General features: G+C 66.3%; 100 protein-coding genes and 2 pseudogenes (1 of these 102 running past the window's edge). 72 read left to right on the forward strand and 30 right to left on the reverse strand.

Annotated features, from left to right (window positions below):
- On the forward strand, positions 1 to 414 hold the 3' portion of the coding sequence (locus AC5Y6Y_RS08555) for a hypothetical protein (protein WP_473139133.1). The gene continues 210 nt to the left of window position 1, outside the view; the window shows 414 of its 624 coding nt (coding positions 211–624); its start codon lies off the left edge, out of view; its stop codon occupies positions 412 to 414.
- On the forward strand, positions 411 to 1,208 hold the full coding sequence (locus AC5Y6Y_RS08560; RefSeq protein ID WP_463827634.1) for a slipin family protein: 798 nt from the start codon (positions 411 to 413) through the stop codon (positions 1,206 to 1,208). Before AC5Y6Y_RS08555 ends, AC5Y6Y_RS08560 begins: the two co-directional genes overlap by 4 nt.
- A 95-nt stretch (positions 1,209 to 1,303) precedes the next feature.
- Here the strand turns inward: AC5Y6Y_RS08560 and AC5Y6Y_RS08565 are convergent, their stop codons facing one another.
- Complete coding sequence (locus AC5Y6Y_RS08565) at positions 1,304 to 1,636, reverse strand: hypothetical protein (RefSeq protein WP_473139134.1); 333 nt, start codon at positions 1,634 to 1,636, stop codon at positions 1,304 to 1,306.
- Between the two features lie 23 nt (positions 1,637 to 1,659).
- On the opposite strand from AC5Y6Y_RS08565, the gene hisN reads away from it, so the two are divergent.
- The 3 genes from hisN to AC5Y6Y_RS08580 all read left to right on the forward strand — a co-directional run bounded on the left by hisN (position 1,660) and on the right by AC5Y6Y_RS08580 (position 5,130).
- On the forward strand, positions 1,660 to 2,439 hold the full coding sequence (gene hisN / locus AC5Y6Y_RS08570; RefSeq protein WP_473139135.1) for a histidinol-phosphatase: 780 nt from the start codon (positions 1,660 to 1,662) through the stop codon (positions 2,437 to 2,439).
- Positions 2,440 to 2,520: 81 nt separating this feature from the next.
- The gene (locus tag AC5Y6Y_RS08575) at positions 2,521 to 3,906 is read left to right on the forward strand and encodes an acyl-CoA dehydrogenase family protein (RefSeq protein ID WP_473139136.1); all 1,386 of its coding nucleotides are present in this window, start codon (positions 2,521 to 2,523) and stop codon (positions 3,904 to 3,906) included.
- Between the two features lie 21 nt (positions 3,907 to 3,927).
- Positions 3,928 to 5,130: an acyl-CoA dehydrogenase family protein gene (locus tag AC5Y6Y_RS08580; protein ID WP_473139137.1), complete on the forward strand. Its 1,203-nt coding sequence runs from the start codon at positions 3,928 to 3,930 to the stop codon at positions 5,128 to 5,130.
- Between the two features lie 10 nt (positions 5,131 to 5,140).
- Here the strand turns inward: AC5Y6Y_RS08580 and AC5Y6Y_RS08585 are convergent, their stop codons facing one another.
- Positions 5,141 to 5,665 (reverse strand): GNAT family N-acetyltransferase, encoded by a 525-nt coding sequence (locus AC5Y6Y_RS08585; RefSeq protein ID WP_463827786.1) that lies wholly within the window; start codon positions 5,663 to 5,665, stop codon positions 5,141 to 5,143.
- Positions 5,666 to 5,673: 8 nt separating this feature from the next.
- The gene (locus AC5Y6Y_RS08590) at positions 5,674 to 6,534 is read right to left on the reverse strand and encodes an oxidoreductase (RefSeq protein ID WP_473139138.1); all 861 of its coding nucleotides are present in this window, start codon (positions 6,532 to 6,534) and stop codon (positions 5,674 to 5,676) included.
- A 72-nt stretch (positions 6,535 to 6,606) separates the two neighbouring features.
- Here AC5Y6Y_RS08590 and AC5Y6Y_RS08595 point away from each other — a divergent pair, with 72 nt between their 5' ends.
- From AC5Y6Y_RS08595 to AC5Y6Y_RS08605, 3 genes are read left to right on the forward strand one after another with little or no spacing between them, the layout of a single operon-like run.
- Positions 6,607 to 6,774, forward strand: a complete 168-nt coding sequence (locus tag AC5Y6Y_RS08595) for a hypothetical protein (RefSeq protein ID WP_463827628.1) — start codon at positions 6,607 to 6,609, stop codon at positions 6,772 to 6,774.
- Positions 6,775 to 6,788: 14 nt separating this feature from the next.
- The gene (locus AC5Y6Y_RS08600; protein WP_473139139.1) at positions 6,789 to 7,139 is read left to right on the forward strand and encodes a hypothetical protein; all 351 of its coding nucleotides are present in this window, start codon (positions 6,789 to 6,791) and stop codon (positions 7,137 to 7,139) included.
- A 25-nt stretch (positions 7,140 to 7,164) separates the two neighbouring features.
- On the forward strand, positions 7,165 to 8,133 hold the full coding sequence (locus AC5Y6Y_RS08605; RefSeq protein WP_473139140.1) for an NADPH:quinone oxidoreductase family protein: 969 nt from the start codon (positions 7,165 to 7,167) through the stop codon (positions 8,131 to 8,133).
- Between the two features lie 11 nt (positions 8,134 to 8,144).
- Here AC5Y6Y_RS08605 and AC5Y6Y_RS08610 read toward each other — a convergent pair whose 3' ends face one another.
- Genes AC5Y6Y_RS08610 through AC5Y6Y_RS08620 form a run of 3 tightly spaced genes read right to left on the reverse strand, consistent with a single transcriptional unit; the run spans position 8,145 to position 9,793 of the window.
- Entirely contained in the window at positions 8,145 to 8,423 is a 279-nt protein-coding gene (locus AC5Y6Y_RS08610) for a cytochrome C oxidase subunit IV family protein (RefSeq protein ID WP_463827626.1), read from the reverse strand.
- A complete protein-coding gene (locus tag AC5Y6Y_RS08615; RefSeq protein WP_463827625.1) occupies positions 8,420 to 9,010 on the reverse strand; it encodes a cytochrome c oxidase subunit 3 family protein in 591 nt (196 codons plus the stop codon). The genes AC5Y6Y_RS08610 and AC5Y6Y_RS08615 overlap by 4 nt, the downstream gene beginning before the upstream one ends.
- A 3-nt stretch (positions 9,011 to 9,013) precedes the next feature.
- The gene (locus AC5Y6Y_RS08620) at positions 9,014 to 9,793 is read right to left on the reverse strand and encodes a hypothetical protein (RefSeq protein ID WP_473139141.1); all 780 of its coding nucleotides are present in this window, start codon (positions 9,791 to 9,793) and stop codon (positions 9,014 to 9,016) included.
- Positions 9,794 to 10,033: 240 nt separating this feature from the next.
- Here AC5Y6Y_RS08620 and AC5Y6Y_RS08625 point away from each other — a divergent pair, with 240 nt between their 5' ends.
- The 12 genes from AC5Y6Y_RS08625 to AC5Y6Y_RS08680 all read left to right on the forward strand — a co-directional run bounded on the left by AC5Y6Y_RS08625 (position 10,034) and on the right by AC5Y6Y_RS08680 (position 21,178).
- Positions 10,034 to 10,852: a hypothetical protein gene (locus AC5Y6Y_RS08625; protein ID WP_473139142.1), complete on the forward strand. Its 819-nt coding sequence runs from the start codon at positions 10,034 to 10,036 to the stop codon at positions 10,850 to 10,852.
- Positions 10,779 to 11,858: an acyl-CoA dehydrogenase family protein gene (locus AC5Y6Y_RS08630; RefSeq protein WP_473139143.1), complete on the forward strand. Its 1,080-nt coding sequence runs from the start codon at positions 10,779 to 10,781 to the stop codon at positions 11,856 to 11,858. Before AC5Y6Y_RS08625 ends, AC5Y6Y_RS08630 begins: the two co-directional genes overlap by 74 nt.
- Positions 11,859 to 11,958: 100 nt before the next feature.
- Positions 11,959 to 13,125 (forward strand): acyl-CoA dehydrogenase family protein, encoded by a 1,167-nt coding sequence (locus AC5Y6Y_RS08635; RefSeq protein WP_463827621.1) that lies wholly within the window; start codon positions 11,959 to 11,961, stop codon positions 13,123 to 13,125.
- Positions 13,125 to 13,892, forward strand: coding sequence for an SDR family NAD(P)-dependent oxidoreductase (locus AC5Y6Y_RS08640; protein WP_463827620.1), 768 nt, complete (start codon positions 13,125 to 13,127; stop codon positions 13,890 to 13,892). The genes AC5Y6Y_RS08635 and AC5Y6Y_RS08640 overlap by 1 nt, the downstream gene beginning before the upstream one ends.
- Complete coding sequence (locus tag AC5Y6Y_RS08645) at positions 13,892 to 15,094, forward strand: thiolase family protein (RefSeq protein WP_473139144.1); 1,203 nt, start codon at positions 13,892 to 13,894, stop codon at positions 15,092 to 15,094. Before AC5Y6Y_RS08640 ends, AC5Y6Y_RS08645 begins: the two co-directional genes overlap by 1 nt.
- A gap of 13 nt (positions 15,095 to 15,107) precedes the next feature.
- Complete coding sequence (locus AC5Y6Y_RS08650) at positions 15,108 to 16,331, forward strand: acetyl-CoA hydrolase/transferase family protein (RefSeq protein ID WP_473139145.1); 1,224 nt, start codon at positions 15,108 to 15,110, stop codon at positions 16,329 to 16,331.
- Positions 16,328 to 17,269, forward strand: coding sequence for a hydroxymethylglutaryl-CoA lyase (locus AC5Y6Y_RS08655; RefSeq protein WP_463827617.1), 942 nt, complete (start codon positions 16,328 to 16,330; stop codon positions 17,267 to 17,269). The genes AC5Y6Y_RS08650 and AC5Y6Y_RS08655 overlap by 4 nt, the downstream gene beginning before the upstream one ends.
- 31 nt (positions 17,270 to 17,300) lie before the next feature.
- Positions 17,301 to 18,059, forward strand: a complete 759-nt coding sequence (locus AC5Y6Y_RS08660) for an SDR family NAD(P)-dependent oxidoreductase (protein ID WP_473139146.1) — start codon at positions 17,301 to 17,303, stop codon at positions 18,057 to 18,059.
- Positions 18,060 to 18,101: 42 nt separating this feature from the next.
- Positions 18,102 to 18,887, forward strand: coding sequence for an enoyl-CoA hydratase/isomerase family protein (locus tag AC5Y6Y_RS08665; protein ID WP_463827615.1), 786 nt, complete (start codon positions 18,102 to 18,104; stop codon positions 18,885 to 18,887).
- 19 nt (positions 18,888 to 18,906) lie between these two features.
- Positions 18,907 to 19,719 (forward strand): enoyl-CoA hydratase/isomerase family protein, encoded by an 813-nt coding sequence (locus AC5Y6Y_RS08670; RefSeq protein WP_473139147.1) that lies wholly within the window; start codon positions 18,907 to 18,909, stop codon positions 19,717 to 19,719.
- On the forward strand, positions 19,716 to 20,570 hold the full coding sequence (locus AC5Y6Y_RS08675; protein ID WP_473139148.1) for an enoyl-CoA hydratase/isomerase family protein: 855 nt from the start codon (positions 19,716 to 19,718) through the stop codon (positions 20,568 to 20,570). Before AC5Y6Y_RS08670 ends, AC5Y6Y_RS08675 begins: the two co-directional genes overlap by 4 nt.
- Positions 20,571 to 20,677: 107 nt before the next feature.
- Positions 20,678 to 21,178: a DUF732 domain-containing protein gene (locus AC5Y6Y_RS08680; RefSeq protein WP_463827612.1), complete on the forward strand. Its 501-nt coding sequence runs from the start codon at positions 20,678 to 20,680 to the stop codon at positions 21,176 to 21,178.
- Positions 21,179 to 21,196: 18 nt separating this feature from the next.
- Here the strand turns inward: AC5Y6Y_RS08680 and AC5Y6Y_RS08685 are convergent, their stop codons facing one another.
- Genes AC5Y6Y_RS08685 through AC5Y6Y_RS08735 form a run of 11 tightly spaced genes read right to left on the reverse strand, consistent with a single transcriptional unit; the run spans position 21,197 to position 32,472 of the window.
- Positions 21,197 to 21,859: a CAP domain-containing protein gene (locus tag AC5Y6Y_RS08685; protein WP_473139149.1), complete on the reverse strand. Its 663-nt coding sequence runs from the start codon at positions 21,857 to 21,859 to the stop codon at positions 21,197 to 21,199.
- Between the two features lie 16 nt (positions 21,860 to 21,875).
- Positions 21,876 to 22,559 (reverse strand): hypothetical protein, encoded by a 684-nt coding sequence (locus tag AC5Y6Y_RS08690; RefSeq protein ID WP_473139150.1) that lies wholly within the window; start codon positions 22,557 to 22,559, stop codon positions 21,876 to 21,878.
- Complete coding sequence (locus AC5Y6Y_RS08695; RefSeq protein WP_473139151.1) at positions 22,556 to 23,170, reverse strand: Rv1363c family protein; 615 nt, start codon at positions 23,168 to 23,170, stop codon at positions 22,556 to 22,558. Before AC5Y6Y_RS08695 ends, AC5Y6Y_RS08690 begins: the two co-directional genes overlap by 4 nt.
- Before the next feature lie 37 nt (positions 23,171 to 23,207).
- On the reverse strand, positions 23,208 to 24,659 hold the full coding sequence (locus AC5Y6Y_RS08700; protein WP_463827785.1) for an MCE family protein: 1,452 nt from the start codon (positions 24,657 to 24,659) through the stop codon (positions 23,208 to 23,210).
- 2 nt (positions 24,660 to 24,661) lie between these two features.
- Complete coding sequence (locus AC5Y6Y_RS08705; protein WP_463827784.1) at positions 24,662 to 25,786, reverse strand: virulence factor Mce family protein; 1,125 nt, start codon at positions 25,784 to 25,786, stop codon at positions 24,662 to 24,664.
- Positions 25,787 to 25,818: 32 nt separating this feature from the next.
- Complete coding sequence (locus AC5Y6Y_RS08710) at positions 25,819 to 27,090, reverse strand: virulence factor Mce family protein (RefSeq protein ID WP_473139152.1); 1,272 nt, start codon at positions 27,088 to 27,090, stop codon at positions 25,819 to 25,821.
- Positions 27,087 to 28,352 (reverse strand): MCE family protein, encoded by a 1,266-nt coding sequence (locus AC5Y6Y_RS08715; RefSeq protein ID WP_473139153.1) that lies wholly within the window; start codon positions 28,350 to 28,352, stop codon positions 27,087 to 27,089. The genes AC5Y6Y_RS08710 and AC5Y6Y_RS08715 overlap by 4 nt, the downstream gene beginning before the upstream one ends.
- On the reverse strand, positions 28,349 to 29,377 hold the full coding sequence (locus AC5Y6Y_RS08720; RefSeq protein ID WP_473139154.1) for a virulence factor Mce family protein: 1,029 nt from the start codon (positions 29,375 to 29,377) through the stop codon (positions 28,349 to 28,351). Before AC5Y6Y_RS08720 ends, AC5Y6Y_RS08715 begins: the two co-directional genes overlap by 4 nt.
- A 38-nt stretch (positions 29,378 to 29,415) precedes the next feature.
- Complete coding sequence (locus tag AC5Y6Y_RS08725; protein ID WP_473139155.1) at positions 29,416 to 30,822, reverse strand: MCE family protein; 1,407 nt, start codon at positions 30,820 to 30,822, stop codon at positions 29,416 to 29,418.
- Positions 30,823 to 30,826: 4 nt separating this feature from the next.
- On the reverse strand, positions 30,827 to 31,657 hold the full coding sequence (locus tag AC5Y6Y_RS08730; RefSeq protein ID WP_463827783.1) for an ABC transporter permease: 831 nt from the start codon (positions 31,655 to 31,657) through the stop codon (positions 30,827 to 30,829).
- Positions 31,658 to 31,701: 44 nt separating this feature from the next.
- Positions 31,702 to 32,472: an MlaE family ABC transporter permease gene (locus tag AC5Y6Y_RS08735; protein ID WP_463827604.1), complete on the reverse strand. Its 771-nt coding sequence runs from the start codon at positions 32,470 to 32,472 to the stop codon at positions 31,702 to 31,704.
- A 521-nt stretch (positions 32,473 to 32,993) separates the two neighbouring features.
- Here AC5Y6Y_RS08735 and AC5Y6Y_RS08740 point away from each other — a divergent pair.
- The 13 genes from AC5Y6Y_RS08740 to AC5Y6Y_RS08800 all read left to right on the forward strand — a co-directional run bounded on the left by AC5Y6Y_RS08740 (position 32,994) and on the right by AC5Y6Y_RS08800 (position 44,614).
- Positions 32,994 to 33,737 carry a FadR/GntR family transcriptional regulator gene (locus AC5Y6Y_RS08740; RefSeq protein WP_463827603.1) on the forward strand — a complete coding sequence of 248 codons (744 nt, stop codon included), beginning with the start codon at positions 32,994 to 32,996 and terminating at the stop codon, positions 33,735 to 33,737.
- Positions 33,738 to 33,882: 145 nt separating this feature from the next.
- A complete protein-coding gene (locus tag AC5Y6Y_RS08745) occupies positions 33,883 to 34,878 on the forward strand; it encodes an amidohydrolase family protein (protein WP_473139156.1) in 996 nt (331 codons plus the stop codon).
- Positions 34,875 to 35,951, forward strand: a complete 1,077-nt coding sequence (locus AC5Y6Y_RS08750; protein WP_463827601.1) for a DODA-type extradiol aromatic ring-opening family dioxygenase — start codon at positions 34,875 to 34,877, stop codon at positions 35,949 to 35,951. Before AC5Y6Y_RS08745 ends, AC5Y6Y_RS08750 begins: the two co-directional genes overlap by 4 nt.
- Complete coding sequence (locus tag AC5Y6Y_RS08755) at positions 35,948 to 36,781, forward strand: alpha/beta fold hydrolase (protein WP_473139157.1); 834 nt, start codon at positions 35,948 to 35,950, stop codon at positions 36,779 to 36,781. The genes AC5Y6Y_RS08750 and AC5Y6Y_RS08755 overlap by 4 nt, the downstream gene beginning before the upstream one ends.
- Complete coding sequence (locus AC5Y6Y_RS08760; RefSeq protein ID WP_473139158.1) at positions 36,778 to 38,082, forward strand: aromatic ring-hydroxylating oxygenase subunit alpha; 1,305 nt, start codon at positions 36,778 to 36,780, stop codon at positions 38,080 to 38,082. The genes AC5Y6Y_RS08755 and AC5Y6Y_RS08760 overlap by 4 nt, the downstream gene beginning before the upstream one ends.
- 2 nt (positions 38,083 to 38,084) lie before the next feature.
- The gene (locus AC5Y6Y_RS08765) at positions 38,085 to 38,555 is read left to right on the forward strand and encodes an aromatic-ring-hydroxylating dioxygenase subunit beta (protein ID WP_473139280.1); all 471 of its coding nucleotides are present in this window, start codon (positions 38,085 to 38,087) and stop codon (positions 38,553 to 38,555) included.
- A complete protein-coding gene (locus tag AC5Y6Y_RS08770; RefSeq protein WP_463827598.1) occupies positions 38,552 to 39,316 on the forward strand; it encodes an SDR family NAD(P)-dependent oxidoreductase in 765 nt (254 codons plus the stop codon). Before AC5Y6Y_RS08765 ends, AC5Y6Y_RS08770 begins: the two co-directional genes overlap by 4 nt.
- Positions 39,317 to 39,425: 109 nt before the next feature.
- Positions 39,426 to 39,860 carry an ester cyclase gene (locus tag AC5Y6Y_RS08775; RefSeq protein WP_473139159.1) on the forward strand — a complete coding sequence of 145 codons (435 nt, stop codon included), beginning with the start codon at positions 39,426 to 39,428 and terminating at the stop codon, positions 39,858 to 39,860.
- A gap of 221 nt (positions 39,861 to 40,081) precedes the next feature.
- On the forward strand, positions 40,082 to 40,486 hold the full coding sequence (locus AC5Y6Y_RS08780) for a hypothetical protein (RefSeq protein ID WP_473139160.1): 405 nt from the start codon (positions 40,082 to 40,084) through the stop codon (positions 40,484 to 40,486).
- On the forward strand, positions 40,479 to 41,537 hold the full coding sequence (locus AC5Y6Y_RS08785; RefSeq protein WP_473139161.1) for an alcohol dehydrogenase catalytic domain-containing protein: 1,059 nt from the start codon (positions 40,479 to 40,481) through the stop codon (positions 41,535 to 41,537). The genes AC5Y6Y_RS08780 and AC5Y6Y_RS08785 overlap by 8 nt, the downstream gene beginning before the upstream one ends.
- A gap of 34 nt (positions 41,538 to 41,571) precedes the next feature.
- A complete protein-coding gene (locus tag AC5Y6Y_RS08790; RefSeq protein WP_473139162.1) occupies positions 41,572 to 43,047 on the forward strand; it encodes an aldehyde dehydrogenase family protein in 1,476 nt (491 codons plus the stop codon).
- Between the two features lie 14 nt (positions 43,048 to 43,061).
- Positions 43,062 to 44,417, forward strand: a complete 1,356-nt coding sequence (locus AC5Y6Y_RS08795) for a cytochrome P450 (protein WP_473139163.1) — start codon at positions 43,062 to 43,064, stop codon at positions 44,415 to 44,417.
- A complete protein-coding gene (locus AC5Y6Y_RS08800; protein WP_463827592.1) occupies positions 44,414 to 44,614 on the forward strand; it encodes a ferredoxin in 201 nt (66 codons plus the stop codon). Before AC5Y6Y_RS08795 ends, AC5Y6Y_RS08800 begins: the two co-directional genes overlap by 4 nt.
- Positions 44,615 to 44,621: 7 nt before the next feature.
- Here the strand turns inward: AC5Y6Y_RS08800 and AC5Y6Y_RS08805 are convergent, their stop codons facing one another.
- From AC5Y6Y_RS08805 to AC5Y6Y_RS08815, 3 genes are all read right to left on the reverse strand, one after another.
- Positions 44,622 to 45,749, reverse strand: a complete 1,128-nt coding sequence (locus tag AC5Y6Y_RS08805) for a LuxR C-terminal-related transcriptional regulator (protein WP_473139164.1) — start codon at positions 45,747 to 45,749, stop codon at positions 44,622 to 44,624.
- Between the two features lie 261 nt (positions 45,750 to 46,010).
- Complete coding sequence (locus AC5Y6Y_RS08810) at positions 46,011 to 47,033, reverse strand: phosphotransferase family protein (RefSeq protein ID WP_473139165.1); 1,023 nt, start codon at positions 47,031 to 47,033, stop codon at positions 46,011 to 46,013.
- The gene (locus tag AC5Y6Y_RS08815) at positions 47,030 to 47,965 is read right to left on the reverse strand and encodes a DUF7064 domain-containing protein (protein WP_473139166.1); all 936 of its coding nucleotides are present in this window, start codon (positions 47,963 to 47,965) and stop codon (positions 47,030 to 47,032) included. Before AC5Y6Y_RS08815 ends, AC5Y6Y_RS08810 begins: the two co-directional genes overlap by 4 nt.
- Before the next feature lie 517 nt (positions 47,966 to 48,482).
- Here AC5Y6Y_RS08815 and AC5Y6Y_RS08820 point away from each other — a divergent pair.
- Complete coding sequence (locus AC5Y6Y_RS08820; protein ID WP_463827588.1) at positions 48,483 to 49,280, forward strand: SDR family NAD(P)-dependent oxidoreductase; 798 nt, start codon at positions 48,483 to 48,485, stop codon at positions 49,278 to 49,280.
- A gap of 10 nt (positions 49,281 to 49,290) precedes the next feature.
- Here AC5Y6Y_RS08820 and AC5Y6Y_RS08825 read toward each other — a convergent pair whose 3' ends face one another.
- Genes AC5Y6Y_RS08825 through AC5Y6Y_RS08835 form a run of 3 tightly spaced genes read right to left on the reverse strand, consistent with a single transcriptional unit; the run spans position 49,291 to position 52,375 of the window.
- On the reverse strand, positions 49,291 to 50,193 hold the full coding sequence (locus tag AC5Y6Y_RS08825; RefSeq protein ID WP_473139167.1) for a 1,4-dihydroxy-2-naphthoyl-CoA synthase: 903 nt from the start codon (positions 50,191 to 50,193) through the stop codon (positions 49,291 to 49,293).
- Positions 50,190 to 51,260 (reverse strand): helix-turn-helix transcriptional regulator, encoded by a 1,071-nt coding sequence (locus tag AC5Y6Y_RS08830; RefSeq protein ID WP_473139168.1) that lies wholly within the window; start codon positions 51,258 to 51,260, stop codon positions 50,190 to 50,192. Before AC5Y6Y_RS08830 ends, AC5Y6Y_RS08825 begins: the two co-directional genes overlap by 4 nt.
- Positions 51,257 to 52,375 carry a LuxR C-terminal-related transcriptional regulator gene (locus tag AC5Y6Y_RS08835; protein WP_473139169.1) on the reverse strand — a complete coding sequence of 373 codons (1,119 nt, stop codon included), beginning with the start codon at positions 52,373 to 52,375 and terminating at the stop codon, positions 51,257 to 51,259. Before AC5Y6Y_RS08835 ends, AC5Y6Y_RS08830 begins: the two co-directional genes overlap by 4 nt.
- Positions 52,376 to 52,536: 161 nt before the next feature.
- Here AC5Y6Y_RS08835 and AC5Y6Y_RS08840 point away from each other — a divergent pair, with 161 nt between their 5' ends.
- The 6 genes from AC5Y6Y_RS08840 (at position 52,537) to AC5Y6Y_RS08865 (ending at position 58,748) form a co-directional block, all read left to right on the forward strand.
- Positions 52,537 to 53,517 carry a zinc-binding dehydrogenase gene (locus AC5Y6Y_RS08840; RefSeq protein ID WP_473139170.1) on the forward strand — a complete coding sequence of 327 codons (981 nt, stop codon included), beginning with the start codon at positions 52,537 to 52,539 and terminating at the stop codon, positions 53,515 to 53,517.
- 28 nt (positions 53,518 to 53,545) lie between these two features.
- The gene (locus AC5Y6Y_RS08845) at positions 53,546 to 54,331 is read left to right on the forward strand and encodes an enoyl-CoA hydratase/isomerase family protein (RefSeq protein WP_473139281.1); all 786 of its coding nucleotides are present in this window, start codon (positions 53,546 to 53,548) and stop codon (positions 54,329 to 54,331) included.
- A gap of 75 nt (positions 54,332 to 54,406) precedes the next feature.
- Entirely contained in the window at positions 54,407 to 56,104 is a 1,698-nt protein-coding gene (locus tag AC5Y6Y_RS08850; protein ID WP_473139171.1) for a class I adenylate-forming enzyme family protein, read from the forward strand.
- Positions 56,104 to 57,291 carry an acyl-CoA dehydrogenase family protein gene (locus AC5Y6Y_RS08855; RefSeq protein WP_473139172.1) on the forward strand — a complete coding sequence of 396 codons (1,188 nt, stop codon included), beginning with the start codon at positions 56,104 to 56,106 and terminating at the stop codon, positions 57,289 to 57,291. The genes AC5Y6Y_RS08850 and AC5Y6Y_RS08855 overlap by 1 nt, the downstream gene beginning before the upstream one ends.
- 22 nt (positions 57,292 to 57,313) lie before the next feature.
- Entirely contained in the window at positions 57,314 to 58,060 is a 747-nt protein-coding gene (locus tag AC5Y6Y_RS08860; protein ID WP_473139173.1) for a CoA transferase subunit A, read from the forward strand.
- A gap of 31 nt (positions 58,061 to 58,091) precedes the next feature.
- Positions 58,092 to 58,748: a 3-oxoacid CoA-transferase subunit B gene (locus tag AC5Y6Y_RS08865; RefSeq protein ID WP_473139174.1), complete on the forward strand. Its 657-nt coding sequence runs from the start codon at positions 58,092 to 58,094 to the stop codon at positions 58,746 to 58,748.
- Here the strand turns inward: AC5Y6Y_RS08865 and AC5Y6Y_RS08870 are convergent.
- From AC5Y6Y_RS08870 to AC5Y6Y_RS08895, 6 genes are all read right to left on the reverse strand, one after another.
- Complete coding sequence (locus AC5Y6Y_RS08870; protein WP_473139175.1) at positions 58,732 to 59,502, reverse strand: FadR/GntR family transcriptional regulator; 771 nt, start codon at positions 59,500 to 59,502, stop codon at positions 58,732 to 58,734. The two genes, AC5Y6Y_RS08865 and AC5Y6Y_RS08870, sit on opposite strands and share 17 nt — an antisense overlap.
- A gap of 116 nt (positions 59,503 to 59,618) precedes the next feature.
- Positions 59,619 to 60,506: an SDR family oxidoreductase gene (locus AC5Y6Y_RS08875; protein ID WP_463827579.1), complete on the reverse strand. Its 888-nt coding sequence runs from the start codon at positions 60,504 to 60,506 to the stop codon at positions 59,619 to 59,621.
- Positions 60,503 to 61,648 (reverse strand): acyl-CoA dehydrogenase family protein, encoded by a 1,146-nt coding sequence (locus tag AC5Y6Y_RS08880; protein ID WP_473139176.1) that lies wholly within the window; start codon positions 61,646 to 61,648, stop codon positions 60,503 to 60,505. The genes AC5Y6Y_RS08875 and AC5Y6Y_RS08880 overlap by 4 nt, the downstream gene beginning before the upstream one ends.
- A gap of 4 nt (positions 61,649 to 61,652) precedes the next feature.
- Entirely contained in the window at positions 61,653 to 62,447 is a 795-nt protein-coding gene (locus AC5Y6Y_RS08885; protein ID WP_463827577.1) for an enoyl-CoA hydratase-related protein, read from the reverse strand.
- A 41-nt stretch (positions 62,448 to 62,488) separates the two neighbouring features.
- Complete coding sequence (locus tag AC5Y6Y_RS08890) at positions 62,489 to 64,354, reverse strand: 1-acyl-sn-glycerol-3-phosphate acyltransferase (RefSeq protein ID WP_473139177.1); 1,866 nt, start codon at positions 64,352 to 64,354, stop codon at positions 62,489 to 62,491.
- Positions 64,351 to 65,865, reverse strand: coding sequence for an HAD-IB family hydrolase (locus AC5Y6Y_RS08895; RefSeq protein ID WP_473139178.1), 1,515 nt, complete (start codon positions 65,863 to 65,865; stop codon positions 64,351 to 64,353). Before AC5Y6Y_RS08895 ends, AC5Y6Y_RS08890 begins: the two co-directional genes overlap by 4 nt.
- A gap of 274 nt (positions 65,866 to 66,139) precedes the next feature.
- Here AC5Y6Y_RS08895 and AC5Y6Y_RS08900 point away from each other — a divergent pair, with 274 nt between their 5' ends.
- The 19 genes from AC5Y6Y_RS08900 to AC5Y6Y_RS08990 all read left to right on the forward strand — a co-directional run bounded on the left by AC5Y6Y_RS08900 (position 66,140) and on the right by AC5Y6Y_RS08990 (position 84,082).
- Positions 66,140 to 67,240 carry an NAD(P)-dependent alcohol dehydrogenase gene (locus tag AC5Y6Y_RS08900; protein ID WP_473139179.1) on the forward strand — a complete coding sequence of 367 codons (1,101 nt, stop codon included), beginning with the start codon at positions 66,140 to 66,142 and terminating at the stop codon, positions 67,238 to 67,240.
- A gap of 44 nt (positions 67,241 to 67,284) precedes the next feature.
- Positions 67,285 to 68,208 (forward strand): alpha/beta fold hydrolase, encoded by a 924-nt coding sequence (locus AC5Y6Y_RS08905; RefSeq protein WP_473139180.1) that lies wholly within the window; start codon positions 67,285 to 67,287, stop codon positions 68,206 to 68,208.
- Positions 68,198 to 69,613 (forward strand): wax ester/triacylglycerol synthase domain-containing protein, encoded by a 1,416-nt coding sequence (locus tag AC5Y6Y_RS08910; RefSeq protein ID WP_473139181.1) that lies wholly within the window; start codon positions 68,198 to 68,200, stop codon positions 69,611 to 69,613. The genes AC5Y6Y_RS08905 and AC5Y6Y_RS08910 overlap by 11 nt, the downstream gene beginning before the upstream one ends.
- Before the next feature lie 49 nt (positions 69,614 to 69,662).
- Positions 69,663 to 69,992: a hypothetical protein gene (locus tag AC5Y6Y_RS08915; RefSeq protein ID WP_463827571.1), complete on the forward strand. Its 330-nt coding sequence runs from the start codon at positions 69,663 to 69,665 to the stop codon at positions 69,990 to 69,992.
- A 137-nt stretch (positions 69,993 to 70,129) separates the two neighbouring features.
- Positions 70,130 to 71,461, forward strand: a complete 1,332-nt coding sequence (locus AC5Y6Y_RS08920; RefSeq protein ID WP_473139182.1) for a cytochrome P450 — start codon at positions 70,130 to 70,132, stop codon at positions 71,459 to 71,461.
- A 15-nt stretch (positions 71,462 to 71,476) separates the two neighbouring features.
- On the forward strand, positions 71,477 to 72,934 hold the full coding sequence (locus AC5Y6Y_RS08925) for an aldehyde dehydrogenase (protein ID WP_473139183.1): 1,458 nt from the start codon (positions 71,477 to 71,479) through the stop codon (positions 72,932 to 72,934).
- 27 nt (positions 72,935 to 72,961) lie between these two features.
- Entirely contained in the window at positions 72,962 to 73,948 is a 987-nt protein-coding gene (locus AC5Y6Y_RS08930; protein ID WP_473139184.1) for a PDR/VanB family oxidoreductase, read from the forward strand.
- Positions 73,945 to 75,045, forward strand: a complete 1,101-nt coding sequence (locus tag AC5Y6Y_RS08935) for a Rieske 2Fe-2S domain-containing protein (protein WP_473139185.1) — start codon at positions 73,945 to 73,947, stop codon at positions 75,043 to 75,045. Before AC5Y6Y_RS08930 ends, AC5Y6Y_RS08935 begins: the two co-directional genes overlap by 4 nt.
- A 90-nt stretch (positions 75,046 to 75,135) precedes the next feature.
- Positions 75,136 to 76,227 carry a homogentisate 1,2-dioxygenase gene (locus AC5Y6Y_RS08940; protein ID WP_473139186.1) on the forward strand — a complete coding sequence of 364 codons (1,092 nt, stop codon included), beginning with the start codon at positions 75,136 to 75,138 and terminating at the stop codon, positions 76,225 to 76,227.
- Between the two features lie 28 nt (positions 76,228 to 76,255).
- The gene (locus AC5Y6Y_RS08945; protein ID WP_473139282.1) at positions 76,256 to 77,434 is read left to right on the forward strand and encodes an alpha/beta hydrolase; all 1,179 of its coding nucleotides are present in this window, start codon (positions 76,256 to 76,258) and stop codon (positions 77,432 to 77,434) included.
- Positions 77,431 to 78,633 (forward strand): CaiB/BaiF CoA transferase family protein, encoded by a 1,203-nt coding sequence (locus AC5Y6Y_RS08950; RefSeq protein WP_473139187.1) that lies wholly within the window; start codon positions 77,431 to 77,433, stop codon positions 78,631 to 78,633. Before AC5Y6Y_RS08945 ends, AC5Y6Y_RS08950 begins: the two co-directional genes overlap by 4 nt.
- The gene (locus AC5Y6Y_RS08955; RefSeq protein ID WP_473139188.1) at positions 78,630 to 79,523 is read left to right on the forward strand and encodes a hydroxymethylglutaryl-CoA lyase; all 894 of its coding nucleotides are present in this window, start codon (positions 78,630 to 78,632) and stop codon (positions 79,521 to 79,523) included. The genes AC5Y6Y_RS08950 and AC5Y6Y_RS08955 overlap by 4 nt, the downstream gene beginning before the upstream one ends.
- Complete coding sequence (locus tag AC5Y6Y_RS08960) at positions 79,523 to 80,131, forward strand: TetR/AcrR family transcriptional regulator (RefSeq protein WP_463827563.1); 609 nt, start codon at positions 79,523 to 79,525, stop codon at positions 80,129 to 80,131. Before AC5Y6Y_RS08955 ends, AC5Y6Y_RS08960 begins: the two co-directional genes overlap by 1 nt.
- A 22-nt stretch (positions 80,132 to 80,153) precedes the next feature.
- Entirely contained in the window at positions 80,154 to 81,392 is a 1,239-nt protein-coding gene (locus tag AC5Y6Y_RS08965; RefSeq protein WP_463827562.1) for an acyl-CoA dehydrogenase family protein, read from the forward strand.
- A gap of 14 nt (positions 81,393 to 81,406) precedes the next feature.
- Positions 81,407 to 82,357: a phosphotransferase family protein gene (locus AC5Y6Y_RS08970; protein WP_473139283.1), complete on the forward strand. Its 951-nt coding sequence runs from the start codon at positions 81,407 to 81,409 to the stop codon at positions 82,355 to 82,357.
- Positions 82,354 to 82,710 (forward strand): DUF6285 domain-containing protein, encoded by a 357-nt coding sequence (locus tag AC5Y6Y_RS08975; RefSeq protein WP_473139189.1) that lies wholly within the window; start codon positions 82,354 to 82,356, stop codon positions 82,708 to 82,710. The genes AC5Y6Y_RS08970 and AC5Y6Y_RS08975 overlap by 4 nt, the downstream gene beginning before the upstream one ends.
- A complete protein-coding gene (locus AC5Y6Y_RS08980) occupies positions 82,707 to 83,120 on the forward strand; it encodes a nuclear transport factor 2 family protein (RefSeq protein WP_463827560.1) in 414 nt (137 codons plus the stop codon). Before AC5Y6Y_RS08975 ends, AC5Y6Y_RS08980 begins: the two co-directional genes overlap by 4 nt.
- Before the next feature lie 2 nt (positions 83,121 to 83,122).
- Positions 83,123 to 83,665, forward strand: coding sequence for a YceI family protein (locus AC5Y6Y_RS08985; RefSeq protein ID WP_473139190.1), 543 nt, complete (start codon positions 83,123 to 83,125; stop codon positions 83,663 to 83,665).
- Positions 83,666 to 83,680: 15 nt separating this feature from the next.
- Positions 83,681 to 84,082, forward strand: a complete 402-nt coding sequence (locus AC5Y6Y_RS08990) for an Rv3143 family two-component system response regulator (RefSeq protein ID WP_463827558.1) — start codon at positions 83,681 to 83,683, stop codon at positions 84,080 to 84,082.
- A gap of 769 nt (positions 84,083 to 84,851) precedes the next feature.
- Here AC5Y6Y_RS08990 and AC5Y6Y_RS08995 read toward each other — a convergent pair.
- Positions 84,852 to 85,350: pseudogene (locus tag AC5Y6Y_RS08995) on the reverse strand (PPE family protein); the annotation flags it as partial.
- Positions 85,351 to 85,744: 394 nt separating this feature from the next.
- Between AC5Y6Y_RS08995 and AC5Y6Y_RS09000 the strand changes: the two are divergent.
- The 13 genes and pseudogenes from AC5Y6Y_RS09000 to AC5Y6Y_RS09060 form a co-directional block, all read left to right on the forward strand.
- Entirely contained in the window at positions 85,745 to 86,122 is a 378-nt protein-coding gene (locus AC5Y6Y_RS09000) for an NADH-quinone oxidoreductase subunit A (RefSeq protein ID WP_463827557.1), read from the forward strand.
- Between the two features lie 8 nt (positions 86,123 to 86,130).
- Complete coding sequence (locus AC5Y6Y_RS09005; RefSeq protein ID WP_463827556.1) at positions 86,131 to 86,685, forward strand: NuoB/complex I 20 kDa subunit family protein; 555 nt, start codon at positions 86,131 to 86,133, stop codon at positions 86,683 to 86,685.
- On the forward strand, positions 86,682 to 87,407 hold the full coding sequence (locus AC5Y6Y_RS09010) for an NADH-quinone oxidoreductase subunit C (RefSeq protein ID WP_463827555.1): 726 nt from the start codon (positions 86,682 to 86,684) through the stop codon (positions 87,405 to 87,407). The genes AC5Y6Y_RS09005 and AC5Y6Y_RS09010 overlap by 4 nt, the downstream gene beginning before the upstream one ends.
- Entirely contained in the window at positions 87,407 to 88,705 is a 1,299-nt protein-coding gene (nuoD, locus tag AC5Y6Y_RS09015) for an NADH dehydrogenase (quinone) subunit D (protein ID WP_463827554.1), read from the forward strand. Before AC5Y6Y_RS09010 ends, nuoD begins: the two co-directional genes overlap by 1 nt.
- Positions 88,702 to 89,475: an NADH-quinone oxidoreductase subunit NuoE gene (gene nuoE / locus AC5Y6Y_RS09020; RefSeq protein WP_473139191.1), complete on the forward strand. Its 774-nt coding sequence runs from the start codon at positions 88,702 to 88,704 to the stop codon at positions 89,473 to 89,475. Before nuoD ends, nuoE begins: the two co-directional genes overlap by 4 nt.
- A complete protein-coding gene (gene nuoF, locus AC5Y6Y_RS09025; RefSeq protein WP_463827552.1) occupies positions 89,472 to 90,791 on the forward strand; it encodes an NADH-quinone oxidoreductase subunit NuoF in 1,320 nt (439 codons plus the stop codon). The genes nuoE and nuoF overlap by 4 nt, the downstream gene beginning before the upstream one ends.
- Positions 90,788 to 93,232 (forward strand): NADH-quinone oxidoreductase subunit G, encoded by a 2,445-nt coding sequence (locus AC5Y6Y_RS09030; RefSeq protein ID WP_473139192.1) that lies wholly within the window; start codon positions 90,788 to 90,790, stop codon positions 93,230 to 93,232. The genes nuoF and AC5Y6Y_RS09030 overlap by 4 nt, the downstream gene beginning before the upstream one ends.
- 5 nt (positions 93,233 to 93,237) lie before the next feature.
- Positions 93,238 to 94,500, forward strand: a complete 1,263-nt coding sequence (gene nuoH, locus AC5Y6Y_RS09035) for an NADH-quinone oxidoreductase subunit NuoH (protein ID WP_463827778.1) — start codon at positions 93,238 to 93,240, stop codon at positions 94,498 to 94,500.
- Complete coding sequence (gene nuoI / locus AC5Y6Y_RS09040) at positions 94,493 to 95,038, forward strand: NADH-quinone oxidoreductase subunit NuoI (RefSeq protein WP_463827550.1); 546 nt, start codon at positions 94,493 to 94,495, stop codon at positions 95,036 to 95,038. Before nuoH ends, nuoI begins: the two co-directional genes overlap by 8 nt.
- Complete coding sequence (locus AC5Y6Y_RS09045) at positions 95,035 to 95,823, forward strand: NADH-quinone oxidoreductase subunit J (RefSeq protein ID WP_473139193.1); 789 nt, start codon at positions 95,035 to 95,037, stop codon at positions 95,821 to 95,823. The genes nuoI and AC5Y6Y_RS09045 overlap by 4 nt, the downstream gene beginning before the upstream one ends.
- A complete protein-coding gene (gene nuoK, locus AC5Y6Y_RS09050) occupies positions 95,820 to 96,119 on the forward strand; it encodes an NADH-quinone oxidoreductase subunit NuoK (protein ID WP_067408785.1) in 300 nt (99 codons plus the stop codon). The genes AC5Y6Y_RS09045 and nuoK overlap by 4 nt, the downstream gene beginning before the upstream one ends.
- Positions 96,120 to 96,129: 10 nt before the next feature.
- Positions 96,130 to 98,019, forward strand: coding sequence for an NADH-quinone oxidoreductase subunit L (nuoL, locus tag AC5Y6Y_RS09055; RefSeq protein ID WP_463827548.1), 1,890 nt, complete (start codon positions 96,130 to 96,132; stop codon positions 98,017 to 98,019).
- A pseudogene (locus tag AC5Y6Y_RS09060) lies at positions 98,013 to 98,325 on the forward strand (NADH-quinone oxidoreductase subunit M); the annotation flags it as partial. The gene nuoL and the pseudogene AC5Y6Y_RS09060, both read left to right, overlap by 7 nt.

The raw sequence follows: 98,325 nt of genomic DNA on the forward strand, positions 1-98,325 counted from the left end.
CGGGTGATGCGCTACCGGGCACTGCCCATCGTGTGCAACAGCTGCCCGGTCAAGTCCACCTGCACCACGTCGAACCACGGACGCGAGATCAGCCGTGAGGTCGATCCGTGGCCGCATTCGGAAGCCGGCCGTTTTCACCGCGGGATCGCTTGCAGCGTAGCGGCTTTCGGTATTGTGCTACCGCTGGCGATGATGGTCACCAACCACACGCCGGCTGATGTCCTGGTGTTGGCGGGCACCATCACGGTGATCACACTGCTCGGGCTGCCGCTTGCCCGGCACCTGTGGAACACCCCGGCCAACGCGCCGGACCACCTACCACACCGGACCGCGATCGAGGACCAGGTGGCTGCCGCGGTCGACCGCTACTCCACCCGCTGGGGAGGATGGGAAGGCAAGGAGAACAAGACATGACCGGTTTGGTGATCGGTGTGGTCGTCCTCGGGATCGTGTTGCTCGTCGGCCTCGCCGTGGTCTCGCTGTCGGTGCTACGGGAGTACGAGCGCGGGGTGGTGTTCCGGATGGGTCACATCCGTCCGCTGTACCAGCCGGGACTGCGGTTCCTGATCCCGTTGGTGGACAGAATGGTTCGCGTCGACCAGCGCCTGGTGACGCTCACCATCCCGCCGCAGGAGGTGATCACCCGCGACAACGTGCCGGCCCGCGTCAACGCGGTGGTCATGTTCTCGGTCACCGAACCGCTGAAAGCGATTCTGGCCGTGGAGAACTACGCGATGGCCACCTCCCAGATCGCCCAGACCACCTTGCGTTCGCTGCTGGGCCGCGTCGACCTGGACACGCTGTTGGCTCACCGCGAGGACCTGAACAGCGACCTGCGCACCATCATCGAGAAGATGACCGAACCCTGGGGTGTGCAGGTGCGCGTAGTGGAGATCAAGGACGTCGAGATTCCCGAGTCGATGCAGCGGGCGATGGCCCGCGAGGCCGAGGCAGAGCGTGAGCGCCGCGCGAAGGTGATCAATGCCCGCGGCGAACTGCAGGCGTCCGAGGAGTTGCGCCAGGCCGCCGAGACGCTCTCGAAGAGTCCGGCGTCGCTGCAACTGCGTTATCTGCAAACACTTTTGGAGCTGGGTGCCGATCAGAACTCCACCGTGGTCTTCCCGCTGCCCGTCGACATCATCACGCCGTTCCTGCGCAACCCGGACGCGCTGCGCGGCGCGCTGGATGCCGTGAATCACCACGGTTGACGGGTCAATTCACGGCCAAAGCGTTCACCAGTACCACCCGCCCACACACTGGGCAATGCTACGGCCGCAGCCACGGGCGGACCAGCGTCGATGCACTACTCGCCCGGCAGCTGCTCTGGTGGCGCGAAGTTCCAGTTATCCGGATTTTTGGGCGAATACACGACCGGAAACTGCTGTCCTATCGTCGGCCACTGATCGGCGTCGACGACCATTTGCCGGTAGACCGGATGCTCGTTGACGGTCGGCCCGTTCATGACGCCGGAGATGGTGACCAACTGCTCACCGGCTTCCTCTGACCGTGGGCTGACCCCGGTCACAAGCAGGGTGCCGCTGGCCAGTGCGCCGCGTGGCCCGGGCTTGATGAACCGGGGCACGATGAACATCGCCAGCACGGCCACCAGCATGATCAACGCCAGGAATTCCCACATGCCGCCATGGTAGGACTGCAGAAATGAACGACGATCTGCAGTTCGCGCTGGATCTGGCCGATCGTGCGGATACGCTGACCCGCGCCCGGTTCGGCGCGATCGATCTCCGCGTCGACACCAAACCCGACCTGACCCCGGTGACCGACGCAGACCGCACGGTCGAAGCCGAGTTGCGCGAGGCGATCGCGGTCGGCCGTCGCGGCGACGACGTGCTCGGCGAGGAGTTCGGCGGTACGGCCGCCTGCACCGGACGACAGTGGATCATCGATCCGATCGACGGCACCAAGAATTTCGTGCGCGGAGTCCCCGTCTGGGCCAGCCTGATCGCGCTGTTGGTCGACGGGGTGCCGGTCGTTGGGGTGGTCAGCGCCCCCGCATTGCAGCGCCGGTGGTGGGCGGCGAGCGGCGCAGGCGCATTTGCATCGATCAACGGGGCGGCCCCGCGCCGACTGTCGGTTTCGGCTGTCGCGGAACTGGATTCGGCGAGTCTGTCGTTCTCCAGCCTGTCCGGATGGGCGGATCGCGGTTTACGCGAGCAGTTCATCGCGCTGACCGACACCGTCTGGCGGGTACGTGCCTACGGCGACTTTCTGTCGTACTGCCTGCTGGCGGAGGGGGCCGTCGACATCGCGGCCGAACCAGAGGTATCGGTGTGGGACCTGGCCGCGCTGGACATTGTGGTGCGCGAGGCCGGCGGCCGGTTCACCAGCCTGGACGGCACCGCGGGACCGCACGGCGGCAGCGCGGTCGCGACCAACGGCCTGCTGCATGACCGGGTGCTGAACAGCCTGCGCAGCCTGTGAACTAACTAACACGGGCCTATCTATCTTACTCTGGAGTAAGATACGGTTATTCGCAACGCCCCAACGACAGAGGCTGCTGACATGACCGACACAGTTTCGAAAAGCCGATCGCGCACCAAGAAGCGCGATGACCGCCAGATCGGGATGAAACCGCACAAACGCACCGGCGTCGACGTCGCCATCGCGCTGATCACGCCGATCGTCGGCCAGGAGTTCCTGGACAAATATCGGTTACGCGATCCGCTGAATCGGGCGCTGCGGTACGGCACCAAGCAGTTGTTCACCACCACTGCCGCCGCGGGTCGCCAGTTCAAGCGGGTGCAGAACCTGCGGGGTACACCGACCCGACTGAAAGCCAGCGGCAAGAACTACTTCGACCTGACACCGGACGACGACCAGAAAATGATCGTCGAGACCGTCGAGGAGTTCGCCGGCGAGATTCTGCGTCCGGCCGCCCACGACGCCGACGAGGCCGCGAGCTACCCGGCCGGTCTGATCGCCAAGGCTGCCGAGCTCGGGATCACCGCCATCAACATCCCTGAGGACTTCGACGGCATCGCCGAGCACCGCTCCTCGGTCACCAACGTGCTGGTCGCCGAGGCGCTGGCATACGGCGATATGGGACAGGCATTGCCGATCCTGGCGCCCGGCGGCGTCGCGGCCGCACTGACCCACTGGGGCAGCGCCGACCAGCAGTCGACCTACCTCGGCGAGTTCGCCGGTGAGAACGTGCCGCAGGCATGCGTGGCCATTGCCGAACCGCAGCCGCTGTTCGACCCGACCAGGCTGCGGACCACCGCGGTGCGCACCCCGTCCGGCTACCGCCTGGACGGCGTGAAGTCCCTGGTGCCGGCCGCCGCTGACGCCGAACTGTTCATCATCGGCGCCCAGCTCAACGGCAAGCCCGCATTGTTCATCGTCGAGTCGACCGCCAAAGGACTGACCGTCCAGGCCGACCCGAGCATGGGAATCCGCGCGGCGGCCCTGGGACAGGTCCACCTTTCCGGAGTGACCGTGCCACTGGACGCCCGACTGGGCGAGGACGACGCGGCCGACGCCGACTACTCCGAAGCGATCGCCCTTGCCCGGCTGGGTTGGGCCGCGCTGGCAGTCGGAACCTCCCACGCGGTGCTCGACTACGTCATCCCCTACGTGAAGGAGCGCGAGGCCTTCGGCGAACCGATCGCGCGTCGGCAAGCCGTCGCGTTCATGTGCGCGAACATCGCCATCGAACTCGACGGACTGCGGTTGATCACCTGGCGCGGCGCATCGCGTGCCGAACAGGGCCTACCGTTCGCCCGGGAAGCGGCACTGGCCAAGCGATTCGCCTCCGACAAGGGCATGCAAATCGGCCTGGACGGCGTGCAGTTGCTCGGCGGCCACGGCTATACCAAGGAACACCCGGTCGAGCGCTGGTACCGCGATCTGCGGGCCATCGGCGTCGCCGAGGGCGTTGTGGTCATCTAACTTCTAGGCGAAAGACTCATCATGGCAATCAATCTGGAGCTACCGGGCAAGCTGCAAGCGGTGATCACCAAGACCCACCAGGGTGTCGCCGAGCTGGTGCGGCCCATCGCCCGCAAGTACGACCTGAAGGAACACGCCTATCCGGTCGAGCTCGACACGCTGATCAATCTGTTCGAGGGAGCATCGGACTCGTTCAGCTTTGCCGGGGCCGGCGAACTGCGCGGTGCCGACAGCAAAGAAGACAATCACAACGGCGCGAACATGGCCGCGCTGGTGCAGACCCTCGAGGCCAGCTGGGGCGACCTGGCGATGATGCTGTCCATCCCCTATCAGGGTCTGGGCAACGCGGCCATCTCCGCGGTCGCCACCGAGGAGCAACTGGAACGCTTCGGCAAGGTGTGGGCCGCCATGGCCATCACCGAGCCCGGATTCGGCTCGGACTCCGCGGCGGTGTCGACCACCGCGCGACTCGACGGTGACGAATACGTCATCAACGGCGAGAAGATCTTCGTCACCGCAGGTTCGCGCGCCACCCACATCGTGGTGTGGGCCACAGTGGACAAGACGGCCGGCCGGGCGGCGATCAAGTCCTTCGTCGTACCCCGCGAGCACCCCGGCGTCACTGTGGAGCGGCTCGAGCACAAGCTCGGCATCAAGGGTTCGGACACCGCGGTGATCCGCTTCGACAACGCCCGTATCCCCAGGGACAACATCCTGGGCAACCCGGAAATCGAAGTGGGCAAAGGCTTTTCCGGAGTGATGGAGACGTTCGACAACACGCGGCCGATCGTGGCGGCCATGGCTGTCGGCATCGGGCGCGCCGCGCTGGAGGAGATCCGCAAGATCCTCACCAACGCCGGGGTCGAGATCGACTACGATCGGCCCTCGCACGTGCAAAGTGCCGCCGCCGCCGAGTTTTTGCGGATGGAGTCTGACTGGGAAGCCAGCTACCTGCTGTCGCTGCGCGCCGCGTGGCAGGCCGACAACAGCATCCCCAATTCCAAAGAAGCGTCGATGAGCAAGGCCAAAGCCGGCCGAATGGCCACCGATGTCACCTTGAAGACTGTCGAATTAGCCGGCACCACCGGATATTCCGAGCAGACGCTGCTGGAGAAGTGGGGACGGGACTCCAAGATCCTGGACATCTTCGAAGGCACCCAACAGATTCAGCAATTGGTGGTCGCCCGCCGCCTGCTCGGGTTGTCCTCGGCCGAACTCAAGTAACCGCCGGCCCTCAGGCCAGTTCGGTGGGCGGGTCCACCTCGTCCGCCGCCGAGATGGCGTCGCGCTGCCACCACTGCACGTCGTGCCAGGCCCCGAGTTTCCACCCGACCCGGCGAAAGTGGCCGACCGGCTCGAAACCGAACGCTGCGTGCATTTCGTTGCTGGCCTCGTTCGGCTGGGCGATGCAGGCGAACACCCGCCGGAACCCCCGCCCGGCAAGACGTTTCAGCAATTCGGTATACAGCATGCGCCCACCGCCCGAAGCCTTGCGATCCGGTGAGAGATAGATGCTTGTCTCCACCGCCCAGCGGTAGGCCGAACGCGGGTGAAACCGGCTGGCGTAGGCGTAGCCGACAACCGTCCCGTCGTCCTCGAGGACGAGCCATTCGTGACCCACCTGGGCCGCTTCGATGCGGTCTGCCATGTCCTCGACGGTCGGCACTTCGGTCTCGAAGGTGATGGGGGTGTCCAGCACGTAGGGGCGGTATATCTCGACACAGGCCGCGGCGTCGGCGGCGGTGGCGGTGCGGACCAGTTGCGGCACTAGCCGGCAATCGCGTCGAGTTGGATACGGACATCGTCGTCGAGTTCGATGTCGGCGACCGCAAGATTCTCCTCCAGATGCTGCACCGACGAGGTGCCAGCGATCAACAGGACGTTGGGCGCCACACTCAGTGTCCACGCCAGCGCAACCTGTGCCGGAGTGTGCCCGTACTGCGCGGCCGCCCGGACCACCACCGCGTTGCCCAATACCGGGTTGTGCACCCCGGCGAAGGCCGATCCCAGCGGGAAGAACGGCACGAAAGCGATACCGCGCGAAGTGCATTCATCCACCAGCGGCATCGCGGCGCGATGGACGAGATTGAAACTGTTCTGCACACAGGCGATCTCGGTCATCTCCAGCGCGTGCAACAGTTGTGCGTGGGTGATCTCGCTGAGCCCGATACCGCCGATCAGGCCTTCGTCGCGGGCGGCGATGAGGACGGCCAGCTGGTCGTCGAAGAGTTGGTCCGGTTCGGTGCTCTCCATCACCCGCAGGTTGACCACCGCCAACTGCCCGACACCCAAGGTGCACAGATTGGCTTCCAGATCCCGGCGCAGATCGCCCGGATCGGACAACGGCAGCCAGGCGCCGGTGTCGTCGCGTCGGCCGCCGACCTTGCTCACCAGCGCCAGATCCTCCGGGTAGGGATGCAGCGCCTCCCGGATGAGTTCGTTGGCCACCTTCGGCCCGTAGTACTGGGCGGTATCGATGTGGTTCACCCCCAATTCGACCGCGCGCCGCAACACCGACACCGCAGCCGCTCGATCGCGCGGCGGCCCCAGCACGCCGGGCCCCGGCAGCTGCATGGCTCCGAAGCCGACCCGGGACACCGAGTGGCGACCGAGTGGAAATTGCTCCATCACGTGAGATTAGCGTTGAGCCGACAGTCTGATTGCGGCGCACCGGGACGGCGACCGCAGCGAGGAATGAGCATGGATCGAGCCACCAACGGCGGCAGCTTGCTGCGGCAGCCGCTGTTCTGGACAAGCCTGGCATTGCCGGTGGCCATCGCCGTAGGGATCGGGACCCAACGAGCACCGTCCGGGCCGCCGTGGTGGGTGCTGGTGGCGCAGCGCAGCAGTGGTGGCGTCGAACCCTGAAAGGCACCTGCTTCATGTACGGCGGCATCGGTGTGAGCGTGGCCGTCATATCCGGTTGCATCCGATTCCTCGCGAAGAAGGGTGAATTACGTTTGCGCTGGGGCCTTTTCGGTGCCTTCGTCTTCTTCTGGGTCTTCGTGGTCGGTGGCGCGTTGAACTCCAGCCAAAACGAGATCACGGCCGGTCGAACCTCGAAGCCGACAGGTCTGGTGTTGATCGTCAAGAGTTTGCTCGGTCTCACCGACCGCGCCACGCCCCTACACATCCGCGGCCTGGATCGGCCTGCTGGCTATGTTTGGCTCTCTGGCCTACGCGGTCAGTGGGCCCTCGGCCGGCAATCGCGACGAGCCAGGGCCGTAGATTGACAGAAGGTTCAACATCGGAGGTGGCATGCGCGCAGCACGGGTGACTCGGCTGGACGGTCCGGACGCTATCGAGGTGGCAGACGTCGACGAACCCACCGGCGACGGCGTGGTGGTCGAGGTGCACGCCGCCGGGGTGGCATTCCCCGACGCGCTGCTCACCCGCGGCCTCTACCAGTACCGGCCCGATCCGCCCTTCGTGCTTGGCGCCGAGATCGCCGGGGTGGTCCGCTCGGCCCCTGACGGTGCCCACGTCAAGGCCGGCGACCGGGTGCTGGGCCTGACCATGCTGACCGGCGGAATGGCCGAGGTCGCGGTGTTGACACCAGACCGGGTGTTCAAGCTGCCCGAGAACCTCAGTTTCGAGGCCGGCGCCGGGGTGCTGTTCAACGACCTGACGGTGTATTTCTCGCTGGCCGTCCGCGGCCGCCTGGCCCAAGGCGAAACGGTACTGGTGCACGGCGCCGCCGGCGGCATCGGCACCTCCGCGCTGCGGCTGGCGCCGGCCATGGGTGCCTCGCGCGTCATCGCGGTGGTCAGCTCCGAGGAGAAAGGCCAGATCGCCACAGCGGCCGGCGCCACCGACGTGGTGTTGGCCGACGGGTTCAAGGACACGGTCAAGGAGCTGACCAACGGCCGCGGAGTCGACATCGTGGTGGACCCGGTCGGCGGCGACCGGTTCACCGATTCGCTGCGTTCCCTGGCACCGGCCGGGCGGCTGCTGGTGATCGGCTTCACCGGTGGCGAGATCCCTACCGTGAAGGTGAACCGGTTGCTACTCAACAACATTGACGTGGTCGGCGTGGGTTGGGGGGCCTGGGCCGGTAAGCACCCGGGTGCGCTCGAACAGCAGTGGGCCGCGCTGGAGGAGCTGTTCACGTCGGGCAAACTGGCCGCCCCGGAGCCGGATGTGTTCCCGTTGGCGGAGGCCGCGGCCGCGGTGGCGTCGCTCGAAAATCGCAGCGCCAAAGGCAAAGTCGTGCTCCGGGTGCGCTAGATCGCGCGTAGTCAGACCCCGGCCGGCGTGGTCAGCCAGCAGCCCAGGATCACACCTGCGACTACGACCGGCCAGGCTTCGAAAAGCACGCGCACCGGTAGCGGCGCGCGGCGCAATTCCATGAAATCCAGAATGACGTACCGCACTTTGACCGCCGCAATCACAAACGTTCCCAGGACGGCGGCGGTGGGGCTGAACAGATCCTTGGACAGTCCCCACGTCGTCAGGCAGGTCAACACCATCAGACCCAGCCAGACGTGGGTGACCCGCTCCCGCAACTCCGACATCATGCCGCTTTCATCAGATACAGCAACGGGAACAACACAATCCACAACAGATCGACGAGATGCCAGAAGGATGCCACCGATTCCGGGACCGCCCGGCGGCCGCTGCTGAAGGCACCTCGCCGCGACCTGAGCCACACATACGTCAGCAGGCTGGTACCGAGCAACACGTGGGCCAGGTGGATGCCGGTCAGGGTGAAGTACCACATGTAGAAGGGGTTGGTTCCCGGGGTGATGCCGTGGGCGAATTTCTGGGAGTACTCAACAGATTTGGACACCACGAACATCAGCCCGGTGACCACTCCCCCGAGCAGGTAGCGGGGCACCCGGTCGACGAGGTCACGCTTGAGGGCTTGGATGGCCAGCGCGACCAACCACGAACTCGTCAACAGGATCAGCGTGTCCACCCCACCCAGATCGATGTTCAGGGTGTGCCGGGACGCCTCGAACAACGCCGGCTTTTTGAGCCGATCCTGCATGAATGTCAGGAACAGGATCGCGAAGATCACCGAGTCGGCGCCGATGAAGACCCAGATGCCCTCCAGTCCTGGAAGGCGTCTGGGTTCCACCCGCTCGGCGGTTTCGACGCTCACGAACTAGACGTGCGCAAGTTCGGCCGCAGCATCTTCGGCCTGTAGGCGCGGGATCGCTTTGATGATGAAGTAGGACACCGACGGGATCCAGAAGAACCAGGTGAAGAAGGCGATCCAGAAGCTGATCACGCCGTTGAAGGCCAGCGGACCGGTGGTGACGAACGGGATGGCGCTGACCGCGAAGAACGATGCGAAAGTGACCCAGCCCCACCAGCTGACCGCGCTGGGGACCAACTTCGTTTTCCGCTTGTCCCGCATGAAAACAATGCTGACAGCAGCGATTTGGAGAGACGTCACAAAATACGCCAGATCGAAGAGGAGCCAGCCCATCCAGTAGAGCAGGTGCATGGTCTCGGGCGGAAGATTGTCGACCTCGTGCGCGGCCGCCAGCCAGATCGCCAGCGTGACCGAGACGGGAGCGCAGGTGATGGTGCCGCCCATCATTTCGATCTTCGACAGGATCCCGCCGGGACCTTCGATGCGTTCCATCACTCGCGAGACCGCCACGCTGAACGACATGTAGAACGCGGTCATGGTGAGGCAGACGCTCAGTGCGATCAACAGCCGTGGTCGCAAGTCATGGAAATGCTGCTTGACCTCGGCTCCCGTTGCGCTGGCGGGGAATGGCGGCATGTTGTCGGCCACGATCCCCCACAGGCAGAAGACCGCGAACAGGAACACCGGACCGGTCCAGGCCAGGATCTTCCAGGTTCGGTAGTCCGTCGGGTACGGTTCCGGTACCCGCGCCGGGGTGTAGGGGGTGGGTTGAGTTTTTATCGCCATCGGTCTGCTCCTAGGACACGTTGTTGATGCGCATCGACACGATCCCGATCGATGCAGCTGCGGCACTTCGATCGTCACGCCGATGGGGTCGGGTTGGCTTCCCCCCAACGAGTCAAACTTTGTCTACCCCTTTGGGGACACCGGTCAGAGCAGCACCGCCAGGTCTGCCGCAGCCCTTGAATTTTTGGTCAGTCCATTTGTACTATCGAATCATTGTTGGTCACCGATGACGATGGGCGAATGATGCGGAACCGCGAAGGTTACGGCTCGCAGCGGATTGCACTGTGGTGCAACTGGATTTTCGTGGCGCTCACCGCGATCGGCTGGCTAGGCATCGCGCACTTCTACCATCCCGCGAGAGCCGACCTGGGGATGAACGCGACCAAGGTGTGGTTCAGCGAAACGCACCACTGGGGCACGATTATCGGCTGCAGCGTCTTCTACGTTGCCGCCGGAATCCTCACCCCCGGCTCCATCATGTTCGGCATCATGCTGGCCAAGATCGAGGGCCGGCGGCCGGTATGGTCGTTCACCACCGCGGTGTGCGGCGTCTTCATCTCGCTGATCGTCTTCCTCAATGCCTGCGCGTGGATCGTGTCGGCCTACCGCAGAGAGAGCGGATCCGACGTCATCCAGGCTTTCTACGACTGGGCCTGGTTCGCCTTCCTACTGGGCTGGATCTATCTGGCAATCGAGATGGCTGCGACCGGCGTGGTGGAGCTGATGGATCACCGCGATCAACCGATGGTTCCGCGCTGGTTCACCTGGCTGACCTTTGCCGGCGCGCTGACGTTGTTCTTCGCCGCCGGGCCGGCGTTCCTGAAGAGCGGACCGTTCGCCTACCACGGGTTGCTGGCGTTCTATGTCCCGGTTGCCGTCTGGGGCGGCTACCTCACCATCACGACATGGTTCATGTTGAAAGAGCTGGGCCGAGAAGCGGAGTCGGCTCGGGACGCGACTTCCGAAGTTGAAGGGCGAGAAGGTCATGCATTGGGAGCTGTCCGCAGAGCAACAACTGTTCGCGACGTCGCTACGGGAGTGGCTGGCCGACCGGGCTGACGCAGCCACGGTGCGCGGCTGGCTGGAGAACCGGGATCCGAGGTCCTTTGAGCACATCTTCGTCGAGGAGGGTTGGGCCGGGGTCGGTTTGAGCGAGGAACTCGGCGGTCAGGGCGGCGGCCTGTTGGAGCTGGCGCTCACCGCGCGCGAGCTCGGGCGCACGGCCGCACCGTCGGCCGGGTGGCTGCAGACCGCGCTCGTCGTCCCGACCCTGGCCTGCGAACCAGCCCTGGCCCGAGCTGCTACGGAGTCCGGTGAGGTGACCGCGCTGGCGGTGCGTGCCGATCGCATTCCGGCGGGGTTCGGGCCGGTGCGCGCCAGCGTAAACCGGTTGCACGGGCAGATTCCGTGTGTGCTCGCCGCGGCGCGGGCGCGGCACCTGTTGGTTCCGGTCACCGACGACACCGGCGCAACCCTGTGGCTGGTCGACGTCGCCGAGGCAGGGGTTGACATCCGCTCCCGCTCACTCCTGGACCGGTCACGGGAGGTTGCCGACGTCGAACTCGACGACGTCACCGCACGCCGGCTCGACGTCGACGCCACCAGCGTTCTCAGCGAAATTTCCACCTGGGCAGGGGTTCTCGTCGCCGCCGACGCGCTCGGTGCGGCCGAGCGGATGCTCGGCCTGGCCGTGGAATATAGCAAACAGCGCCATCAGTTCGGACAACCGATCGGTTCGTTCCAGGCGGTCAAACACGCCGCCGCGCAGATGCTGGTCACCATCGAATCCTCGATGTCCATCGTGTACTACGCCGCTCAATCCGCCGAGGAACAGTTGCCCGATCGGGCCGTCCACGCGGCGGTGGCCAAGGCCCAGGTCACCAGCGGGGCAGCTGAGGTCGCGGACAGTGCCCTGACACTGCACGGCGCGGTGGGTTACACCTGGGAGCACGACCTGCAGCTGTTCTACAAGCGCGCCAAGCTGGACCGGACGCTGTTCGGCGCACCGGCTACCTGGAATGAACGCATAGCGGCGGCGCTGCCGTTACTGCCCGCCACCGCGTGACGCCGATGGCAGCGCACCGGTTTCTTTTTGGTCTGTCCATTAGTATGATTTGCACTCGAGCTGATAAATCTTTCGTAGGCATCGTCGAGCGGAGATCGGTGTGGACTTCCAACTGAGCGAGGATCAACAGACGATCCGAGAAGCCGTCGCCGAATTGGCCGCAAAATTCGACGACCACTACTGGCTGACGAAGGACCAGAACCACGAGTTTCCGTCCGAGTTCTACGACGCCTTCGCCAGCGGTGGTTGGCTGGGCATCACAACTCCCGAGGACTACGGCGGCCACGGCTTCGGCATAACCGAAGCCTCGATCCTGTTGGAGGAAGTCGCGGCCAGTGGCGCCGGGATGAACGGCGCAAGTTCCATGCACATGTCGATCTTCGGCATGCACCCGGTGATCGTGCACGGCTCCGAGGATCTCAAGGCGCGCAATCTGCCGCGCATTGTCACCGGCGATCTGCATGTCTGCTTCGGTGTCACCGAGCCCGGTGCGGGCCTGGACACCACCAAGATCAGTACTTTCGCCCGCCGCGAGGGCAACCGCTACGTAGTCAACGGTCGCAAGGTGTGGATCTCGAAAGCGCTGGAATCCGAAAAGATTCTGCTACTGACCCGGACCACGAAGTTCGACGAAGTCAAGCGCAAGACCGACGGTATGACGCTGTTCTTCACCGACCTGGACCGCGACAAAGTCGAGATCCGCCCGATCCCCAAGATGGGGCGGAACGCGGTGTCGTCCAATGAACTCTTCATCGACGGCCTCGAGATCCCGGTGGAGGACCGCGTCGGTGAGGAGGGCCACGGTTTCCGCTACATCCTGGACGGCCTGAACCCAGAGCGCTGCCTGATCGCCGCCGAAGCGCTCGGCATGGGGCGGGCCGCGCTACGCGCGGCCGTCCGCTACGGCAACGAGCGGGAAGTGTTCGGACGGCCGATCGGGATGAATCAGGGCCTGCAGTTCCCGCTCGCCGATTCGCTGGCCCGCCTGGACGCCGCCGAACTGATCCTGCGCAAAGCCACCTGGCTCTACGACAACGGCAAACCCTGTGCGCGCGAGGCGAATACCGCCAAGTATTTGTGTGCCGACGCCGCTTTCGACGCGGCGGATCGCGCGGTGCAAACCCATGGCGGTATGGGCTACTCGGAGGAATACCACGTCGCGCGTTACTTCCGCGAAGCCCGACTCACCCGCATCGCACCGATCAGCCAGGAGATGGTGCTCAACTACCTGGGCGAACACGTGCTGGGTCTGCCGAGGAGCTACTGATGAATGCCCCCAGAGACGTGTTCCGACTCGACGGCCGCTCGGCACTGGTGACCGGTGCCGGCAGCGGCGTCGGCGAGGCTATTGCCCGCGCCTTCTCGGCAGCCGGCGCAGCGGTGCTGGTGACCGATATCGACAAGGACGCCGCCGTAGCCACCGCGGAGTCGATCGTGGCCGCCGGGGGTGTCGCGCAGCCGTTCGTCCTGGACGTGCGCGACTCGGCCGCCGCTGCCGAAGCCGCCGGCGCCGCAGCAGAACTCGGTGGCGGCGCCCTGCACGTCCTAGTGAACAACGCCGGCGCCATCGCCCCGGCCATGTTCGGCGACCTCTCGGAGGAGAACTTCCGTCGCATCGTCGACATCCACCTGGTGGGTAGCTTCGTGTGCAGTCAAGCCGCCCTGCCGCACCTGCCGACCGACGGCACCGGCCGAATCATCAACGTCACTTCCGCGGCGGGCCTGACGGGGACCATCGGCCAAGCCAATTACGGTGCGGCGAAGGCCGGAATCGTCGGCCTGACCAAGTCCCTGGCCAAGGAGTTGGCGCGGCAGTCGATCACCGTCAACGCCGTCGCCCCACTGGCCGCAACGGCCATGACAGCCAACATCCGCGGCAACGAAAAGCTGGCAGCCAAAACTCTCGCGCGAATACCGTTGGGCCGCTGGGCGTTCCCCGACGAGATCGCACCCACGTTCGTCTTTTTGGCCTCCGACGCGGGCTCCTACATCACTGGCCAGGTGTTGCCGGTTGACGGCGGGACGGTGATCTGATGGGGCGCACCATCAACGGGCCGTTCGCATCGACCGGGCGTGCGGTGTACATCACCGAAGCAGTGCGTACCCCGATTGGGAAGTCACACCCGGAGCGCGGCTGGTACCGCGACACCCATCCGAATGCAATGCTCGCCGCCTGCTATACCGAGCTGGTCACCCGCACCGGAATCGATTCCGCAACGGTAGAGGATCTGGTGATCGGCTGCACGGCACCGTTCGGCGAGCAGTCCCGCAACATCGCACGCAACGCCTGGTTGCAGGCCGGATATCCGCCCGAGGTGCCCGCCACCACGCTGGACCGGCGCTGCGGATCGGCGCAGACCGCACTGGCGATGGGTGCGGCCCTGGTGGCTTCCGGTACCCACGATGTGGTGATCGCCGGCGGCGTCGAACACATGGGCCGGGTCCCGATCGACTCACCCGCCAAGATCTCCGAGCTCTACGGCGACCCTTGGCCGGCCGAACTGCGGGACCGTTATGACTTTGTGCACCAAGGGGAAAGCGCCGAACTGATCGCGGATCGCTGGCAGCTGGGCCGCGCCGAAATGGACGAGTTTGCCGCACGCTCACACACGCTCGCCGCCAAAGCCATCGCCGACGGGCGGTTCCAGGGCGAAATGGTCCCGATGACACTTGACGGGCAGATCCGGTACTCCGATCAATGTGTCCGGCCGGACACCACGGTAGCGACCCTGGCCAACCTGAAACCGGTGTTCCGCAAGGAGAACGGCCGGATCACTGCGGGCTCGTCGTCACCGATCAGCGACGGTGCCGCCGCCGTGCTGCTGTGCTCGGACGCGGCCGTGCGCAGGTTCGATCTACACCCGCGCGCCCGTCTCGTCGACCAGACCACCGTCGGGGTGGACCCGATCATCATGCTGACCGGCCCCATCCCGGCTACCCGGAAACTGTTGCAGCGCAATAATATCGATATCGACGACATCGACCTGTTCGAAGTCAACGAGGCGTTCTCGTCGGTGGTTCTGGCGTGGCAGCAGGAATTGCAACCGGACACCGACCGGGTCAACGTCAACGGCGGAGCTATCGCCCTCGGGCACGCGGTGGGCGCTACCGGCGCCCGGTTGACGGCGACGGTGGTCGCCGAACTCGAACGCCGCGACGCCGACCTCGCGCTGGTGACGATGTGCTGTGGTGGCGGATTGGGCACTGCGACGCTATTGCAACGGGTCTCGGCATGAGCGAGTCCGCACCGTGATCGACTTCAGCAGTCACCTCAGCCGCGGCGACGGAGTCTGGTGGGGCCAGGCCGCGGCCGAACCCCGGCCACTGGTCGACGCCCTGATTCTGCAGAACCCGCGGATCGGCCCGATTCAGGTCTTCACCGGGCTGAGCTGGAATGACCAACTCGCCATCACAATTCCGGGCCGCATGTCGATGTCCTCCTACGGCGGCCTCGGCCAACTTCGCGAGCTGAGCCGTTCCGGACGTCTCGATGTGGTGCCGTGCCACTACTCGGCACTGCCGCGCATGTTTGCCGAACGACTGCTGCCCTGCGATGTCGGTCTCGTCCAAGTCTCCCCGCCCGACGCGGACGGCACCTGTTCGTTGGGCATCGGCGTCGACTATGTCGCCGATGCCATACCGCACACCCCGGTGCTGATCGCCGAGATCAACCAGAGAATGCCCGAAACCCTTGGCGCTCCTCGTATTCCGCTCGAGCGCTTTGCGGCGTGGGTCACCACCGACCGGCCGCTGGCCGAGGATCCCACCCGTCCGCCCGGCGACACCGAACAACGCATCGCCAGCCATATCGCCGAACTGATCGACGACGGCGACACCGTGCAGTTGGGCGTCGGCTCGATGGGTAGCGCGGTACTCGACGCGCTGGCCGGACACGAGCATCTGGGAGTTCATACCGGCATGGTCACCGACGGGTTGCTGCGGCTGGTGGACAAGGGCGTGGTCACCGGCAGTCGCAAAGAGATCGATCCCGGCGTGATCGTGGCCGGTACCGCGCTGGGGTCGGCTGAGCTGTACACCCGGCTGCCCGAGATGCCCGTCTGCTTCCTGCCCATCAGTTACACCCATAGCCCGCGGATACTTTCGCAACTGCAATCACTGGTGTCCATCAACTTCGCCGTCGAGGTCGACCTCACCGGCCAGGTCGGTGCGGAGGTGAGTCGCGGCGTGTACGTCGGTGCGGTCGGTGGGCAGGTCGACTTCACCCGGGCGGCCTCGCTCACCGGAAAGCGGTCGATCATCGCCTTGCGTGCGACCTCCGGCGGCCAGTCGACAATCAAGCCGTTCCTCGACGGTGGGGTGGTGAGCACAGCGCGTTCCGACGTCGACGTCGTCGTCACCGAATACGGTGTCGCACATCTGCGCGGCCGCAGTCTGCGGGAGCGCGCCCACCGACTCATACAGATCGCCGACCCCCGATTCCGCGATGAACTACTTGAAGGGAGCACGCTGTGAGCGCCTTGCCCAGGCAGGTCCACATCCGGGAAGTGGGCCCTCGCGACGGATTTCAGAACGAACCGGAAACTATCGCCACCAGCGACAAGATCGACCTGATCAATCGGCTCGCCCAGACCGGGCTGCGGCGCATCGAGGTGGCCAGCTTCGTCCGCCCCGACGTCATCCCGCAGCTGTCCGACGGAGTCGAAGTGCTGCGTGGCGTCACCGTCCCCGCCGACGTATCGCTGATGGTGTTGGTGCCCAACAGCAAAGGGCTCGACAACGCGCTGCGGGTGCGGGACACGTTCTCAGAGGTCGCGATCTTCGTCAGCGGATCGGAGACACACAACAAGAAGAATGTGAACCGGACGATCGCCGAGTCGATGGCTGACAACGAGATCATTGCCAAACGCATTGTCGCCGAGAATCTCAAGTGCGCCGCCGTGATCGCCACCTCCTACGGTTGCCCCTTCGAAGGCCGGGTGCCGATGAACCGGGTCCTCGACATCGCCGAACAATTCGCGGCGGCCGGTGCCACCGAAGTGGGGTTCGGCGACACCACCGGCATGGCCAACCCCGCCTACGTAGGTGAGTTCTTCACCGCGGCCATCGAACGACTGCCCGGCGTGGAGGTCACGGCGCACTTCCACAACACCCGCGGCCAGGGCCTGGCCAACGCCTTTGCCGCGCTGCAGGCCGGGTGCACCAGCTTCGAGTCCAGTTTCGGCGAACTCGGTGGTTGCCCCGTCCCTAGAGGATCCACCGGAAACATCGCTTCGGAGGATCTGGTCAGCATGTTCGAGGAGATGGGCGTCTCGACCGGCATCTCGCTGCCGAGTCTGATCGACGCTGCCCGAGCCGCCCAGAACGTACTCGGCCGCACCCTGACCAGCCACTCCATCATCGCTGGGCCGATCGACTGGTCTGCAGGTTCGGACAAACGTTTCTGCCACTAGCGTCACTACCAATCACCACAAGGAGAAATTGATGAGTAATCGGGTCGCGTTCGTCACGGGCGGTGCCCAAGGCATCGGTCAAGGAATCTCGGAAACGCTGGGAGCCAACGGATTCCGGGTGGCGATCGCCGACCTGAACCTGGAAGCCGCCGAAGCCACCGCGAAGCGGATCGCCGAAGCCGGCGGGGAAGCCATCGCAGTCCAGGTCGATGTGACCAACACCGAGTCGGTCCGCAGCGCGGTCAAGATGGTCGCTGCCGAACTGGGTGAGATCGAGGTCGTGGTGAACAACGCCGGCTGGGACGACTTCATGCCCTTCCTGAAGACCTCAGAAGAGTTCTGGGACAAGATCATCGACATCAACTTCAAAGGCGCACTACGGGTGCTGCACGCAGTGGTGCCGGGCATGGTCGAGCGTGGCTTCGGCCGGGTGATCAATATCGGCTCGGATGCCGGCCGGGTCGGCTCGTCACTGGAGGCGGTCTACTCCGGGGCCAAAGGTGGCATTATCGCGTTCACCAAGACACTGGCACGCGAAGTCGCCACCAAGGGCGTCACTGCGAACGTGGTCTGCCCGGGCCCCACCGACACCCCGGCACTGCGCAAGTTCGCCGACAGCTCCGGGCAGGATGCCGACAAGGTGATCGGCGGGATGACCCGCTCAGTGCCGATGAAGCGACTCGGCCAGCCAGCGGACGTCGCTGCCGCGGTGGCCTTCTTCGCTTCCGACGCCGCCGAGTACGTCACCGGTCAGACGCTCTCGGTCAGCGGCGGACTGACGATGGCCTGACCGGCCGGCTGATCCAGTTACGCAGCGCTCGAAGGAGATCCAATGGTACAACCCGCAACCCGCGACCCGGTCGCATTGAACCATGACGGTGCCGTCATCGAAGTGGTGCTCGACAAGCCGCCCGCCAACGCCCTGGGGCCGGCGATCATCGCCGGCCTGCACCAGGCGATGGACTACGTCGCCACCACCCAAGCCAAGGTACTGGTGGTGACGTCGGCGGTGGACGGATTCTTCGCGGCAGGCGCGGACATCAAGCACATGTCCAGCGTCGACGCCACGTCGTTCCGCGAATACGGGGATGCGCTGCGGGGCGCGGTCGAGCGACTGGCCGGCCTGCCGCTCGTATCGGTCGCCGCGATCGACGGCCTCGCACTGGGCGGTGGACTCGAGTTGGCGTTGGCCTGCACCATGCGGGTCGCCACGACGCGGGCCCGCCTGGGCCTGCCGGAGGTCAAGCTCGGCCTGATCCCCGGCGCCGGTGGCACTCAACGACTTCCACGCGTACTCGGGCGGGGTCGGGCGCTGGACCTCATGCTGACCGGCCGCCAGGTGGGTGCAGACGAGGCGCTGGCGATCGGCCTGATCGACCGACTGGCCGAGCCGGGTATCACCGCACCGGCCGCCGCGCGAGAGCTGGCCGCCGAACTGTCGGCGTTGTCCACCCCCGCCCAGCTGGCAGTGGTGCGCACCGTCGACGCCGCCTACGACCGCCCACTGGCCGAGGGTCTGCGCTTCGAGGTCGACCAGATCCAGGACCTGTTCGAACACGGCGAAGCGATCGAGGGCCTGGACGCGTTCCTCGCCAAGCGCTCGCCGCACTTCGCTTAAGCACCCCCGGGAGATACCTGTGAACAACCTGCACCGCAGTTATCAGACGCTGTGCGTCGAATCGCCGACAGACGGAGTGATCCAGGTGACCCTGAACCGTCCGGACCGCTACAACGCCATGACGGTGGCCATGTTCGACGAGCTGGAATCAGTGGCCCGCGCGATCGGCGACGATCGCTCGGCGCGGGTCGTGATCCTGACCGGCGCGGGCAAGGCATTCTGCGCCGGCTACGACCTCGACGAGGCCGAGGAACTGGCGTCCCTCTCGGCACTGGGCATGCTGGACCGGCAGGAACGCGCCGCCCGCGCCCTGGGCGCGGTGCGGGCCATCCCGGTGCCGGTGATTGCCGCGGTCAACGGCGCGGCGGCCGGCGGCGGCATGTCGCTGACGCTGATGGCCGACATTCGGCTGGGATCACCGGCGGCGAAGTTCAACGCGGCGTTCGTGCGGATCGGCCTGTCGGCCGGTGACCTGGGCGCGTCGTGGCTGTTGCCGCGCTTGATCGGACCGGCCGCGGCCGCCGAAATCGGTTTCACCGGCCGCATTGTCGAGGCCGAGGAGGCCGAACGGCTGGGCCTGCTCAACCGGGTGACCGGCACGGACGACCTGCTCAAGCAGACCCTGGAGCTGGCCGGCCAGATCTGCGCCAACTCCCCCGGCGGCATTCGGCTGTCCAAACGGGCCCTGCAGGCCAATCTGGAAGTCGCATCCTTCGCCGCGGCGCTCGAACTGGAGAACCGCGGGCAGGCGCTGCTCACCCGCTGCGACGACATGAGTGAGGCACTGGACGCGTTCAAAACCAAACGCACACCGAATTTCTCCGGACGATGAGCATCAATCCTGTAGTGCCCCAATGGAATCGGGTGGCGCGACGACCACTGGACGATGTGCTTGACGAACTGCGCACCGCCCACACCCTCGCCTTCGACCAGCACCGGTCCGGCGTGGTGGTGATGAAGGTGAACCGCCCCGACCGCGGCAACTCGCAGACCATCGAGATGTTCGGTGAGATCGCCTGGGCCGCAGACGTGCTGCGGCATGCACAGCTGCGGGCACTGATCATCACCGGCGCCGGCGGCAAGACCTTCTGCACCGGATTCGACCTCGCCGAGATCGACGTGCTGACCCGGATGTCGGTCGCGGACTTCACTGATCTGGTCGAGACGGCCGCCGCCGGATCCACCGGGCTGCGCGCCCTGCCCTACCCCGTCATCGCCGCGGTCAGCGGGCCGGCCGCCGGCGGCGGATTGTCGCTGGCGCTGGCCACCGATATCCGAATCGCGGACCGGACAGCAAGTTTCAGTGCCGGTTTCGTCCGGATCGGTCTGTCGATCGGCGAATTGGGCACCTCCTGGAATCTGGCCCGCATTGTCGGACCCGGTCGGGCCGCCGAGATCGCCTTCACCGGGCGCACCGTGCGAGCGGCCGAGGCACTGCGGATCGGTCTGGTCAACCAACTGTGCGACACCACCACTGCGCTCGACGCGGCGCTCGCGCTGGCCGAATCGATCGCCGCCAACTCCGATGACAGCGTCCGCTCCACCAAGAACTCGATGCTGCGCGCCTTCGAGAACAACTCCTTCCAGGCCGCACTGGAAACCGAGAACCGCGGCCAGGCGCTCGCCATACAGGTGCCGACCACCAACCGTGCACTCGCCGAGCTACCCGGTCAACTCAGCTGACTGCCAACATATCTCGGTGGCGCCGACATCATGGCACCCCTGGGGAGGGTTCGGAAAACCTTCGATCGGGTGATGCGCCGGTTGCCGCCGATCCATAGGGTTGGCGGATGCCACCTCTAGACCACGGAAACGACCTCACCTGGCAGGCGATCCTGACCTCCGCGAGCTGGGTACTGACCGGGGTGTTGCTGTTGATCGCCCTCCGGCTCGGTGCCCGCGAACGTACGGCGGCACATGCCACGGGCCGGAAATCCGTGACTGCTTGGTGCACCGTCGCGACGGCCTCATTCGCGGCGTACGTGTCGGCGCCACCGGCGCAGGCCGCACCGGACCCCCAGGTGGAATACATGTACAACGTGACGGTGCGCCGGCATTACAACTGGCCCGCCGGCAACGACGCGCTCGGTTACGGCCACGGCATCTGTGATAAGGTCGCTGCCGGCAAGCCGTACCCGGCCGTCCTGGGTGAGGTGAAGAACGACGTCACCCCCAACGACGAGTTCGCCGCGAATTATCTGGTGTCCTATGCGGTTAACCTGTTGTGCCCCGACCAGATCTGGCAGTTGCGCAATTCCGCGGCAGGCTACCAACCGCCGCCGGCGGGGTAGCGCCCCGGTATCCGCCGGTTATTGCGCCGGCATCGCCGGCGGCGGGTACACGCCGCGCAGGATCCAGGGGAACCAGCTGATCGCGAACTCGACTTCATCGGAGGCGTCGTACTGCGGGCTGGGGTCGGTCGGTACGTTCGGCGGCAACACCACCACCGGGGCCGGCCCGGTCTGGGCGATCTGCGTGCTGGGGGGCGGCTTGCCGGACTGCCCGTAGACCGCCACCACCACGGTGCGATCCAGGCTGTTCTCCGACCAGACCCCGATTTGACCGTTACTGCAATCGGACATGATCGCCACGTAGCCGGGGTTGGAAACCCACTCGTTCATCAACTCGACGCTGCTGATCGCCATCGCCGGATTGATGGCCACGGTTTCGGTCACCCGGCCCGGGTATCCGGCGGCGCCCGCCCGGTCCTGTGGCGTGGAACCGTCGGAGCCGATGTCGCCGTCCAGGTTTCGATTGGCCATCATGTCCTGGGCATGCTGTTGGGCAGCCAGTTGCAGGGCCGGGCTCATGGTCACGTCATTGGTGCAACCAGCCTGATGCTGGACGGTGTAGACGTTGGCCACCACGCTGTCGTTGAGCCGCTTGTTGTCGGCATGTGCCACGGGTGCCCCCAGGACCGTGCCCGCGGCGGCGGCGAGCAATGCCGACGTGGCCAGTTGTCGATGTCGCATGTCAGACTCCCCTGCCTCAGACCGGATCGAACTTCGAGATCAGCCACCGGCCGTCGATCTTGTCGAGGGTGACCCGCACGCTGGACGCGGTGCTCGCGGGGGCGTCCTGGCCCACCACCACGTTCTGATTCACGAACAGCAGCACCACCGCGTGGTCGGGGGTCACCAACGTCGGCGCGGCGGCCGGCACGGTAGCCACCGCGGAAATCTGCTTCTGTTGCGCACCGGGGATCACCACGTCGCGGGTCAGCGTCGTGTACGCCTGCAGGAAGGCGCCGGTCAGTCGATTCCGCGCCGCCTCCAGGTCGGCCTGCACCGTGTTGGGCTTGTAGGACAGCAGTGCGATGGTGCCGTCGGCGGCGGCCCGCACCGCGTCGGTGTCGGTCGCCGCGGCGTTGCGGGTCGCGTTGTCCCGCCAGTCCAGCACGCCGACGACGCCGGTGAGCACCAGTGCCAGTGCGGGCAGCAGACCGTATGCGACAGTGCGCGACCAGTTCACCCGGCGCCACCGACTCGCGTGCTGCTCGAGGTCCGCGGCCTTAATGTCTTCGGCGTCGTCGATGTCTTCAGTCTCTGTGGTGTCTTCGGTGCCTTCGGCGCCTTCGGTGTCTTTGACGTCTTCGATTTCTTCGACGGTGTCGATGTCGACCACCGGCTCCGCATCGGTCTTTTTGTTGCGCCGCAACAGCATCGGACTCATTGCACAAACCCCACGTTAGACACCTTGATATCGGTGCCGACTCGCTGCACGTTGATCCGCATTCGCCAGGCCCGCGGCACCGGGTCGGGTTCGCCGGCGTTGGACGTACGCACCGACACCAGCACCAGAGCCTGTGCGCCGTCCGGTGTTTCGGATTCCAGCGCGGCCTCGGTGACGGTCCCCACGGTGACCGCTTTGGCCTGCTGAAGTACCTCGACGAACGGTTGCGACCGTTTGGCGAAGTCATCGTGGAACTGGCCGGTCGCGCCATCCAGTATCCGGCGCACGTCGGCGTCGGCGTGCTGCCAGTTGATGGTGGTCAGGTTCAGCGCGCCCTGCTTGGCCACCTGCAGGTAGTGACTGCGCTGCGCCTGCGTCTGCTGCGATTGGTGCAGCCGCCAACCCCACCAACCGGCCAGCCCGGTGAGGGCGAGCACCACGCACAAGCCGAACAGTGTCGCCCGTCGCGGCGCGGACATGGGCCTGCGCAACCGAGACTTGGCGCTAGGCTCGGACTCGGCGTCCGCGGCAACCGCGTCGCCGTCATCGGCTGGCTCCTGGATCTCGGCGCGGTCGTCCAAATCGATTGTGGCAGAACTTGATACGGTCATGCATGACTCCTTTCTAGCCATGGGTGAGCCGGTGCCGTCAGGGCGTTGGCGGCAGCAGCATCGATTGCCATGTCTTGTCCCTTGGTGCGTTCCGGGCGAGGTCGGACTGCGGGTGCACCTGACCGTCCGGACCGAAGAAGGTGCCGGTGGCGGGGTCGTAGGGTGTTGCCGCAAGCGGCGGAAGTGCCGGCGGCGGCGCCCCGGCGACTCCGGGCGGGGGCGGCAGCTGCGGGATGCTCTGCCCCGACACCGTCGCGTTCGGGTCTCCCTTCCAGGCGTCACCGTCGTTGAGCGGGACGAATTGCTGGTTGCTCTCGCACAGCTTCACCGTCGGCGCACGTTTGCCGGGCACCGTCTCGCACGGAATGTTGCGCGCGCCGCGCACATTGAGCCACGAGTCCTGCGGCACCCGGCAGTACAGGTCGCCGGGCGGGCGTGTCGGGTAGTCCACGAGGGAGGCGTTGCGCTGCTGCTGAGCGGGCAGAAAGCCGGTGGCGCAGGGCGGCGGCAGGTTGAGGTTCAGGTTGAAGCTCAGATATTGACCGTGGTAGGGCTGCTTGCTGTTGAGGTTGCCGAGGATGCCGGCCTGTTCGGCCGCGATGGCTTCTGGAAAGACCACCAGCAATTGCTCGATGTCGTTCTGGTAGGTGAGCGCGACCTGCCCGACGCTGACCAGATTGGCGAGCAGGATCGGCAGGGTCGGCTGCACACGCTCGAAGAGGTTGCGCATCTCGGCGAACGCCGGGCCACCCCCGTCGATGGTGCCGGCCACGGCATCGTCGTTGGCCTGCAATTCCGATGTCACAGTGGCCAGGTGGGATGCCCAGCCGGCGATCGCAGCCGAGGTGTGGGTCTGAGAATCCAGCACCGGCTTGGACTGGTCGATCAGTGCGAGCAACGGGTCGAGGTTCTTTCGGGCGTCGATCGCCAGGTTCGTCGACCCGGCGACCAATCGGGACAGCTCCGGTCCGAGTCCGCCCACCGCCGTATACGACTCGTCGACAACGGTTTTCAGGTTGTCCCGGGGGATCGCCTGCAAGGCGCCGTTGGCCGCGCTGAGCAGCGCGTTGATGTTGGGCGGTACCGACGTGTCGGGCCGCCGGATCACATCGCCGTCCTTCAGCGGCGCCGAGGTGGCGTTGCGGGGAAGCAACTCCAGGTAGGACTCACCGACCGCGGATTGACTGTGCACTTCGGCTTTGAGGTCGGACGGGATACCGACACCGGAATTCAGCGACAGCTCCGCGACGACCCCGCCGTCGCGCAGGCGCACCGACTGCACCCGGCCCACCTCGGTACCGCGGTAGGTGACGTTGCCGCTGCTGTACAACCCACCCGATTCGGGTAACTCCACCAACACGGTGTAGTGGCCGATCCCGAACATCATGGCGGGCAGCTGGACGAAGTGCAGCGCCATCACCGCCATCGCGATCAGTGCGATCACGCTGAAGACGGCCAGTTGAATCTTGACCCGCCGGTGTAGATGCAGCATTACGGCCCCTGATCCCAGTGGTACGGAATGGCCAGTGGATTGCCGGGGGTACCCCGGTAGCCGGAAGTGCACGGGCTGGGGTACTGGCCGATGGTGCGGCCCCACTGCAGTTCCAGCTGGGTCAGATGACACTCCCACCGGGTACCGGTGAAGAGCCCCTGGTCGATTCGGCTCAACGTCAGGTCGATGATCCCCGTCAGGTTCGCATAATCACCGCGCAGGAAATTCTCGAATGTCTCGTTCGGGAACGGGAAGGTAGCCAGCAGGCTGAGGGCTCGCGTCATGCTGGGCCCGGCGTTGGCAAGCGACTCCAGCACGGGCCCAAGCTGTTTGAGCTCGTTGACCACGTTCGTCTTGGTCCGGTTGACCGCGTCTGCGGTCAGCGCGCTGAATTTGGACAGCTGATCGGCCGCCATGACCAGGTTGTCCCGTTCGCTGTTGAGTACGGCGAGCGCGTCGGGGATGGTGGCCAGGGCGCGATCCAGCACCGGTTGCTGCTCGGCGAACTTGCCGACCAGGCGGTTGAGGCTGTCGGTGGCTGCGATGATGTCGCCGGACTGGTTGTTGACGTTCGCGGTGAAGGCGTCCAACTGGCCGATCAGGCTGCGCAGATCCTGCTCGCGACCACGGAACGCCGTGCTGAATGCCTCGGTGATGTCCTGGATCTGACCGATTCCACCGCCGTTGAGCACCAGCGACACCGCCGCCAGCGTCTGCTCGGTGCTGGGGTATGCACCGCCGCGGGACAGCGGAATGAGCGATCCCTCCCGCAGCTTGCCCTGCGGTGCTTCACCTTTGGGCGGCGGTGCCAGCTCGATGTGGTAGGACCCGAGCAGGCTGGTGGTGCCGATCTTGGCGGTGACGTTGGCGGGCAGCGATACGTCGCCATTGAGCCGCATGGTCAGCAGCGCATGCCAACCCTGTCGCTCGATCTTCTCGACGTGGCCCACGGTCACGTCGGCGACCCGGACCCGGGAGTTGGCCTGAATGTTGTTGACGTCGGGCATTTGCGCCTGAATCGAGAACGAGTCCGGGCCGTCACCCTGTGTGCCCGGCAGGGACAGCGAATTCAGCCCATGCCAGCCACAACCCGAGGTCGCAGCCACCAGCGCGAGCAGTGCCAGACCGGTGAACCGGTGCCGCCAGGATCGCGTTCTCACGAACCACCTCCCGGTGGGAGCATCATGCCGGGCAGTCCGGCCGCGGGATTGGTGGGGGTCGGCGCCGGGCCGGGGTCGGCGGGGGCCGGCGGCACGAAGTCCGGTCGCATCCAATCCTCGCTGTAGGTCACCTCATTGGGCCGGGCCTGCGCTCCGACGAACAGGTTCTCCCCGATCGGCGGGAAGTTGTACTGGCGGTTCTTGAAAATGGGCGCCATGTACTGGGCGCAGAGCTTGGCGGCCTGATCCCCACCCAGCCGGGAAGCAGCCTCGATTGCCCCGCACAGGAACGCAATCGGGTTGGCCATATTACTGCCCGCCAGTGCACCGGTCAGCGCGCCGTTGGCGGGTTCGAAGATGTTGTTGAAATTCTGCAGCACCGTCGGACCGATGTGCAGCGTCTGCTTGAGGTCATCGAGACTGGCGACCACCGCCTGGCTGATCGAAGCCAGCTTGTCCGAGGTGGTGCCGACCGCCTCGCGATGATCGGCGACAAAACTGCGCAGGTCGCCCACCACCGAATTGAGGTCCTCGAAGGCTTTGCCGACTTTATTCGGGTCGTCGGCCAGCACCGAGGTGACCGAAGCCAGGTTGCGGTTGAGCGATTCGAGCAGGTCGGCGCTGTCGTGCAGTGCGGTCACCAGAGTGGACAGGTCTTTGAAGGTGGTGAAGATGTCGTTGCTGTGGTCACCGAGCGCCGAAACCGCCTGCGACAGTTTGATAATGGTGTCGCGAATGGTGGATCCCTGGCCGCGCAGGTTGTCGGCGGCGGTGTTGATCAGTGAACCCAGGGTGCTCACCCCACCGGCCTGACTCGGCGCGAGCAGCTCGGTGAGGCGTTGCAATTGGGTGCGCAGGTCGTCCCATTCGACCGGGACCACGGTGCGGTCCTGCGGTATCTGGGCGCCGTCGGCCATGGTGGGCCCGCCGCTGTAGGGCGGGGTGAGCTGGATGGCCCGACCGGTGACCAGTTGCGGCGACAGGATCGCGGCCTTGGCGTCGGCGGGAACCTTGTACTGGCGGTCAAACCAGAAGGTCACCTTGGCGCGTAACGGTTGTGGCTCGATCTTGACGATCTTGCCGACCGGGACGCCCCGGATCCGCACGTCGTCGCCGGCGAACAGGCCATTGCTGTTCTCGAAGTAGGCCACCACCTGGTTGCGTTCGGACCGGTCGGTCGCCCGCATCGCCACGACCACGCCCGCGACCAGAATCAGGGCGAGTACCGTGCCGAGCACGGACCGGGGGCGCCGGAGTCTGGTTGTCACGGTTCACCTCCCGGCGACTGCAGGGCCTGCGTTGGGACAGCGGCCGGGACCTGCGCGGGTGGGCCGGGTGGCGGTCCACCGGGCGGCGGCGCCGGCGGCTCGACCCGGACCGGGTAGCGAGGATCGCCGGGGTTGCCGGTGATCGCGTCGGGCAGGGTCATCCGCGGCGGGCCGCCCTGCCCGGTCCGGGGGTACGGCATCGGCAGTGGCGGGGTTCCCGGCTGACCGGTCTGCGGGTCGGTCAGCTGCGAAGGCAGCAGGGTGGCCGGGTCCAACCCCAGGTCGGAGAACGCCGCGCCGATGAACGGTTGAATGAACTGTCCCGGAAGCAGATTGACCACATATGCCTTGAAGAAGGGACCGGATGACACCGACTCCCCCAGCGACATCACATAGCTGTTGATCATGGGGATCGCCTGCTGGATTCGCTCTTTGCGGTTCTCGACAATGGCCAGCACCCCGTTGAGCTTGTCCAGCGCTGGACGCAACTGCTCCCGGTTTTCTGCGATGAAACCTTTCAGCTGCTGCGATACCGCCGACATGTTGGTCCAGATGTGGCCCAGCGCTGCGCTCTGCATCCGCAGCTGAGCCAGCAGCGCGTTCGTATCATGCACCAGGTTCACGATCTGGTCGGTGCGCTTGGCCAGCACTCCGGTGGCCTTGGCCGCATTACTGAGCAGGGTGCGCAGTTGCGCGTCGCGCCGGTCGAGTGTCTCGGCGAACCGCGCCACGCCCAGCAGAGCGTTGTGCAGATCCGGTGGGGTGTCGGCGAAGGTGTGCGCCAGCGTGCTCAACGACCCGGACAACTGCTCGGTGTTGAGCCCGCTGACGGTGTTCGCCAGGTCGCCGAGCGCCTCGGGCAGCTGGTAGGGCGAAATGGTGCGCTCGATGGGAATCGGGCCGGCGAGCGAACCACCGCCGCGCGGCAGGACGTCGATGATCTTGCTGCCCAGCAGGCCCTTGGTCTTGATGGCCGCCTCGGTGCGGTCCCCCAGCCGGATGTCCTTGCCCACCTTGAACCTGACCAGAACACCCGACGGCTCGAGATCGATGCTGGACACCTTGCCCACCGGATAGCCCGAAACCTCGACGGTGTTGCCGTCGCGCAACCCACCTGCATCGGCGAAATAGGCGGACACGTCCCTGCCGTCGTTGAAGAAGGGCAGCTTCTGGTAGTTCAGCGCCGCCAGGACGACACCGGTAACCGCCACCAGGCCGACGGCGCCGATGATCAGCGGGTTGCGTTCGGAGAAGCTTTTCATTTCGGCGCACACCGTCCCGTGCTCTGGCCGGCCACCTTTACGTAAACCGGCTGTCCGCCTTTGCCGTTGACCTTGAGCACTACATCGCAGAAGTAGAAGGCGAAATAGTCGCCGTAGATGCCCTGGCGCACCAGAGCCTGATACTTGTCGGGCAGCGTGTTGAGCAAGTTGTCCAGGTAGTCGTGATCGGCCACCGCGATCGCGGCTGCCCGGTCGGTCTCGTGCACCACCTTGCGGAACGGTTCGCGGGCCTGCGCCATGAGGTCGGCCACCGAACCGGCGGCGGCGTTGGTGTAGGCCACCGCATTGGTGATGTCGTTCTTGCGTGCGGCCAGCCCGTGAATCAACTCCGCTAGTGAGCTGACCGCCTTATCCAACCGATCGCTCTGTCCGCCAAGCGAACCCAGCACCACGTTGAGGTTCGTGATCACCTGCCCGAAGAGCTCGTCACGGTCGGCGAGCGTATTGGTCACCGCGGCAGCCTGATTCAGGAACGAGCCGATGGTGGGCCCCTGACCTTGAAAGGCCTCGAGCAACTGTTCGCTCAGCGCATTGACCTGATCGGGGTTGAGCGCCCGGAACAGCGGGCGGAAGCCGCCGATCAACGCATCCAGATCAAGCGCCGGCTGGGTGCGGGCCACCGGAATCGTCTGGCCGGGGCGCAGCACCGCAACCCCGCCCGCACCCTCCTGCAACGCCAGGTAGCGATCCCCGAACAAGTTGTCGTACTGGATCGCCGCCCGGGTTCCCTCGGTGAGGGTCACCGACTTGTCGGCGGTGAACTCGACATGCACGGTCGCATCGGGGTTGACCGAGATGGCGTTGACCTTGCCGACCTCCACGCCCGCGATGCGGACCAGTTTGCCCTCGCGCAGGTTGGACACATTGGTGAACTCGGCATAGTAGGTGTTGCCCGCACCGAACCGCACCTCGCCGAATACCCCGACCAGCAACGTCGCGGCAAGTCCACACACGCCCAGGAAGATGGCGAGGCGTAACACGATGCCTCTGAGGTTCTCCCGCATTGTGTGTTCTCTCCTGGGCGGATGGGGGTGGGTTGGGATCAGTTGGGACCCGGTTGCGGCGGGCCCGGCTCGCTCGGTGGTGGCGGCGGGGGTGGCACCCCCGCCGGGGCGGGGTCGCTCGCCGGGGCGGCGGGTGGCACTCCCGGCCACAGCGGCACGCCACCTGGGCCGTACAGCGGCGCCCCGTACGGTGGTGCGCCCGGGTTCGGTCCGATCGCCGGCCCGGGAAGGCACTGGCGGATCGACGGCGGCTCGGGTGTCCCCCGGGTCACCGGAAGGTAGTTTGCCCAACACGGATGTCCCAGACCGGGATTGGGGCGGATGTCGAGGCCGTCGCCCCAGCCGGTGTTGGTGATCAACTGGCGCACCGGGAAGTTCTTCGACGCGTCCGGCAGCGACCCGCAGCCCGGTTTCCCGCCGGGTCCGCCCTTGGCCGCGACGCGCGGCAGGTTGTCGGGAAAGACGTAGGGATCGTTGCCCAGCAGCAGCGCGACATCCAGTTGCAGCGTGCGGCCGTCGCCACCCCAGGCCGCATAGCCTCCGTTGTCCAGATACCACTTGGTGCCCTGCAGGAAGCAGGTGTACTCCGGGCTGTACTTGAACAGCAGATTGGTAGTCGGTTCCAGGCCGTTGATCCCGTTGACCAGGTTGTCTCTACTGTTGCCGAGCAGATTGGTGCCGGCGCCCGAGAAGCCGATGATGTTGAGCAGCAACGCATCCAGCGACTTGGCATGGTCTACCACCGTCGAACTGGTGGTGCTGCCGGCATTCAGGATCGCCACCAGGTTTCGGGCCGCGCGGTCGTAGGTGTCGTTGAAATTCTTGAAGGAACGCCAGTCCTGGCGCATGGTTTCGCTACGCGCGTTCAGGGCCTGCAGCACCTGGTTGAGGTCGGTAGTGGCCCGGCCCATCCGCGGGCCCTGGCCGCGCACGCCGTCGGCGACCGCAGACAGCACCGCGTTCAGCTTGACCGGATCGATCATCTTCAACAGATCGACGACATTCTGGAAAACTGTGTTGACTTCGGTGCTGACGTTTGTCGAGCGCAGCTCCGCACCCGAAGCCAACGGGGTCCGGCTCGGGCTGTCCGGATAGACGAGTTCGACGAATTTTGCGCCGAAAGCGGTGGTGGCACTGATCTTTGCCTGCACATTGGACGGGATGTAGCGGATCTGGTCGGGGTCGATCTCCAGCTTCAAGCTGGCGGCGTTCCGCGCGTCGCCGACGGCACCGACCCGTCCGACCTGCACACCCCGCATCTCGACCTTGGCACCTTCCTCCATGACCAGTCCCGCACGATCAGAAGTCAGGGTCACCGGCACATAGGACCGGAATGTGCCGGCGAACGCCGTCGTCGTGACGAACATGAAGACGCCGACAGCCGCCAGCAGGATCACTGTCCACCAGGCCGAAGGGATGCGGTGCTCTCCCGCAGCATGTTTCATGTCGCTAACCCGCAAGATGGAAGTTGCCGGACTGGCCGTACACCGCCAGGGTGATCATCACGATCTCCACCGCCGCGACCACCATCGAGGTGCGCACCGCCCGGCCGACCGCCTCGCCGACGCCGGCCGGACCGCCGTGCGCGTTGAACCCGTAGTAGGTGTGCACGAGCATCATCACGACGGTGATCGCCACCACCTGGAAGAAGGACCAGATGATGTCGCGGGGGCTGAGGAAGGTGTTGAAATAGTGGTCGTACACACCGGATCCCTGCCCGTAGATCGCGGTGGTGCCGGCGCGAGATGCGAGAAATGCCATCATGATTGCCACGCAGTACAGCGGAATGACGACCACGACGCCGGCCACCACCCGAGTCGATGCCAGGTAGCTGACGCTGCGGATGCCGATCACCTCGAGCGCGTCGATCTCCTCGTTGATCCGCATCGCGCCGATCTGCGCGGTCGCGCCGGCACCGATGGTCGCCGACAGCGCGACCGACGCGGTTCCCGGCACGATCAGCCGCACATTGAAGTAGGCCGACGCGAAGCCGGTCAGGGCTTCGATACCCACCGAAGACAGCTGGTTGTAGCCCTGCACCGCCACCAGGGCGCCGGTGGTCATGGTCAGGAACCCGACGATCACCACGGTGCCGCCGATCATCGCCAGCGCCGCAGCGCCCAAACCCATTTGGGCGATCAGCCGGAGCAACTCACCGCGGTAGTTGACCACCGCGTCCGGAATGGACCCCAATGTCCCGGCGTAGAAATGCATCTGGGACCCGACCCGATTCCAGCCCAGCACGACGTTGCCGACCGCGCGCCGCAATCGGGGTGCCATTGCAGCCGGAACACTCACGGAGGCGGTCGTATGTGTCATTGCACTCATGTCACCGTGAACTGGATACCGACGGCGGTCACAATGACATTGATCGCGAACAGCACCATGAAGGTGAACACGACCGTCTCGTTGACCGCGTTGCCGACGCCGGCCGGGCCGCCACCCACCGAGATGCCCATGTAGCAGGCGATCAGCCCGGCGGCCATACCGAACAGCGCCGCCTTGACCAGCGAGACGATGACGTCGCCCAGACTGGTGAGCGTCGTCAGTCCGGTGACGAACGCTCCCGCCGAGACGTGCTGGACGTACACCGTGAAGAAGAAGGCACCGGACAGCCCCACCACAGTCACCGCCGACTCCAGCGCCAGCGCCACCGTGGTGGCCGCCAGCACGCGCGGAACCACCAGGGCTTGTAAGGGGTTGATTCCCATCACCCGCAGTGCGTCCAGTTCCTCGCGGATGGTGCGCGCGCCGAGGTCCGCACACATGGCGGTGGCGCCGGCGCCCGACACCACCAAAACGGTGACGATCGGCGCGATCTGGTTCACCGTGCCGACGGCCGCCCCGGTTCCGGAGAAGTCGCCGGCACCGATCTCGGTCAACAGGATATTGAAGATGAACGTCAGGATCACCGAGTAGGGCAGCGTCATCATCAACGCGGGCAACATCGATACGCGCGCCACGAACCAACTCTGGTTCAGATATTCATGCCAGGCGATCGGCGGCCTGAACATCAACACGAAGGCGTCCAGCGACATCGCGAAGAAACCGCCGACTGCCCGCAGCGGCTTGGTGGCGACGGCCGAGGTCAGCATCAATTCCCCCCCGAAACACAGGGGCGTGCACCGACCACACCGGCGACAGCAGTCGCCTGCGGTCGTGCAGAGAAAAGGGTGGCCGAGGGCATGTGGGAACGCTATCCAGCGCGCCGGTCCGCCGACTGCTCCATCAAGAGGGATAATCAGTACCCCAACAGGGGCACTTTCGCCGCCAGCACGGGAAACGGCGTCTTGTGTTTGCTGGGCACACGTCCAACTACCGGCAGCGACCGGCCGCCGCCCGTCCGGCCCGGCCGACCGGATCTGTGATCACAACGCCAGTTCCGCAACTGCACCGGGCGCCAGACACCTTCATCCTCCGACATCGCGATTACGTTGTGCGACAACCATATTGGTGGCGCTCGAGCCGGACTCCGGCGCACCGCGCGCGTCCGGAGGCCGGTGCCGGCGCCGCCCGCCATCGGCGGATGGCGCATGCCTGTCTCAATGGGGAGCCCGATTCTGCCAGACTTGTGTTGCGGCGCTACCGTGGCGCCGACGATCCGGAAGGGGACTGCGTGCCACCTCGCGAACAGCCGCCGGGTTCGTCTCGCGGCCCTTCTCGGGCGGAACGCGTCGCCGCAGACTTGGAACACGAGATTCTGCACGCCCGCCTGCCGGTAGGCGCCCATCTGGGCCGCCGCTCGGAGATCATGGACCGGTTCGGGATCAGCCCAACGGTGATGAACGAAACGTTGCGGATTCTGCGCGACCGCGACCTGGTCGCGGTCAAACCCGGCCCGGGCGGCGGGATCACCGTGGCCAGTGCGCCCCCGCAGGTGCGATTGGGCGCCCTGGACCTGTGGTTCCAGCCGTCCACACCGCACCCGTTGGACCTTTTCGAAGCGCGGTTGTATCTGGAGTTCGGCCTCACCAAGGCGGCGTTCGAACGGGCCACCAGTGCCGACATCACCGCGATGCGTGCGGCGATGGCGACGCTGCGGGCCAGCACCGACGCGCCGCGATTCTTCGACTCCGTCATCGCCTTTCATCGGGTGGTCGCTGCTGCAGCCCACATCCCCGTCCTGGAAGGCATGCACCAGTTGCTCGTCACCAGTATCAGGGCGATGCTGACCCGGGTGGTCTTCGTCGCCGGTTATGAACCGCTGTTGGCCAACAGCCTCGACGTCCATGACGACATCGTCGCGGCTATCGCCCTGCACGATCAGGCGTCGTTCGTCGACGCCATCAACCGGCATGATCAGGACCTGATCCGCGTGGATGATCCGGACCGGACACCGAACACACCGCAGCATCCCTGACCGACCGCGTCCCACGGCACTCCATCGCACCTTTCCGGTTGCCTCACGCAGCCTAAGGAATTGTGCAGCTATTTCTTGAATTATGAATGCATAATATCCTAGCCTAGTCCCCGAGCAACCTGCCCCGACGACGTCGCGCGGAGCCATGATCGCCAACACCGACCCTCTCCCGGGCATCATCGACGTCCACACCCATGCCATCGACGCCGAGATGCCGGACTTCGGTGCTGCGTATCCGCAGGATTGCTGGCCGAGCCTGCAACGCACCGACGAGACCGGTGCCTGGTTGGCGTTCGGCGGCCGGCGATACCGCCGGATCGACCACCGGAGCTGGTCGACGACCGCACGCCTGGCCGACATGGATCGTTACGGTGTTGCAGTTCAGGTGCTTTCGCCCATTCCGGTGACCCTCTGCTATCGCGCGTGCGCGCACGGAGCGGCCGAACTGGCGGCGTTGCAGAACGACTTCTTCGCCCGGGTCACTTCCCGGCACCCGGATCGTTTCACCGCGCTGGGTGCTGTCGCCCTGCAGGACCCGGACCGGGCTGTCGATGAGTTGCGCCGGTGCATGCAGACCCGCGGCTTCCTCGGCGTCGAAATCGGGACCCGGGTTGCTGACGTCGAATTAGCCGACCCCAGCCTGGACCGGTTTTTCGGCGTGGCGGCGGAACTGGGCGCGTTCATCCTCGTGCACCCCAGCGACCAGGATGTGCCGGCCCGGGTGCGCGAGCTCGGGTTGGGTTTCGGCGCCGGCATGCCGGTCGAGACGACGCTGGCGGCGGCAGCACTGTTGGCCGGTGGCGCGCTGGCTCGTCGGCCGGTCGCGCGCATCTGCCTGGCACACGGCGGCGGTGCGCTGCCCGCCCTGATCGGCCGGCTGGACAAGGCTGCCGTCATGGCGGGCATCCCCGTCGACTCACCCGAGCTACCGAGCCGGTTGGTCCGCCGGCTGTGGTGCGACAGTCTGACCTATCGCGACACGGCCCTGCATGAGGCAGTCGATGTATTCGGTTCCGGCAACGTGGTTTTCGGTTCCGACTATCCCTTTGCCGCGATGCCCGAGCCGCTGGACGACGTGATCTCGACCCTGTCGGCCGACCTTCGGCACAAGATCTGCCGCAGTAACTTAGGAGCAGCATGACGCAGTTTCTGGGTCTGGGCCTGACCCACTACCCGCTGCTGGCCGGTACCGACGAGCACATGGCCGACCTGTTGCGTTGGACCCTGCAAGATCCCGACATCCCGGCCGAGGTCAAGGATCCCGCGGGCTGGCCGGCGTCGATGCGCGCCGAGTGGGGCACCGACGGCGGTCTCGTCGCCGCCGCGCACCATCGAAAGATATTGGTGGACAATCTTGCTCGTTGCCGGGCAGCGCTCGACGACTTCGCGCCCGACGTGGTCGTGGTGTGGGGTGACGATCAGTACGAGAACTTCCGCGAAGAAGTGATCCCGCCATTCTGCGTGCTCGCCTACGGTGACGTCGCCGTCAACCCCTTCGAGCTGATGACGCGCCGCGGCAGCCCGAACCCCTGGGGCCTGCCCGAGGACACCACGATCACCCTGCACGGGGCCGCCGACGAGGCGCGCCGGCTGGCGAACGATCTCATCGGGGCCGGCTTCGACATCGCCTACTCCTACCGCAAACGCCCCGAATCGCCTTTCCCGCATGCGATTGTGAACACCCAACTCTTCTTGGACTACCCCAACGCGGGAGCCTGTTTCGACTATCGGCTGCTCCCGATCACCGTCAATTGCTATGGCCAGCACGCGATCACCCGCCGGGGCGGCCTGGCCAGGTTCGCCGAGATCGCCGCGGAACAACTGGACCCGTCCGGCCCGACTCCGGCGCGTTGCTTCGAGTTGGGTCGTGCGGTGGCGAAAGCGCTGCGGGATTGCGAGCTACGGGTCGCGCTGGTGGCATCGTCGAGTTGGTCGCACGCGTTTCTGACCGACAAGACCTGGCACCTTACCCCCGACACGGCCGCCGATCACCGGCTCTATCGACTGTTCGCCGCGCGCGACTACGCCGCCTGGCGGGCCACTCCCAGCCGCGACATCGTGGACTCCGGTCAGCACGAGATGCTGAACTGGTTCTGTCTGACCGGTGCCGTCGAAGAACTGGGCCTGGAGCTGACCTGGTCAGAACTGATCACCACGGATGTCTTCAACTCCAACAAGTGTTTTGCCGTGTTCCAGGAAGGATGCCCCCGATGACGACGTCAGCCACCGCCGACCTCGACTCCCGCAACATCGACGCCGCCGGCGTCGCTACCACCTACCTGCAGGCCGGCTCCGGTCGCCCGATCCTGATGCTGCACGGGTCCGGGCCGGGAGCGTCCGCGCTGGCCAACTGGCAGCACAACATCGCGGCCTTGGCGCACCGGTTCCGGGTGCTGGCTCCCGACATCGTCGGCTTCGGCGGCACCGAGCGGCCCGACGACATTGTCTATTCGCTGCGCACCTGGACCGATCACGTGTGGTCCTTTCTCGACGCGCACGGCATCGTGCAGACCTCGATCGTCGGCAACTCGCTGGGCGGCCGCATCGCGCTGCAGATGGCGACCGACCGGCCGGATCGCGTCGAAAAGATGGTGCTGATGGGCGCCCCCGGGGTCGGTATGACACCCACCGCCGGACTGGCGGCGCTGCGTGCCTACCAACCGTCGCACCGGGCGATGCGCGACCTGCTGCGCAACTATTTCGCGGTCGACCCGACCATGATCACCGACGAACTCGTCGACAGCCGCTACCGGGCCAGTATCGCCGGCGGGGCCCACGAAGCCTATCGCGCAATGTTTTTCGATTCCCGGCACGCCGGATCACAACTCGGCATCACCGAATCCGAGGCGCGTGCCATCGCCACTCCGACGCTGCTGGTGCACGGCCGGGAGGACAAGGTGGTGCCGATGGACGTCTCGGTGACCATGGTGGGTCTGCTACCCAATGCCGACCTGCATGTGTTCAGCGCCTGCGGGCACTGGACCCAGATCGAGCGGGCCGACGAGTTCACCGCACTGGTCGCCGACTACCTGAGCCGCCCATGAGCACCGAGGCGGAACCCGGACTCGCCCGGCCGACCACAGCGCTGTTGCCGATCGTCGATGAGGACGCCGCAGCCGGCAGGTTCCGGGTGCACCGGTCGGCGATGACCGCACCCGACATCCATCGAGCCGAAGTGGACCGGATCTTCGCCACGTCCTGGCTCTACGTCGGACACGAATCGGAGATCCCCCATCCGGGCGACTTCGTTCGGCGACCGATCGGCGGACGACCGGTCTTCATGGTGCGCGGCGTCAAGTCCGGCAACGTCAACGTGTTTCACAACACCTGCACGCATCGCGGGGCCTTGGTGTGCCGGCAGGAATCCGGCAATTCCAAGGTATTCCAGTGCTTTTACCATGCGTGGACCTTCGACTCCGAGGGTCGGCTCAAGGGTGTGCCGGACCGCGACGCCTACGCCGACGGGTTGAATTTCGACGAGCTCGGCCTGCGCCGGGTGGCGCGGGTCGACTCCTACCGTGGGTTCGTGTTCGCGAGTTTCGACGCCGGCATCGTGGACCTGCCGACCTACCTGGCCGGGGCCAAGGACTACATCGATCTCGTTGTGGACGGTTGCGGCGGTTCGGCCGAGATCATCCGCGGTACCAACCAGTACAGCTTCGATGCCAACTGGAAGCTGTTGGTGGAGAACAGCGTTGACGGCTACCACGCCGAGTCCACACACGACACCTACTTCAAGTACCTGGTCTCCATCGGGACCGACCTGCGTGGCGGGGTCAGTGGTACGGCCATCGACCTCGGCAACGGTCACACCGTCATCGAGTACAGCTCACCGTGGGGACGCCCGGTGGCGAAGTGGGAACCGCTGTTCGGCGACCACGCCCGCACCGAAATCGACCGACTGCGTGCAGATCTGGTGGCCAAGCACGGTGAGTGGCGTGCGCACGCCATGTCCGAGGTGAACCGCAACATGCTGATCTATCCGAATCTGATCATCAACGACATCATGTCCGTGACGGTGCGCACCTTCTACCCGCCCACCGCGGATGCCGTCGACGTCACCGCCTGGGCACTGGGCCCGTCCGATGAAACCGAGGCGTTGCGCCGACGCCGGTTGGACAGCTTTCTGACATTTCTCGGTCCGGGTGGTTTCGCCACCCCCGACGACCTGGAGGCGCTGGAATCCTGCCAACAGGGCTTCGCCAGCGGCGGCGTCGAATGGAACGACATTTCGCGCGGGATGGGACGTGATCCGATGGCCAACGACGAGGAACAGATGCGGGTGTTCTGGCGGCGTTGGCAACACCAGATGGGTGACGCCGCGGACCTGGCCGGTGTGCGGTGACAATGCGTCACCAGGTCGAGGAGTACCTGTACGCCGAAGCCGCCCTGCTGGACAGCTGGGCGCTGGACGACTGGCTGTTGCTGTTCGACAAGGACGCCAAGTACGAGGTGCCGTGCAATGATGCCCGCGACGGCGACCCGGCGCACGACCTGATGCTCATCGACGACAACCTGGTGCGGTTGGCGGCCCGCGTCACGCGGCTGAATAGTCGGCGCGCCCACCGCGAGTACCCGCACTCCCGAACGAACCATCAGGTGTTCAATGTCCGGGTCGACGAAGGATCGGTCGGTGAACTGGCGGTGACCGCGTCGTTCACGGTGTGGCGGTTCCGGTCGGGCCGCACCAATTGCTATGTCGGCCAGTACCATTACCGGCTTGGTAACGGCGCGGATGGCCTGCGGATTCGCTGCAAACGCGCGGAACTGGACCTGACGGACCTGCGGTCGGTCGGCGACGTGGCGATCATCCTGTGAGCGGCGCACTGCACGGTCGGACGGCAATCGTCACCGGCGCCGCATCCGGTATCGGCCGGGGCATCGTTGCGCGCCTCATCGCTGACGGTGCAGGGGTTTTCGCAGCAACCCGCAACGCGGAGGAGCTCGAACTGCTCTGCGGCCAAACCGGTATCAGCGGCGGGCACTTCGGTGAGCTGCACCACCCCGGCGTGGCGGCCGAGTTGGTGGCAGCCGCGCTGGAAACCCTCGGTCATCTCGACATCCTGGTCAACAATGCCGGTGGCGGCGTGATTCGCCCGACCCTCGAACACACCGAGGAAACGCTGCGGGCCACCATCGACAACAACCTGTGGACCGCGATCCACTGCGTGCGAGCGGTGTTGCCGCACATGATTTCTCGCGGCTACGGCCGGATCGTCAACATCGGTGCCGACTCGGTGCGCACCGGGCTGATCGATCACGCCATGTACAACACCGCCAAAGGTGGCGTGCACGCCATGGTCACCGGCCTGGCCCGCGAATTCGGCACCGCCGGAATCACCGCCAACACCGTTGCGCCGTGTTATGTGCGCACCCCCGAACTCGCCGAGACCCTCGACTCCGGCACGGCGCCGGCGCGACTGCACCGTGTCGTCGAGCAGGGAACTGGGCTTGTCCCCCTCGGGCGACCCGGAGATCCGGCCGAGGTCGCCGCGGCCGTGGCGTTCCTGGCCGGTGACGACAGTCGCTTCGTCACCGGGCAGACCATCTATGTCAACGGCGGCGCCAGCATGGGCTGAGCACCGGACGGCACCCCCAAGGGGCGGCAGAAGACCTCCCATCGGTGTGACGAATCGGCACCGGTCGACGCGTTACCGTAGTTGCCCAGCCAACGATTGGACATTGCGCATGACCGCCACGACCACCGACCTCGCCGGCTACCCGGCCCGCTATTTCGCTGCGTGGAACCGGCGTGACCTGGACACCGCGCTGACCGCGATTGCCGAGACGGTGCACTGGGTGGACCCCTCCCTGCCCGAGCCGATCACCAATCACGAGCAGGCCGGCAACTTCTTCACCGCATCCTGGGCAGGCTTTCCCGACCTGACCTTCGAGGCGGTAGGTGCGCCGCTGGTTGATACCCCCAACCGCCGGGTCACCCAGGAGTGGCGGATGACCGGCACGCACACCGGCGCAGACTTCCCCCCGGGTGTGCCGGCGTCCGGCCGATCGTTCGATATCCCGGGCATGGATGTCTGGGAGGTCGACGGCGACGGCCGCGCGGTGTCGGTGCACGCCTATTGGAACGTCGCCGCGCTGCTTGCCCAACTCGGCCTGAACTAACCACCGCCAGCGTCTGCGCGCGCCTTCAGCGCACCCGCAATTTCGTGTGCCCGGAGTCCGGACAGCAGCTGCCGGCCGCCGGCCGACAGTGACGCAACCGATTGGTCGCCACCCATATCCCTACCGGGATACGAAGAAGTCCACCATGGGGAAATGTCAGTAGCCCGCCCGGCGGCCTACGTTTGTGAGAGCAGTCACAGCGACCTGGAAGTGGTTGGGAAATGGGCTTTTTCAAAGATCTCGATGAGTTGGACACCTACATCGGCGGGGTATTCCGCGATGCCGGCGCACACCCCGAATCCGGTCCGAAGCTGCGCGCCGCCAACATCGTCATGCGAGTGATCTACACCGATCCCGACTGCGAGATGACCATGGTCTTCCGCGACGACTACCAGGTGATCCCCGGTCCCAACGACGTGAAGCCCGACGTCACCCTGCTGATGCGTGGCGACACCGCCGACCAGTTCTGGCGCGGCGAGTACAACCTGGCGATCGGGTTGGCCAAGGGGCACGTCAAGGCCAAGGGCCCGGTCAATAAGATCCTCAAGCTGGTGCCGCTGACCAAGCCGTTGTTCCCGATGTACCGGGAGAAGGTCGCTCCCAAGGACGCGGCGACCCATGCCTGACACGATGCGCGCGGTGGTCCTGCGGGCACCACATCTCGTCGAGGTGGCAGAGGTTCCCGTACCCGAAATCGCCAGTCCCACCGACATTCTGCTGCGGGTGGAACGGACCGCCATCTGCGGTACCGACCTGCACCCGTACGAGGGTCGACTCGACGTCGAACCCGACATCGTGCTCGGACACGAATTCCTCGGCACGGTGGTCGATGCGGGCGTCGCGGTCAGCCAGTTCAGCACCGGCGACCGGGTGGTCGGTTCGTGTGTGGTGAGTTGCGGTTCGTGCTACCAGTGCCGACGGCACCAGCCCGGCAACTGTGCGGGCTCGCGGATATTCGGCCTCGGTCTGGCGCTCGGCGACCTGGCCGGCGGGCAGGCCGAGTACGTCGTGGTGCCCAACGCCGACCGGACGGCACGGTTGGTGCCCGGTGGTGGCGCAGTCAACGTCGACGACATCCTGTTCGCCGGCGACATCATGACCACCGGGTACGAAGCCGTCGCCCGCGCGCTACGGCCCGGCGACACCGTCGCGGTCGTCGGCGCCGGCCCGGTCGGGTTGTGCACTGCAATGGCCGCCCTGGCGCTCGGAGCCCTGCGGGTGGTCGTCATCGACAAGGTCGACACCCGCCTCAAGGAGGCGGAAAACCTTGGCGCCGGGGCGGTGAACGCCGCCCAGACCGATCCCGCCGATGCCGTGCTGGACATGACCGACTGGCGCGGAGCCGACCTGGTCATCGACGCCGTCGGCCACGAATCGGCTCTGCTGTCCGCGATTTCGCTGGTCCGTGCCGGCGGGACGCTGTCGATACCCGGCGTCTACACCGAGGACGCACTCACCATTCCATTCGGCGAGCTCTACCTCAAAGGGGTCACTGTCCAGATGGGCGTCTCGCACATCACCGAGTACATCGATGAAGTCATTGCCCTGACCGCGGCCGGCAAACTCAGCCCGAGCTCGATCATCTCGCACCAGATGCCCATGTCGCAGGCCGCGGAGGCCTACCGCATGTTCGAAGCCCGCGAGGCTACCAAGATCGTCCTGGACCCGAAGGCCTGATATGACGACGACTACTGAGATTCAACATCATTCGATGCGAATCGGCGGTCGCGACGTCGACACCCGACGCCGGATGACAATCACCGACCCGAGCACCGGGGCCGCGGTGGCCACCGTCGCGCGCGGCGACGCCAGCCACATCGATGTCGCGGTGGCAGCGGCCAAAACCACCTTCGATTCCGGCGTCTGGCGGCTCAAGACGCCACCGGAGCGGGCCGCCATCATGCGACGCATCGTGGCGGCAGCCAACGACGCCGCAGAAGCACTGGTGGAGTTGGAGCTGTCCGCCAACGGTGCGACAGTTCGACAGGCGACCGGTTTTCACATCGGTTATGCGCTGGCACATTTCGCCTATTTCGCAGATCTGGCCGAAGTTTATGCCTGGCAACGTCCGGCACCCATCGCCAACTTCCCCGCCCTGAGCCAGGCAGTGGTACACCGCGAACCGATCGGAGTGGTCGGCGCGATCGCGCCGTGGAACTTTCCGCTGCTGCTGACCCTGTGGAAGGTGGGTCCGGCGCTGGCCGCGGGCAACAGCGTGGTCGTCAAGCCCGACGAGCACACCCCGCTGTCGATCCTGGAGTTCGCCCGGATAGCCGAACGCAACGGCCTGCCTGCCGGGGTCCTCAACGTGGTACCGGGTGACGGGCCCGAGGCCGGCGCCAGGCTGGCCAGCCACCCCGACGTCGGCAAGATCGCGTTCACCGGATCGACTGCGATCGGGCGCGAAATCATGCGCCTGGCAGCGGGTTCGGTCAAAAACGTCACCCTGGAACTCGGCGGCAAGGGCCCCTCGATCGTGCTGGACGATGCCGACCTCGACATGGCCGTCGACGGCATCCTGTACGGCTGCTTCGTCTACTCCGGTCAGGTGTGCGAATCCGGCACTCGCGCACTGGTCCCCGCCCACCTGCAAGATGAGTTCGTGGCCCGGTTGGTGCAGCGCGCCAAGACCATCGTCGTCGGCGAGACCCGGGACTGGGACACCGATATGGGCCCCGTCATCGACGCCAAGCAGCGGGACCGCATTCTGGCCTACGTCCGCGGCGCCACCGAGGAGGGCGCGACCGTCGCGCTGGGCGGAGAAGCGCTGCAGCGGGACGGATTCTGGGTGGCGCCGACCATCCTGACCGGGGTGCGCAACGACATGCGCATCGCCCGGGAGGAGGTCTTCGGCCCCGTCCTGGTGGTGATCCCCTACAGCGACGACGACGACGCCGTCGCCATCGCCAACGACTCCGAATACGGCCTGGCGGCCAGCATCTGGAGCACCGACAACGCGCGGGCGCTTGCCATCGCCGAGCGGATCGAGTGCGGCAGCGTCTGGATCAACGACGCCCACCAGATCAACTGCCAACTGCCGTTCGGCGGCTACAAGCAGAGCGGCGTGGGCCGCGAACTCGGGCCGGACGCACTGGACGCCTACACCGAGGTCAAGACCGTCCATCTGGACCTGTCCGGTGGCCGCGCCGCCAAACCGTACGACATTCTGCTCAGCCACGCCGATTGACCCGGGAGCCGACCATGACCACCGCCGACAGCGAACTCTTCTGCGCAGACCTGTCTTTCGATGAGGACGACGACAGCGTCGATGTCCCGCCGTTCAACGACGCAGCTGCAACGCGCCCCTATGACCCGCTCAACGTCTCCAGCGACGCGTTCTGGGATCTTGACCTGCCCGAGCGCGACCCCGTATTCGCCGAGCTGCGGCACCAGCGGCCGGTGAGCTGGCAGCCGCCGATCGAGACGGCGGTTTCCCCCGATCCCGACGACCCCGGCTTCTGGGCGGTCGTCCGGCATCCTGACATCATCGAAGTGAGCCAGCACAACGACGTGTTCGTGTCCCGCTACGGAGTGATGTTCGACATGCTGCCGCCGGTGTTCCTCGAGATGGCGATGTCGTTCCTGGCGATGGACAATCCGCAACACCATAAGGTGCGCCGGTTGGTCAGCTCCGCGTTCACCCCTCGTCAGGTGCGCCGCATCGAGAACGACATCGCGTTGCGGGCGCGTTCGATCGTCCGCGCCGCGGTGAATAAGGCGCGCGACGGCGGGGATGTCGACTTCGTCGATGACATCTCCAAACATCTGCCGGTGCAGATGTTCGGGGACATGTTCGGTGTCCCTGAGGAATTGCGAACCACCGTCTCGCACGCCGCCGACGAGACCCAGGCGTGGGCGGATCCGGTGTTGCTGGCCGGACGCGACCCCGCGGAGGTTCAGGTCGAGGCCGCCCTGCGGATTCACGACGTCACCGAAGAACTGGTGGAACTGCGCCGCCGCCGGCCGGCCGACGACCTGTTGACCAACCTGGTGCGGGCCGAAGTCGACGGCGAAAAACTGTCGGACTTCGAAATCGGGGCCACCATGGTGTTGTGTTCGGTGGCGGCCACCGACACCACCCGGCACACCTCGAGCTTCGCTGCCAAGGCGCTCTGCGACTTTCCGGATCAGCGTGGCTGGTTGTGGGAGGACTTCGAGGGCCGGATCGGTTCAGCGGTCGAGGAATTCCTGCGCTGGGGCTCGGTGGTGCAGAACTTCCGGCGCACCTGTGTGAGCCCCTACCAGCTCGGTGGCCAGCAGATCCTGCCCGGCGACAAGGTGGTGTTGATGTACTCCTCGGGAAACCGCGACGAGACGGTCTTCGGTAACCCCAATACTCTCGACCTCAGCCGCAATCCCAACCCGCACATGGCGTTCGGTGGCGGCGGCATTCACTTCTGCCTGGGCAGCCAGCTCGCCAAAGCCATGCTGCGCTCGCTGCTGCGCGAATTGCACGCCCAGATGCCGGACTTCACCGTAGGCGAACCGGAGTTGGTGCGGACCAACTTCATCCGCGGTGTGATCAGCATGCCGGTGAACCCGGAGCCGGGACGATGAGCGGCTGCCGCATCCAGTTCGCCCCCGATCGCTGCGCGTCGATCGGAATGTGCGAGGCAATCGCGCCGGACATCTTCACCCTGGACGACGATGGCCGACTTCAGTTGCTGCAGCAGGTTGTCGACGACACCCGCCGTGCCGAAGTCGAGGAAGCGGTCCGCACCTGCCCCACCCAGTCCCTGACCATCGTGGAATGACCGCCCGTCAGCGCTCGTCGGACTGGTAGAGCAGCGAGACCGCCTCCACCCGGTTCTCCGCGCCGAGCTTGCGCAGGATGTGCTTGACGTGTTGTTTGACCGTGCCCTCCGAAATGAACAGACGCGTTGCGATAGCGGGGTTGGTGCGCCCGAGCGCCATCTGCTCGAGGATCTCGATCTCGCGCGCCGTCAACGCCTCGCGGACCGACCTGCTCGCCCGGACGGGCAGACAAGATGCGGCCGGGAGAGCGCGGTGTGCGCCGCCGCCGCCGGCAGCCGCATCCAGGTCGAAATGATGGACAGTGTCGGCAGTTTCGCCGCACTCACTGGCCACCCCGTGCAGCGCCGATCCGATGGACTCCAGTCGTTGCACGGCGCGTGCCCGGCTGAACGCCAGCTCCAGACCCCGCGCGTAGGAGGTCAGTATCTCGCAGTCGGCGACGTCGGTGTCGCGTCCCTGCCGATAACGGTCGGCGTGCAGCAGACCGACGACCCGGTTACCTGCTATGACCGGGGCGGCGGCATAGGACGTCGAGCGCGACGCGTCCGCGATGGGCCGGTGCACCCGCGCCTCGTGCTGGACATCGGTGACGTTCATCGCCTCACGGCGGCGGGCGATCTCGGTCTCGAACAAGCCGGGCACCAGCGGCTGCGGCTGCTCCTGGCCGATCCGATTGATCTCCCGCGCCCACTCGGGGTCATCGGGCACGCAGACCGACTGCGATATCCACACGCCGTTCACGATGCGGGAGAAGATGGCCCGGTCGAAACCGAGTTCGGTGACCAGTCGCGGCGCCAGATCCATCAGGTCGGTAACGGTGCACGGTGCCGCCTCGAGCCGGGACAGCACCCCGGCGATCCGATGCGAAGCATCACACGCATGCAGCAACGACACATCGGTGCGAGCCAGTGTCCGCAGCGCCGCCAGCACCGCCCCGGCGGCCGGCTGATCGCACAGCGCGTCAGCGATCGCCGACCAGGCATCGTCGACGATGGCCCGGGCGTCGGCCGGCGGCGGCTGCCAGTGCGGATCGTCGTGGTCGGCGATCGATCGCAACCCGTCCAACACCACAGCCAGCCGCTCGTCCACCTCGCGGTGTGACGCCGGCGGCTCCCGCCCGGTGCTGTGATCCACCCCATAACTGTAGAGCAGCGCCGCAACCCCGCCGCCGGATTTGCCCTGGTACGAGTGGTTAACGCGTGACGAGGGGAAAGTGGGTGGTACCGGCCAAGGAGACGGCACTCGAGATCATCGGGCGGCCGCTGCGCGACCAGCTGCGCGTCTAGGCGATGTGGGGGTACGCGCTCTGCGGTGGCAACAGCACGGTGCAAGAACGATCCCAACAGTTCTTCGATAAGGTAGATCGCGGGCGGGCCGGAGCCACGGCAATTCTCTTCAACTCCGCTCGAGTTTCGCCCACCGCCGGCCGGCCCGCAGAAACGACGCGACCATTCCGGGATCGCCGAAGTACGGGTCACCGGTCCCCGTTTCGGCGCGCTGGCGCCCGTATTCGTAAAGCGCGGCGAGCTTGAATTGCGCCAGCGCCGAATACCATTCGATGTTGCGTGGCGCCACCCCGGTCCGCTGGCTGTATCGGGCGAGCAACTCGTCGCGGGCCGGATAACCGTCCTCCAGCACCGCCACGGCCATCGCCGCGGTCGGGGTCAGTTCCTCACCCGGTGCCGGGTAGGACGACACAAAGTAGCCCAGGTCGAACAGCGGATCGCCGATGGTGGCCAACTCCCAATCCAGCACCGCCGCAACCCGACCCGGCGCGGCGATCATCAGATTGCCGAGCCGAAAGTCGTTGTGCACGATCGCGGCCGCCGACTCCGGTGGGGTGTGCGCACCGAGCCAGTGCGCCAATCCCTGGAATGCTGCGGGCAGGTGACCGTCGGCCTCTTCGACAAGGGCGCAGACCCGGCGCAAGTGACGGGAGTTGAATCCCCCGGGTTTACCGAAGTCGCGCAGACCGATGCCGGCCCAGTCGACGGCGTGCAGATCCGCGAGAACGTCGACCACCGACTCGGCAATCCGGCGTCGAGCACGGGGGTTGTCCAGCGGCGGCGGTGTCTGCTCGGTAATCACTGCTGCGTCGACGAACTCAGTCACCACCAGCGGTACGTCGACAACTTCTCCGGGCTCTGCCACCGCAATCACGCGCGGCACCGGGACCGGCGTGTCGGCCAGCGCCGCCAACAGCCGAGCCTCCCGCACCACGTCGTGGGCGCCGGCTGGCAGCGGTGGCGGCGGCGGCCGTCTGACCACCACCGTGCGGTCACCGTCGGAGACCAGGTAGGTCAGGTTGGAGTGGCCGTCCCCGACCCGGCGGGCGCTGACCCGCTGACCCAGCTCGGCATGTTCGCACAGGAAGCCACCCAACCGGGTCAGCCCCGACGCCGACCACTGCCAGTTCACCGCCGGTTGCCCGATTCCACCAGGTAGTTCAAATAGGCACCTGTCCAATGGGTTTCAAACTGGCCCGCACCGGGCTCGCCGTCGATCCGGGCGCGGCAGGCGGCCTCGCGGATGACGGTCTGCATCGGATCGTGACTGGGTAACTCAACCACGCCGAATGCTTCGAGCTCGACAGCGGTACGACCGCCCTCGACGTCGATCACTGTGGCCTGCAGCCGCCGCTGACGCATCTGCGGGTCGTAGTCCGCCCGATGTTCGATGCTGCGGACCGCCACGGTGTCCCCACCACGGCTCACGTATCCGCCGAAACCCCACTCCCCCTTGGCAATCCAGATCCAGCCGTTGACCGCGACACCTGCATCGGTGTAGGCGACGAACCACTTCCAGTGCTGCGGGACACCCCAGTCACGCACGCCCCAGGAATGGTCCCGGTGTCCCGGATGGTCCAGCGCCACCTGGCGACTCCCGACCTGTACGGAGCCCCGCACCCGGCCGGTCTGCTCCATCCGGTTCTCGGCGAACCAGCCCGGAATGCCGCCCGGATTAGACCAGTAGCTGAACGCCTGGTGCAGAGCGTGGAATTCGTATTCGATTGCTACCTCATCGTGCTGGTAGCACAGTACGCAACTTCGCAACGGTTCGTGCTGCCGCACGGACAGGCCGCCGAACTCGAGGTGATCGAGGTCGGCATCATCAGCGACCCACCCGGAGTTGAGCTGCAGCGCCAACGGCTCCCCGGCACTGCCCCAGACCACGACGTTGTAACCGGCACGGCCCCGGTCCGTCAGATACAGATACACCTGTACGCCGATCTCTTCCTCGGCCACGATGACTTCCCAGAACAGACTGTCGCGCATCCGTCCACCGGGGGCGGGGCGGTGCCGCAGGTCGTCGGCGGGGCGGAGTACCTGTGCGATGTGGCGCACCGTCATCGGACAACTCCCCTCGCGGCACTGAGACCCGGCACCTCTATCCTATAATGGTCAGACCATTCACTCAAGGACGAGGCGTGATGTTGACTTTTTCGGTCTGACCATTCTATCGTTTGCAGGTGTCGCAGGTCAGGCCCTCGCCCGACCATCTGACCTTCCGAGCCACCGACGGCAGGCAGCTGGCCGGCTATCGCTGGCAGGTTCGGTCCGGCCTGGAACATCTCGGCAGCGTCGTGCTCGTCCACGGGATGGGCGAGCATCTGCGCGCCTACCGATTTCGACGGGCTGACCGGCGACGAGACCGTCGTCGACGCCTATCTCGCCGATCCCCATTGCGGGTTCGCCATCGACTCCGCTTCGTTCGCCGGCCGGCTCACCGACGCCGCGCAGCTGGCCCGGGTATCCCACACTGGACGTGACGACCAGGTGATCGCAGAGCTGTTGGCCTGGCTGACAAGGGTTGCCCAGCAGGACCACACGCAGCAGGACAAGCAAGATGACACGGTAAGGAGACACAATGAGTGCCCAACAGGCTGACCTGCCCGCCCCCAATGAACTCGGCGAATCGAGCGCGCTGATCGTCGGCGGTACCGCCGGGATCGGGCTCGCATCGGCACGGGCGCTGGCCGCGGCCGGAGTACCGCGAATTGTGGTGGTGGGTCGCAGCGCGGACCGCGGCGAACTCGCCGCGAAGTCCATCGCGCAGGTGGGGGTGGCCGTCGACTTCATCGCCGGCGACGCCAGAGATCCCGCCGTCGCGACTTCCGTTGCAGCACAAGCAGAAGACTTGTTGTCCGGCATAGATATCCTGATATGCACCACGGCTGCCGACGTGCGCCCGGAATTGTTCGTCAATATCGCGACCTCGGACATCAGTGGCATCCTGACCGACTTGGCCGTGCCGTCGATGCAGATGGCCAGCGCGGTGTTGCCGGGGATGCGCAGTCGCCGCCGGGGTGTGATCATCAACGTCGCTTCCGACGCCGCGAAGACGGCGACGCCCGGTGAAGCCGTCATCGGTGCCGCAAAGGCGGCCATCGTGATGTTCACCCGCACCCTGGCCATCGAGGAGAAGCGCTATGGCATCCGCGCCAATGCGCTGACCCCCTCGTTGGTGCACGGCACCGCCTCGACCGAACGCATCACCGCCGACGGGTTCAGCGGCAAGTTGTTCGCCCGCGCCGCCCAGCAGGCCGCGCTCGGGGTGCCTGACGCCGACGACATCGCCGCGCTGGCGGTCTTCCTGTGCAGCGCCGCGGCCGCCCGTCTCACCGGACAGGCGATCAGCGTCAACGGCGGTATCTCCGCCGCTTAGCTCGCGCGACCTAGAAATAGCGGGGGAACTGCGTCCAATCCGGAGGACGCTTGTCCAGGAACGCATCCCGGCCCTCGACCGCCTCGTCGGTCATGTAGGCCAGCCGGGTAGCTTCCCCGGCGAACAACTGCTGACCCACCAAACCGTCGTCGAGCAGGTTGCACGCGTACTTCAGCATTCGTTGCGCCTGCGGCGATTTGGCGTTGATCTGCGCCGCCCAGTCCAGCGCCACCGTTTCCAGCTCGGCGTGGTCGACGACCTCGTTCACCGCACCCATCCGGTGCATCTGCTCGGCGGTGTACGGCCGGCCCAGGAAGAAGATCTCACGGGCGAACTTCTGGCCTACCTGCCGTGCCAGGTAGGCACTGCCGTAGCTGCCGTCGAAACTGCCCACGTCGGCGTCGGTCTGCTTGAAGCAGGCGTGCTCCCGGCTGGCCAGGGTCAGGTCGCAGGTCGAGTGCAGACTGTGCCCGCCGCCCGCGGCCCACCCATTGACCAGGCAGATCACCACTTTGGGCATGAAGCGGATCAGGCGCTGCACCTCCAGGATGTGCAACCGCCCGGCGCGGGCGGCATCGACGGTCTCGGCCGTGTCACCGGACGCGTACTGGTAGCCGGTCCGTCCGCGGATGCGCTGGTCGCCGCCCGAGCAGAACGCCCACACACCATCCTTCGGCGACGGCCCGTTGCCGGTCAACAGCACCACCCCGACGTCCGGGGACATCCGGGCATGATCGAGCGCGCGATACAACTCGTCGACGGTGTGCGGCCGGAATGCGTTGCGTACCTCGGGCCGGTTGAACGCCACCCGCACCGTCGGCTGGCTGGCGTGGCGGTGGTAGGTGATGTCGGTCAGGTTGCCGAAGCCGGATACCGGGCGCCAGTGCGCCGCGTGAAAAGGGTTCTCGTTCAACGTTTTTGCGGATTACCCCACCCACCGGGGCGGGTGTCCTCCATGTAGAGTGCGATCGCTTCGGATCTGTTGATGGCACCGACCTTGCGCAGGATTCGCTTGACATGCGTCTTGACCGTTTCGACGGTGATCACCAGCTGGTCGGCGATGTCGGCGTTGGAAGCACCCGCCACCAGCAACTCGAAAACCTGCCGTTCGCGGTGCGATAACGACGCCGCAAGTCCAGAGTCGCTGGGAACCCGCGGAGCCGGACCGACCGGCGAATCGTGGTCCAAGTCGAAGGTGATCACCGAGTTGGCAATGCGATCGGCCTGCTCGGTCAGCAGCGCAGCCGCGCGCGCAATCGAGTTACATTGCTGCTGAACCTGTTCGGCGTTGAGGATTTTCTCGTGCAGCAGCGAGTATGCGGAGACGAACGCATCGAGCAGTTCGACATCGTCGGAGGATACGCTTTCCAGGCTGTCCCGACCCACGTGCAGCAGAGCGACCACTCGCGCTGCGGCGATGACCGGGGCGGCGATATAGCGTGCTGACCCGAGCAGCTCGGCGTAGACCGCGCTGGCCGGCATGCGCTGCTCATCGGTCGCCACGGTGTCGCGCAGCTGAATACACGCGCTCTCGACTTTGCAGTCCTGACGCGACACCACGGTGGGCCCACCGAAGCAGTGCTCGGATTCTTCGACGACGAAGGCGCCGTCTTCGACGTAGGACAACACCGCAGTGTCGAAACCGAATTCATCACACAGTTCCGAGCAGGCTTGGCGGCCGAGCGCATGCAGCGACCCGGCCTTCTTCATGCGCCGCACCCCCGCGGTAAGCGCCCGCACCACATGGACGCGACGGGAGTCGCGCAGTCGGCGTGCCTCGACCTGCGCCCGCAAGAATTCGGCGATCGACGGCTCAGCCGGCGTGGAATCCCCACGGGCCATCAGGAAGTCGACGGTGGTCGTCGACACCGCGATCGCTTCGTCCAGGTTTTGCGCATCGGAGAGGGCCGCGATGCCGAATTCTGCGCATACCCGCGCGTTCAGCTCGTTGAGTCGCTCCACCATCGCGCGCGCCTTCATCGGCCGGCCCTCAGGTCCGCGCTCGCCACGCCGGCGTAGGCCGCGACCGCAGCCGCCCGGCTGGTCGTGTTGAGCTTCTTAGCGATGTGCTTGAGGTGCGACTTCACGGTCCCCTCGGAAATGACCAGATAGCGCGCGATCTGGCTGTTGGTGGCGCCGGTGGCCACGTGCGACATGATCTCGTGCTCCCGCGCTGTCAACGGGACCGCAGCCGCCCGGTGGCAGGTCGGCGACAGCTGCTTCGCCACCCGCACCGGCGCCGGGTGCCGCCTGTCGGCGTTCGCCCACAAGTTCTCGACCTCGAGGCGCTGTTGCGCGGCTTTACCTTCCAGCGCGGCGCTTTCATAGGCCACCGACAGACATTCGGCGAAGGCCTCCAACTGTTCGAGATGGTCCATCGTCACGATGCCGTGCGGCTCGGGGCGGTCCGCGTGCAGAATCCCGATTACCCTGCCCTGCACGATGATCGGGGCACCGATGTAGCCGAAACATCCGGATGCTTCCATGATCTCGCGGAACACCCGTTTGTCGTTCTGCGGAGTGGGCGCGAAAACACCGCACCGCTTGCGCACCAACTCGGTCTCCAGCGGAGCGTCGGCCAGTTGAATACGCCGAGTTGCCACGAAGTCCTGCAGCGACCGCGCATGGGGGTCGGCGTCCCTGTCTTCGATGTGCACATAGCGCGGCACCCAGAGCGAACCGCACACGGCAGAAACCATGGTCCGCGCGAAGGCCAGTTCCCGGCTCAGGACATCTCCTGCGACCCGGATCATGTCGCTCGGGGCCAGGCCGCGGAGCTGACTGAGGGCGTTGCGAATTTCTGACATCGACCTGACCCGCCGGGCAAGGTCCTCGTCAAGAAGATCGCACTGCAACTTCAGGATGGCGATCAATATCTGCGATGCGGCCGCGCGGTCCTCGGCGCTGCCGGTCGGCTGCGCGGTGAGGTCCTCCAGCCGTTGCCGCAGACTGGCCAGCTGGTGGCCCAAGGCGGCGGGCGTCAGGGTGGGGGGCGCCACGCCGAGGTATTCGGCGGCCGCAACCACGGCTTCCTCTGCACGAGCGACCAACCACGGGTTCTCTGCAACTGCGACCATGGATGCTGTTGAGGCCATCACCACTCCCTCCCTGCGGGGCTGAGCCTTAATAGGTCATACCATTGAACCAAACTATAGCCCAGGTGTTAGCAAGCACACAATGACTGCGATCGGCGGCCTGGGTCACATTGCCAAGCCTGCGCCTCAATGGTCTAATGGTCAGGCCAAAGGAGGTGCTCTTGCATGCAGTGATCATGTCCGAGTACGGCGACGCCCGAGTGCTACAACCCGGCGAGTTCCCCAACCCGCCGCCCCGCCCCGGCTGGGTGCCGGTTGCGCTCCGCGCCAGCGCGCTGAACTGGCACGACGTGCTGGTTCGCCAAGGTCGTTATTCCTCCCCCCTGCCCCACGTCATCGGCGCCGACGGAGCCGGTGTGCGCACCGACACCGGTGAGCACGTCGTCGTAGTGCCGTCACTGCACTGGGGCGACCGGGCGGAGGCGCCGGGGCCCGATTTCGAGATCCTGGGCGATCACACCCCCGGCACCTACGCCGAGACGGTGTCGGTCCCGCTGGAGTGCGTGGCGGCCAAGCCCCCCCGACTGAGCTGGGTAGAAGCCGCCGCGCTGCCGCTGGTGGGAGTGACCACCTTCCGCGCGCTGTTCTCCCGCGGTCGGCTACGCGGCGGGGAGTCGATGCTGGTGATCGGTGCGGGTGGCGGAATCGCCACGATGGCCGTCGCACTCGCGGCAGCCGTCGGAGCCACCGTCACGGTGACGTCGTCCTCGGCCGACACCATCGAGCGGGCCGTGGCCTGCGGCGCCCGCGCTGGCGTGCTGCACCACGACCCGGCCTGGCCCGAGCACGCACGTGCGCTCTCGCCGGGCGGCGGTGGCTTCGACCTGATCCTGGACCCCGTCGGGCGCTGGAGCGAGTCCATCACCGCACTGCGTCCGGGGGGTCGCCTGGTGGTCCTGGGTGCCAACGCCGAGCAGACCGCGCACCTTGATATCCGCGGGTTCTACTTCGGTCAGTTCGATCTGCTCGGAACCACGATGGGCAGCCTGCGCGACTTCGCCGGACTGCTCGAAGTCATGGACCAGTACCAGGTGCGGCCGCCCGTGGTGGACCGCGTCTTCGCCCTCGACCAGGCCGCCGCAGCGCACGAGTATCTGGAGTGCGGACGCACCTTCGGCAAATGCGTGCTCACGCACGAATAGGAGGACCGCAGTGAACCACGCACCGGAGCTGGTCAGCTACCGACTCGAGGAGGCGGCGCCCGGAGGTTTTGCCGCCTACCTGACGCTCAATGATCCCTCACGACGAAATACGTTGTCGGACAACCTGCTCGACCAGTTGACCGCGTTACTTGGCCTGGCCGGGGAGGCGCCGGAGGTGCGGGTGATCGTGGTGGAGTCGTCACATCCGCGGGTGTTCTCCTCGGGCGGCAACCTCGATGCCTTCGCCGATTCTCGTGCGCCCATTGAGAAGTACCACGGCCTGGAACGCTTTCCGGCCCTGTTTCGCACCCTGACCGGTATCGGAAAGCCGGTGATCTGCGCGGCCGGCGGCGACGTGCTTGCCGGCGCCCTCGGCGTCGCCCTGGCCTGTGACCTCATCATCGCGAAGGACTCGGCCCGCCTCGGCTGCCCCGAGATCAACGTCGGCGCATTTCCTTTCATGATCTCGGCATTGATCTTCCGCGCCACCGGACGGCTGGTCGCCAACGAACTGATGATGACCGGCCGGCTCATCACGGCCACCGAAGCGGCGGCAGCGGGATTGGTGAACAAAGTCGTTCCCGACGCGGACTTCGACGACACGGTCCGGGCCTGGGTCGCCGGACTGGCCGCCAAATCCCCGCTGTTGCTGAGCATGGGGAAGCGGGCCCTGGCGGTGACCCGCGACCTTCCTCTGGAGCAGGCACTCGACTACCTCCAGGCCCAACTCGGGCTGGCTTTCACCACCCACGATCTCGGCGAAGGGGTCGCCGCGTTCAAGGAAAAGCGTTCTCCGCACTGGCAGAACGCCTGACCACGATCCGTTGACCTTTTTGGCCTGACCATTGTAATGTTCGAGACGATTAGGTTCGACTGAGAGATGTGTGCGATGAAACCGAATCCATACACCGTCCGCTACAGCCCACGAGAAGTCGACGAGTTCTACCGCGCCGGCCACTGGACCACCGACACCCTGCATGACCTGCTGACCCGCCGGGTCGAGGAGACACCCGACAAGGTGTTCGCGACCGACGGAACTCGGTCCCTGACATTCCGCGAAATGTTCGACGCCGGTCAACAACTGGCCGTCGGACTGCACCGGCGCGGCCTGCGTGCCGGCGACCGCGTCGCGGTGCAGGTGCCCAACTGGGTGGAATTCATCCAGATCCTCACCGCCCTCTCGCGGTTGAGCGTCATCATGGTGCCGATCATGCCCATCTATCGGCGCAAAGACGTCAGCTACGTGCTGTCCAACGCCGGAGTGCGGGCCGTTTTCACTGCGGAGAGTTTCGGCAACTTCGACTACCTGAACATGTATCGCGAACTGCGGCAGGATCACCCGGACTTGATGATCAACGTGGTCAGACCCCAGCAAAGCGGCGGCCACAGCGACGCAGCCGACGTGTTCACTCTCGATCAGTTACAAGCCGAAACCACCGCAGCCGATGCGCAGGCCGAACTGGGTGACCCGCCCAGCGCTGACCACCCGTTCGTCATCGTCTACACGTCCGGCACGACATCACGCTCCAAGGGATGCGTCCATACCTTCAACACCTACTGCGCCGGTTCCCGTGCTCTCATCGAGCCGTTCGGTTACACGCGCGACGATGTCCAGTTCGGCCCATCCCCGGTGGCGCACACGACGGGACTGGTGACCAGCGTGTTCTTGCCGCTGCTGACCGGGGCGGCAACCCACCTCATGGCCAAGTGGGACCCGGTGCGGGGCATCGAAGAAATTCAACGCTTCGGTTGCACGGCGGCGGTCACCGCACCGACGTTCCTGCACACCTTGTTGTCCGAGTACGACGCAGACCGGCACGACCTGTCCTCGCTCCGCATGTGGACGTGTGCGGGCGCCCCCGTTGCCGCGGCACTCGTGGAGCGAACCGCGGGGATGCTGCCGGAGGTCAGAGTGCTCAGCCTGTACGGCCGCAGCGAAAACCTGGTCACCACAACGTGTTCGCTCACCGATGGGGTCGAGAAAGTCTTGTCCTCAGACGGTAGTGCGGTGCCCGGAGCACAGGTGCGCATCGTCGGCCCGGACAACCGGGAGGTGCCGCCGGGTGTCGAGGGCGACATCGCCTACCGGGGGCCGGCCCACATGATCGAGTATCTGGCCCAACCCGAAGAAACCGCGGCGCTGTTCACCGCCGACGGCTTTTCCAAGTCCGGCGACCTGGGCACGATGACGTCGGACGGATACGTGCGGGTGACCGGGCGGACCAAGGACATCATCATCCGCGGTGGAATGAACATCAGCGCCCGCGAAGTGGAAGACCATCTCGCCCATCACCCTTCGCTGGTGGCGGCGGCCGTGGTGGGGATGCCCGATGAACGACTCGGCGAGAAGGTGTGTTGCTACCTGGTGAGCGCGCCGGAACGGACCACGCCCACCGTTACCGATCTGCGGGAGTTCCTGCTCGCCCGGGGCCTGCCGATTCAGAAGACCCCGGAACGCGTCGTCGTGATCAACGCCCTGCCGATGACGGCGACCGGCAAGGTCCTCAAGCACGAATTGCGTAGAGACATCGAACAGCGCATCCAGGCCGAAACCACGCCGGACCGCGCCGTGTCGGGGACCGCCTGATGGAACTCAAAGACAGTCCCGCCGAGGCCGAGTTCCGCAACCGGGCCCGCCGGTGGCTGGCCGCAACAGTCCCCGATCTCGGCGGGCCCGAACCCGCCCGGTTGGAAGACAAGCTCGACTACTGGCGCGGCTGGCAGCGCCGGCTGCACGAGGCGGGCCTGGCAGGGCTTTCCTGGCCGAAGCAGTACGGCGGCGCGGGTGCCGACGTGAAACTGCGCGCAGTGTTCAACGAGGAACTCGACCGCGCCGGGGCTCCCGAGCGCCTCAACATCATCGGCGAGGACTTCGCGGGTCCGACGATCATCCAGTTCGGCACCCCCGCCCAGCAGGAACGCTATCTGCCTAAAATTCTTGCCGGCGAGGAGATCTGGTGTCAGTTGTTCTCCGAACCGGAAGCGGGTTCGGATCTGGCCTCGCTCCGCACGACCGCAACCAGGATGCCCGGCGGCTGGCAGATCAACGGGCAGAAGATCTGGACCAGTCGGGCCCAACTCGCCGCCCACGCGATCCTGCTCGCCCGCACTGGCGGCGGCCCCCGCCATCGTGGCATCACCTACTTCTTGCTCGACATGGCCAGCCCCGGCATCACGGTCCGGCCGCTGGCGCACATGCTTGGCGAGTCCGAATTCAACGAGGTCTTTCTCGACAACGTGTTCGTACCGGACGACTGCGTCGTCGGGGAAGTCGACGGTGGCTGGCAGGTGGCCATGGGCACGCTTGCCTTCGAACGCGTCGCCATCGCCACCGGACGGGTCAACACCACCGGGGCGGTCAGCGACCTGATTGCCGAAATCGCCTGCCGGGTCAGCGATGACGGCTCGCCGCAGGGTGCGGATCCGCTCATCCGCCAACGTGTCGCAGATCTGTACGGACGAGCGTTGGTGCACTACCTCATTGGCCAGCGTGTTATCAGCGGCGCCGCCGGCGACGGCCCGCCCGGCCCCGTCACCTCGATCGGCAAGCTCTACTTCTGCCCGCTGGTGGAAGACATCGCCGACTTCGGACTTGAGCTCAACGAGATGGGCGGACAATACGAACTCGACGAAAAGCACCATCCGACAACCAACTCCGCTCATCGGTGGTTGCGGCTGGCCTATCAGGCGCGAGGGACCGCCATCGCCGGTGGGTCGACCTTCATCCAGCGCAACATCGTCGCCGAACGCATCCTCGGCATGCCCAGAAGCTAGCCTGCGACGGAGGGACACGCGGATGGACAAGGTGGTGGCCTCGACGGCGGCGGCGGTCGCAGACATTGCCGACGGCTCCTCGTTGGCAGTGGGGGGATTCGGCTTGTGCGGCATTCCGCACGAACTCATCGCGGCGCTGGTGGAACGCGGCGTGGCAGAACTGCACACCGTCTCCAACAATCTGGGCATCGACGGCGTCGGCCTGGGGTTGCTGTTGCAGCACAAGAGAATCCGGCGCACGATCAACTCCTACGTCGGGGAGAACAAAGAGTTCGCCCGCCAGTACCTGGCCGGGGAACTCGAACTCGAGCTGACACCTCAGGGCACGCTGGCCGAACGCCTGCGCGCCGGCGGGGCAGGAATCCCGGCCTTCTACACGCCCACCGGAGTCGGGACCCAGGTCGCCGACGGCGGCCTGGCCTGGCGGTACCACCCCGACGGCACTGTGGCCGTTGCCTCTCCGCCGAAGGAAACCCGCGAATTCAACGGCAGCACCTATGTTTTGGAGCACGCCATCCAGACCGATTTCGCGCTGGTGCACGCATGGAAGGGCGACCGCCACGGCAATCTCGTGTACCACGCCGCCGCGGCCAATTTCAACCCGGACTGTGCCGCAGCGGGCCGAATCACCATCGCCGAGGTCGAGGAATTGGTCGATCCGGGCGAGATCGAACCCAACCAGGTGCACACCCCCGGCATCTTTGTGGACCGGGTGGTGCACGTCGCACACGCGGCCAAACCGATCGAGAAGCAGACGGTGCGTCCATGACCGGATGGCACGTAGCCGGAAGGGACGCCAGATGAATTGGAGCCGAGCCGAACTCGCGGCGCGGGTGGCCACAGAGTTTCGCGACGGGCAATACGTCAACCTGGGTATCGGGCTGCCCACCCTCATCCCCGGACACCTGCCCGCCGACATTCACGTGGTCCTGCACTCCGAGAACGGCATCCTCGGTGTCGGGCCCTATCCGCGACCAGAAGACGTCGACGCCGACCTGATCAACGCCGGAAAGGAGACGGTCACCACGCTGCCCGGCGCGGCGTTCTTTGCGTCGTCGTCGTCCTTCGCGATCATCCGCGGCGGGCATCTCGACATCGCGGTGCTCGGCGCCATGCAGGTCTCGGTGAACGGCGACCTGGCGAATTGGACGATCCCCGGCAAGATGATCAAGGGCATGGGTGGGGCGATGGACCTCGTGCACGGGGTGGAGCAGGTCTTCGTGATGATGGAACACACGGCCAAAGACGGCAGCGCGAAGATCGTCGAGCGCTGCACGTTACCCCTGACCGGCAGGAGTTGCGTCAAGCGCATCTTCACCGATCTCGCCGTTATCGACGTCACCGCGGATGGTCTCTGCGTGATCGAAACGGCGCCAGGCGTCAGCATCGACGAGGTGGCCGCCAAAACCGAACCACCGCTGCTGGTTTCGGACCAAGCGCTCAGTCGGCTACCGTGATCGCGCTGCGCTCGTCCACGGCCAGCGCCGCCTTGGCGTAGCTGTGCACGTGGCGCCGCATGCGACGGCTGGCAGCGTCGGGATCGCCATTGCGGATGGCGGTAGTGATGGACTTGTGCGCCCGCACCGTGACGGACCGCACGTTGTCGTCGACGAATGACGCGTTCTCGGTGCCTGCGTAAATCGCCTGGGAGAGTGCCGTCATGAAGCCGATCAGCAGTTCGTTGTGACCAGCTTTGGCGACGCCGACGTGCCAGTCCAGGTTGGCTTGCAGGAAGGCCGACAGATCGGCGTCGGGGTCGGCGATATCGCTGTTGGCTTTGTCCAGGACGGCCAGGTCCTCGTCGGTTCGTTTGCGCGCGGCCAGTTCGGCGCAGAACGGCTCCAGCGCTTCCCGCGTCTCCATCAGGTCGGCAAGCTTGATCTGCTGACCTCTGATCAGCAAGCTGACCGAACTCGCCATCGACTTGGTGGTCGGCCGCTGCACGATGGCGCCGCCGGACCGGCCGGTGCGCACCCGGACCAGGTTCTGCACCTCCAGGATGCGCAGTGCCTCGCGCACCGTGGCACGACTCATCTGGGTCTGTTTGACCAACTCGCGCTCGGCGGGGAGAGCAAATCCCTCCTGCAATTCGCCGCTGAGGATCCGTTCGCGCAACTCACGTGCCAGCACGTCGGAAGCCTTGGGGACATCGACCGGCTTGAGCAAGATTGCAGACCGCGTCGCAGCTGCATCTGAGTCGTCTGTGTCCATCGCTGCTCCGTGGGGGATCGGCTCGGGCGAAAAGGCTCAAAGGTTAGGCCTAATATAAGGTTAGCTCATATACTTCTATCCCGGACATCGCCTGCCGCGATCGACGGCGAAGCGCCCTACACCGAGCGCGCGGACTTCGCGACAGCCGAAGCGGCCTGACTGCGTTCCCTGGCCCGAGCCCAGTCGGCATCGCCCATGGAGGTGAGGCCCGCGAAGGTATTGGGGCCGGCGAGTCGCTGGCCCCCGTCCATTGCGATCGTCTCGCCGGTCAGGTAGTCACATGCGTCGCTGAAGGCGAAGATGGTGAGGTTGGCCAATTCCTCGACCGTCCCGGCACGGCCCATCGGGATCTGATCGGGTTGCGTTGCGCCGACCGAACTCTCGTCCGTCGGGTTGAGCATCTCCCATGCATAATCGGTCGGGATGGGTCCCGGTGCGAGCGCATTGAGGCGAATTCCGTAGCGGCCCCACTCCACCGCCAGTGACATCGTCATCGCGTGCACGGCCGCTTTCGCCATCGCCGAGGGAACCACAAACGCCGAGCCGCTCCACACCCAGGTCGTCAGATTGGACAACACCGATCCGCGCAGGCCGTCGGCGATCCAGCGCTTGCCGACGGCCACGGTGGTGTTGAACGAACCGGTCATCACCGTCGAGGTGATCGCGTCGAACGCGCGCGGACTCAGGGTGGCCGTCGGCGCGATGAAATTCGCCGCCGCGTTGTTCAGCACTCCGGTCAGCGGACCGTGCCTATCCCAGATCTGCTGCACGGCCGCGTCCACCAGGTCGTAGTCCCGGACATTGACGGGCTGGAAATGCACGGAGCCGCGCTGGCCGATCGCGGCTGCGGCCTCCGCCAGGACCGATTCGCGGCGCCCCCACAGATGCACCTCGGCGCCGTGGGCGACCAGTGCCGCGGCCACTCCGCGGCCCAGTCCGGTACCCCCGCCGGTGATCAGGATGCGCTTGCCGGCCAACACCGTCGGATCGAAGATACCGGTCATAGCCCGAGACTCTTGCCGATGATTTCGCGCTGAATCTCGTTTGCTCCGCCATAGATCGGGGGCGCCAGCGCCTTGCGTACCTGCGCCTCCATGCCGAACTCGACGGTGTAACCGTTGCCACCCATCAACTGAACGCCTTCCAGCGCCGCGCGCTTGGCGACCTCGGTGCACTTGAGTTTCGCTATCGACCCCTCGCGGGCGAGCTGATCCTCCTGGCCCGCGTCGATCTGGGCCGCCACCTGATAGACAAAGGCGCGGCAGCAGTCGATCTCGGCAGCCAGATCCGCCAGCCGATGCCGAACGGACTGGAAGGTGCCGATCGTGCGGCCGAACTGTTCCCGGGTGCGCACGTAGCTGATGGTGTCTTGCAGCGACCGCCGGGCCGCACCCAGCGACATGGCGGCGATGATCAGGCGTTCGACGTTCAGCCCACGCATCAACCGGTGCCAGGCGTCACCGATCCCGCCGACGACGTTGGCGACCGGAATGGCGACGTCGGTGAAGAACACGTCGTTGACGGTGTGGCCGTCCATGGTCTGGATCGCTTTGATGTCCAATCCCGGCGTCGACGTGGGCAGATACAGCAGCGTCAGGCCCTGGTGCTTGCCGGCGCCGGGGTCGGTACGGGTGAGCACCAGCAGGTGGTCGGCCAGATGCGCCGCGGTGATCCACGTTTTCTGGCCATTGACGATGAACCTGTCCCCATCTCGTACCGCCCGCGTCCGCACACCCGCCAGATCCGACCCCGCACCTGGTTCGGACAGCGCGATGGCTTCGAAACGCCCCGCGCACAAGTTGCCGACCACCTCGCGCTTCTGGTCCTCGTTGCCATGGCGCAGATAGGTCTGCGCCGCGGTCAAGCCGGTTCCATAGGCGTGGATCGGCGCCTGGCCGCGGGCCGTCTCCTCCAGGAAGATGCACTCTTCGACCATGCCCGCGCCGCCGCCACCGTACTGCGCGGGAATGGAGACGCCCAGCCAGCCGAGTTCGGCGAACTTCTGCAGAACGGTGGCACTGTTGGACAGTCGTCCGCCGTCGGTCAGCTGGGCGCGCTGTTCGGGCGTGCCACAGGTGTCGGCGCAAAACCGCTCGATCGCGCGCGCGAAACCGAGCTGCTCCTCGGTGCACAATCTGGCCGACATGACGCTAATTGCCTCGGTAGGAGGCGAATTCGGGGCTGCGCTTCTCGTTGAAAGCGGTGATTCCCTCCTGCGCCTCGGGCGTCTCACCGAACATCTTCAACGTCGAGTACGCCATCTGACCGACCGAGGCGAACTGTTCGGTGTCGGTGTTGAACGACTGCTTGAGCACCTTCAGCGAGGTCGGCGAGAGCACCAGCATCTCGTCGGCCCAGGCACGCACCTCGGCTTTGAGTTGGTCCGCGGGAACCACCTTGTTGACCAACCCCCATTCGGCGGCCTGCTGCGCCGAATACCGGCGGCACAGGAACCAGATCTCCCGCGCCCGCTTCTCGCCGACCACCCGGGCCAGATATCCGGTCCCGAAGCCGGCGTCGAATGAGCCGACCCGTGGGCCGTTCTGGCCGAAAAGGGCGGTGTCCGCCGCGATCGTCAAGTCGCACAACACATGGAGGACGTGGCCCCCACCGATCGCGAAACCGTTGACTGCCGCAATGACGGGCTTGGGCACGTCGCGGATGACCCGGTGCAGCGTGTCCACTTCGAACAAGCCGGTTTCCGACGGACCGTAGTCACCGGTTTCGGCGCGTTGCTTCTGGTCGCCACCGGTGCAGAATGCCTTCTCACCGGCCCCGGTCAAACAGATCACGCCGACTTCCGGACTCCCCCAGGCCAATTTGAAAGCCCGGATGAGTTCGTCGAGGGTGCGCGCGCGAAACGCGTTGTACCGCTCTGGCCGGTTGATGGTGATCCAGGCCAGACCATCCTCTACCTGATAGGTGATGTCGGTGAATTCGGGCATCGGTCGCCTCTCCTCGTTGAAAGCTCTACCCAGCTATTTGGTCATACCATATTACCAAAGCTCGTCGTGCGCGCGAAGCCACTGTCCCCGCTCCCACAGACTGCCGTGAACTCCCGTCTCCGCTCGGCTAATTGGGCAAGTGCCACCTGTAGGTCATGGAGTTCGGCGACCAGCGCTGCGCGGCCACGGGCCCCCGATTCGGGGTCATCCGGTGTGATCAGGCCGCGGTGCTTGGCCAACTTGAAGGCGGTGGTGAACATCTCCCCCGACACCGACTCTTCGGTGATGCGCCGCTGCAACGCCCATTGCCGGCCCAGCCGCAGACAACGTTTGAGGAGCTCACGCTCCTCGACCTCACCGCCGGCCCGCATCAACTCCTCGGCCAGCACCCGGTAGGCGTCGACGAACGGTCGCAGCACGAGATGTGCTACCAGCAGCTCGCTTTCATCCAGGCTTCGAAGTGCTTCGGCACGATCCAGCGGCGCGTCACGGTCATGACTGCGCCCGGTCATGATCGCGAACTCGTTCCACAGCTCGTCGGCGAACTCGGCTCGGCCGGCGAAGAAGAACTCGAACTTGAGCAGCTCGCGCACCGCCAGCGCCCGCTCCCAGCCGGTGCGCTTGGTCGACTCCGGTTCTCGCACGATGGCCAGCAGGGCCAGTTCGGCGATCGCCCGCATCAGCAGGACGTGAATCGCGCTGTTGCGGTAGACCGCGACGATCAGGTGCTGGTCCACCCCGATACCCCAGACCGGGGTCGGCCCGCCCGAGTAGCACGTCAGCACCGCCGAGCCGACCAGCGCGTGCAGCGTTCGGGACACGGTCGCGCGATCGGTGAGGTCGGCGCCGCCCGCGACCGGCCAACCGCGGGCCCGCAGATAGCCGGCCAGGGGCGCCACCGTTGCGCACACCTCGTCGAGGGTCAGCGCTCGGTCGGCACCCAGCATCGCCACGCAGACGGCCGCGGTGGCGGTCACCGGAGTTGCCAGATTCAGCCGGTGGCACACGTCCAGCGCGATCCGCTCGACCACCTGACGATCACCCAGGCCCTCACTGCGTAGCGTCTCGATGCGCCCGTAGAGCGGGACCGGCGAGCCGAAGTTGATGTATATGCGCCCCAATTGATGTCGCAGACCGCGGGCGTAACTGATTAACCACCGCGCGTTCTCCGGCCTCTTGGGCAGGCCGCGTGCTTCGGCAGCCATCAGTCTGACCTCGTGTGGCGGCAACTGGTCGAAGATGATCGAGACTGGCACTGCCAGCGTCTGCTCGGACCGGGCCGCCGCGACCGCGTCGACCACATAACGCAGCAGCCCGTAGCGCGGCGGCCGCAGCTTGCCGGTACGCGTGCGCCCGCCTTCGATCGACCAGACCAGGTTGCGTCCGCGGGCAACCAGGTGAGCGACCACCGCGCGCAGTGCCAAGCGATAGACCGGCAGGTCGCCCGTGGCCCGCCGCACCGGGATGAACCCACTGCGCCGGGCCAGCGTGCCCAGCGGGAAGAAGTTGAGGTTGGCGCCGGCGAGGCCGAAGGTCGGCGAGATCCCCTGCCGGGCAAGGCTTGGCGGGAAGGAGAACTGGTCCAGATACGAGCGATGCGAGATCAGGAAGATCAGCGCGTGGTCGCGGTCGAGCACCCGCATTCGCTCCAGATCGTCCTCGTCGACGACCACCTCGAAACCGCGCACCATCCAGGCCGACAACGCCTCCCAGGCCCGTACCACGTGCCGTTCGTGCCAGGCCGCCATCTCCTGGATGTACTCGGTGGCTTCCGCCGTGACATCGGATACGCCACGGCCCAGTTTGGTCGCCAATTGTGCCGCCGCAGTGCGAAAGTCGTCAGAGCCCAACACCGCAGCCAACTCGTCCCGCAGTTGCGGGCGTAGGGCGACCAGCCGGCCGGTCACAGCGAACTCGCCCGCACACCCGCGGCGACGGCCGCAGACCAGCGCAGGCCGGCTTCGGTCCCGGGCCAGTCGTCGAGAGTGTCGACGTAGAGCTGGCGCATCCGCGGCACCCAGTCATCGAGATGCTGTCGGGTCCAGCCGGCCGTTGGAAGAGGCTCGTGCACCACCACCTCGATGGTGCCTTCCTGAGCCACTTTGGCGTTGCGCCACATGATTTCACCCGTGTTGCGGATCACCACAGGTACGATCGGCACCCCGGCGTCCCGGGCCAGATGGAAACCACCCTTCCTGAAGTCCCCGATTCGCGGACTCAGCGACCGGGTGCCCTCCGGTGACATGGCTATCGACACGCCGGTCCGGAGCTTGTCCAGCGCCGGCTGCAGGGCCGATATCGCTTTGGACGTGTTGGAGCGGTCGACGAACGCCACGTCGGCCAGCGTGAGCACCTGCCCCAGCACCGGTATCCGCCGCACCTCGTCCTTGGCGATGATGGTGAATCCCCGCCGGATCAACCGAGATACCACCAGTGCGTCAATGAGGGTGCTCTGATGGTTGATGAAAAACACGGCGGGCCGTCGTGCGGTGTGCTGTTCGCCGATGATCTCGATGTCGATGTTGCTGAGGTGACCGGCGACGCGACCGAACAACGACGTCGCCAGGTCCATCCCGCCGCGCCGGTCGAAGGTCAGCAGTCCCGCGACCAGACCGGCGCTCACGGCGGCGGCGAAGCCCCCGACCAACCCGGTGGTCCGGGCGACCGCCATGGGATGAAACTGGTTCTGCTTGTTGGTGAATCGCAGCACCGGCCAACCGCGCTCGGCAGCGTAGTTCGCCAGTTCGGGCGCTGGATTGACCGGATGCGGACATCCGACGGCCTGCAGCAGCGGGATCTCCTCTGCGCCATTGGCATATGCGTGACAGTTCTGCAACGAGATTCGGTGCTGGCGGGCGAACTCCCGCACCGCCGCGGCTTTGCCTTCCCCCCACGGGGGGCGCCCCACCACGGCGCCGGTGAGCACACCGTCTTCGGTTTCCAGCTCCGTGCACACCACATGGTCGATACCCAGCTCCCGAGCCATCGGCTGAACCTGCAGCCGGGTGGCCGAGGTCGCGATGACCACGGTGTGTCCCTGGTTCTGATGGGCACGCACCACCCGCCACGCCTCATGGAACAGCGAACCGGCAATCGACTGCGCGAAGAGCTGCTCGCCGAGCTCCATCAGATCGTCCTCGGTGCGACCTCTCCAACCCCGGATGCCCTGCAGCAAGAGCTCGTTGAACGATTCTTCGCTGAGCGGCTCACCGAGCGCAGTGCGCACGGTGCGGACGAACTCGTCGGGTCCGAGCTCGAGATTGCGAGCCCGGTGCGCGTACAACGCATTGGCGGAATACCCCTGGATCAGGGTGCCGTCGAAATCGAAGACCGCCGCCACACGACGTCCCCGCGGCCCGTCCTTGATGTGTTCGATGTGCTCGTCGACGGACATCTCCGACGGGGTCTTACGACTCATCACATATCCCTGCGTGCACAGCGCCGCGCGAGACGCATCGGCGCTGCTTCGCTCCGACGATGCCCACTATGGGCTGCCGAAGTAACGCCGGCCAAGCATTTTCGGGCGAGATCCCCCTGATGCGGGGTAGGAAACTGCCCGATGTGGTGACGCGACCGAGCGCGCCGTTCGGACACACTCACCAGACCGGGTTCGGTATGCCGCGGTATGCCGAGCCCGTCTCACCAACCCGCGCCGTGCAGGGCGCCACAGCAACAACGGAGGGGCAGGTCGGATGAAGATCTCAGCCGCGGTGGTGCAGGAGGTAGGTGCACCCTTCACCGTCACCGAGGTCGAGCTGCAGGACCCGGCGCCGGACGAGGTGCTCGTCGAAATCGCGGGCGTGGGCGTCTGCCATACCGATATCGCGGTCAAAGAAGGCCACCTGCCGTTCCCGCTGCCCGGCATCCTGGGCCACGAGGGCAGCGGCACCGTGGTGTCGGTCGGCGGCGACGTCACGTCGGTGGCCGTCGGTGACCGGGTTGCGCTGAGTTTCAACAGTTGCAGCAACTGTGCCCATTGCGCGAAGGGCGAGCCGGCCTACTGCCACAACTTCCTCGAATACAACTTCGGCGGGCGGCGTCCGGACGGATCCTCCGGAGTGTCCGCGGCCGGGGCAGCGCTCTCGGCGAACTTCTTCGGACAGTCGTCCCTGGCTTCCCACGCACTGGCGCACCAGCGCAACGTCGTCAAGCTGCCGGCGGACGCACCGATCGAACTCGTCGGACCCCTGGGCTGCGGGATCCAGACGGGCGCCGGCGCGGTTTTCAACTCCCTCGACGTCCAGCCGGGCTCGACGGTGGTCGTCGCCGGGGCCGGCGCGGTCGGGCTGTCGGCCGTCATGGCTGCGGCCGTGCGCGACGCGGTCTCGATCATCGCGGTCGACCTGCACGAGAGCCGCAGGTCTTTGGCCACCGACTTCGGGGCCACCCACAGCATCGACCCGCAAGCGGGTCCGCTGGCTGAACAAATCCGTGAAATCGCCCCTGCGGGAGTCGATTACGGTATCGACACCACTGCCGTGACACCTGTCGTCGAACAACTGCTCGCGGCGCTGGGGATGCGTGGCGCGCTGGGCTTGATCGGCGTCCCCGCCGACCCGCAGGCCGTCTTCTCGGTCGGCCTGTTCCAGCCTCCGCTGCTGGGTCTGACCATCCGCGGCATCGTCGAAGGCGATTCCGACCCGCAGACATTCATCCCGTATCTGCTCGACCTGCACCGTCAGGGCCGCTTTCCGTTCGACAAGCTGGTCACCACAATGCCTTTGGCGCAGATCAACGAAGCGGTCGAAGCCCAGCTGCGCGGCGAGGTCCTCAAGGTCGTGCTGACGCCCTGAACACGTTGGCGATGACGAGAAGCCCGCGACGTAGAACCGCGACGGTGGCCGCCGCGGTGGTGACGGCCGGCGCGGCGGCGGCACTGGTCCGACGTGAGTCGCGTCGGCCCCGCGACCCCGTCTACGGCCTGGAACTGACCCCGAGTCACCGCACCGGAGTCGGCACTCCGCTGCTGTTGCTACACGGGATCGGCGCGATCTGGCGCGTCTGGTCGCCGGTGCTGCCCCATCTGGAAGCACACCACGACGTGATCATGCCGACGCTGGCCGGCCATGCGGGTGGGCGTTCCCTGACCGCCGGGACCGTCCCTTCGGTACAGATGCTGGTCGACGACCTCGAACAGGAACTCGACCGCCTGGGTCTGGCGAAGGTGCACATCGCGGGAAATTCACTCGGCGGCTGGATCGGTATCGAGCTGGCCCGCCGGGGACGGGCACTGTCGCTGGTGCTGTTCAGCCCCGCCGGCGCCTGGCGATCACCGCGCCGGCTGCGGGCGACCGCCTACTGCGTCCGGTTCGGACTCGTTGCGCTGGGCCGGTATTCGGAGCGCGCCGAAACGCTGGTGCAGCGACGGCTGCTGCGCTGGGCCATGCTCGCGGGCCAGGTCGCTCAGCCGGGACAGGTACCGCTGGAGACGCTGGTGACGTATCTGCAAGCCAGCAGCCAGGCGCCGATCGTCAGCCCACTGCTGCGGACCCTCCATCTCGACCCGGTGCGGCCGCTGCCCGCCGATCGGGACTATCCAGTCCGACTGGTGTGGGCGGAGCGCGATCTTGTGTTGCCCTACAGACACTTCGGCGCGCCGATGCTGGAACGCCTGCCCGGTGCGGAGCTGATCCGGCTGCGCGGGGTCGGGCACGTACCGATGTCTGACGACCCGGCTCGGGTGGCCGAGCTGATCCTGGACCTCACCCGGCAGGTGGACCGGGTCCCGGAGCAACAGCAAGGGCGCAGCAATGTCCGATAGCAGTCCAGAGGTGTTCGCCGCCTGGGGTGGGGGCCAGGATCTCAGTGCCTGGGAAGCGCTGATGTGGCGCACCGAGGGCGATCCCCGCACCCGCTCGACCGGCGTGCTGGTCGAGTTACTCGACACCGAACCGGACTGGGATCGGCTGGTGGCCGCCCACGACCGGCTCACCCGTCGCATCCCGCGGTTGCGGGAGCGGATCGTCGACCCGGTGTTGCCGCTGGTCGCTCCGGCCTGGTCGCCGGATCCCCATTTCGACCTCGCCTACCACCTGCAACGGGTCCAGTTGGCTGGCGACGGCTCGATGGCCGAGCTGCACCAGCTGGCCGCCCAATTCGCTGTCCGGCCAATCGATCCCACGCGGCCGCCGTGGGAGGCGCTGCTTGTCTGCGGCCTCGCCGATGACCGGGCCGCCTACCTGTTCAAGCCACACCACAGTCTCAGCGACGGAATCGGGTTGCTGCAGTTGCTCGACCTCGCCCACTCCCGTGGCCGCGAACCCTCTCCCAGAGACGACCACCCGGTGCCCGACCCGAGGCCTGCCGAATCGCCGGAGGGTTTGTTGCTGAATCGGCTGACCAGCACCGCCGTCCATGCCCCCACGGCGCTGCTCCGGGAGGCGACTGGCGCGGCCGGCCGGTTCGTCGGTGACCCCGTCGGGACCGCTACCGCCGCAATCAAATTCGCGCGGTCGTTCAAGCGCGTGCTCACCCCTCCCGATACCGCCCACTCCCCCGCACTGACCGGCGGCGGCTCGTCATACCGGCTGGACACCTTCGACGTCCCGCTGGCAGAACTCAAGGCGGCCGGGCGCGCAGCCGGCGGCTCGGTGAACGATGCATTCCTGGCCGGACTGCTTGGCGGGGTTCGCCGCTACCACGAAAAGCTCTCCGTTGCCGTCGATTCCATACCGGTGGCGATCCCGGTCAGCCTGCGCACCGACAACGATCCGATGGGCGCCAACAGGTTCGCTGGCGCTCGATTCGTCGCGCCCGTCGGAGAGCCCGACCCGGCGGTGCGCATCGCGGCCATCCACCGGTTCATCGCCGAAGCCCGGGCCGAACCCGCGCTCGGATTCCTCGACCTCGTCGCGCCCGTCTTGAGTCGGCTGCCGAAGATCGCGCTGACCCGCATCGCCGGCGGCATGACCGGCCTGTCCGACCTGCAGGCTTCGAACCTGGGCGTCATCACCCGGCCCCTGTACCTGGCCGGCGCCCGAGTCACACACATCTACCCGATGGGTCCACGGCCCGGAATTCCGGCGATGGTCGCGATGGTCACCTACCAGGAAACCTGCTGCATCGCAGTCAACTTCGATCCGGAATCCGTCACCGAGCCGATCGCCTTCACCAGCTCGCTGCGCGAGGGATTCGACGAGGTTCTCGCAATGGGCCGACACACCTGACGCAGACAGCCTGGCGTCGCACTGCAACTACCACGGAAGGGGTAGCACCATGAACTTCTCGGACGTCGTCGACCTCCTCGACAAGTCAGTCGGCGGTCCGGACTGCGACGTAGCGTCGCACGGTCCGTTCTGGCGGGACGTGACACGCGATCAGTTCGTCACGATGAAGGTGGGCGGGCGGCCGTTGGTCACGCTCGGCGACGGAGCTCATTCGAACCTGGTGTTGTCACTCAAGGGCACGGCCCCGTTCGGCTCGGACCTGGACGAACCGCCGGCCGGCGCGGTGACCCCGCGCATGCCCGCTTACCTCGACCCGATGTCGCCTGAGGAGATTGCCGATATCGAGGCGTGGATCGACCAGGGCTGCCCCGGCGAGTGACGGTTACCCCCAATGCGGGAGTGATGACCCCCCGTCATGGTGACGCATGAAGGACGCGTCCCCACAACACTTGAATCATCGGCACGTGACCAGCGGCGACAAGAAACACCAGGCAGCAAGAAGAGGACACCTTTGAGATGACCATCACCGAACAGACCGAATCAGCCGTCCTGCCCGACGAGATCGCGCGTCGACTGGTGCTGCCCGAGGGCCATGCGGACCTCGTCGCACTACACGATGCGTACAAGTGGCTACGCAACAACATGCCGGTCGCAAAGGCACTGGTCGAGGGCTACAACCCCATCTGGCTGGTCAGCAAGCATGCTGACATCCAAGAGGTCGAGAGCCTGTCGGAGGTCTTCGTCGCGGGCGGCGGTACGGATAACCCCGGGACCCACAATCCGATCCTGCAGAACATCGCCGGCGACGAGTTCACCAAGCAGCTGCTCGGTGGCAGCCTGCGCATCCTCGACGCCCTTCCCTACATCGACCCGCCCGAGCACACCCATGCCAAGAACATGGCGTTCGGCTACTTCAAGCCGCCCTCGGTCCGGAAGATGGAAGACCGGATTCGCGAGCTCGCCAAGGAATCCATCGACCGGCTCAAAGAGGTTTCGGCTGGCGGGCAGATCGACCTGGTCGACGACTGGGCGCTGGGATATCCACTGCACGTGATCATGACGCTGGTCGGGGTGCCCCCGGAGGACGAGCCGCGGATGATGGCCCTGACCCAGGAGTTCTTCGGCACCGCCGATCCTGAGCACCAGCGTGAGGACGTCGAGGCGCTGTCGCCGGAGGCGATGGCCCAGCAGTTCTCCGCCACCATCCAGGACTTCTTCACATACTTCGATGCGCTGGCCGAAGACCGCCGGGCGAATCCGCGTGACGACCTGGCGACGGTGGTGGCCTGCGCCAAGCTGCCCGACGGGGAGTACTGGCCCAAATCCTTTGTCTACGGCTGGTATACCGCGATCTTCACCGCCGGCCACGACACCACGTCGGCGACCCTGGCCGGTACGCTGCAGCAACTGGCCCTGCACCCCGAGGTGCTCAGCCGGGTCAAGGCAGACCTCAGCCTGGTGCCTGACCTCATCAACGAGGGATTGCGGTATGTGGCTCCGGTCAAGCACTTCATGCGCCGCGCGGTCACAGACCACGTCCTGCACGGGCAGCTCATCAAAGCCGGTGACCGGGTGATGCCGCTGTTCCAGTCCGGCTGCCGCGACGAAGATGTTTTCGACAGTCCCGACGAGTTCAATATCGACAGAAGGCCCAACAATCACTTGAGTTTCGGCTTCGGCGCACACACCTGCGTAGGCCAGCACCTGGCCAAGCAGGAGCTGAAGGTGATGTTCGAGGAGCTGCTCCCCCGCCTGGAGTCGATCGAGGTGCTCGGTCCCGGCAGCGTGACACAGACCAACTTCGTCGGCGGTCTCAAGCATCTGCCCGCCCGGGTCAAGATCTCCTGAGAGGTTGGAACATTCGTGACCACCATCGAGTATCCGCAGCTCTACATCGGCGGCGACTGGACGGCACCCACCGGCAGCGATCGCATCGAAGTGCGGTGTGCGGCGAATGAAGACCGCATCGGTTCGGTCCCCCGCGCGAGCCGCGTGGACATCGACGCCGCCGTCGGGTCCGCACGGTCGGCCTTCGACGACCCCGACGGTTGGTCGACGTGGGAGCCCAAGGAGCGGGCCGAAGTGCTGGAACGCTTCGCAACCGAACTGGAAGCCCGCGGTGAGGAAACCGCGCGCCGGGTGTCGATGCAGAACGGGATGCCGATCTGGATGGCCCAGCAGTTCGAAGCAGGTTTTCCCGCGCTGCTGCTGCGCTATTACAGCGACCTGATGACCAGCGCGGCGGTGGAGGAGACACGCCCCGGCATGCTGGGCGGCACCACACTGGTCTCCAGACAGCCGGTAGGCGTAGTGGCTGCGATCGTGCCCTGGAATGTGCCGCAGGGGATTTCGTTCCTCAAGCTCGGCCCTGCCCTGGCAGCGGGATGCACGGTCGTGCTGAAACCCGCCGAGGAAACAGTGCTGGACGCGTTCCTCATGGCCGAGGCCGCCGCGGCCGCCGGCCTACCCGAGGGCGTCCTGAATATTGTTCCCGGCGGCCGGGATATCGGTGAGTATCTGGTCGAGCACCCCGGAATCGACAAGGTGTCCTTCACCGGATCCACCATTGCGGGCCGCTGGATCGCCGAGGCGTGCGGCAGGCTGCTGCGGCCGGTGACCCTGGAACTGGGCGGCAAGTCCGCCGCCATCATCCTTGACGACGCCGACCTGGCCGGTTGTCTCGAGCAGTTCTTCGCGGCCACCATGCTCAACAACGGACAGGTCTGCTACCTCAGCACCCGGGTGCTGGCGCCGCGCAACCGGTACAACGAGATCGTCGACACCATCACCGATCTGGTCCGGACCCTCAAGATCGGTGATCCACTGGACCCCGAGACCAAGATCGGTCCGCTGGTGTCCGCGCGGCAGCGCGAACGCGTGGAGGGTTACATCGCCAAAGGGCAGAGCGAAGGCGCACGCATGACCACCGGCGGGTCGCGGCCCAAAGGATTCGACCGTGGCTGGTTCCTGGAACCGACCGTCTTCGCCGACCTGGACAACAATGCCACCGTCTCTCGCGAAGAGATCTTCGGGCCGGTGCTGTCGGTGATCCCGTACACCGATGAGCGCGAGGCGATTTCGATCGCCAACGACAGCGATTACGGCCTCGGCGGAACCGTGTGGTCGGCTGATGCCGATCGCGCCGTCAAGGTTGCGCGCCGGGTCCGCTCGGGCACCGTCGGCGTCAACCACTACCTCAACGATCCGGTCGCGCCGTTCGGCGGGATCAAGCAGAGCGGCATCGGTCGGGAACTCGGTCCGGAAGGGCTGCACCCCTTCCAGGTGTTCAAGACGGTCTATCTGCCGCCCCCGGCCGGGTGATGTGACCCGGATCGGAGTAATGAACCCTTGTCCGCCGCAGTGGTTTCCACGCACAACGCCAGCGTCCACGAATTCGCGACCGATCTGATCGTGCGGCGACGCTGCCCTGCCGCCGAGGGTGTGGCCGTACTCGACCTCGCCCATCCCGACAACGGCGATCTGCCGCGCTGGGAACCGGGCGCACATATCGACTTGATGCTGGACGGCATGACGCGCCAGTATTCGCTGTGCGGCGATCCGCGCGAGTCGGCCATGTGGCGGGTGGCGGTGCTGCTCGATCCCCACTCGCGGGGCGGATCGCGCTACGTGCACGACAACCTCCGCGAAGGCAGTTCCGTGCGCGTGCGTGGTCCGCGCAATCACTTCCCGCTGGTCGACGCCGGGCACTACCGGTTCATCGCCGGCGGAATCGGCATCACCCCGATCATGGCGATGATCGAGAGTGTCCAACGCTCCGGCGGCGATTGGACACTGCTCTACGGCGGGCGCACGCGAGCTTCGATGGCCTTCGCCGACGACCTGGTCGAGCGCTATCCCGACCGTGTCACGGTGTGGCCCCAGGACGAATGTGGATTGCTGGACCTGGAAACACTTTTCAAAGATCCTGAGGACGACACGCTGGTTTACTGCTGCGGGCCCGAGGCGTTGCTGTCGGCCGTGGAGCAACACAGTGCGCACTGGCCCCCGGGCATCCTGCACATCGAAAGGTTCGCCGCCAAGGCTCCGTCGGATCAGGCGACAACCTACGAGCAGTTCGAGGTGGTGTGCCAACGCTCGGGCGTCAGCTTCGAGGTGACGACCGATCAGTCGATCCTGGAAGTGCTCGAAGACGCGGGCATCCCGATTCTGGGCAGCTGTTATGAAGGTGTCTGCGGCACCTGTGAGGCAAGGGTGTTGGAGGGAACGCCCGACCATCGCGACTCAGTACTGTCGGACGCCGAGCGAAGTGCCGGCGAAGTGATGCTGTGCTGCGTGTCGCGCTCGCGCACCGAGAGGCTGGTGCTGGACCTTTGAGAGCCGTCAAGACCAATGTCCCGAAGAAGTGCTGGTATGTCGCGGCTACCAGCGCCGAAGTGACGCATTCCCCGCTGGGCCGACGGTTGCTGGGTCAAGAAGTCGTGCTCTGGCGTGGGTTCAGCGGCCAGGTGAGCGCATTCGTAAACCGTTGCGCGCACCGGGCATTCCCGCTATCCCACAGCCGCGTTGACGGCGACCGACTGATCTGCGGTTACCACGGGTGCACCTATGACACCGACGGCAGGTGTGTGCACATCCCGTCCCAGACTCAAGTCCCCACCGGGATGAGGGTGGGGGTTTTCCCGGTTCTCGAACGGCCACCGTTCGTGTGGATCTGGCTGGGACCGGCCGCCGCGGCGGCCAGCAGTCAACCGCCGAGCACACCGTGGATCAACGACCCGGCCTGGACGACCTTTGCCGATGCCTGGCGAATCACCGCCAACTACATGATGGTTCACGAGCACTACCTCGACTTCAGTTACGCCCCAATCCTGCATCGGCATGACATCCCCGAAGACATCGCGGCCATGCCGGCATTCAGCGCTGTCGAGGTCACGGAAACGACGGTGTCCTACACCCGGCATCTGCCCGAAGCCCGACTTACCGACTGGGAGGCCGACGGCACCGGACTCGATCGCGAGCCGCGCTACAAGCGCCGCGAGAGCGGCACTTTCGTGTCCCCGGCAATGCATCGGCAGTTCTGGGAGATCACCACCGCGGACGGAGACCTGTACATCACCACCCGTACGCATGCGATCACCCCCGAGACCGAGGCGTCAACCCACGTGTTCATGCAGGGTTCGCGCAACTACGGAGCCGATAACGACAAAGTGACCGCGGGACTCCGGTCCTTCCTGGCCGGCGTCGCCGAACGCGACTCCGCGATCCTGGAGATGGCTGCCAGTCATTCCGGGTACGACCGCTGGCGCAGCGGCGTCGAATTCCAGGCCGATGCGGCAGCTTTGCGCGCCCGACGCATCGTCGGGGTCATGCTGGCCAAAGAGGCCGGGCAGGCGGCGCTGCGACCCGGACTGGCACCTAATACGCGCAGTGGTGCGCTGAGCCCAGGCCAATCCGCCGCTGCGCGAGGCTGACTCCGAAGGGACGCCGCCGGCGCTTGCCTTCCGCCAGAAACAAAAGTAACGTCACTTTCAGTTCTGGCCTACGACTTCGGGAGCCTTGTCATGGAATCCTTCGTCCACCTGCGCAAAGGGAAAACGCCGCGCCGGGTTCATGCCGACCTCGACGGCCTCAAGGACGACGAACTGGGTCGTGGCGGGTTCATCGGCCGCACTGCCAACATGTACCGCCGCAACGACCCCACCGCCTACCGCGCGGTCGGCCCGCTGCGCCCCACCGACGTATTGGCCGATCAACTCAAACCGGACGACGCCACCGATGCGAACGGCGGCCCGCTGCTGATGTTCAGCAACGCCGACTGCCGGGTGCTGCTGAGTCGGCGCAGCGAGGCAATGCCGTTCTACGCCCGGCACGTCGACGGCGACCTGCTCTGCTTCGTGCACCAGGGCACCGGCCTGCTCGAAACTGAATTCGGGCCATTGACCTACCAGCCGGGTGACTGGGTGTACATCCCCAAAGCCTGCACCTGGCGCCAAATCCCGTCCAGCGAAACGATTCTGCTGATGATCGAGGCCACCGACGAATTCCGCGTCCCGCCACCGGGCGCCCTGGGCCGGCACTTCCCCTTCGACCCGTCCCAGGCGGTCATCCCCGACCCGGCACCCATCGACGACGACGGCCGCGACGAGTACCTGGTCCGCCTCATTCATGAGGGTGGGCCCACTACCCTTCATTACCAACACAATCCACTGGACGTCGAAGGCTGGCGCGGCGACAACTTCGCGTTCACCTTCAACATCGCCGACTACAACGTCGTCACCTCCGACAGCATGCACCTGCCGCCGACCGTGCACCTGTTCATGCAGGCGACCGGTGTCTACGTGATGAACTTCCTGCCCAAGCCCGCCGAAGGGGTGCCCGGCACCGAACGCACCCCCTGGTATCACCGCAACGTCGACTACGACGAGATCGCGTTCTTCCACGGCGGTTCGCTCTACGGCATTCCGATGCCACCGGGCCTGATCTCCCATGCCCCGCAAGGGGTTCACCACGGCGCGCCGGAGAAGGCCCGCGAGCGCGCCCGCCGCAAGTTCGACGACTACACCCGGGTGGACTGGCAGGTGATCGCCATCGACACCCGACGTCGGCTGACCCCTTCCCCGGAAATACTGGCCAACGACCTTGCCCAACACTGAGGACAACACTGACATGACGCAGACTGCGGTGAAACACGACTACGAGCGCATTCCCTATCTTGTTGCCTTCCAGAACAATTCGGGGGTTCGCGACGTCTACGGTGGGCTGGCCGACATCAACGTGCTGGAGAGCTACCTGCTGAAGCCGAAGGACAAGCCGAGCGACACCGTGCTGGTGTTCATGCATCCGATCGGCGGCGGCGCCTACCTGCCGATGATTAATGCGCTGGCCCGCGCCGGCCATCATGTCATCTACTGCAACAGCCGATTCCGCGGCACCGACTCCGCGCTGCAGATGGAGAAGGTGGTCGAAGACCTCGGCGAATGCATCAAGGACGCTAAGAACCGGCTGGGCTACCAGAAGGTGGTGCTGGCGGGCTGGAGCGGCGGCGGCTCGCTGTCGGTGTTCTACCAACAGCAGGCCCAGCACGCGACCATCACCGCCAGCCCCACCGGTGACGGCCCCGACCTGACCACGTTGGATCTGCCGGCCGCCGACGGGATCATGTTGCTGGCCGCACACATCAGCCGGCACGGCACCCTGACCGAGTGGCTGGACGCCTCCATCCTGGACGAGTCCGACCCCACCAAGCGCGATCCCGAGTTGGATCTCTACAACCCGGACAACCCGAACCAGCCGCCCTACACCGAGGAATTCCTGGCCCGCTACCGGCAGGCGCAGATTGACCGCAACCGCCGAATCACCGCGTGGGTCAAGAACAAACTGGCCGAGTTGCGTGCGAGCGGTCGGCCCGGCAGCGATGTTGCCGAATTCGGCTTCGTCGTGCACGGCACCATGGCCGATCCCCGCTGGCTGGACCCGACGGTCGACCCCAACGAACGCAAGCCCGGCACCTGCTACCTGGGCGATCCGCAGGTGGTGAACATGAGCCCGGTCGGACTGGCCCGGTTTTCCACCCTGCGCGGCTGGTTGTCGCAGTGGAGCTATGACGACGCTCGCGGCGACGGCGTGAAGTGCGGCAAGGACATCGCCATTCCCGCTCTGGTCATCGGTAATCTGGGCGACGACGCCTGCACGCCCAGCCACACCCGGCGGCTCTTCGAGGCTATCGGGCACCCGGATAAGGAGATGTACGAAATCCACGGCGCCACACACTATTACGCGGGTCCCGACCAGCGAGACAAGCTGCGGGAGGCGGTCGAAATCGTCACCGACTGGCTGACCCGGCACGGGTTCGCGCAGTGACTCACGGCGCGCTGGACGGCATCCGGGTGCTGGAACTCGGCACGCTGATCGCCGGACCATTCGTCGGTCGCCTGCTGGGCGACATGGGCGCCGATGTCATCAAGGTGGAGCCACCCGGTGCGCCGGACCCACTGCGCACCTGGGGGCAGGCCGAGGTCGACGGGCACCGCGTCTTCTGGACGGTGCATGCGCGCAACAAGCGCGCGATCACCCTCGATCTGCGCAAGCCGGCCGGCCGGGAGCTGTTCCTGGATCTGGTCGCAAAGTCCGACCTGGTGGTGGAGAACTTTCGGCCCGGCACCCTGGAGAAGTGGAACCTGGGCTATGACGTGCTCAGCGAACGCAATCCGGGCATCATCCTGGTCCGGGTCTCCGGATACGGACAAACCGGACCCGACGCCCACAAAGCCGGCTATGCGTCGGTGGCCGAAGCCGCCAGCGGGCTGCGACACCTCAACGGTTTCCCCGGTGGCCCGCCACCACGCCTCGCGCTGTCGCTGGGCGACACCCTGGCCGGCATGTTCGGCGCCCAGGGCGCACTGGCCGCGCTCTACCGACGCAGCGTGACCGGGCAGGGTCAGGTCGTGGACGTCGCGCTCACCGAATCATGTTTGGCCGTCCAGGAATCCACCATCCCCGACTATGACGTCGGCGGCGTGGTGCGGGGCCCCTCGGGTACCCGGCTGGAAGGGATCGCGCCGTCGAACATCTATCGCAGCGCCGACGGCTCCTGGGTGGTGATCGCCGCCAACCAGGACACCGTTTTCGCCCGGTTGTGCACAGCGATGGACCGCCCCGAACTCGCGACCGACGACCGCTTCGCCGACCACGGTGCCCGCGGCCGCAACCAGGACGAACTCGACGAAATCATCGGCGCCTGGGCGGCCCAACGCCAACCCGGCGACATCATCGAAACCCTGTCCGCCGCAGGGGTTATCGCCGGGCCCATCAACACGGTCGCCGAGGTGGTCAACGACCCGCAGCTGCGCGCCCGCGGCATGCTGGTGCCGCATCACGACGAACGGGTGGGCCGCGACGTGCTCGGCCCGGGCATCGTGCCGGTGCTCTCCGAGTCCCCCGGTCGGGTGCGCAGTGCCGGTCCCGCCCGGCCCGGACAACACAACGACGACGTCTACGGCGGGCTGCTGGGCAAGAGCGCAGCACAGCTGGCAGCCCTGCGCAGGGAGGCGGTCTTATGACCTACGTCGCCATCCGGGAGGTGGCGTTGCGCGACGGCCTGCAGATCGAGGCGCCGATCCCGTTGTCGGCCAAGCTGGACCTGCTGAGCGCGGTGGCCGCGACCGGGGTACGCGAGGTGGAGGCCACGGCGTTCGTGTCGCCGACCAAGGTGCCGTCGATGGCCGATGCCGCCGAACTGGCCGCCGAACTGCACAACTTCCCCGGCATCGAGTTCTCCGCGCTGGTGGCCAGCCCCAACGGGGCCAACCGCGCGATTGCCGCGGGCCTGCGGTCCATCGAGTACGTGGTGGCCGCCGACGACACCTTCAGCCAGAAGAACGTCGGTCGCACCAGCGCCGAGGCAACCGCCCAGATCGGTGAGATCGTCGCCATCGCACGCGACAGCGGCGTCACCGTCGAAGTCATCGTCGCCACCGCATGGGACTCCCCGTTCGAAGGCCCTACTCCCCCGCAGCGCGTCCTGGCCATTGCCGCCGCGGCGCGCGACAGGGGCGCGGACCGGTTCTGCATCGCCGACACCATCGGCACCGCCACCCCGGGCCGGGTGAGTTCGCTGATCGCCCAACTGCGTCCGGTGCTCGGCGAGCTGCCGTTGGGTGCGCACTTCCACAACACCCGCGGGTCCGGGTTGGCCAGTGCCTACGCCGCGGTCTGCGCCGGGGTTACCCGGCTGGACGCGTCGGCCGGGGGGCTGGGTGGCTGCCCGTTCGCCCCGGGTGCCACCGGCAATATCGCGACCGAAGATCTGGTGTACCTGCTCACCGACAGCGGTTTCGAGGTCGACGTGGATCTGCCGGCCGCGATCGCCGCGGCGCGGGTCGCGCAAGAAGCTGTCGGCCACGACCTGCCGAGCGCGCTGCTGCGTGCGGGGGATCGGATCCGCGGCTGATGCCCGCCGAACTGCTCACCGCCAAGGGCCGCCAGACCCGCGAATCCATCGAGCTGGCCGCCCGGAAACTGTTCGCCGAACGCGGTTTTCACGGCACCACCCTGGCCGACATCACCTCGGCGGCGGGCAAGTCCCCGGCGGTGTTCTACCGGTACTTCAGCGACAAGGAGGATCTGCTGGCCGCGCTGGCGCAGTCCTTCCTGCACGACGTCGTCGAGCCGTCCGGGCTGAGCGTGCAGCTACCGGAGGCGCCCGGTGACGCGTTCTTCACCTCGGTGGTCACCGGTTACTGGAACATGTTCAAGCAGCACATCGGCATCATGATCGCGGTGGCTCAACTGGCCGCGACCCAGCAACGCTTCGCCGATGTGCAGAACCAGTTCCGGCGCTTCGGCATGGACATCGTGGCCGCTTCGGTGCGCCGAGCCCAGGAGCAGGGTTACGGCACCGAACTCAACCCCGAACACACCGCGGCGGCCATCGCGCTGCTCTTCGAGAACTTCACCACCGTCATCGTCGGCAAGTCGGACCTGGGCATTACTGTCAGCGATGAGGACGCCATTGCCATGCTGTCCCTGATCTGGAAAAAGACACTCTACGGCGCGTGACCTATTCCAAGGAGAGATCAACGTGGATTTCACCCTTCCCGAACACCTTCCCGGCGTGTTGGCCGAGATGGACGCCTTCATCGAGGCGGAGATCAAGCCGCTGGAACGCGAGCACATCCAGTACTTCGATCATCGTCGGGAGAATGCCCGTACCGACTGGGACAACGGCGGCATCCCGCGCCGGGAGTGGGAAGATCTGCTCGGGGAGATGCGTAAGCGGGCGGACAAAGCAGGCTGGTTGCGGTACGGGCTGCCCGCCCAGTTCGGTGGCCGCGACGGTTCCAATATCGACATGGCCGTTATCCGGGAACACTTGGCGCACAAGGGACTCGGGCTGCACAACGACCTGCAGGACGAGTCCTCGATCGTCGGTAATTTCCCACAGGTCATCATGATGGACCGGTTCGGCACCGACGCGCAGAAGAAGGAATGGACCGAGGCGCTGATCACCGGTGAACGCTCGATGGCGTTCGGACTCACCGAACCCGACCACGGATCGGATGCCACCTGGCTGGAGACCACCGCGGTCAAAGACGGTGACGGATGGATCATCAACGGCGCCAAGCGATTCAACACGGGCGTGCACCGGGCCACGCACGACCTGGTGTTCGCCCGCACGTCCGGCGAACCCGGCCAGGCCCGCGGCATTTCGGCGTTCCTGGTGCCGTGCGACTCGCCCGGCTTCACCATCCCGTACTACTGGTGGACCTTCAACATGCCCACCGATCACGCCGAAGTGGAACTCAAAGACGTCCGGGTTCCCGACGACGCGGTGCTGGGTGACGTGGACCGCGGCCTGGAAGTAGGCCAAACGTTTCTGCACGAGAACAGAATTCGGCAAGCGGCCAGCAGCCTGGGCGCCGCGCAGTACTGCATCGACCGGGCGGTGACCTACGCCGGCGAACGCATCGTGTTCGGCAAACCGCTGGCGGTGAACCAGGCCGTACAGTGGCCGCTGGTGGAACTGCAGACCGAGGCGCAGATGGTGCGGCTGCTGGTCTATTACGCCGCAACACAATTGGACCAGAACCATCACATGCAGGTCTCCGACAAGGTGTCGATGGCGAACTACCGGGCCAACCGGCTGGTCTGCGAGGCCGCCGACCGGGCCATGCAGGTGCTCGGCGGCATCGGCTACAGCCGGCACGAGCAGCTGGAACACATCTACCGACACCACCGGCGCTACCGGATCACCGAGGGCGCCGAGGAGATCCAGATCCGCCGAGTTGCCCAGCGGCTGTTCAAGTTCGGCAAAAAGTGACACTGGCTGAGGACCTGGGCACCCTGCTGACCGATGTCACGGGCAGCCGGGTGGGGATCGACAATTTGCGCCCGCTCACCGGCGGCGCCAGCCGCACCACCTGGGCATTCGACGCCGTCACCGACGCCGATCGCCGGGCGCTGATCCTGCGCACCGGCCCGCCCGACGACGTGCACGCCGGCATGGAGTTGGAGGCCCGCGTCCAGGCCGCCGCGGCGGCGGCCGGCGCGCCCGTCCCACATGTGCTGATCGCCGACGATTCGGTTGCGGCCCTGGGTAATCCGTTCCTGATCTGCGACGAGATCAAGGGCGAGACCATTGTTCGACGCATTCAGCGTCAGCTCACCGACGAGGAATCCCGCCGGCGGCTGCTGCGCCAGTGTGCGCAGGCCATCGCCGCGGTACACCGGGCCGACCCGGACATCCCCGGCCTGACCGGCGAGGACCCGATCGGTCAGTGGCGCGAACGGCTCGACGAGATGGGCGACACCACCGCCACCTTCGAATGGACGTTTCGCTGGCTCGAGGCCAACCGACCGTCCGCGCCGTGGCCCACCGTGCTGGTGCACGGAGATTTCCGGATGGGCAACCTCATCGTCGACGGGTCGGACCTGGCAGCGGTGCTGGACTGGGAATTGGTGCACACCGGCGCGCCGTATGAGGACCTGGCCTGGTTCTGTGTGCGCGCCTGGCGGTTCGGCGCACCGGCCGGGCGCGGCGCCGGTGGGCTGGGCAGCATCGAGAGTTTCCTGCGCGACTACGAAGAAGCCGGCGCGACCAGCGTCGACCGGGTGGCGTTTCACTGGTGGCTGGTGCTGGCCACGCTGCGCTGGGGCGTCATCTGCCGGTACCAGGCCGAGCGTCATCTGAGCGGGCAGACCCGCTCGGTCGAGCTGGCCACCATCGGCAGGCGGGTGTGCGAGAACGAATGGGACCTGCTGGACCTGCTCGAGGAGGTGTCATGATCGCCGACCTGTACGGGCGTCCCACGGCCGCCGAACTGGTCGCCGCGGTCGCCGAGTTCCTGGAAACCGAAGTCCGGGAGGCGACCACCGGGTCGGTCAATTTCCACGCACGGGTGGCAGCCAACGCCCTGCGCATGGTCGAACGCCAACTGCTCGAGACCGGAGCGGCCGACATCCGGGCAGCACTGGCCGGGCTGGGATTTGCCGACGAAGCCGCCCTGGCCGCCGCCATCCGGGCCGGCGACCTGGACGCACCGGACGACGCCGTCGTCCCCGTCCTGCGTGAGCTGGTCCGCCACCGGTTGGCCGTCGCGCATCCCGGATACGAGAACCACGAGGAGCCCGGTTCATGACCGACACCGCGTCCGCAACCATCGTCGAGACGGCCGAGCGGTTGTTCACCGCGATCACCAACGGCGACCACACCGCCGTAGCGAACCTGTGGAGCGACGACATCGCGGTATGGCGGACGGGCGGGCGGCGCGGCCCCACCGCATACGACGACAAGTCCCGGGCGCTGCGGGTGATCAGCTGGTTCCTCTCGATCACCGCCGAGCGCAGCTACGAAGTGCTGGATCGACAGGTCTTCGACGGCGGGTTCGTGCAGCAGCACCTCCTGCATGCCACCGGCCATGCCGGGCAATCCATCGCGATGCGGGTCTGCATAGTCATCAAGGTGGACAGAGCAGGCCTCATCGATCGGATCGAGGAATACTTCGACCCCGGGGACCTCGCACCCTTACTGGATCGGCAGGGGGAATAAGGATGACAACGCTGGAGAGTCTGCTCGCCGACCCGGAGAGCACCGGATCGTGGACTCTGGTGCCGGACCGCTCGTCGGTGGGTTTCCGGATCAGGAACATGTGGGGCGCGCTGCCCGTCAAAGGCAAGTTCACCAAATTCAGCGGCGACGGCCGGCTCGCCGCTGACGGCACCGTTGCGGGACGGTTCACCCTCGTGGTCACGTCCCTGCACACCGGCATCGGCCGTCGCGACCGGCACCTGCTGTCCGCTGACTTCTTCGACGCCCAACGCTTCCCGACGATCACCGTCCTGGTCAACGAACTGCAGCCGGGCCCGGGCAAGAGCGCCGAGCTGCGCACCGATTTCACCATCAAAGGCGTCAGCCAACCGGTGACGCTGCCGGTGACCATCACCGAGCAGGACGACGGTTCGGTACAGATCCGCGGCGAGACGCAGCTCGACCGGACCCGGTTCAACGTGGACTGGAACAAGATGGGTGTCATGTCCGAGACCGTCACCGTGTCAGCAGAAGCCGTCTTCGTGCGATCCTCCGGGACCGCGTGAATTACGATCTGGACCGTGCCTGACTCGAGCAGCCCCCTGAAGATCCTCGTCTACAGCGACAACGTGCAGACCCGCGAGCAGGTGATGCAGGCGCTGGGTAAACGGCTGCACCCGGACCTGCCCGAGTTGAGCTATGTCGAGGTCGCGACCGGCCCGATGGTGATCCGGACGATGGACGAAGGCGGCATCGACCTGGCCATTCTCGACGGCGAAGCGGCACCGACCGGCGGCATGGGCATCGCGAAACAACTCAAGGACGAACTGTCCAGCTGCCCGCCGATCCTGGTCCTGACCGGCCGGCCCGACGATGCATGGCTGGCCAACTGGTCACGCGCCGAGGCCGCAGTGCCTCACCCGCTCGACCCGATCGTGCTGGGCCGCACGGTGCTCAACCTGTTGCGCGCGCCTGCGCACTGATCCGGTACAGCTCAGGCGCCGCGGACCTGAATGCGCTCCGGCTCGGTTGCCCGGGGACGGAACTGGGCCTCCGCCGATTCCGCATCTGCTTCCGGCGCGGCCTCCGATGCCCGGAAAGTCGACACCGGGATGCCGGATCCGCTCGCCGCGGCGGCGCGCGTCGCTTCGCCCGGGGCAGCGGCGACCGCGATACCGGGCGCGGCCGTCGGCAGCACGCTCATCGCCGGAACCTCGGCCTCCGGGGTCACCGACTCCTCCGCCACCGGCGCTTCGTCTTTCTCGGCCTTCTCGGCTTGCTTGTCCTGCTCTGATTCCGCCGACTTCGTCGGAACCGGCACCGACGGCCTGTCGCCGAGCAATCCGGCCATGGCCAGCCCGCCGACCGCCATCGGCATCATGGCGAAGCCGCCGAGGCCGGGACTCACCACGCCGGGACTGGCGACGCCGGGGTTGGCGGTCGTGGCGCCTGCGCTGCTCGCCGCGGCAGGCGCGGCCGCCGCACCGCCGTCGCTGTACGCCGACGGGTCACCGGCTGCGGCACCGGCCGACGCCATCCCGGGATCGGTGCCGCCCATGCCACCGGCAGCACCACCGCCGCCCGCCGCGCTGGCAGCGCCGGTGCTGACCGGGCCCGCCCCGCCCTGGGCGCCACCGCCGCCACCGGCGGCCGCACCGTTACCGCTACCCGCACCCGATCCGGCCAGCGCGCTGAGTCCGCCGGCCAAGCCGCCGGTCAGCGCCGGGAAGCTCTCGAGCACGGTCTGCCACGGCACCACCTGCGCGGCGGCCGCCGCGGCACCGGCGTAGTAGCCGGCCATCGCGGTGACGTCCGCGGCCCACATCTCCTCGTAGATGTTTTCGGCCAACGCGATCAATGGCGCATTCTGACCGAACAGGTTCGACATCACGAGCTGGACGAAGGCATTGCGGTTCTGCTCCACAGCTGCTGGATGAACGGTCGCCGCGCGGGCCGCCTCGAACGCGCTCACGACCGCTCTCGCCTGCCCGGCCGCCCCCAAGGACTGAGATGCCGCCGCTGCCAGCCAGCCCGCGTACGGCGCCGCGGCGGCCGCCATCGCCGCCGCCGCCGGGCCCTGCCACGCCTGTCCGGCCAGGTTCGAGATCACCGACCCGAACGATTCGGCAGCCGACCCGAGCTCCGCGGCCAGGCCGTCCCATGCGGCGGCCGCCTGCAACATCGGCGCGCTACCCGCGCCGAGGAACATGCGCAAGGAGTTGATCTCCGGCGGTAGTGTGAAAAAGTTCACAGGTCGCGTCCTCCCAGATCGGCCGTCGGCGGCTTTTGCGAACGCCGCAAATCCCGGCAGCAGTCCAGTGGCAAGGGTAACAACAAGCGCTCCGAGACGTCTGCCGGTCGCCGGAATCAACCGCATCTTGCCTGGCTACACGCCTGAATTCGAGCTTTTCGACAGTCCTGTACCACTGGGCGCCGTCCCGGCGCGATCCGAGTTGACAGGCAAGGATTTATGACATGTCCAAGAGCTTGACCCCGGACATGTGCCCCGGGCGCCGCGCGACTATGTTGAAGGTCACTGTGACGGTCCACATGCCCGGTCCGTCACACGTGTCATGCGCTGGGCCAGCCCGGATGTCACCGGCGGCCGCTGCGCTGGCGGCCCAAACGACGGATGGCGGAGCGAGTTGAATCCCTACATACCCATTTTCGTGCTCGCGGGCATCGGCGCAGCCTTTGCCATCGGCTCGGTATTCCTGGCGAGCATCACCGGTCCGACTCGCTACAACAGGTCGAAGCTGGCAGCCTACGAATGCGGCATCGAGCCCACCGAGACCGGGTTCAGCGGACCGAACGCACCCACCGGTCAGCGCTTCCCGGTGAAGTATTACCTGACCGCGATGTTGTTCATCGTCTTCGACATCGAAATCGTGTTCCTCTATCCGTGGGCGGTCAGCTTCGACTCGCTGGGGACCTTTGCCCTCGTCGAGATGGTCATATTCATGCTCACGGTTTTCGTGGCCTACGCATATGTGTGGCGCCGCGGGGGCCTGACGTGGGATTGAGGTAGGACGTGGGACTCGAAGAACAGCTGCCCGGCGGGATCCTGCTGTCGACGGTCGAGAAGGTCGCGGGCTATGTCCGCAAGAACTCGCTGTGGCCGGCGACGTTCGGATTGGCCTGTTGTGCGATCGAGATGATGGCGACGGCCGGCCCGAGGTTCGACATCGCCCGGTTCGGCATGGAGCGCTTTTCAGCGACGCCGCGCCAAGCCGACCTGATGATCGTCGCGGGCCGGGTCAGCCAGAAGATGGCGCCGGTGCTGCGCCAGATCTACGACCAGATGGCCGAACCCAAGTGGGTCCTGGCGATGGGCGTGTGCGCATCTTCGGGTGGGATGTTCAACAACTACGCCGTGGTGCAGGGCGTGGACCATGTGGTGCCGGTGGACATCTACCTGCCCGGTTGTCCGCCGCGGCCCGAGATGCTGTTGTACGCAATCCTGAAGCTGCACGACAAGATTCAGGAGATGCCGTTGGGCGTCAACCGGGAGCGTGCCATCGCCGAGGCCGAAGAGGCGGCCATGGCGGCCAGGCCCACGATCGAGATGCGCGGAATGCTGCGATGAGCTCACCGGACAAGGATCCGCAGGGCGCAGCGGTCACCCCGGGCGTCCAGGTGCCGGTGGGCGGCGAAGTGATCGACGTCCGCCGCGGCATGTTCGGGGTGTCCGGCACCGGCGACACCTCCGGTTACGGTCGGCTGGTCCGCAAAGTGACACTGCCCGGTGGCAGCCCACGCCCCTACGGCAGCTACTTCGACGACATCGCCGACCGACTGGGCGAGGCCCTGTCGCGCGACGGCGTCGAGTTCGACGAGGCTATCGAGAAAGTGGTGGTCGACCGCGACGAACTCACGTTGCACGTGCACCGGGACCTGCTGCCGCAGGTGGCTCAGCGCCTGCGCGACGAGCCCGAGCTGCGGTTCGAGCTGTGCCTGGGTGTGAGCGGGGTGCACTACCCCAACGAGACGGGCCGGGAACTGCACGCGGTGTACCCACTCAAATCGATCACGCACAACCGTCGGCTGCGACTGGAAGTGTCTGCGCCAGACAGTGATCCGCACATCCCGTCACTGTTCGGTATCTACCCGACCAACGACTGGCACGAGCGCGAGACCTACGACTTCTTCGGGATCATCTTCGACGGACACCCGTCGCTGACCCGCATCGAGATGCCCGACGACTGGCACGGGCATCCGCAACGCAAGGACTACCCGCTGGGTGGTATCCCGGTCGAGTACAAGGGCGCGCAGATTCCGCCGCCCGACGAGCGCAGGGGTTACAACTGATGAGCACCACGGAAACCCTCGTCGTCGCCGGCGGCCAGGACTGGGACAAGGTCGTCGACGCCGCGCGCAACGCCGATCCCGGGGAGCGCATCGTCGTCAACATGGGCCCCCAGCACCCGTCCACCCACGGCGTGCTGCGGCTGATCCTCGAGATCGAAGGCGAGACGGTGACCGAGGCCCGGTGCGGGATCGGCTACCTGCACACCGGAATCGAGAAGAATCTCGAATACCGGTACTGGACGCAGGGCGTCACCTTTGTGACCCGGATGGATTATCTGGCACCGTTTTTCAACGAGACGGCGTTCTGCCTGGGCGTGGAGAAGCTGCTCGGCATCACCGACGAGATCCCCGAACGGGTCAACGTCATCCGGGTGATGATGATGGAACTGAACCGGATTTCTTCGCACCTGGTCGCGCTGGCCACCGGTGGGATGGAACTGGGCGCCATGACACCGATGTTCGTCGGCTTCCGGGCCCGTGAAATCGTCCTCACCCTGTTCGAGAAGATCACCGGCCTGCGGATGAACAGCGCCTACATCCGGCCGGGCGGACTGGCACAAGACCTGCCGCCCAACGGAATTGACGAGATCGCCGCCGCCCTCAAGGAGCTGCGGGTCCCGCTTCGCCAAATGGGCGAGCTGCTCAACGAGAACGCCATCTGGAAGGCCCGCACCGAGGACATCGGTTACCTGGACCTGACCGGTTGCATGGCACTGGGCATCACGGGTCCAATTCTGCGTGCCACCGGACTGCCGCACGACCTGCGCAAGAGTGAACCGTATTGCGGATACCAGGACTACGAATTTGACGTCATCACCGAAGACACCTGTGACGCCTACGGGCGCTACATCATCCGCGTCAACGAGATGTGGGAGTCGGTCAAGATCGTCGAGCAGTGTCTGGACAAGCTCAAGCCCGGCCCGACCATGGTTGAGGACCGCAAAATCGCTTGGCCCGCAGACCTTTACGTGGGCCCTGACGGGATGGGCAACTCACCCGAGCACATCGCCAAGATCATGGGCAGCTCGATGGAGGCTCTGATCCATCACTTCAAGCTGGTGACCGAGGGCATCCGGGTGCCAGCCGGCCAGGTGTACGTGGCGGTGGAGTCACCGCGCGGCGAACTCGGCGTGCACATGGTCAGCGACGGCGGTACCCGCCCCTATCGGGTGCACTACCGGGACCCGTCGTTCACCAACCTGCAGTCCGTCGCCGCAATGTGTGAGGGTGGCATGGTCGCCGACCTGATCACCGCCGTCGCGAGCATCGACCCGGTCATGGGCGGAGTGGACCGATGACAGTTCCGAATGTCGGAAGTAACGGTGGCGAAAGGGTTTTCCTCCGGCTCGGACCGCCGCCGGAGGAGCCGAGCCAGTTCGTCGTTGAGGGTGCGCCGCAGTCGTACCCGCCGGAAGTGCACTCGCGCCTGGAGGTCGAGGCCAAGGAGATCATCGCCAAGTACCCGAATAAGCGTTCGGCGTTGCTGCCGTTGCTGCATCTGGTGCAGGGCGAGGACTCCTACCTGACGCCGGCCGGTCTGGAATTCTGTGCGCGGCAACTGGATCTGACCGGTGCCGAGGTTTCGGCGGTGGCCAGCTTCTACACCATGTACCGGCGCGGTCCGACCGGTGACTACCTGGTGGGTGTGTGCACCAACACGCTGTGTGCGGTGATGGGCGGCGACGCGATATTCGACGACCTCAAAGAGCATCTCGGCATCGGCAACGACGAGACCACACCCGACGGCACCGTCACCTTGCAGCACATCGAATGCAACGCCGCCTGCGATTTCGCACCGGTGGTGATGGTCAACTGGGAGTTCTACGACAACCAGACTCCGCAGTCCGCGCGCGAACTCGTCGATTCGCTGCGCACCGGTGAACCGGTCGCGCCCACCCGGGGCGCACCGTTGTGCAAGTTCCGTGAGACGTCACGAATCCTGGCGGGCCTGCCGGATCAGCGTCCGGACGAAGGGCAGGGCGGCGCGGGAGCGGCCACGCTGGCCGGGCTGCGGGTGGCCAAGGAGAACGACATGGAAGCGCCGACCCCTGCGGGAGGCCAGTCATGACCACACCGCTGACGCCGGTCATCAGTCGCTACTGGGACGATCCCAAGTCCTGGACCATCGAGACCTACGAACGCCACGACGGATACCGGGCCATGAAGAAGGCCTTGGCCATGGCGCCCGACGACGTGATCGGCGCGGTCAAGGACTCCGGGTTGCGCGGGCGCGGCGGCGCGGGTTTCTCCACCGGGACCAAATGGTCGTTCATCCCGCAGGGCGATTCCGGCGCCGCGGCCAAACCGCACTACCTGGTGGTCAACGCCGACGAGTCCGAACCCGGTACCTGTAAAGACATTCCGCTGATGCTGGCCACCCCGCACGTCCTGGTCGAAGGCGTCATCATCGCCTCGTACGCGATCCGGGCCACCCACGCCTTCATCTACGTGCGCGGCGAAGTGGTGCCGGTGCTCCGACGGCTGCAGAACGCAGTGGCCGAGGCCTACGCCGCCGGCTATCTGGGCCGGGACATCGGCGGCTCGGGATATGACCTGGAGCTGGTGGTGCACGCCGGTGCGGGCGCCTACATCTGCGGCGAGGAAACCGCACTGCTCGACTCGCTGGAAGGGCGCCGCGGCCAGCCTCGGCTGCGTCCGCCGTTCCCGGCTGTGGCGGGTCTCTACGGATGCCCGACCGTGATCAACAATGTCGAGACCATCGCCAGCGTCCCGTCGATCATCCTGAACGGAGTCGAGTGGTTCCGTTCCATGGGTAGCGAGAAATCGCCCGGCTTCACGCTGTATTCGCTGTCCGGACACGTCACCAACCCCGGTCAGTACGAGGCGCCGCTGGGCATCACGCTGCGCGAGTTGCTCGACTACGCCGGCGGGATCCGGGCCGGGCACCGGCTCAAGTTCTGGACCCCGGGTGGGTCGTCGACGCCGCTGCTCACCGACGAACACCTCGACGTGCCGTTGGACTACGAAGGGGTCGGCGCGGCCGGTTCCATGCTCGGCACGAAGGCGTTGGAGATCTTCGACGAAACCACCTGCGTGGTACGGGCGGTGCGGCGCTGGACGGAGTTCTACAAGCACGAATCCTGCGGCAAGTGCACGCCGTGCCGGGAGGGCACCTTCTGGCTGGACAAGATCTACGCCCGCCTGGAAACCGGGCGCGGCACCCGCGAAGACCTGGACAAGCTGCAGGACATCGCGGACGCGATCCTCGGAAAGTCGTTCTGCGCGTTGGGTGACGGCGCCGCCAGTCCGGTGATGTCGTCCCTGAAACTCTTCCGCGACGAATACCTCGCCCACGTCGAGACGGGCGGCTGCCCGTTCGACCCCCGCGATTCGATGCTCACGTTGGATGGAGTAAGCGCGTGACCCAAACTGCCGACACCGAAAACCGCGTCGCTCAGCCGGAGATGGTGTCCCTCACCATCGATGACACCGAAATCAGCGTCCCCAAAGGAACTTTGGTGATCCGCGCGGCCGAGCTGATGGGTATCCAGATTCCCCGGTTCTGTGACCACCCGCTGCTCGACCCGGTCGGTGCCTGCCGGCAGTGCCTGGTCGAGGTGGAGGGTCAGCGCAAACCGCTGGCGTCGTGCACCACCGTGTGCACCGACGACATGGTGGTGCGCACCCAGCTCACCTCGCCGGCGGCCGACAAAGCCCAGCACGGCGTGATGGAACTGCTGCTGATCAACCACCCGTTGGACTGCCCGATGTGCGACAAGGGCGGCGAGTGTCCGCTGCAGAACCAGGCGATGTCCAACGGTCGCGCGGAGTCCCGCTTCACCGACCCCAAGCGCACTTTCGCCAAACCGATCAACATCTCCTCGCAGGTGCTGCTGGACCGCGAGCGCTGCATCCTGTGCGCCCGCTGCACCCGGTTCTCCGAACAGATCGCCGGCGACCCGTTCATCGACATGCAGGAGCGCGGCGCCCTTCAGCAGGTCGGCATCTACGCCAACGAACCGTTCGACTCCTACTTCTCCGGCAACACGGTGCAGATCTGCCCGGTGGGCGCGCTGACCGGGATGTCCTACCGGTTCCGGGCCCGCCCGTTCGACCTGGTGTCCAGCCCGAGCGTCTGCGAGCACTGCGCGGGCGGCTGCGCGACGCGCACCGACCACCGCCGCGGCAAGGTGATGCGTCGACTGGCCGGCGACGACCCGGAAGTCAACGAGGAGTGGGTCTGCGACAAGGGCCGCTGGGCCTTCACGTACGCGACCCAGCCCGACGTGCTGACCACTCCCCTACTGCGGGACGCCGACGGCACCCTGCAACCCGCGTCCTGGTCGCACGCCATCGTGGCCGCGGTCCAGGGACTGACTGCTGCCCGCGGCCGGACCGGAGTGCTGGTCGGCGGCCGGGGCACCTGGGAAGACGCCTACGCGTATGCCAAGTTTGCGCGAATCGTGTTGAACACCAACGACATCGACTTCCGCGCCCGACCGTACTCCGCCGAGGAGGCGGACTTCCTGGTGGCACGGGTGGCGGGCCGGCCGGTCACCGTCAGCTACTCGGATCTGGAGACCGCACCGGTGGTGGTGCTGGTGGGCTTCGAACCCGAGGACGAAGCGCCGGGAGTGTTCCTGCGGTTGCGTAAGGCGGCGCGCAAGAACGGCGTCCCGGTGTACGCGATCGCCCCGTTCGCCACCCGAGCGCTGAAGAAGATGTCGGGTCGGCTGGTGCAGACCGCGCCCGGGGATGAGCCGTCGGCGCTGGACGGTCTGGCCACCGGCGAGGTGGGCGACCTGCTCAGCACCCCCGGCGCAGTGATCCTGGTCGGTGAACGCCTGGCCACCGTGCCCGGCGGGTTCTCCGCCGTGGCGCGGCTGGCCGACTCGACCGGGGCGCGGGTGGCGTGGGTGCCGCGGCGGGCTGGTGAGCGCGGAGCGTTGGAAGCCGGGGCGCTGCCCGGGCTGTTGCCCGGTGGCCGTCCGGTGTCCGACGACGCCGCCCGCGCGCAGGTGGCCGCTGCCTGGCATGTCGACGAATTGCCTGCCGAGACAGGACGTGACGCCGACGGCATTCTGGCCGCCGCGACCGACGGGACGTTGGGTGCGCTGCTCGTCGGCGGGATCGAACCCGGCGACTTCGCCGATCCCGACGCGGTGCTGGCCGCGCTGGACGCGGCGCCGTTCGTAGTCAGCCTGGAACTACGGCACAGCGCCGTCACCGAACGAGCCGATGTGGTGTTCCCGGTCGCGCCCACCACGCAGAAGTCGGGCGCCTTCGTCAACTGGGAAGGCCGCTACCGCGGTTTCGAACCGGCGTTCCGCGGCACCTCGCTGCAGGCCCGCCAGTCCGACCACCGGGTGCTCGACACGCTGGCCGACGAGTTGGGCATCCACCTGAACTGCTCGACGGTGGAATCGGCTCGCGAGGAACTGTCCGCGCTGGGTACCTGGGACGGCAAGCGCGCGGCCGGCCCGCAGGTCGAGGCCGCGCCGCCCGGTCAGCCCGGCTCGGGTGAAGCGGTGCTGACCGGTTGGCGGTTGCTGCTGGACGCCGGTCGCGGGCAGGACGGCGAACCGCATCTGGCCGGGACCGCACGCAAACCGGCGGTTCGGCTGTCGGCCGGCACCGCTGCCGAAATCGGGGCGGTCGACGGTGCCGACGTCACCGTGAGCACGGACCGCGGCTCAATCACGTTGCCGCTCAACATCACCGACATGCCCGACCGGGTGGCCTGGCTGCCACTCAATTCGCCGGGTTCGGCGGTGCACCAGCAACTGGGCGTGACGATAGGCGCCGTCGTGCAGTTATCAGTGCAGGTTGCGGCGGGCAGCGATGTGCAGGAGCTGGGCGTATGAACGGTCTGACCGCCTTCGGACACGACCCGCTGTGGCTGGTGCTCATCAAGGCCGTCGGGATCTTCGGCTACCTGGTGCTGACGGTCCTGGTGGGAATCCTGGCCGAACGCAAGATCCTGGGTTACATGCAGCTGCGGCCGGGCCCGAACCGCACCGGGCCGTGGGGCACGCTGCAGAGTCTGGCCGACGGCGTCAAGCTGGCATTGAAGGAAAGCATCACCCCCAAGGGCGTCGACTGGTTCGTGTACTTCGCGGCACCGGCCATCTCGGCGATTCCCGCATTCACCGCCTTCGCCTTCATCCCGATGGGCCCGGAGGTGTCGATCTTCGGTCATTGGACGCCGCTGCAGCTGACCGACCTCCCGGTCGCGGTGCTGTTCATCCTGGGTTTGTCGGCCATCGGCGTCTACGGCATCGTGCTCGGCGGCTGGGCGTCGGGGTCCACCTACCCACTGCTGGGTGGGGTGCGCTCGACCGCCCAGGTGATCTCCTACGAGGTCGCGATGGGGTTGTCCTTCGCGGCGGTGTTCCTGTTCGCCGGCTCGATGTCGACATCGCAGATCGTGGCCGCGCAAGACCGCGTCTGGTACATCTTCCTGCTGCTGCCGTCCTTCGTGACCTACCTGATCTCGATGGTCGGCGAGACCAACCGGGCGCCGTTCGACCTGCCCGAGGCCGAAGGCGAGCTGGTCGCCGGTTTCCACACCGAGTACTCGTCACTGAAGTTCGCGATCTTCATGCTTGCCGAATACGTCAACATGACCACCGTTTCGGCGCTGGCGGCGACGATGTTCCTGGGCGGCTGGCACGCGCCGTGGCCGTTGAACCTGTGGGAAGGCGCCAATCACGGCTGGTGGCCGCTGCTGTGGTTCACCGCCAAGGTGTGGACGTTCCTGTTCATCTACTTCTGGCTGCGCGCCACGCTGCCCCGGTTTCGCTACGACCAGTTCATGTCGTTGGGCTGGAAGCTGCTGATCCCGGCCTCGCTGGTGTGGATCATGATCGCGGCCGTCATCCGCACCCTGAAGAACCAGGGCTATCAGCACTGGACCACGGTGCTCGTGATCAGCAGCCTGGTCGTGGCCGGGGTACTGATCGCCACCCTGCGAAAACCGTTCAGTGCGCCCAGCGCACGGGCACGGGCCCGCCAGCGCAGCAAACAACAGCAGGAAGCGGGCAGTGTCGAACCGGCATTCCCCGTCCCGCCGCTGCCCATGAAGAAGCTCGACCAACCCGTCGGCGCGGTAAAGGAGAAGGCGCGTGGCTAAATTCTTGGACGCCCTGGCCGGCTTCGGGGTGACATTCGGGTCGATGTTCAAAAAGAACATCACCGAGGAGTACCCGGAGAAGCCGGGGCCGGTGGCGCCCCGCTATCACGGCCGTCACCAGCTCAACCGCTACCCCGACGGGCTGGAGAAGTGCATCGGCTGCGAGTTGTGCGCCTGGTCCTGCCCGGCCGACGCGATCTACGTCGAAGGCGCGGACAACACCGAGGAGGCACGGTATTCGCCGGGTGAACGGTACGGCCGCGTGTACCAGATCAACTATCTGCGCTGCATCGGCTGCGGTCTGTGCATCGAGGCCTGCCCGACACGGGCGTTGACCATGACCAACGACTACGAGTTGGCCGACGACAATCGCGCCGACCTGATCTACGAGAAGGACCGGTTGCTGGCCCCGCTGCTGCAGGACATGCTGGCACCCCCGCACCCCCGCGCCGAGGGCGCCACCGACAAGGACTATTACCTCGGCAACATCACCCCCACCGGCCTGCGCAAGTCCCAGGAAGCCGGGGATCGGCGATGATTGCCAATCTGGCGGCGGACGTGCTGGTGCGCACCTCCACCGGCGAGGCCGTGATGTTCTGGGTGCTCGGCACCGCGGCGCTGATCGGCGCCCTCGGAGTGGTGCTGGCCGTCAACGCCGTCTACTCGGCGATGTACCTGGCAATGACCATGCTCATTCTCGCGGTCTTCTACATGGCCCAGGACGCGCTCTTCCTGGGTGTCGTCCAGGTGGTGGTCTACACCGGCGCGGTGATGATGCTGTTCCTGTTCGTGCTGATGCTGATCGGCGTCGACTCGGCGGAATCGCTGAAGGAGACGCTGCGCGGTCAGCGCGTCGCCGCTGTCGCCACCGGCATCGGGTTCGGCATCCTGCTGATCGCCGCCATCGGCAACGTAGCGACCGGCGGCTTCTCCGGCCTGAGTGCGGCCAACGGCAACGGGAACGTCGAAGGCCTTGCGGCGCTCATCTTCTCCCGCTACCTGTGGGCCTTCGAACTCACCAGTGCGCTGCTGATCACCGCAGCGGTCGGGGCGATGATCCTGGCGCACCGCGAGCGCTTCGAGCGCCGCAAGACCCAACGCGAGCTCGCCGAGGAACGCTTCCGTCCGGGTGGACACCCCACCCCCCTGCCCAACCCCGGTGTCTACGCGCGGCACAACGCCGTCGACGTGGCCGCGTTGCTCCCCGACGGCTCCTATTCGGAGCTGTCGGTCTCCAGGATCCTGCGCACGCGCGGGGCCGACGGTCTCGAAACCCCGTCCGCGGAAGCGGTTTCGGGTGGCCGCAAAGGGGACCGGTCATGAATCCGGCCAATTACCTGTACCTGTCGGCGCTGCTGTTCACCATCGGGGCCGCCGGAGTGCTGCTGCGGCGCAACGCCATCGTCATGTTCATGTGCGTCGAGCTGATGCTGAACGCGGTCAACCTGGCGTTCGTCACCTTCGCGCGCATGCACGGCAGGCTCGACGGACAGATGATCGCGTTCTTCACCATGGTGGTGGCCGCGTGTGAGGTCGTGATCGGCCTGGCCATCATCATGACCATTTTCCGGGCCCGCAAATCGGCGTCGGTCGACGACGCAAATCTACTCAAGGGTTAACGACGCCAACATGATTCACTACACCTGGCTGCTGGTGGCACTGCCTCTGGCGGGTGCCGCAATCCTGTTGTTCGGCGGCAGGCGCACCGACGCGTGGGGGCACTGGCTAGGCACCCTGGCCGCGCTCTCGGCATTCGGCGTGGGTGCGACGCTGCTCGCCGAGATGCTCGGCAGCGCCGAGGGCGACCGCACCATTCGCCAGACCCTGTTCAGCTGGATCCCGGTCGGCGGGCTGCAGGTCGACTTCGGGTTGCAGATCGACCAGCTGTCCATGTGTTTCGTGCTGCTGATCTCCGGCGTGGGATCGTTGATTCACATCTACTCGATCGCCTACATGGCCGAAGACGAGGACCGCCGCAGGTTTTTCGGGTATCTCAACCTGTTTTTGGCCTCCATGCTGCTGCTGGTGGTCGCTGACAACTACGTGCTGCTCTACGTCGGCTGGGAAGGCGTGGGCCTGGCGTCCTACCTGCTGATCGGCTTCTGGTACCACAAACCCACGGCGGCGACGGCGGCCAAGAAGGCGTTCGTGATGAACCGGGTCGGGGACGCCGGGCTGGCGCTGGCCATGTTCTTGATGTTCGCCACCTTCGGCACCGTCTCCTACAGCGGCGTCTTCGCCGGTGCGCCCGCCGCCAGCACCGGCGTGCTGAACGCGATAGGCCTGTTGCTGCTGATGGGGGCATGCGCCAAGTCGGCCCAGGTTCCGCTGCAAGCCTGGCTGGGCGACGCCATGGAGGGCCCGACCCCGGTGTCGGCGCTGATCCACGCCGCGACCATGGTGACCGCCGGTGTGTACCTGATAGTGCGGTCCAACCCGGTGTTCAACCTGGCGCCCGACGCGCGCCTGGCCGTCGTCATCGTCGGCGCCGTGACCCTGATGCTGGGGGCCTTCATCGGCTGCGCCAAAGACGACATCAAGCGCGCCCTGGCCGCATCGACAATGAGCCAGATCGGCTACATGGTGCTGGCCGCCGGCCTCGGCCCGGCCGGCTACCCGTTCGCGATCATGCACCTGCTCACCCACGGCTTCTTCAAAGCCGGCCTGTTCCTCGGCTCCGGGTCGATCATCCACGCCATGCACGAAGAACAGGACATGCGCCGCTACGGTGCGCTGCGCAAAGCCCTGCCGATCACGTTCGCCACGTTCGGGCTCGGCTACCTGGCGATCATCGGGGTCTGGCCCTTTGCCGGGTTCTTCTCCAAGGACGCGATCATCGAGGCGGCGCTGGGTTCCGGCGGCATCCGTGGCTACGTGCTGGGCGGGGCCGCGCTGTTGGGTGCGGGAATCACCGCGTTCTACATGACCCGCGTGATGCTGATGACGTTCTTCGGCAAGAAACGCTGGGCGCCCGGCTCGCATCCGCACGAGTCACCCGCGTTGATGACGGCGCCGATGATCCTGCTGGCGTTCGGCTCAGTGTTCTCCGGCTTCCTGTTCACCTATGGCGACTCCCTGCGGCGCTGGCTCGAACCGGTTGTCGGAGTGCACGAGGAGTCCGCGCACGGCATCCCGGCGTGGGCGGTCAGTGCCGCGGCCTTGAGTGTCGTCGTCGTCGGCATCGCGGTCGCCTACCGGATGTACGGCGGCAAGGCCGAGATCCCACGGGTGGCCCCGGCTCGGGTCTCGGTGCTGACCACCGCTGCACGCGCCGACGGTTACGGCGACGCCTTCAACGAGGAGGTCTTCATGCGCCCCGGTGCGCAACTGACACACGCGCTGGTCGAGGTCGACGACGCCGGCGTGGACGGCTCGGTCAACGGGCTCGCCGCGCTGGTGGGCCGGACGTCGAATCGGTTGCGCAGCCTGCAGACCGGCTTCGCCCGTAACTACGCGTTGTCGATGCTGCTCGGTGCCGCCGTGCTGGCCGGTGCGCTGCTGGCGGTGAACCTGTGGTGAACTTCCCCTGGCTGAGCGTGCTGTGGCTGCTGCCGCTGGCCGGCTCGGTGCTCATCATCCTGCTGCCGCCGGGGTTGCGCAGGGTGGCCAAGTGGACCGGCTTGGTGGTCAGCATCCTGACGCTGGCGGTTTCCCTGGTGGTCACGGTCGGATTCAAGGCCGGCGGAGATACCTACCAGTTCGTCGAAAAGCGCACCTGGATACCGGCTTTCGGGGCCGGTTACACGCTGGGCGTGGACGGTATCGCGCTGATCCTGGTGTTGCTGACCACGGTGCTGGTCCCGCTGCTGCTGGTGGCGGGCTGGA

It is taken from the genome of Mycobacterium sp. NGS24, from assembly GCF_059813065.1.

Bases quoted from the DNA above. Each gene is read 5' to 3' on its own strand.
- AC5Y6Y_RS08560 (WP_463827634.1), top strand. From the start codon at position 411: ATGACCGGTTTGGTGATCGGTGTGGTCGTCCTCGGGATCGTGTTGCTC.
- AC5Y6Y_RS08565 (WP_473139134.1), bottom strand. From the start codon at position 1,636: ATGTGGGAATTCCTGGCGTTGATCATGCTGGTGGCCGTGCTGGCGATG.
- hisN (WP_473139135.1), top strand. From the start codon at position 1,660: ATGAACGACGATCTGCAGTTCGCGCTGGATCTGGCCGATCGTGCGGAT.
- AC5Y6Y_RS08575 (WP_473139136.1), top strand. From the start codon at position 2,521: ATGACCGACACAGTTTCGAAAAGCCGATCGCGCACCAAGAAGCGCGAT.
- AC5Y6Y_RS08580 (WP_473139137.1), top strand. From the start codon at position 3,928: ATGGCAATCAATCTGGAGCTACCGGGCAAGCTGCAAGCGGTGATCACC.
- AC5Y6Y_RS08590 (WP_473139138.1), bottom strand. From the start codon at position 6,534: ATGGAGCAATTTCCACTCGGTCGCCACTCGGTGTCCCGGGTCGGCTTC.
- AC5Y6Y_RS08595 (WP_463827628.1), top strand. From the start codon at position 6,607: ATGGATCGAGCCACCAACGGCGGCAGCTTGCTGCGGCAGCCGCTGTTC.
- AC5Y6Y_RS08600 (WP_473139139.1), top strand. From the start codon at position 6,789: ATGTACGGCGGCATCGGTGTGAGCGTGGCCGTCATATCCGGTTGCATC.
- AC5Y6Y_RS08605 (WP_473139140.1), top strand. From the start codon at position 7,165: ATGCGCGCAGCACGGGTGACTCGGCTGGACGGTCCGGACGCTATCGAG.
- AC5Y6Y_RS08610 (WP_463827626.1), bottom strand. From the start codon at position 8,423: ATGATGTCGGAGTTGCGGGAGCGGGTCACCCACGTCTGGCTGGGTCTG.
- AC5Y6Y_RS08620 (WP_473139141.1), bottom strand. From the start codon at position 9,793: ATGGCGATAAAAACTCAACCCACCCCCTACACCCCGGCGCGGGTACCG.
- AC5Y6Y_RS08625 (WP_473139142.1), top strand. From the start codon at position 10,034: ATGATGCGGAACCGCGAAGGTTACGGCTCGCAGCGGATTGCACTGTGG.
- AC5Y6Y_RS08630 (WP_473139143.1), top strand. From the start codon at position 10,779: ATGCATTGGGAGCTGTCCGCAGAGCAACAACTGTTCGCGACGTCGCTA.
- AC5Y6Y_RS08640 (WP_463827620.1), top strand. From the start codon at position 13,125: ATGAATGCCCCCAGAGACGTGTTCCGACTCGACGGCCGCTCGGCACTG.
- AC5Y6Y_RS08645 (WP_473139144.1), top strand. From the start codon at position 13,892: ATGGGGCGCACCATCAACGGGCCGTTCGCATCGACCGGGCGTGCGGTG.
- AC5Y6Y_RS08660 (WP_473139146.1), top strand. From the start codon at position 17,301: ATGAGTAATCGGGTCGCGTTCGTCACGGGCGGTGCCCAAGGCATCGGT.
- AC5Y6Y_RS08665 (WP_463827615.1), top strand. From the start codon at position 18,102: ATGGTACAACCCGCAACCCGCGACCCGGTCGCATTGAACCATGACGGT.
- AC5Y6Y_RS08675 (WP_473139148.1), top strand. From the start codon at position 19,716: ATGAGCATCAATCCTGTAGTGCCCCAATGGAATCGGGTGGCGCGACGA.
- AC5Y6Y_RS08680 (WP_463827612.1), top strand. From the start codon at position 20,678: ATGCCACCTCTAGACCACGGAAACGACCTCACCTGGCAGGCGATCCTG.
- AC5Y6Y_RS08685 (WP_473139149.1), bottom strand. From the start codon at position 21,859: ATGCGACATCGACAACTGGCCACGTCGGCATTGCTCGCCGCCGCCGCG.
- AC5Y6Y_RS08690 (WP_473139150.1), bottom strand. From the start codon at position 22,559: ATGAGTCCGATGCTGTTGCGGCGCAACAAAAAGACCGATGCGGAGCCG.
- AC5Y6Y_RS08695 (WP_473139151.1), bottom strand. From the start codon at position 23,170: ATGACCGTATCAAGTTCTGCCACAATCGATTTGGACGACCGCGCCGAG.
- AC5Y6Y_RS08715 (WP_473139153.1), bottom strand. From the start codon at position 28,352: ATGAAAAGCTTCTCCGAACGCAACCCGCTGATCATCGGCGCCGTCGGC.
- AC5Y6Y_RS08720 (WP_473139154.1), bottom strand. From the start codon at position 29,377: ATGCGGGAGAACCTCAGAGGCATCGTGTTACGCCTCGCCATCTTCCTG.
- AC5Y6Y_RS08725 (WP_473139155.1), bottom strand. From the start codon at position 30,822: ATGAAACATGCTGCGGGAGAGCACCGCATCCCTTCGGCCTGGTGGACA.
- AC5Y6Y_RS08730 (WP_463827783.1), bottom strand. From the start codon at position 31,657: ATGGCACCCCGATTGCGGCGCGCGGTCGGCAACGTCGTGCTGGGCTGG.
- AC5Y6Y_RS08735 (WP_463827604.1), bottom strand. From the start codon at position 32,472: ATGCTGACCTCGGCCGTCGCCACCAAGCCGCTGCGGGCAGTCGGCGGT.
- AC5Y6Y_RS08745 (WP_473139156.1), top strand. From the start codon at position 33,883: ATGATCGCCAACACCGACCCTCTCCCGGGCATCATCGACGTCCACACC.
- AC5Y6Y_RS08750 (WP_463827601.1), top strand. From the start codon at position 34,875: ATGACGCAGTTTCTGGGTCTGGGCCTGACCCACTACCCGCTGCTGGCC.
- AC5Y6Y_RS08755 (WP_473139157.1), top strand. From the start codon at position 35,948: ATGACGACGTCAGCCACCGCCGACCTCGACTCCCGCAACATCGACGCC.
- AC5Y6Y_RS08760 (WP_473139158.1), top strand. From the start codon at position 36,778: ATGAGCACCGAGGCGGAACCCGGACTCGCCCGGCCGACCACAGCGCTG.
- AC5Y6Y_RS08765 (WP_473139280.1), top strand. From the start codon at position 38,085: ATGCGTCACCAGGTCGAGGAGTACCTGTACGCCGAAGCCGCCCTGCTG.
- AC5Y6Y_RS08775 (WP_473139159.1), top strand. From the start codon at position 39,426: ATGACCGCCACGACCACCGACCTCGCCGGCTACCCGGCCCGCTATTTC.
- AC5Y6Y_RS08780 (WP_473139160.1), top strand. From the start codon at position 40,082: ATGGGCTTTTTCAAAGATCTCGATGAGTTGGACACCTACATCGGCGGG.
- AC5Y6Y_RS08785 (WP_473139161.1), top strand. From the start codon at position 40,479: ATGCCTGACACGATGCGCGCGGTGGTCCTGCGGGCACCACATCTCGTC.
- AC5Y6Y_RS08790 (WP_473139162.1), top strand. From the start codon at position 41,572: ATGCGAATCGGCGGTCGCGACGTCGACACCCGACGCCGGATGACAATC.
- AC5Y6Y_RS08795 (WP_473139163.1), top strand. From the start codon at position 43,062: ATGACCACCGCCGACAGCGAACTCTTCTGCGCAGACCTGTCTTTCGAT.
- AC5Y6Y_RS08800 (WP_463827592.1), top strand. From the start codon at position 44,414: ATGAGCGGCTGCCGCATCCAGTTCGCCCCCGATCGCTGCGCGTCGATC.
- AC5Y6Y_RS08815 (WP_473139166.1), bottom strand. From the start codon at position 47,965: ATGACGGTGCGCCACATCGCACAGGTACTCCGCCCCGCCGACGACCTG.
- AC5Y6Y_RS08820 (WP_463827588.1), top strand. From the start codon at position 48,483: ATGAGTGCCCAACAGGCTGACCTGCCCGCCCCCAATGAACTCGGCGAA.
- AC5Y6Y_RS08830 (WP_473139168.1), bottom strand. From the start codon at position 51,260: ATGAAGGCGCGCGCGATGGTGGAGCGACTCAACGAGCTGAACGCGCGG.
- AC5Y6Y_RS08835 (WP_473139169.1), bottom strand. From the start codon at position 52,375: ATGGCCTCAACAGCATCCATGGTCGCAGTTGCAGAGAACCCGTGGTTG.
- AC5Y6Y_RS08850 (WP_473139171.1), top strand. From the start codon at position 54,407: ATGAAACCGAATCCATACACCGTCCGCTACAGCCCACGAGAAGTCGAC.
- AC5Y6Y_RS08855 (WP_473139172.1), top strand. From the start codon at position 56,104: ATGGAACTCAAAGACAGTCCCGCCGAGGCCGAGTTCCGCAACCGGGCC.
- AC5Y6Y_RS08860 (WP_473139173.1), top strand. From the start codon at position 57,314: ATGGACAAGGTGGTGGCCTCGACGGCGGCGGCGGTCGCAGACATTGCC.
- AC5Y6Y_RS08865 (WP_473139174.1), top strand. From the start codon at position 58,092: ATGAATTGGAGCCGAGCCGAACTCGCGGCGCGGGTGGCCACAGAGTTT.
- AC5Y6Y_RS08870 (WP_473139175.1), bottom strand. From the start codon at position 59,502: ATGGACACAGACGACTCAGATGCAGCTGCGACGCGGTCTGCAATCTTG.
- AC5Y6Y_RS08875 (WP_463827579.1), bottom strand. From the start codon at position 60,506: ATGACCGGTATCTTCGATCCGACGGTGTTGGCCGGCAAGCGCATCCTG.
- AC5Y6Y_RS08880 (WP_473139176.1), bottom strand. From the start codon at position 61,648: ATGTCGGCCAGATTGTGCACCGAGGAGCAGCTCGGTTTCGCGCGCGCG.
- AC5Y6Y_RS08885 (WP_463827577.1), bottom strand. From the start codon at position 62,447: ATGCCCGAATTCACCGACATCACCTATCAGGTAGAGGATGGTCTGGCC.
- AC5Y6Y_RS08895 (WP_473139178.1), bottom strand. From the start codon at position 65,865: ATGAGTCGTAAGACCCCGTCGGAGATGTCCGTCGACGAGCACATCGAA.
- AC5Y6Y_RS08900 (WP_473139179.1), top strand. From the start codon at position 66,140: ATGAAGATCTCAGCCGCGGTGGTGCAGGAGGTAGGTGCACCCTTCACC.
- AC5Y6Y_RS08910 (WP_473139181.1), top strand. From the start codon at position 68,198: ATGTCCGATAGCAGTCCAGAGGTGTTCGCCGCCTGGGGTGGGGGCCAG.
- AC5Y6Y_RS08915 (WP_463827571.1), top strand. From the start codon at position 69,663: ATGAACTTCTCGGACGTCGTCGACCTCCTCGACAAGTCAGTCGGCGGT.
- AC5Y6Y_RS08920 (WP_473139182.1), top strand. From the start codon at position 70,130: ATGACCATCACCGAACAGACCGAATCAGCCGTCCTGCCCGACGAGATC.
- AC5Y6Y_RS08940 (WP_473139186.1), top strand. From the start codon at position 75,136: ATGGAATCCTTCGTCCACCTGCGCAAAGGGAAAACGCCGCGCCGGGTT.
- AC5Y6Y_RS08955 (WP_473139188.1), top strand. From the start codon at position 78,630: ATGACCTACGTCGCCATCCGGGAGGTGGCGTTGCGCGACGGCCTGCAG.
- AC5Y6Y_RS08960 (WP_463827563.1), top strand. From the start codon at position 79,523: ATGCCCGCCGAACTGCTCACCGCCAAGGGCCGCCAGACCCGCGAATCC.
- AC5Y6Y_RS08975 (WP_473139189.1), top strand. From the start codon at position 82,354: ATGATCGCCGACCTGTACGGGCGTCCCACGGCCGCCGAACTGGTCGCC.
- AC5Y6Y_RS08980 (WP_463827560.1), top strand. From the start codon at position 82,707: ATGACCGACACCGCGTCCGCAACCATCGTCGAGACGGCCGAGCGGTTG.
- AC5Y6Y_RS08985 (WP_473139190.1), top strand. From the start codon at position 83,123: ATGACAACGCTGGAGAGTCTGCTCGCCGACCCGGAGAGCACCGGATCG.
- AC5Y6Y_RS09010 (WP_463827555.1), top strand. From the start codon at position 86,682: ATGAGCTCACCGGACAAGGATCCGCAGGGCGCAGCGGTCACCCCGGGC.
- nuoD (WP_463827554.1), top strand. From the start codon at position 87,407: ATGAGCACCACGGAAACCCTCGTCGTCGCCGGCGGCCAGGACTGGGAC.
- nuoE (WP_473139191.1), top strand. From the start codon at position 88,702: ATGACAGTTCCGAATGTCGGAAGTAACGGTGGCGAAAGGGTTTTCCTC.
- nuoF (WP_463827552.1), top strand. From the start codon at position 89,472: ATGACCACACCGCTGACGCCGGTCATCAGTCGCTACTGGGACGATCCC.
- AC5Y6Y_RS09045 (WP_473139193.1), top strand. From the start codon at position 95,035: ATGATTGCCAATCTGGCGGCGGACGTGCTGGTGCGCACCTCCACCGGC.
- nuoK (WP_067408785.1), top strand. From the start codon at position 95,820: ATGAATCCGGCCAATTACCTGTACCTGTCGGCGCTGCTGTTCACCATC.
- nuoL (WP_463827548.1), top strand. From the start codon at position 96,130: ATGATTCACTACACCTGGCTGCTGGTGGCACTGCCTCTGGCGGGTGCC.